This is a genomic window from Parapedobacter brassicae (genome assembly GCF_051400755.1).
Taxonomy (GTDB): Bacteria; Bacteroidota; Bacteroidia; order Sphingobacteriales; family Sphingobacteriaceae; genus Parapedobacter.
This window is the reverse complement of record NZ_JBLFFL010000004.1, coordinates 265,705-363,602: the sequence shown is the minus strand read 5'-3', so window position 1 is coordinate 363,602 and position 97,898 is coordinate 265,705. Positions and strand designations below refer to the sequence as shown.

Annotated in this window: 85 protein-coding genes and 1 tRNA gene; 50 read left to right on the top strand and 36 right to left on the bottom strand. The window is 51.5% G+C overall.

Annotated features, from left to right (window positions below; translation table 11 throughout):
* Positions 1-157 precede the first annotated feature (157 nt).
* From ACMGDE_RS14130 to ACMGDE_RS14095, 8 genes are all read left to right on the top strand, one after another.
* A complete protein-coding gene (locus ACMGDE_RS14130; RefSeq protein ID WP_436833454.1) occupies positions 158-430 on the top strand; it encodes a hypothetical protein in 273 nt (90 codons plus the stop codon).
* Between the two features lie 11 nt (positions 431-441).
* Complete coding sequence (locus ACMGDE_RS14125; RefSeq protein WP_436833453.1) at positions 442-861, top strand: VOC family protein; 420 nt, start codon at positions 442-444, stop codon at positions 859-861.
* Positions 842-1,648: a DUF6597 domain-containing transcriptional factor gene (locus ACMGDE_RS14120; protein WP_436833452.1), complete on the top strand. Its 807-nt coding sequence runs from the start codon at positions 842-844 to the stop codon at positions 1,646-1,648. Before ACMGDE_RS14125 ends, ACMGDE_RS14120 begins: the two co-directional genes overlap by 20 nt.
* Positions 1,649-1,700: 52 nt before the next feature.
* Positions 1,701-2,174 (top strand): DUF6265 family protein, encoded by a 474-nt coding sequence (locus tag ACMGDE_RS14115; RefSeq protein WP_436833451.1) that lies wholly within the window; start codon positions 1,701-1,703, stop codon positions 2,172-2,174.
* Positions 2,175-2,218: 44 nt separating this feature from the next.
* On the top strand, positions 2,219-2,479 hold the full coding sequence (locus tag ACMGDE_RS14110) for a DUF6597 domain-containing transcriptional factor (RefSeq protein ID WP_436833450.1): 261 nt from the start codon (positions 2,219-2,221) through the stop codon (positions 2,477-2,479).
* A gap of 182 nt (positions 2,480-2,661) precedes the next feature.
* Entirely contained in the window at positions 2,662-3,270 is a 609-nt protein-coding gene (locus ACMGDE_RS14105; RefSeq protein WP_436833449.1) for a hypothetical protein, read from the top strand.
* An 8-nt stretch (positions 3,271-3,278) separates the two neighbouring features.
* Entirely contained in the window at positions 3,279-5,657 is a 2,379-nt protein-coding gene (locus tag ACMGDE_RS14100; RefSeq protein WP_436833448.1) for a TonB-dependent receptor, read from the top strand.
* A gap of 110 nt (positions 5,658-5,767) precedes the next feature.
* Entirely contained in the window at positions 5,768-6,337 is a 570-nt protein-coding gene (locus ACMGDE_RS14095) for a Crp/Fnr family transcriptional regulator (protein WP_436833447.1), read from the top strand.
* Positions 6,338-6,395: 58 nt separating this feature from the next.
* Here the strand turns inward: ACMGDE_RS14095 and ychF are convergent, their stop codons facing one another.
* Together ychF and ACMGDE_RS14085 are read right to left on the bottom strand one after the other, a co-directional pair.
* Complete coding sequence (gene ychF / locus ACMGDE_RS14090) at positions 6,396-7,496, bottom strand: redox-regulated ATPase YchF (protein WP_436833446.1); 1,101 nt, start codon at positions 7,494-7,496, stop codon at positions 6,396-6,398.
* Between the two features lie 37 nt (positions 7,497-7,533).
* Entirely contained in the window at positions 7,534-8,421 is an 888-nt protein-coding gene (locus ACMGDE_RS14085) for a fructosamine kinase family protein (protein ID WP_436833445.1), read from the bottom strand.
* A 131-nt stretch (positions 8,422-8,552) separates the two neighbouring features.
* Between ACMGDE_RS14085 and ACMGDE_RS14080 the strand changes: the two genes are divergently transcribed.
* Together ACMGDE_RS14080 and ACMGDE_RS14075 are read left to right on the top strand one after the other, a co-directional pair.
* Complete coding sequence (locus ACMGDE_RS14080) at positions 8,553-8,969, top strand: response regulator transcription factor (protein WP_436833444.1); 417 nt, start codon at positions 8,553-8,555, stop codon at positions 8,967-8,969.
* A gap of 107 nt (positions 8,970-9,076) precedes the next feature.
* A complete protein-coding gene (locus ACMGDE_RS14075) occupies positions 9,077-9,610 on the top strand; it encodes a DUF4199 domain-containing protein (RefSeq protein WP_436833443.1) in 534 nt (177 codons plus the stop codon).
* A 2-nt stretch (positions 9,611-9,612) separates the two neighbouring features.
* Here the strand turns inward: ACMGDE_RS14075 and ACMGDE_RS14070 are convergent, their stop codons facing one another.
* Both ACMGDE_RS14070 and ACMGDE_RS14065 read right to left on the bottom strand, forming a co-directional pair.
* Positions 9,613-9,822 (bottom strand): DUF1456 family protein, encoded by a 210-nt coding sequence (locus ACMGDE_RS14070; RefSeq protein WP_436833442.1) that lies wholly within the window; start codon positions 9,820-9,822, stop codon positions 9,613-9,615.
* A 31-nt stretch (positions 9,823-9,853) separates the two neighbouring features.
* Positions 9,854-11,155, bottom strand: coding sequence for a DEAD/DEAH box helicase (locus ACMGDE_RS14065; RefSeq protein WP_436833441.1), 1,302 nt, complete (start codon positions 11,153-11,155; stop codon positions 9,854-9,856).
* Between the two features lie 122 nt (positions 11,156-11,277).
* Here ACMGDE_RS14065 and ACMGDE_RS14060 point away from each other — a divergent pair, with 122 nt between their 5' ends.
* Positions 11,278-13,698 carry a TonB-dependent siderophore receptor gene (locus ACMGDE_RS14060; protein WP_436833440.1) on the top strand — a complete coding sequence of 807 codons (2,421 nt, stop codon included), beginning with the start codon at positions 11,278-11,280 and terminating at the stop codon, positions 13,696-13,698.
* 82 nt (positions 13,699-13,780) lie between these two features.
* Here ACMGDE_RS14060 and ACMGDE_RS14055 read toward each other — a convergent pair whose 3' ends face one another.
* Positions 13,781-14,821, bottom strand: a complete 1,041-nt coding sequence (locus tag ACMGDE_RS14055; RefSeq protein ID WP_436833439.1) for a ligand-binding sensor domain-containing protein — start codon at positions 14,819-14,821, stop codon at positions 13,781-13,783.
* A gap of 23 nt (positions 14,822-14,844) precedes the next feature.
* Complete coding sequence (locus ACMGDE_RS14050) at positions 14,845-15,480, bottom strand: YceI family protein (protein WP_436833438.1); 636 nt, start codon at positions 15,478-15,480, stop codon at positions 14,845-14,847.
* Positions 15,481-15,583: 103 nt separating this feature from the next.
* Between ACMGDE_RS14050 and ACMGDE_RS14045 the strand changes: the two genes are divergently transcribed.
* Both ACMGDE_RS14045 and ACMGDE_RS14040 read left to right on the top strand, forming a co-directional pair.
* Positions 15,584-16,477: a winged helix-turn-helix domain-containing protein gene (locus ACMGDE_RS14045; protein ID WP_436833437.1), complete on the top strand. Its 894-nt coding sequence runs from the start codon at positions 15,584-15,586 to the stop codon at positions 16,475-16,477.
* Between the two features lie 24 nt (positions 16,478-16,501).
* Positions 16,502-17,380 (top strand): GNAT family N-acetyltransferase, encoded by an 879-nt coding sequence (locus ACMGDE_RS14040; RefSeq protein ID WP_436833436.1) that lies wholly within the window; start codon positions 16,502-16,504, stop codon positions 17,378-17,380.
* 342 nt (positions 17,381-17,722) lie between these two features.
* Here ACMGDE_RS14040 and ACMGDE_RS14035 read toward each other — a convergent pair whose 3' ends face one another.
* Positions 17,723-17,839, bottom strand: a complete 117-nt coding sequence (locus ACMGDE_RS14035; protein ID WP_436833462.1) for a DUF4133 domain-containing protein — start codon at positions 17,837-17,839, stop codon at positions 17,723-17,725.
* Positions 17,840-17,951: 112 nt separating this feature from the next.
* Here ACMGDE_RS14035 and ACMGDE_RS14030 point away from each other — a divergent pair, with 112 nt between their 5' ends.
* The 4 genes from ACMGDE_RS14030 (at position 17,952) to ACMGDE_RS14015 (ending at position 20,136) form a co-directional block, all read left to right on the top strand.
* A complete protein-coding gene (locus tag ACMGDE_RS14030) occupies positions 17,952-18,527 on the top strand; it encodes an ATPase (RefSeq protein WP_436833435.1) in 576 nt (191 codons plus the stop codon).
* On the top strand, positions 18,517-18,729 hold the full coding sequence (locus ACMGDE_RS14025; protein ID WP_436833434.1) for a DUF8506 family protein: 213 nt from the start codon (positions 18,517-18,519) through the stop codon (positions 18,727-18,729). The genes ACMGDE_RS14030 and ACMGDE_RS14025 overlap by 11 nt, the downstream gene beginning before the upstream one ends.
* Before the next feature lie 485 nt (positions 18,730-19,214).
* Positions 19,215-19,595 (top strand): hypothetical protein, encoded by a 381-nt coding sequence (locus ACMGDE_RS14020; RefSeq protein ID WP_436833433.1) that lies wholly within the window; start codon positions 19,215-19,217, stop codon positions 19,593-19,595.
* Between the two features lie 109 nt (positions 19,596-19,704).
* Positions 19,705-20,136 carry a hypothetical protein gene (locus ACMGDE_RS14015; RefSeq protein ID WP_436833432.1) on the top strand — a complete coding sequence of 144 codons (432 nt, stop codon included), beginning with the start codon at positions 19,705-19,707 and terminating at the stop codon, positions 20,134-20,136.
* Between the two features lie 128 nt (positions 20,137-20,264).
* Here ACMGDE_RS14015 and ACMGDE_RS14010 read toward each other — a convergent pair.
* Positions 20,265-20,344 (bottom strand) — tRNA-Leu (locus ACMGDE_RS14010).
* Between the two features lie 239 nt (positions 20,345-20,583).
* Here ACMGDE_RS14010 and ACMGDE_RS14005 point away from each other — a divergent pair.
* Positions 20,584-21,006, top strand: coding sequence for a VOC family protein (locus ACMGDE_RS14005; RefSeq protein WP_436833431.1), 423 nt, complete (start codon positions 20,584-20,586; stop codon positions 21,004-21,006).
* Between the two features lie 12 nt (positions 21,007-21,018).
* On the opposite strand, the gene ACMGDE_RS14000 is transcribed toward ACMGDE_RS14005, so the two are convergent.
* From ACMGDE_RS14000 to ACMGDE_RS13985, 4 genes are read right to left on the bottom strand one after another with little or no spacing between them, the layout of a single operon-like run.
* A complete protein-coding gene (locus ACMGDE_RS14000; protein WP_436833430.1) occupies positions 21,019-21,897 on the bottom strand; it encodes a metal ABC transporter permease in 879 nt (292 codons plus the stop codon).
* A complete protein-coding gene (locus tag ACMGDE_RS13995) occupies positions 21,894-23,183 on the bottom strand; it encodes a metal ABC transporter permease (protein WP_436833429.1) in 1,290 nt (429 codons plus the stop codon). Before ACMGDE_RS13995 ends, ACMGDE_RS14000 begins: the two co-directional genes overlap by 4 nt.
* 14 nt (positions 23,184-23,197) lie before the next feature.
* Positions 23,198-23,986 carry a metal ABC transporter ATP-binding protein gene (locus ACMGDE_RS13990; RefSeq protein WP_436833428.1) on the bottom strand — a complete coding sequence of 263 codons (789 nt, stop codon included), beginning with the start codon at positions 23,984-23,986 and terminating at the stop codon, positions 23,198-23,200.
* A 39-nt stretch (positions 23,987-24,025) separates the two neighbouring features.
* A complete protein-coding gene (locus tag ACMGDE_RS13985) occupies positions 24,026-24,943 on the bottom strand; it encodes a metal ABC transporter solute-binding protein, Zn/Mn family (protein ID WP_436833427.1) in 918 nt (305 codons plus the stop codon).
* A 401-nt stretch (positions 24,944-25,344) separates the two neighbouring features.
* On the opposite strand from ACMGDE_RS13985, the gene ACMGDE_RS13980 reads away from it, so the two are divergent.
* The 6 genes from ACMGDE_RS13980 (at position 25,345) to ACMGDE_RS13955 (ending at position 31,763) form a co-directional block, all read left to right on the top strand.
* Positions 25,345-26,523 carry an acetyl-CoA C-acyltransferase gene (locus tag ACMGDE_RS13980; protein ID WP_436833426.1) on the top strand — a complete coding sequence of 393 codons (1,179 nt, stop codon included), beginning with the start codon at positions 25,345-25,347 and terminating at the stop codon, positions 26,521-26,523.
* Between the two features lie 90 nt (positions 26,524-26,613).
* Entirely contained in the window at positions 26,614-27,429 is an 816-nt protein-coding gene (locus tag ACMGDE_RS13975) for a hypothetical protein (RefSeq protein WP_436833425.1), read from the top strand.
* Between the two features lie 111 nt (positions 27,430-27,540).
* Positions 27,541-29,142, top strand: coding sequence for a peptide MFS transporter (locus tag ACMGDE_RS13970; RefSeq protein ID WP_436833424.1), 1,602 nt, complete (start codon positions 27,541-27,543; stop codon positions 29,140-29,142).
* Positions 29,143-29,252: 110 nt separating this feature from the next.
* A complete protein-coding gene (locus tag ACMGDE_RS13965; RefSeq protein WP_436833423.1) occupies positions 29,253-29,981 on the top strand; it encodes a polyprenol monophosphomannose synthase in 729 nt (242 codons plus the stop codon).
* 32 nt (positions 29,982-30,013) lie between these two features.
* Positions 30,014-31,036, top strand: coding sequence for a Holliday junction branch migration DNA helicase RuvB (gene ruvB / locus ACMGDE_RS13960; RefSeq protein WP_436833422.1), 1,023 nt, complete (start codon positions 30,014-30,016; stop codon positions 31,034-31,036).
* 34 nt (positions 31,037-31,070) lie between these two features.
* Positions 31,071-31,763, top strand: a complete 693-nt coding sequence (locus tag ACMGDE_RS13955) for a hypothetical protein (protein WP_436833421.1) — start codon at positions 31,071-31,073, stop codon at positions 31,761-31,763.
* On the opposite strand, the gene ACMGDE_RS13950 is transcribed toward ACMGDE_RS13955, so the two are convergent.
* Entirely contained in the window at positions 31,747-32,316 is a 570-nt protein-coding gene (locus ACMGDE_RS13950) for a HEAT-like fold family protein (protein ID WP_436833420.1), read from the bottom strand. The genes ACMGDE_RS13955 and ACMGDE_RS13950 overlap by 17 nt on opposite strands.
* Before the next feature lie 96 nt (positions 32,317-32,412).
* On the opposite strand from ACMGDE_RS13950, the gene ACMGDE_RS13945 reads away from it, so the two are divergent.
* Positions 32,413-33,663 carry an NAD(P)/FAD-dependent oxidoreductase gene (locus tag ACMGDE_RS13945; protein WP_436833419.1) on the top strand — a complete coding sequence of 417 codons (1,251 nt, stop codon included), beginning with the start codon at positions 32,413-32,415 and terminating at the stop codon, positions 33,661-33,663.
* On the opposite strand, the gene xylA is transcribed toward ACMGDE_RS13945, so the two are convergent.
* Both xylA and ACMGDE_RS13935 read right to left on the bottom strand, forming a co-directional pair.
* Positions 33,660-34,991: a xylose isomerase gene (xylA, locus tag ACMGDE_RS13940; RefSeq protein ID WP_436833418.1), complete on the bottom strand. Its 1,332-nt coding sequence runs from the start codon at positions 34,989-34,991 to the stop codon at positions 33,660-33,662. The genes ACMGDE_RS13945 and xylA overlap by 4 nt on opposite strands.
* 16 nt (positions 34,992-35,007) lie before the next feature.
* Positions 35,008-36,507: a xylulokinase gene (locus ACMGDE_RS13935; protein ID WP_436833417.1), complete on the bottom strand. Its 1,500-nt coding sequence runs from the start codon at positions 36,505-36,507 to the stop codon at positions 35,008-35,010.
* Positions 36,508-36,635: 128 nt separating this feature from the next.
* Between ACMGDE_RS13935 and ACMGDE_RS13930 the strand changes: the two genes are divergently transcribed.
* The 5 genes from ACMGDE_RS13930 to ACMGDE_RS13910 all read left to right on the top strand — a co-directional run bounded on the left by ACMGDE_RS13930 (position 36,636) and on the right by ACMGDE_RS13910 (position 42,527).
* Positions 36,636-37,655, top strand: a complete 1,020-nt coding sequence (locus tag ACMGDE_RS13930; RefSeq protein ID WP_436833416.1) for a LacI family DNA-binding transcriptional regulator — start codon at positions 36,636-36,638, stop codon at positions 37,653-37,655.
* A 102-nt stretch (positions 37,656-37,757) separates the two neighbouring features.
* Positions 37,758-40,340 (top strand): TonB-dependent receptor domain-containing protein, encoded by a 2,583-nt coding sequence (locus ACMGDE_RS13925; protein ID WP_436833415.1) that lies wholly within the window; start codon positions 37,758-37,760, stop codon positions 40,338-40,340.
* Positions 40,341-40,352: 12 nt separating this feature from the next.
* On the top strand, positions 40,353-40,667 hold the full coding sequence (locus ACMGDE_RS13920; RefSeq protein WP_436833414.1) for a hypothetical protein: 315 nt from the start codon (positions 40,353-40,355) through the stop codon (positions 40,665-40,667).
* A 1-nt stretch (position 40,668) separates the two neighbouring features.
* Complete coding sequence (locus tag ACMGDE_RS13915) at positions 40,669-40,959, top strand: hypothetical protein (protein ID WP_436833413.1); 291 nt, start codon at positions 40,669-40,671, stop codon at positions 40,957-40,959.
* Positions 40,956-42,527 carry a PepSY-associated TM helix domain-containing protein gene (locus ACMGDE_RS13910; protein WP_436833412.1) on the top strand — a complete coding sequence of 524 codons (1,572 nt, stop codon included), beginning with the start codon at positions 40,956-40,958 and terminating at the stop codon, positions 42,525-42,527. The genes ACMGDE_RS13915 and ACMGDE_RS13910 overlap by 4 nt, the downstream gene beginning before the upstream one ends.
* A gap of 117 nt (positions 42,528-42,644) precedes the next feature.
* Here the strand turns inward: ACMGDE_RS13910 and ACMGDE_RS13905 are convergent, their stop codons facing one another.
* From ACMGDE_RS13905 to ACMGDE_RS13895, 3 genes are read right to left on the bottom strand one after another with little or no spacing between them, the layout of a single operon-like run.
* Positions 42,645-43,727, bottom strand: coding sequence for an endo-1,4-beta-xylanase (locus ACMGDE_RS13905; protein ID WP_436833411.1), 1,083 nt, complete (start codon positions 43,725-43,727; stop codon positions 42,645-42,647).
* Between the two features lie 44 nt (positions 43,728-43,771).
* Positions 43,772-45,934, bottom strand: coding sequence for an alpha-glucuronidase family glycosyl hydrolase (locus tag ACMGDE_RS13900; protein WP_436833410.1), 2,163 nt, complete (start codon positions 45,932-45,934; stop codon positions 43,772-43,774).
* A gap of 25 nt (positions 45,935-45,959) precedes the next feature.
* Complete coding sequence (locus tag ACMGDE_RS13895) at positions 45,960-46,985, bottom strand: LacI family DNA-binding transcriptional regulator (RefSeq protein ID WP_436833409.1); 1,026 nt, start codon at positions 46,983-46,985, stop codon at positions 45,960-45,962.
* A gap of 282 nt (positions 46,986-47,267) precedes the next feature.
* Here ACMGDE_RS13895 and ACMGDE_RS13890 point away from each other — a divergent pair, with 282 nt between their 5' ends.
* Positions 47,268-50,351 (top strand): SusC/RagA family TonB-linked outer membrane protein, encoded by a 3,084-nt coding sequence (locus tag ACMGDE_RS13890; protein ID WP_436833408.1) that lies wholly within the window; start codon positions 47,268-47,270, stop codon positions 50,349-50,351.
* Between the two features lie 50 nt (positions 50,352-50,401).
* Positions 50,402-52,297, top strand: a complete 1,896-nt coding sequence (locus ACMGDE_RS13885) for a RagB/SusD family nutrient uptake outer membrane protein (protein WP_436833407.1) — start codon at positions 50,402-50,404, stop codon at positions 52,295-52,297.
* Positions 52,298-52,312: 15 nt separating this feature from the next.
* Here ACMGDE_RS13885 and ACMGDE_RS13880 read toward each other — a convergent pair whose 3' ends face one another.
* The 9 genes from ACMGDE_RS13880 to ACMGDE_RS13840 form a co-directional block, all read right to left on the bottom strand.
* Positions 52,313-53,104, bottom strand: coding sequence for a (Fe-S)-binding protein (locus ACMGDE_RS13880; protein ID WP_436833406.1), 792 nt, complete (start codon positions 53,102-53,104; stop codon positions 52,313-52,315).
* 64 nt (positions 53,105-53,168) lie between these two features.
* Positions 53,169-54,464 carry a 4Fe-4S dicluster domain-containing protein gene (locus tag ACMGDE_RS13875; protein ID WP_436833405.1) on the bottom strand — a complete coding sequence of 432 codons (1,296 nt, stop codon included), beginning with the start codon at positions 54,462-54,464 and terminating at the stop codon, positions 53,169-53,171.
* Positions 54,465-54,626: 162 nt separating this feature from the next.
* Positions 54,627-55,202, bottom strand: a complete 576-nt coding sequence (locus tag ACMGDE_RS13870) for an OmpH/Skp family outer membrane protein (RefSeq protein WP_436833404.1) — start codon at positions 55,200-55,202, stop codon at positions 54,627-54,629.
* Positions 55,203-55,272: 70 nt separating this feature from the next.
* On the bottom strand, positions 55,273-55,818 hold the full coding sequence (locus ACMGDE_RS13865) for an OmpH/Skp family outer membrane protein (protein ID WP_436833461.1): 546 nt from the start codon (positions 55,816-55,818) through the stop codon (positions 55,273-55,275).
* Between the two features lie 62 nt (positions 55,819-55,880).
* Complete coding sequence (gene bamA, locus ACMGDE_RS13860) at positions 55,881-58,436, bottom strand: outer membrane protein assembly factor BamA (RefSeq protein ID WP_436833403.1); 2,556 nt, start codon at positions 58,434-58,436, stop codon at positions 55,881-55,883.
* Positions 58,437-58,562: 126 nt separating this feature from the next.
* Complete coding sequence (uppS, locus tag ACMGDE_RS13855; RefSeq protein WP_436833460.1) at positions 58,563-59,306, bottom strand: undecaprenyl pyrophosphate synthase; 744 nt, start codon at positions 59,304-59,306, stop codon at positions 58,563-58,565.
* A gap of 46 nt (positions 59,307-59,352) precedes the next feature.
* Complete coding sequence (porG, locus tag ACMGDE_RS13850) at positions 59,353-60,156, bottom strand: type IX secretion system protein PorG (RefSeq protein ID WP_436833402.1); 804 nt, start codon at positions 60,154-60,156, stop codon at positions 59,353-59,355.
* Between the two features lie 206 nt (positions 60,157-60,362).
* Positions 60,363-61,247, bottom strand: a complete 885-nt coding sequence (locus tag ACMGDE_RS13845; protein WP_436833401.1) for an NAD kinase — start codon at positions 61,245-61,247, stop codon at positions 60,363-60,365.
* Position 61,248: 1 nt separating this feature from the next.
* Positions 61,249-61,911 carry a CBS domain-containing protein gene (locus ACMGDE_RS13840; protein WP_436833400.1) on the bottom strand — a complete coding sequence of 221 codons (663 nt, stop codon included), beginning with the start codon at positions 61,909-61,911 and terminating at the stop codon, positions 61,249-61,251.
* Positions 61,912-62,157: 246 nt separating this feature from the next.
* On the opposite strand from ACMGDE_RS13840, the gene glsA reads away from it, so the two are divergent.
* On the top strand, positions 62,158-62,982 hold the full coding sequence (glsA, locus tag ACMGDE_RS13835) for a lyso-glycine lipid O-acyltransferase GlsA (protein ID WP_436833399.1): 825 nt from the start codon (positions 62,158-62,160) through the stop codon (positions 62,980-62,982).
* 4 nt (positions 62,983-62,986) lie between these two features.
* Positions 62,987-63,943 (top strand): glycine N(alpha)-acyltransferase GlsB, encoded by a 957-nt coding sequence (gene glsB, locus ACMGDE_RS13830; RefSeq protein WP_436833398.1) that lies wholly within the window; start codon positions 62,987-62,989, stop codon positions 63,941-63,943.
* A 12-nt stretch (positions 63,944-63,955) separates the two neighbouring features.
* On the opposite strand, the gene ACMGDE_RS13825 is transcribed toward glsB, so the two are convergent.
* A complete protein-coding gene (locus ACMGDE_RS13825) occupies positions 63,956-64,411 on the bottom strand; it encodes a GatB/YqeY domain-containing protein (RefSeq protein ID WP_436833397.1) in 456 nt (151 codons plus the stop codon).
* 117 nt (positions 64,412-64,528) lie between these two features.
* Here ACMGDE_RS13825 and ACMGDE_RS13820 point away from each other — a divergent pair, with 117 nt between their 5' ends.
* The gene (locus ACMGDE_RS13820) at positions 64,529-64,747 is read left to right on the top strand and encodes a hypothetical protein (protein WP_436833396.1); all 219 of its coding nucleotides are present in this window, start codon (positions 64,529-64,531) and stop codon (positions 64,745-64,747) included.
* A gap of 7 nt (positions 64,748-64,754) precedes the next feature.
* The gene (locus ACMGDE_RS13815; protein WP_436833395.1) at positions 64,755-65,426 is read left to right on the top strand and encodes a GDSL-type esterase/lipase family protein; all 672 of its coding nucleotides are present in this window, start codon (positions 64,755-64,757) and stop codon (positions 65,424-65,426) included.
* Here ACMGDE_RS13815 and ACMGDE_RS13810 read toward each other — a convergent pair.
* The 4 genes from ACMGDE_RS13810 to ACMGDE_RS13795 all read right to left on the bottom strand — a co-directional run bounded on the left by ACMGDE_RS13810 (position 65,423) and on the right by ACMGDE_RS13795 (position 68,040).
* A complete protein-coding gene (locus ACMGDE_RS13810) occupies positions 65,423-65,851 on the bottom strand; it encodes a CBS domain-containing protein (RefSeq protein ID WP_436833394.1) in 429 nt (142 codons plus the stop codon). The two genes, ACMGDE_RS13815 and ACMGDE_RS13810, sit on opposite strands and share 4 nt — an antisense overlap.
* 271 nt (positions 65,852-66,122) lie before the next feature.
* Positions 66,123-66,548 carry a hypothetical protein gene (locus ACMGDE_RS13805; RefSeq protein WP_436833393.1) on the bottom strand — a complete coding sequence of 142 codons (426 nt, stop codon included), beginning with the start codon at positions 66,546-66,548 and terminating at the stop codon, positions 66,123-66,125.
* A gap of 40 nt (positions 66,549-66,588) precedes the next feature.
* Positions 66,589-67,200 carry a sprT domain-containing protein gene (locus tag ACMGDE_RS13800; RefSeq protein ID WP_436833392.1) on the bottom strand — a complete coding sequence of 204 codons (612 nt, stop codon included), beginning with the start codon at positions 67,198-67,200 and terminating at the stop codon, positions 66,589-66,591.
* Between the two features lie 12 nt (positions 67,201-67,212).
* Positions 67,213-68,040: a hypothetical protein gene (locus ACMGDE_RS13795; RefSeq protein ID WP_436833391.1), complete on the bottom strand. Its 828-nt coding sequence runs from the start codon at positions 68,038-68,040 to the stop codon at positions 67,213-67,215.
* A 110-nt stretch (positions 68,041-68,150) separates the two neighbouring features.
* Here ACMGDE_RS13795 and porD point away from each other — a divergent pair, with 110 nt between their 5' ends.
* The 3 genes from porD to ACMGDE_RS13780 all read left to right on the top strand — a co-directional run bounded on the left by porD (position 68,151) and on the right by ACMGDE_RS13780 (position 71,679).
* The gene (gene porD / locus ACMGDE_RS13790) at positions 68,151-69,056 is read left to right on the top strand and encodes a type IX secretion system protein PorD (RefSeq protein ID WP_436833390.1); all 906 of its coding nucleotides are present in this window, start codon (positions 68,151-68,153) and stop codon (positions 69,054-69,056) included.
* Between the two features lie 89 nt (positions 69,057-69,145).
* Positions 69,146-70,807 carry a DNA repair protein RecN gene (gene recN / locus ACMGDE_RS13785; RefSeq protein WP_436833389.1) on the top strand — a complete coding sequence of 554 codons (1,662 nt, stop codon included), beginning with the start codon at positions 69,146-69,148 and terminating at the stop codon, positions 70,805-70,807.
* 53 nt (positions 70,808-70,860) lie between these two features.
* Entirely contained in the window at positions 70,861-71,679 is an 819-nt protein-coding gene (locus ACMGDE_RS13780; protein WP_436833388.1) for an enoyl-ACP reductase FabI, read from the top strand.
* A gap of 62 nt (positions 71,680-71,741) precedes the next feature.
* Here ACMGDE_RS13780 and ACMGDE_RS13775 read toward each other — a convergent pair whose 3' ends face one another.
* From ACMGDE_RS13775 to ACMGDE_RS13765, 3 genes are all read right to left on the bottom strand, one after another.
* Positions 71,742-72,158, bottom strand: coding sequence for a hypothetical protein (locus tag ACMGDE_RS13775; RefSeq protein ID WP_436833387.1), 417 nt, complete (start codon positions 72,156-72,158; stop codon positions 71,742-71,744).
* Between the two features lie 121 nt (positions 72,159-72,279).
* A complete protein-coding gene (locus tag ACMGDE_RS13770; RefSeq protein WP_436833386.1) occupies positions 72,280-72,456 on the bottom strand; it encodes a DUF6496 domain-containing protein in 177 nt (58 codons plus the stop codon).
* Positions 72,457-72,564: 108 nt separating this feature from the next.
* On the bottom strand, positions 72,565-75,114 hold the full coding sequence (locus tag ACMGDE_RS13765; protein WP_436833385.1) for an ATP-dependent Clp protease ATP-binding subunit: 2,550 nt from the start codon (positions 75,112-75,114) through the stop codon (positions 72,565-72,567).
* 190 nt (positions 75,115-75,304) lie between these two features.
* On the opposite strand from ACMGDE_RS13765, the gene ettA reads away from it, so the two are divergent.
* Entirely contained in the window at positions 75,305-76,984 is a 1,680-nt protein-coding gene (ettA, locus tag ACMGDE_RS13760) for an energy-dependent translational throttle protein EttA (RefSeq protein WP_436833384.1), read from the top strand.
* Here the strand turns inward: ettA and ACMGDE_RS13755 are convergent.
* Positions 76,962-77,252: a hypothetical protein gene (locus ACMGDE_RS13755; protein WP_436833383.1), complete on the bottom strand. Its 291-nt coding sequence runs from the start codon at positions 77,250-77,252 to the stop codon at positions 76,962-76,964. The genes ettA and ACMGDE_RS13755 overlap by 23 nt on opposite strands.
* Before the next feature lie 139 nt (positions 77,253-77,391).
* Between ACMGDE_RS13755 and ACMGDE_RS13750 the strand changes: the two genes are divergently transcribed.
* From ACMGDE_RS13750 to ACMGDE_RS13705, 10 genes are all read left to right on the top strand, one after another.
* Positions 77,392-78,462 carry a helix-turn-helix domain-containing protein gene (locus tag ACMGDE_RS13750; RefSeq protein ID WP_436833382.1) on the top strand — a complete coding sequence of 357 codons (1,071 nt, stop codon included), beginning with the start codon at positions 77,392-77,394 and terminating at the stop codon, positions 78,460-78,462.
* Positions 78,462-79,577, top strand: coding sequence for an AraC family transcriptional regulator (locus ACMGDE_RS13745; protein ID WP_436833381.1), 1,116 nt, complete (start codon positions 78,462-78,464; stop codon positions 79,575-79,577). The genes ACMGDE_RS13750 and ACMGDE_RS13745 overlap by 1 nt, the downstream gene beginning before the upstream one ends.
* A 112-nt stretch (positions 79,578-79,689) precedes the next feature.
* Positions 79,690-79,926, top strand: coding sequence for a hypothetical protein (locus tag ACMGDE_RS13740; protein WP_436833380.1), 237 nt, complete (start codon positions 79,690-79,692; stop codon positions 79,924-79,926).
* Positions 79,927-80,546: 620 nt separating this feature from the next.
* Positions 80,547-87,998: a Calx-beta domain-containing protein gene (locus ACMGDE_RS13735; RefSeq protein WP_436833379.1), complete on the top strand. Its 7,452-nt coding sequence runs from the start codon at positions 80,547-80,549 to the stop codon at positions 87,996-87,998.
* 33 nt (positions 87,999-88,031) lie between these two features.
* Entirely contained in the window at positions 88,032-89,042 is a 1,011-nt protein-coding gene (locus ACMGDE_RS13730) for a PorP/SprF family type IX secretion system membrane protein (RefSeq protein ID WP_436833378.1), read from the top strand.
* Between the two features lie 79 nt (positions 89,043-89,121).
* Complete coding sequence (locus ACMGDE_RS13725; protein WP_436833377.1) at positions 89,122-91,071, top strand: OmpA family protein; 1,950 nt, start codon at positions 89,122-89,124, stop codon at positions 91,069-91,071.
* A 303-nt stretch (positions 91,072-91,374) separates the two neighbouring features.
* Positions 91,375-92,175 carry an N-formylglutamate amidohydrolase gene (locus ACMGDE_RS13720; protein ID WP_436833376.1) on the top strand — a complete coding sequence of 267 codons (801 nt, stop codon included), beginning with the start codon at positions 91,375-91,377 and terminating at the stop codon, positions 92,173-92,175.
* Entirely contained in the window at positions 92,165-94,012 is a 1,848-nt protein-coding gene (locus ACMGDE_RS13715) for a peptidase MATCAP family protein (RefSeq protein ID WP_436833375.1), read from the top strand. Before ACMGDE_RS13720 ends, ACMGDE_RS13715 begins: the two co-directional genes overlap by 11 nt.
* Before the next feature lie 5 nt (positions 94,013-94,017).
* The gene (locus tag ACMGDE_RS13710) at positions 94,018-95,025 is read left to right on the top strand and encodes an ATP-grasp domain-containing protein (RefSeq protein ID WP_436833374.1); all 1,008 of its coding nucleotides are present in this window, start codon (positions 94,018-94,020) and stop codon (positions 95,023-95,025) included.
* A gap of 63 nt (positions 95,026-95,088) precedes the next feature.
* Positions 95,089-97,809 (top strand): carboxypeptidase-like regulatory domain-containing protein, encoded by a 2,721-nt coding sequence (locus ACMGDE_RS13705; RefSeq protein ID WP_436833373.1) that lies wholly within the window; start codon positions 95,089-95,091, stop codon positions 97,807-97,809.
* The last annotated feature ends 89 nt before the right edge of the window (positions 97,810-97,898 follow it).

Below are 97,898 nucleotides of genomic sequence, written 5' to 3'. Positions count from 1 at the left end.
AGCTACAATGTCGTATTCGCGTCCGGCAATGGCGGGCAATATATCATGGTGATTCCAGAACTGGATACGGTTGTGGTTTTCATGGGCAACACGTATAATTCAAGGGCGTCGAAGTTGCCTTTCCAGGTGTTGATGAAATATATCATACCGGCGTTGGATGCACGTGAGCATTAAGGGAACCTTAGCTGAAGCGCTGCTATATCTTGATTCGATAGTCCCTAAACGGACTGGAGACCTTTCCGCAGGACAGTCCGGATTTTGCTTGGAAGAGCTTCAACGGCGGCTGGAACGAAATCATCGGGAAAATGCTCCAGATTATTTGCAGCAGTGGGATGCCCGGATGATGACCAGTAGTTTCACCATGTTAGCTTTGCCGCAATCGCAATGGACGATGCCTTTAACGAAGAAAACAATTGATAACAAAGGTTAAAATGAAGTAACATGGAAAAACAGATCACCACATTCCTGACATTTCAGGAAAACAATGCCGAACAGGCAATGGACTTTTATGTCGGACTATTTGACAATTCCAAGATCATCGACATCCACCGCCACGGCAAAGGCGGGCCTGCCAAAGAAGGAACCATCATGATGGCCACGTTCGAACTGAACGGAAAGCAGTTTATTTGCAGCGATACCTACGTAAAACACGAATGGACTTTCACACCGGCGATTTCATTGTATGTCGAATGCAAAACAGACAGCGAACTTGAAAAGCTATTCTATAAGCTATCTGAGAACGGGAAAATATACATGCCGCTAGACAACTACGGTTTCAGCAAAAGATTCGGTTGGGTTGGCGATAAATTTGGTGTCACTTGGCAGTTGAACCTTTCGACAGATGAACTATCAACTATTTGAACCAAGCAAGGTCCTAAGTCCACTCGTGAAATGCTATTGGACGCTGGAAAGCCCGAAAGAAGAAAGTCCCCAACGGCAGACCATTGTCCCGGACGGCTGCATGGAAATGATTTTCCATTACGGAGATCTGTACAAACAATATATGGGAAATGGGCAAAGCGTGGTCCAGCCAAGGTCTTGCGTCTTCGGCCAATTGACCGAACCGCTCGAGATCGAACCAACCGGAGAAACCGGGATGTTCTCCGTCCGTTTCCATCCTGGTGGTTTTATTCCATTTGGCAACCTGCCCCTAAAAGAAATGGACAACAAGGCCGTCGCGTTGGAAAAACTATTCGGGAATGACGGAACCGCATTGGAATCGGCTGTCTTAAATGCGAAAACCACAGCGGAAAAAATAAGCGCTGTTGAATCCTTTTTATCGAGCCGGTTAACCCGTGAAACCATTGACCGGTTTGTACAATCAGCTGTTGAAACCATTCTGGGTGCCAACGGGCAACTTTCAGTCGATGAACTTTCCGGACAGATCAAAATCAACCGGCGGCAGTTGGAACGCAAGTTTTTATCCGCTGTCGGTTTAAGTCCCAAACAACTTTCTAAAACCATCAGGCTGCAAACCACCCTCAAATTATTGCTGACCAAGCAATATACCAGCCTTACGGCTTTAGCTTACGCGGGCGAATATTACGACCAGGCGCATTTCATCAGAGACTTCAAGGAGTTTACGGGACTACGGTACGGATTAGACTTGTCGCGTTTATACAATTTTACGTTTCGAATGAATTGTTAATTTACTGCCATATTGCAAAATGAGTCTAAGATCTAATCAAATGGTACAAGCTATGGGGACGAAAATAACGCTTGCGGTTGTCGGTTTAATTGTCTTTTGCAGCTGGGCAGCGAGGCAAATAGATGAAATCAAAAAGGCCGAATGGCTTATTGGCACCTGGGAAAACAAAACACCCAAAGGAAGCCTTTACGAAAGCTGGAGCCAATCAAATGACAGCGGGTTTATTGGAAAAAGTTATTTCCTGAATGATAAAGACACGGCCATGTTTGAAACCATACAATTGGTGGAAAAAGAGCAGAAACTATATTATATCGTGTCCGTTGCAAACCAAAACGATGGCTTGCCCGTTAGTTTTGCGTCTACAACCATTACGGACAATGTGTTGGTCTTTGAAAATCCGCAGCACGATTTCCCGCAGGTCATCACCTATACGAAAATCAATTCGGATTCATTGGTCGCCGAAATTTCGGGGATAAGAAACGGGCAGGAACGCAAACAAACATTCCCGATGAAACGGATCAGATAAAGTGCATTGGCTTTTTTGTAATTTAGCCAGGGGCGAAAAAAGCAATGAACTATCAAACATTTCAACCACATCCGGATCTGGCACCGCTTGTGAAATGCTATTGGACGCTGGAAGTTCCGGCCGATACAGATTCGCAAAGGCAGCGGATCATTCCCGATGGTTGCATCGAAATGGCTTTCACCCTTGGCGATGACATCAAGCGATGCACTTCCGAGAATGAATTTATCCTCCAACCCCGGGCCCTGGTGCTTGGCCAAACCATCGAACCTTTTTATATCGAACCTACGGGATATGTAGGTAGATGATCAGGTCAACTATTTGTTTTACATGACCTGGTTTAATGCCGGGCTTCGGGTATACGACGTGTCAGACCCGCATGTTATCCAAGCTGCCAGAAGTAAAGTAATTCGGACAATTCTTAACAAATGTGATTTTTCCCGCGTTTGATCCGGCCTACTTTTGAACCAACATTAAACAGGTCAGTATTATGAAAGCTACAAAAAACATCGTCTTTGTTTTCGCTGCGCTTATTTTCGTTCAGCAGGAATTATCAGCTCAGGAAAGCCCTTACCGGGAGTCCGGTATTGCAGTGGAGGCCAGAGTAACCACGTATTTGCAATCAGGATACGATTTAGCCCTTTACTACCACCCCCAAAAAACCAAATTCAGTTTTGGTCTGTTGGTTGCCAGCCATAATATCAATGGCAATACGAAGGAAATACTGTTCACGGGCGATAATTTCGATAATATGGATATTCACCTGGATTGGATCGCAAGCGCATTGACAAGATACCATTTTTCCAGACATGGTGAAGGATTCTTCGGCGAAATAGGCATCGGGGTGGAAGAGTTTACGGTTTCACAGAACGAGATATCTATTTCAAACACAAACGGCTTCGTTGCGCCTTCCATCGGCTATATATGGTATCCTTGGAATAGATCCGGTTTTTACGCGTTACCGAAAGCTACGGCGGCCCTTATCATTTCCAGGCCGGAAGAACAGCATTTCGCCAGTGGAGATAACTTCCGGATAAGACCTGCGTTCGTAACACCGAGCTTTGCCATCGGATGGAAATTTGATTTCAGGAAGAAATAATCCGCACCATGATAAAATACGTAGTGGTGTTAGTTGGCTTTTTCTATTCCACGGCACAGGGTCAAACAGGCAATATCAGGGGTAGAATCGTAGACAATGCATCAGACCTGCCGATAACGGGTGCGACCATTAAGGTCGTGGGCGACAGCACATTCAGCGCCCAGTCTGACAACCACGGGAGCTACCGACTGAACGGTGTACCGCTTGGTCGGCACGCACTCATCGTCGCGCATCTCGGCTATCTGTCTACCACCATATTCAATGTCGATGTGGTTGCGGGCAAGGAAGCTGTGGCTGACACAAAGCTCACAGAAAGCTACAATAGCCTGGATGAAGTCGTCATAACTATGGGGGCGGGCAAGGACAGGCCCTTGAACAAGATGGCAATTGTCTCGGCCAGACAGGTTGCGGTGGAAGAGATTACCCGGTATTCCGGAGGAAGAAGTGACGTAGCCCGGCTTGCCAGCAACTTTTCGGGGGTTTCCACGCCGGATGACAGCCGCAATGACATCGTGGTAAGAGGAAATTCGCCTTCGGCGTTGCTTTGGCGCATCGAGGGTATCCCGGTTCCCAGCCCAAACCATTTTTCCACCTTGGGTACGACCGGCAGCCCTGTCTCAGCCCTCAATGCCAACGTCATGGCCAATTCGGACTTTCTCACTTCTGCCTTTCCGGCCGAGTACGGCAATGCCTTGGGAGGGGTCTTTGACATTGGCTTCCGGAAAGGCAATACGGATGATTTCGAATATACAGTTTCACTGGGTGCATTGACAGGCATAGAGGCCATGGCCGAGGGACCTTTAGGCAAAAAAGGCGGTTCGTTTCTGGCTGCCGGAAGGTATGGCTTCGTTGGGCTGATCGGTGCGGGAGGAACGACAAACGCTACGCCTAATTACAGGGACATTGCGTTTAACCTTGACTTTGGCGGGACCGCATGGGGGAAGTTTTCGGTGTTCGGAATCGGAGGTACTTCGGATATTGATTTCCTTGGCAGTGAAATTGATGAAAGCGACCTCTTTGCTGCTCCGGATGAGAATACATTGGTCACATCGCGGTTCGGGGTGCTTGGAGTGAAAAATATCCTGGAAATCAACGGACACGCATCTGTCCGTACGATCTTAGCGGGCACCATTTCCGGAAATACGGTCCGCGGAGAAAGGATATTCCACTATGGCTCGCCAAACGATACAACCTTGGAATACGTATATGAAGACAACAGCGAGACTCGGTTCATATTTTCCTCCCTTTACAATTCCAAGATAAGCAGCCGTCTTTCGTACGCTGTCGGGGCTTTATACGAGCTTTATGGCCTTGATGCCAGCCATAGCACTCGTTTCAGGCAGGAAGACGCCGACAGCGACGGTTATCCGGACTTCGTACAGTTAAGAGATAGCGATGAGGGCTTTTCTGTTTTCCAACCCTACATTCAGGGACAGTATCGGTTGTCGGAAAAATTTACCTTGAATGCCGGGCTGCACGGACAGTATTTTTCGCTCAACAACGAACTGGTAGCCGAACCCAGAGCTTCACTGTCCTGGAACATTCGCAATGGGCAGTCCATCAACATAGGCTATGGCCTGCACCACCAAAACGTACCTCCGCCCATATTGTTGCTAAGTGAAGATATTAACGGCATACGCCTACAGACGAACAGGCAACTCGATTTGGTCCGGAGCAGGCACTATGTATTGGGCTATGACATCAGGTTGGGGCAGGACTGGCGGGTCAAATTGGAAACCTATTATCAGGACATAGACAGGGCGGCCGTGGAAGCTCGTCCCAGCAGTTATTCTACCCTTACGGAAGGTGCGGATTTTGGTTTCTCCATAGATAAAACAGGCTTGGTAAGCGTGGGAACCGGAAATAACAGCGGTATAGAATTTACCCTGGAAAAGTTCTTCAGTAAAGGGTATTACGGGCTGTTGACTGCTTCTGTCTTTGAAGCAAAATATATCGCAAGCGACGGCGTCGAACGCGATTCGCCTTTCAACAACGGATATGTGGTGAATGCACTTGGTGGCAGAGAATTCAGGTTGGGGAAGCAAGGAAGAAACTCGTTATTCTTTGACACCAGGTTGTCCACAGCAGGGGGCAGGCGGTATACTCCGGTAGATTTAGAAGCCTCTTCAGCTGCCGGATTCGAGGTGCTTAGGGACGATCTCGCATTTTCAGCGCAGTACTCACCCTACTTCAGAGTCGATTTCAAATTCGGCATAAACGTGAACAGCAAAAAAAGGAAGCTTTCCCATCGGTTTTACCTCGACCTGCAGAACATTACAAATAATAATAACGTGTTTGTAAACCGTTACAACCGGCTCTCCAATAATGTCGATCAAATAAACCAGATCGGTTTTTTCCCTGACTTTGGATACAGGATGCAGTTTTAGGCGGTGAAAAACAATCGTAATGGACAAAATCTTAATCAAGATATTTTTTATATTTGCTTTGGAAGATCGTCGCTTTATTAGGCATTGTTCTGGAATAAAAATATCTTGGCATGGAAAACCTAAAAAAAAAATTCTCAATGGCCGGATTTTCGGATAGCAGTGTATCGTCCCTATGTAATTATTTCAAAAAGAAAGTATACAAAAAAAACGAATACCTCCTTGCCCCCGGACGTATAGCAAAGCGTATCTATTTCATAGAAACAGGAAGTGTAATATTGGGACATATGACAGACAGAAAAGCGGTGACGCGGCATTTGGCGTTGTCCTCGGAGTTCATCACCTGTTTAGCCAGTTTTCAAAATCAAATCGCTACTGACGAATATCTGAAAGCTACGGAACGCACAGAGGCATATGAAATTTCGAAGGATGGTTTTAAGGAAGCCTCAAAGCAATTTCCCGCCGTACAGGACCTGTATCAAAAGCTGGTATTTGAACTGTTAGTTAAATGCCAGCAGCGGATTACGGATCTGATCAGCCAGGATGCACATTCGTACTATGAATATTTGAGTAATACCAATCCGGATATTGTCCAAAATATGCACCAATACGACCTCGCCTCTTATATGGGAATCGAGCCGCAAAGCCTAAGTCGCCTACGCGCCAAAAAGCCGAATAAATAAAGCTAAAGCAGATTTATAGAAACGGCTAAAACAGATTTTAAAATAATTGACGAGTATATTACACATTAAACCGGAAATGCATAACGTCGCCGTCTTGCACGATGTAGGTCTTGCCTTCCACGCCTAATTTGCCAGCTTCTTTTACCGCCGCTTCTGAGCCATATTTGACAAAATCCCCGTACTTGATGACCTCTGCACGGATGAAGCCTTTTTCAAAATCAGTATGGATGACGCCTGCGGCCTGCGGGGCTGTGAAACCGGTTTCGATGGTCCATGCCCGTACTTCCTGTACCCCGGCCGTAAAATATGTGGCCAGGTTTAACAGCCGATACGCGGCCAGGATCAGCTTGTTGACGCCCGATTCGGTGAGGCCGAGATCCTCCAGAAAGAGCTGCCGCTCTTCGTAGCTGTCCAATTGGGCGATTTCTGATTCGATCTGCGCAGAGATGACCAGCACTTCGGCATCTTCGTCTTTCACGGCCTCCCGCACGCGGTCGACATATGCATTGCCGGTGTTGACCGAAGCCTCGTCCACGTTGCAGACATACAGAATGGGTTTTACTGTCAGCAGGGCGAGGTCGCTGATAAACTCAAAGTCTTCCTTTTCAATCGGCGCGGTACGGGCAGACTTGCCCGATTCGAGGTGGTTTTTTACAACAGACAGGATTTCGTACGTCCGTTTCGCTTCTTTGTCGCCTCCGGTTTTGGCCTGCTTTTCAACCTTCTGGAGCCGTTTGATCACCGTGTCCAGGTCTTTCAGCTGCAATTCGGTGTCGATGATCTCCTTATCCCGCACGGGATCCACAGACCCGTCTACATGTATGACATTGCCGTCGTCGAAGCAGCGCAGTACGTGGATGATGGCATCGGTGTTACGGATATTGCCCAGGAACTGGTTGCCCAGGCCTTCGCCTTTACTGGCACCCTTTACCAAGCCAGCGATGTCCACGATTTCGATCGTATTGGGCACCACGCGTTGCGGTTTTACCAATTCTGCCAGCTTATTCAACCGTTCGTCCGGCACCGTGATGACACCCACATTGGGTTCAATGGTGCAAAAGGGGAAATTAGCCGCCTGCGCTTTGGCGTTGGAAAGGCAGTTGAATAAAGTGGATTTGCCTACATTCGGTAGGCCTACGATGCCGCATTGTAATGCCATGAAACTTTTTTTTAAAACGGTGCAAAGGTAAGTAAAATTATGACAAGTACTTGCTCAATGCTTGCCGTAGCGGACCGAGATAGGCGTTTCCAAATAGGTTGACATGTACCAGCAGGGGATAGAGGTTCCACAAGTCGACACGTGCCTCCCAATCCGGCTGCAACGGGTAAACCTCGTCGTAAGCGGCATAAAACCGATCGGAAAATCCACCGAATAGCTTGGTCATGGCAATGTCGACTTCCCGATGACCATAATAAACCGCGGGATCGATCAATAGGGGCTGGCCCGTGGCATCGATCAGGTAGTTGTCGCTCCGCAGGTCGCCATGCAGGAGCGCTGGTAGCTCTTGGGGATACAACTCGGCAACGCGAAGAAACAACCGGTCAAACTGCTTCCGCAAACCGGCATCAAGTTGCTCACCTGCCATATCCAGCTGTTTTTGCAGCCGCTGGCTGATAAAAAAGTCCGTCCAATCAGTTGAAGGAGTATTGTCCTGCGGCAAGCGGGCGATAAAATTGTCGTGGTCTAGTCCATAAGTAGTTCCGTGTCGCTGATGCAGGGTAGCCAGCAGCCTGCCCAGCGCCTCCTGTGCCGCTGGTTGCTGCTTGTCGCCTGCATCGACCCAAGCCATCAGCAGAAACGCCTCACCGTCAGCATGGCCTACCGTTAGCGGTTGGGGCACATGTATGGCTGCTGTAGCTTCCCGCAGCAATGTCAGTCCCTTGGATTCGGTGAGGAACATGTACATGGCTTGGGGATCGCCGTTCGTCTTGACCAGGTATCGGCCCTGCCGGTTACTAAGCTGAAAAGCCCGGTTGACGTTGCCGCCACTGATGGGTGCGAAGGACTGAACCCGGTAGTCACGCGGTGCCACGTCCTTCAGCGCGATCTCCAGCGCCTGCATAAGTGATTGGGACAAGATCATGCTGCAAAATAAGGATATCACCGAAATCATCCAGAGTTCCATGCAATTTTTTAGTTTTGTGAGAAAGTGACTGATTGATGTCCACACACCGCATTGCAAAATATCGAACGGCATTGATTTATGGAATATCAATGGCGATACTGCTGTTTCTCCTGCAATGGCTGAAGCTGCGTTTCATTGTGATCAATCATTATTTTGAGATTTATGTGGGCTTCATCGCGCTCATCTTTACCGGCTTGGGTATCTGGCTGGCACTGAAATTGGCCAGGCCCAACGTAAGGACAGTCGTGGTAGAGAGAGCGGTGACGGCTAACCATGATTTTGTGTTGAATGAAGAAGCGATTGCACGCCTTGGGCTGAGCAACCGCGAAATGGACGTCCTGCAGCTGATGGCTGAGGGCTTGAGTAACCAGGAGATTGCTGCACGCTTGTTCGTCTCCTTGAATACGGTCAAAACCCACACCTCCCGGGTCTTTGAAAAAATGGAAGTAAAACGGCGCACGCAAGCGGTGGATAAGGCCAAGAAGATGGGCATCCTGCCTCGCTGATGGGTCATCCTTAAGGATGAGAACAGCTGTTTTTATGAAAATCACCTAAAAGTATGAGGCAGAAGTCGACGGAAGCATCCACCTTTGTACAACAACAATAACAAGTTATGAACAGAACGGCAATTGTATTCGGACTGATTTCGGGCGCGATCATCACCACGATGATGGTGTGGAGTGTCCAGATGTGCTACAATAGCGAAGATTTCAAGGGCAATGCCATCATGGGCTATACCGCCATGGTGGTCGCATTTTCGTTTATTTTCATTGGGGTGAGGAATTACCGCAACAAATACCTTGGTGGCTTCATCACGTTTGGCAAGGCGTTCAAAGCCGGATTGTGGATCGCCTTCGTGGCATCCACGATTTACGTGCTGGTGTGGTTGGTATATTACTACAGCTTTGTTCCCGATTTCATGGACGTGTATACCGATTATGTGTTGCGGACGGCTAAATCGGATGGTGCTACCGCTGCGGAATTAGCTAAGAAGACTGCGGAAATGGCAGACTTTAAGGAGCTGTACAAAAACCCGCTGATGGTGGTACTGATCACCTATGCTGAAGTCTTCCCCATTGGCTTGGTCATCGCACTGATCAGCGCGCTGCTGTTGAAGCGCAACCCCGGTCTCCAGACGGCGCAATAGTTTTAAGCCGATGGCTTGCGTCCGCGTTTGTAAATGATCAATCCGTTCAAAAAGTTGCGGAGCAGCTGATCGCCGCAGGGTTTAAAGTTGGGGTGGTCTTCTTTGCGGAATATCGCGCTGAGTTCGGTCTTGGTCACCCTGAAATCCACCAATGCCAATACGGCGACAATGTCATCATCGGTCATTTTCAACGCCACCCGGAGTTTTTTCATGATATCATTATTGCTCATGGTATGAATGCAATTACCTTGAAATTTCTATTTTAACTTTTTTGCCTTTAATCTTTTCGTTTTTGACCAGCTGTACAACCCGCTCAATCTCGTCGCGTTTCACGGCGGCATAGGCCGAGTGGTCCAATACCTCGATTAACCCAAGGTCGTCTTTAGCGAGCGCGCCTTTTTGCAGTAATAACCCGACGATATCCACCTTGTTTACTTTTTCTTTTTTACCGGCAGCAATATAAAGCGTAATCCAGTCAGCCGGTTGGGGGATGCTGGGGTTTTCCGGTAAATCTTCTTTTTCCGGCAATTCCTTTAGATAAGCTGGCTTTTCACCCGGCGTCAAAAACAGGTAGGATGTGCCGGTAGCATGCATTCTTGCCGTACGTCCGTTACGGTGCAAAAATGCCTCTTCATTATGCGGCAGCTGATAGTGTACCACATGCTCGATTTCAGGGATGTCCAGGCCGCGCGAGGCCAGGTCGGTCGTGATCAATATGCGATGGCTGCCATTCCTGAATTTGAGCAATGCCCGCTCGCGGTCGTCCTGTTCCATGCCCCCGTGGAAGATGTCGTGCGGCAGATCCCGGTCCCATAGCAGGTCGCTGATGCGTTCCACCGCTTCGCGGTGATTGCAAAAAACCAGTGTGGGCTTGTCGCTTATTTTACAGATCAGTGCAAACAAGGCATCCAGTTTATCGGCAGCTTCGGCAATCACTGCCTTTTGCGTCAGGTTAGGAGCGGATGCCACGTGCGATAGGTAATTGAGTGTCTTCGGATCGCTAATGCCGGTAAACGCCGGAATATCGTCCATCTGCGTGGCGGAGGTGAGCATGCGTTTGTTGATCGCCGGCAATTGCTTGATGATGTAGGCCATGTCTTCCTGAAAGCCAAATTCCAGTGCCTTGTCAAATTCATCCAGAATCAAGGTGCTCACCGTACCCGTGTCGAACGTTTTGCGGCGCAGGTGATGCGCAAGACGGCCGGGCGTACCGATGAGCACGGCCGGTGGTTGCGACAGGTTGTTGATTTCGATATTGACCGGATGTCCGCCGTAGCAGCAGTTCACTTTGAAACCAGTGCCCATGGCTTTGAAAACCTGTTCGATTTGCAATGCAAGTTCACGCGAAGGCACGACGATCAGCGCCTGAACAGTGGGGATATGGGCATCCAGTAACTGGAGCAGCGGCAATAAAAAGCCCAGCGTCTTCCCGGAACCCGTGGGCGAAAGCAGTACGACATCACGCGCTTCAGCTGCTTGGATAGCGGCCTGCTGCATTTCGTTGAGGGCATTAATTTTTAGATTATGGAGTGCTTGTTTTAACATGTGCATGGGCGAATTCGCATCAAAGGTACGGCAAAAGCGGCGGAATAGGTCAGAGAAATTTTTGTACACTTATTTTGTTTAGAATGGTTTTAAATAGTAGTTTCGCCAACAAATTGAAAATCATGAAAGGAAAAATAAGCTATAGCGCCATTTTATTACTATTAGCCATCAACCTGTCATTCGCTCAAACCGGGAAGATCAACGGCTGGGTGAACACGGCCGATCGGGATCCCGCCGCGTCGGTAAGCGTTACGATCGATGGAATGCGCAAAGGTGCATCCACGGATAAGAACGGATATTTCGAAATCAATGATCTACAGCCCGGCTCGTACACGTTGCGGGCTTCGCTCATCGGACTGGAAAGCCAGGAACAGGCCGTTGAGGTCAAGTCGGGACAAACCGCCGAAGTCCGTTTCGTCTTAAAAGAGACCGCTGAACAGCTGCGGGAGGTCATGGTATCTGCCAGGAACCCGAACAGAGAGAACCGGATTATTGCTAAAATGCCCCTGAAGAATTTGGAAAACCCGCAGGTGTATAACACGGTCTCCGCCGAGCTGCTCAAGCAGCAGGGCATAACGAACTATGACGATGCGATGCGCAATGTGCCGGGCATCACGCGTACGTGGGAATCCACAGGCAGGGCAGGCGATGGGGCGGCGTATTTTGCGCTGCGGGGCTTCGATGCACAGCCCGTGTTATACAACGGCCTGCCCGGTCTCACCAGCGGCAACCTTGACCCTGCCAATGTAGAACAGATCGAAGTGATCAAAGGTCCATCGGGCACCTTATTCGGCGGTAGCTTTTATAGCTATGGGGGGCTGATCAATACTGTCACCAAGAAACCGTATTTTAATTTTGGGGGCGAAGTGTCTTACCACTTCGGCAGCTTTGGACTGAACCGCATGACCGCCGATGTCAATACGCCGCTCAGTAAAACAGAGAAAATCGCAGTGCGTATCAATACGGCTTATCATTCGGAAAACAGTTTCCAGGATGCCGGATTCAAAAAATCCTTTTTCATTGCACCATCCCTTGTTTATGAGGTGAATGACCGGCTTTCCTTCCACTTCACTGCCGAGATACTTGAAGAGAAACGGGCGGCGGCTCCGGTGTTCTTCCATTCCGATAGGCTGAGTCCGCTCGACTTTACCACCATAGCGGAGTTGAATCTCAACAACGATCTGTCGTTTACCAGTAATGATATCACCATAAAGAACCCGCGGTATACGCTGCAGGGACAGATGGTGTATAAGTTATCCGATCAGTGGACATCGCAAACCGCCTTTTCACGCGGCACGGTGAAATCCGATGGGTATTATACGTATATATGGGATGATGTTGCAGGCGACAACTATTTTAGCCAATATTTCCATAAGGAATTGCAAACCACCAGTACCACGGATATTCAACAGAATTTCAACGGTGATTTCAAATTGGGCAATCTCCGAAACCGGTTGCTTATCGGGTTGGACTTTTATCACATGAACATGATCGACAATGGTTCGGGCTGGGCGTTTGCCCGCAACGTAACACCGCAGGGCGATGTCACCTACACGGATCCGTTCACCGGCGCGGGGCTTCCGCCGGTATACCTCACGCAGGCGTCCATTGAAAATCTGCTGGGTACCATGGAGGGAACCAATAGCAACATCAGCCGTAGTTCATACAGTGCCTATGTCTCCGACGTGCTCAACCTCACGCCGGGCCTGATGGCCATGGCCAGTTTGCGCCTCGATTATTTTGACGCCAAAGGAGAGCGTGACACGGATGAAGACGACTTTGACCAGGTCGCCCTGTCGCCTAAATTTGGACTGGTGTATCAGCCGATATTGGATAAAGTATCGCTTTTTGCCAATTATATGAATGCGTTTATCAACGTCGCTCCCCAGCAGGTGTCCGACGCCGATGGCGGCAATACCCGTATTAAATCATTCCGGCCGGAACAGGCCAACCAGACGGAGGTCGGCGTCAAGGCCAACCTCTTGAACAATACCTTATTTGCCACTGTTTCCGCCTATGATATCAAGGTGAGCAACAGGGTGATGCCCGACCCGGCTAATCCGCTCAACGCCATCCAAGGAGGCAAGGTAGGCAGCAGGGGGATTGAAGCGGATGTCAATTACAGCCCGGTACCCGAGTTTAACCTGATTGCCGGATACAGCTATAACGAAACCAAAGTTATCGAAGGCGACGCAGATGATTTTTACTCCGAACCGGGGAGGGCTCCGGGCGGACAGGGACCGCAACACCTGGCCAATCTCTGGGCGACTTATACGCTTACCAACGGAAAGCTGAAAAATTTCGGGTTAGGCCTCGGCGGAAATTACGCTGGTCGATATAAAGTGATTGACAACAGCGTGACCGGTATTTTTTACCTGCCCAGCTACACGCTGTTGAATACCAGCCTGTTCTACAATGCGGCGCATTACCGACTGACATTCAATTTGAATAACGTGACCAATGAGGAATACTACATCGGATACTGGTCGGTCAATCCCCAGCGTCCGCGCAATTTCGCGGTGAGCTTTGCTTATAAATTTTAAGGGGGCGCTAATTGTATAATAAAAAGCCGGATTGATGCTGAATGGAGAGTATTAATCCGGCTTTGTACCCCAAGTTGGGTTGTTATCGAATTCCATCATAGCGATATGCCCCATCTCCTGTGCCAAACCAAATACTCCCATCATTAGCTTCCAAAATCCCAAAAATCATTCCTTCTCCTGACTTTATTTTGGTTACAGTAGGCTTATTATCAGACAATGTTTTTACATCATAACGGGAAAGTGCCCAACTACCCCTCGGGCTTTCTTCTGAACTGGTCCAAATATTGCCCTTTTTGTCTTCGTAGACATAACCAACAAACTGCTGGGTAAAATTGGTAAATGTACTGCCGTCATAGCGCCAAAGGCCATCGTTGCCACCGAGCCAAATATTGCCTTTTTTGTCTTTGATTATCGAACGAACATTCGCGAAAGCCTTGCCGTCTTTATTGGTTATGGTGGTAAATGTCTTTCCATCATAAACGCTGGCATAGCCTCTTGTACCCAACCAAAGTTTTCCTGTTTTGTCTTCAATGATAGCATTGACATCATTATGCATCCAATGACCTTCCAGAAGCGGACGTTGGTAAACTGATACGTGGACAGAATCAACCTCAGTAACGGGAGGGGCCGCGTTCATTTTAAAATTTTGAAAGGATTTCCCATCGTAACGGCTTGCTCCGACTTCAGTGCCGAACCAAATATTACCGGTTTTATCTTCATAAATATTAGTAACCCGATCATTAGCAAGCCCATCCCTAGTTGTAAAATTTCGAAACGATTTCCCATTGTAGTAATAAACCCCGGAGCCAATGGAAGCGAACCAAAAATTCCCTTTTCTATCTTCTAAAACAGAAAAGAAGCGGGCCGAACTCACTTTACTGGTGATATTAGTAAACGATTTTCCATCGTATCGAAAAACACCTTCCCATGAGGCAATCCAAATGTTGCCCTTTCTATCTTGCTTGATTGTACGAACGATGCCGTTAGGCCCGTTGGAAGTGGTTATGTCTTTGGTTTCAGACTTGATATTTTCTTTTGGGAGGTCTGTTTTGTTTTGTCCTTTACAGGAAGTGTTAAAAACAAACATCAAGAACAAAGCATATACATGTACGTATTTCATCATTTTTTCTTTTTATTACCTTAAAATCATTTCTTAGTAAACACCAGTTCCAGACTCACCGGGATCTCTTCGTCAACAAGATCGTCTTTCAGTCGGTCAAAGATGTTCCAGGATGTGGGCTTCGGTTGATGATTGATATTCCAGTTTGCGCGGGCAATGTTCAAGTTTGCCGTTGCGGTAATCGTACTGTCGTTCTGCTTCATAATAGTGGTAAATTCAATGGGTTTAGTCACACCCTTGATGGTCAACTCACCCGAAACCCTATAGGTAGCAGGGTTCCGTTCTGGACGTATCTGTTGGACAAGCATGGTGGCAGTAGGATATCTTGAAACAGCAAAGAAATTCTCGCTTCTCAGCTCATCATCAACCTTTTTTCTTCCGGCAGCTGAGGCTTCGTCAGTACTCCTCATACTGTTCATATTCATACTGAAGATGCCCCGGGTTGGTCGGCCGTTAGTAAAATTGCTAAGGGTGCCCGAATTAAATAATATAAAACCATTATGCCGGTTTTGGGGAGCCTTCCAAAACAATTTACTTTTTTTAACATCGAGCTGGTAAATGACAGGCTTGGCGCCATTTTTTTGCTGACCTTGTGCAGGAAAATAAATTACTCCTGCTAGCATGATAAGCAGGCTGTAAAAAACGTTTCTTTTATTCTTCATATCCTATCAAAGTTGATTCAGCGAAATTACGTTGATATCTTTCCATCCGAGGAAGCAGGATTGTAAATAAAAATGTAAACTTTGTAAATAAAAACTTGACATTATGCATGTTAGTCAAAATCTCCCCGCCGGAAAACGCAAATACCTGTTCGGATTGATACTACTCCTGTTTATCTCTGTAATCTCCGTGGCTTTCAGTATGGATGGAAGTGAAGACGACTTTGAGATCGCCAGGAGGGAAGTTTTGCTTCGCAGGATCGGACATGAACTACTCTTGCAGTCGGGCGATAGTACATCAAGGGTACTCCCGGTAGAAAAGATCGCAAAAAATGAATACCAAATCAGGTTTGAGAATGATCTTACTTTTCAACCGGACTCCCTGGTGAATACTACCCGGCGTTTGTTGGCCAAAGACCCGCTCGCACGTGATTATGTTGTTAACGTGCTGAATTGTGGCAACTCCAGTGTAGCCTACGGATACGCGATATCCAAAAATAAAAAAGATGATATTGTAGCATGCATAGGAAGAGAGCAACCCATGGCATGTTACATGATCAACATCAAATTCGAACCGACAAGAATAAATGCAGCGAAGAATGGATATCTGCTGGGCAGCCTGCCCTTTTTAGCATTTGTTGGTTTTCTTTTTTTGAGATCCGTTAAGCCGCGGAGAGATGTACCTGACGGTCAGCATACCAGTTTGTTCACGTTAGGTACAGTATTGTTCGACGCGAAGACTCGTAAGCTCATCATAAATGGAAAGACGATAGACTTAACCGGTACTGAAACGCGTATACTGCTCATTTTTGCGTTGTCTCCCAACGAGACGATTGAGAGAAGTAGGCTTCAAAAAGAGATATGGGAAGACGAAGGTGTTGTTGTAGGCCGTAGCCTGGATATGTTCATATCAAAACTTAGAAAAAAACTGGAAGTTGATCCCAATATCAACATCGTTGTTATACGCGGCAAAGGATATAAGCTAGAAATTAGCTCTTAAGCAGCATCTCCAGGCGCTTGCAACTTGTCGGCCTATATTGTAACTTACGCCTCTCATGTTGAATCTTTAAGTCATAACAGACTGCAAGGGGGGGCGGGAAAGACCACCGCCAGTTATACTATATTAACATTGCAGCTGGCTACATTTACAATTTTAAACCACTCACTTAAAGTCTGGGTTATGCAACTCGAAATCACCAAGACAACACAAGCTGAAATTGAGGAGTTGCGGAAGCTATTGCTTGCGGAAATACCTTTCCAGTTTGTATATGATAAATGCCACGGCGCTGGTTGGGCCGATGCTTATCTTTTTACTGTGGCGGGATCGCCCGTTGGTCATGGGGCCTTATGGGGAAAAGACGATCGGGAAAACAGAGATACGGTTTTTGAATTTTACCTGTTAAAACCGTTCCGGCATTTGGCCGACAAGATATTTCCCGAGTTTTTAAAGGAATCGGATGCCCTGTTTTTCAATTGTCAAAGCAACGACACGTTTTTGGTTAACCTGCTGTTTGATTATGCTAAAGACATCAATGCAGAGGCAATTTTATTTGAAGATTGCTTTCAGACAGAATTTAAGGTTGATGGTGCGATCTTTCGGAAAAGTGAAACCCAAGACAATACCGATTCGGAGTATGTATTAGAGCAACACGGTGAGGTGGTGGCCAGTGGTGGTTATGTGCGGAGCTATAACTATCCTTATATCGATATCTACTACGAAGTGAAGGCAGGGCACCGGCGAAAGGGATTGGGCAGTTTTATCACACAGGAACTGAAAAAGGAAGCGTATCGCTTGAACAGGATTCCTTCGGCACGCTGTAATATAAGTAATAAGGCTTCAAAAGCGACATTGCTAAAAGCCGGTATGCGTGTTTGCGGCCACATGCTGTTTGGTAGGCTCTAATCATAGGCAAGTTGTACTAAATGCTGCGGGTTGGTAAGACGAAAGGCTTTATAGGGATATATATATTTTGAGGAGTATCAAAGCAGGAGATCGAATCAAAAAAAACAACGTTTCCGATCAATAAAGCACATTAAATAATCTTCCGCATCTGAAAGGGTACAGCTTGCAATGCGCCTTATCGATACGCATCTCATCTTCGATATGTACATCACGGATGGTTTTCTCACCCTTTTTTACAGGAAGAAATATTTTTCGATGATACCGGGACGGTTGTAGGTTCCGGCCATTTCGTCATCGGTCAGCCTGCGAAGCGTGATAAAACTACTGTCTTTCAGGATGCGCTCAAAGGCCATGCTCGCCGTATTTGCCGCTGAGGCGGAATACGGCAAAGAACAGCTCTGTACCCAAGCCGAATATGACCGGCAGGATAATGAGCTGGCTTAAGTCGCAGATGTACAAGGCCGCAAAGCTGATGAGCAGCAATACCCGTTGACTGAAAATGATGGTTTTGGTCTTTCGACTTTATCGAGGCATTGCAGCTTTCCGACCTATATTGTAACTTACAGCCCTCATGCCGAATCTTTACATCATAGCGGGCTGCAATGGGGCAGGGAAGACTACCGCCAGTTATACCATATTGCCGGAAATATTGGATTGCAAAGAGTTTGTGAACGCAGACAACATTGCGGCAGGCCTTTCTCCTTTCAATCCCGAAAGCGTGGCGCTGGAAGCGGGCCGGATTATGCTTGGACGTATTCACGAATTGTTGGAAGAAGGAGTAGACTTTGCCTTTGAAACCACCTTAGCCACGCGAAGCTATGTGTCGTTGATTAGAGGGGCTAAGGAAAAAGGATACAGTGTTATCCTTGTGTTTTTTTGGCTGGATTCACCGGTTCAGGCCATAAAACGGGTGGCCATGCGGGTATCAGGGGGAGGCCACCACATCCCTGATGATGTGGTGACGAGGCGGTACTTCCGGGGGCTTTACAATTTGGTGCACTTGTATATTCCGCATTGCGATAAATGGATGATCGTGGATAATATGGATTTGGTTCCGGAAATCATCGCTCAAAATGACGGATTTGGAAAAGTAATCTTTAATGACGAAATTTGGGGTGTTATACAACGACTGCGCAATGGCACTTGACAATAGCAATACATCCGCATTTCCACCTCATGCTTCCTTTTCGGATCGGGTGCTTTACGGCGTGCAGAAGGCATTGCGTAAACTTGCCGAGGAAACCGCTATGAAAGGTGGTAGCCTCGTAGTGAAAATTGATGGTGAAGTCAAAGAAGTTTCTGCTAAGGAACTGTTGAAAACCTTACCCGAGCAAGACGTTACTGAATAAGTAGGTATCCTGCGGCATCAAAGAGCTATTTTTTATTCTGTGAAATCCATGGTGTGGGTACGCTGCCTTTCTAAAGAATAATATTCCTAAAATTGATTCTTTGTTTTTGTATGTAGGCATTTTGGGTCGCTAACATAGCGTGAATTTTGACGGGTTTTATGACAGATTGTATATTATCGTCATATTATAGATGTAATCATGGAAAAAACTACGTTCACTAGGCAGGGACTTTATGATTTGGTTTGGTCAGTTCCTTTACTACAACTTTCCAAGCAATACAATATTTCGGACGTCGGTTTGCGAAAAATTTGCTTAAGGATGGAGATCCCATTACCTAAATCCGGTCATTGGAGTAAGCTAAAACACGGAAAGGAAATAAAGAGATTTCCCCTCACGACTGAATATGAAGGAGAAAAAGAATAACACTTTCTTTACGTGTAGATGGGGATGAAAGAAACGAAACGGGAATTTCGCGTCAGAAAATATTGCAAAGGACCATTGAATACGAGCATAAGCAGGATTTAATAATTCCTAAACAATTGATCAATCCAAGCCCATTGATTGCAAAAGCACAAAAATCCTTGATGTCCAAGCTGAAAAAACACCACGACAATGGCTTGTTGTATTCAGGCGGTGATTGCTTGGATATAAATGTTTCTCCCGAACAAGTAGATAGAACATTGATTTTGATGGACACGTTTATCAAAACCATGAACAAGCGAGGGCATAGGTTTTTGGTTGAAAATTGGAAAAGCTATGTTGTCATTTCGGGTGAGAAATTGGAGATGAAATTAAAGGAATCAACAAAGCGGAGTGAAGAGATGAATTCGTTGGGTATGTATGATTTTCTCCGACCGGAAGTTTAAGTTTCCGATTCAAGGATATATGGAGAACGATAAATTGCAATGATGGAAAACTGAAAATTGAGGAACAATTCCCTCTTTGATTGCAAGGTTGGAAATATTGGGAAAGCAATTGGAAGAAGAACGCATTCATCGAGAGAATGACAAAATTAAAAGGGAAGAAAAGGAACGGTTAGAGCGTGAACAAGAAAAAAGACGATCGATTGAGCTTAAAGCATTTCGTGGACTTATGCTTGAATCACAAAGGTGGAACGAAGCTAAATTAATCAGGCAGTATATTGCGGAGGTTGAATCGAAAGCGACGGAAAAAGATAAAGCCAATCCTGAATTTCAGGGTTGGCTAGAATGGGCGAAAAAGAAAGCGGACTGGTTTGACCCGTTTACTGAAATCCAAGATGATTGTCTTCGTAAAAGTGATAGGGATAGCATCATGAATCCTGCTTCTCGGGATACGAGTGCTTATCTGTCAACTCATTCCACACACGAATCGTTTCCAAATAGGCATCATTGGCCGTTCGCACCATGGTACATTAGGATAACTTGATATAAGCTATTGAGAGAGGTATCAAAACCGGAGAGCGAACCGAAAAAGTGCCTTCATAAGCAATAATGCCATATTGCAATAGCCAAAAAAACAGAAAACCCTCTTTACAGCCTGTAAAGAGGGTTTCGTACCCAGGGCCGGGATCGAACCGGCACGGTTTCCCACTAGTGTTTGAGACTAGCGCGTCTACCAATTCCGCCACCTGGGCATGATTGCAATGAACGTTTCCCCGTTCGGGGATGCAAATGTATCCATTAATCCGTATTCCGCAAAATGTTTTTCAAAATTCCTATTGTTGACTAACCGGCAGGTAGCATCACTCACTGGAGTTATCAGGCTGGGGCAAATTGTCACATTCGCCCCTCCAACATGGCGCATTTGCCACCACGGACTGTTGTTGGATACACTACCTTTGTAAGGAAACTTCACGCAAAAACAATAAACATCATGAAACTCAATCCTTATTTGAATTTTGACGGCAACGCCGAGGAAGCGTTCCGCTTTTACCATGGGATTTTTGGCGGCGAATTTTTCATCCAACGGATGGGCGAAACGCCGGGTTCAGAAAACCTGCCGGACGACGAGAAGGGCCGCGCTATGCACGTGTCCGTTTCAATCGGCGATGGACAGCACCTGATGGCGTCGGATTGCTTGCCCTCGGCGGGGCATGTGCTGCATGTGGGCAATAACAACTACATCTCGATCACGCCGGACAGTAGGGAAGAGGCCGATCGGCTGTTCAATGAGTTGTCTGCAGGCGGCAACATCGAAATGCCCATGGAAGACATGTTCTGGGGCGATTACTTCGGTTCGTTCGTCGACAAGTTCGGTGTGTGTTGGATGATCAATTTCCCCAGCAAGGCGCAGTAACGGGAGTCGGCCCTAACCGGTGGTCTCCAAAGGCACGGCAGGGCCGTTTTTCCGTTGGCTCAGGCGCTGAACGGCAAATACGGCAGTGAAACACAGACCCGTCACCACGGCCATGCACCCCGCGATGGAGGCATTCAGCCAGTAAGCTGCCCAATAACCCGCGAAGGAGATGAACACGCCCAGCAGCACGGTGATAGCCAGCATGCGCTTTAGGTCTTGGGTAAGGAGATAGGCGGTGGCTGGCGGACCGATCAGGAATGCAATGACCAGTATGGCACCTACGGATTCAAACGAACTCACGGTTGCGAGTGACACGGCGGCCATCAGCAGGTAATGCCACAGGGCGGTGGAAATGCCGAGGGCTGAGGCAAAAGCAGGATCGAAGGAGGTTAGCTTCAATTCTTTGTAGGCGAGCTTGATGAACAGCGCCACGATGAACAGCACCGCCGTTAGGATGTAAACCGGTCTTGGTCCCATGACGGTCCCATCGCCCATCACCCACAGATCGATCGGCACATACGCGATTTCGCCATACAGCACGCAGTCCTGGTCGAGGTCTACCTTGCCTGCGAAGGCGCTGATGAGGATAATACCCACTGCAAAGAGAAAGGTGAACGTGACACCGATGGCGGCATCGGTCTGCAGGTTGGCGCGTCGATGAAAATACTCAATCAGGAAGGTGGCCAGCATACCCGTAGCGCCTGCGCCTAGCAGCATGGGGAGTGTATCGCGACTGCCGCTGAGCAGAAAGGCAATGACGATACCCGGCAGCACCGCATGGCTGATCGCATCGCCCACCATGCTCATTTTGCGGAGAATCAAAAAACAACCTAGCAGTCCACAGGTAACTGCAACCAACGTGCCGGTCAGGATAATCCAAAAAGCAATCATATCTTCGGTATTTCGGTGTTATGCGGGTCCTTATCCGGATACCCCAATTGGTGTTCAAGCTCGCGCTCCAATTCAGGCGTGAGAATGTGTTCGATTGTCTCGGCGTCGTCGTGTACGTGATCTTTGGCAATATCCATATACCGGGTCAGGTACAATTCCCATAAGCGATGCAAGCGTACCACCCGCGCGGCTTTTCGGTACCCTGCGTCCGTGAGTTTCCACTGCTGGTGGCGATTCTCCAGCAAGGTTTTCGCCACCAATCGTTGCAATGCCGTTTTTAGCAGTGTTTTGTCCACTTCGCGGGTGCGCGTCAGTTCACTCAAATCCCGCAGCCCGTCAAAGTGGCTGTCCTGCTCGCCAAGGTGATAAAACATTTTCAACGTATTCTCTTCCGCGATCACCCGTTGGTTTTGGTATTGGGTGTACATCTTGGGCACGATTCCTTTCCGGGGCGCAAAGAAAAAGGAGAAAAACGCAATGACGGAGGAGACCACCACCATCCACGGGCCGGTGGGCATGGAGGGGGCGGTGTAGGAAATATAAGCACCAGCCAAACCGGCGAATATGCCGAAAGCCACGGCGATTCCCACCATACGCCTAATACTGTCGGTCCAATACCGCGCTGCGGCAGCTGGCGTGATGAGCATAGCCGCCATCAGCACCACGCCTACCGCGGTGATGCCCGTGACGACCGCCAGCACCGTGAGGCTGGTCAACAGCAAGTCAAGTCTGTGCACGGGATAGCCCAATGCCTGTGCGTAGGACCTGTCAAAAGCAATCAACGCAAATGCCTTGAAAAACAGTCCTACGACAAGGAGCAGCACGGCGGCGAGGATACTGAAAATCCATAAATCCGCCCCTACAAGCGCGGCGGCGTTGCCGAAGATAAAATGGTCCAGTCCGCTTTGGGCGGCATTACCCGATTGTTGGATGTAGGTCATCATCACCATACCGGCACCGAAGAAAACCGATAGCACCAAGCCAATGGCGGCATCTTTCTTGATCTTGGATCTTGCCGTGATGTAATCGATGGCGATCAACGCGAGCCAACCGGTGATAAATGCGCCAGCAAGCATGAGTGCCGTGTTCTTGCTGCCGGAAAACAGAAATGCGGCACAAATACCGGGCAAGACAGCATGCGATACCGCATCGCCCACCAATGCTTTTTTCTGGAGCAAGATAAAAGCGCCTACCATCGCCGCACTGGCGGACAGCAACACGTTGCCCAATACCACATACCGCACATTGGGGTCCGAAAACGAAAGGAAGTCGATTAAGCTCTGCATGTTGTCCTCCTGCCTTAGCTTTCCCGGCTGGGGAAGGCGCGTTTTTCCAAGACATCGCCTACCTGAGACAATAGGCTGAGCCTGCCACCGTAAGCTTGCTGTATCAGTTCCTCGGTAAACACCTGGTCTGTTGGTCCCGAAGCCACGAGGTGCATATTCAGCAGAATCATCCAATCGAAGTACGTACGTGCCGACTGGAGGTCGTGGTGCACGACGACGATGGTTTTCTTGGTCGAAGCCATCTCCCGTAGCAGCTTGATGATGGCCTGCTCCGTAGCGGCATCCACACCGGCAAAGGGCTCGTCCATGAAATAGATATCGGCCTCCTGTGCCAATGCCCTGGCCAGGAAAACCCGTTGCTGTTGCCCGCCGGACAATTGGGAGATCTGTCTTTTGGCAAACGCGGACATCCCCACCTTATCCAGGCTATCAAGCGCTACCGCCCGGTCATGGGCACCGGTGTTGCGCAGCAGTCCCACTTTGCCGTAGCGTCCCATCAATACCACATCCAATACCGAAACCGGAAAATCCCAGTCGACAGATTCGCGTTGCGGCACGTAACTCACCCGGTGCCGTACTTCCTCCAAGGGCCGGTCGAAAAGCTTGGCATAACCACTCGACGGAGGGATCAACCCCATGATGCTTTTGAGTAGCGTAGACTTACCGGCACCGTTCGGTCCTACGATCCCCGCGATGCAGCCCGAGGGCAGCGTGAAGTCTACGTCCCAAAGCACCGGTTTGCGCGAATAGCTAACCGTCAGGTCGTGTACTTCCAATATGGGTTCTTGTGTATGTATAATCATCACGTTAATTCTTACTGATCACCAGCCACCGGTCACCGATCACCTTCCATTCAATGCCTTTACTATCGTATTTACATTATATTTCACCATGCCGATATAATTCCCTTCAGGGGTGCCTGGGGCTCCCATGGCATCCGAAAAAAGGTTTCCCCCGATCTGTACCGTACCCCCGCGCTGGTGTACGCCTGCCAACACCGCCTTTAAGGAACGGTCAGATACCGAATGTTCGACGAATACCGCCGGAATTTGACGCGTGATGATGTAATCGACCAATGCGGATACATCTTGCAAACCGAATTCCGACAGCGTGGAAATGCCCTGCAGCCCCTTTACCTCGATACCGTATGCCCGGCCGAAATAGCTGAAGGCGTCGTGGGCGGTGATCAGCACACGTTTGTTTGGGGGGATGGTGCCGATCTGCGTGCGTATCCACGCATCCAGCGAATCCAATTGCAGCATGTATGCATCGGCGTTCGCCCGGTAGTAAGCGGCATTGCCGCTGTCAAGCTGTGCCAATTGGTTGACAGCATGTTCCGTCGCCGCCTTCCACAGCGACACATCAAACCAAATGTGCGGGTCATGAATGCCCTCGTTCACCGTGATCAATCCCGGCAGGCCATCGCCCACCCCGACGACAGGTTTTATCCGCTGCTGTTTGGTAAAAATACCGGTTAATTTCCCCTCGAGGTGCAGGCCATTGTAAAATAAATAATCAGCGTCCAGTATTTTCCGCAGATCCCCCTGGCTGGCCTTGTAAAGATGCGGATCCACTCCCGAGCGCATCAATGCCTCCACCCTTGCAGAATCCCCGGCGATGTGCTGGAGCATGTCGGCGACCATCCCCGTCGTTGCCAGGATATAGGGTTTACCCGGCGTAGGATCTTGCGCCTGGGGTCGGCAAGACAGGCATCCCCATGTCCACATGATGAAAAATAAGCCGTAACCGAGTTTATGCATGGCACAAAAATACAAATTTTAGATTAATCTAACATTTTTTGATGGTTATTTTAAACGCATTGAAAACGGGACGATAGAGACCATTTTCGCCATGGGATGGTTAATGGATTGACAATGGCTTTGTACTTAACATGATAAGAATACAATATTAATTTTATTTGAAACCAACTAAATATCGTATTTAAATAGTAAATCTATTATCTTTTTATCGTGCTAAAGACGATAAATTTACGATAAGTTTACGATAGAAAGACGATAAAGCATAAAATTGATATGGTAATAAAATAAATTTAAGATAATAATTAGTGGGTAAACAGTGGCCAGCCATTCGGGGGAATTTAGTATCCCTGTTTTACCTATGCCCGATAAGTTGTACCTTAGCCTAGCAATCAATCAAGAAAATGGTGCAAGAGGTCTATATCGTTTCGGCTGTACGGACACCCATCGGTAGTTTCGGCGGTAGCTTGTCGGCACTGTCGGCGACCCAGTTGGGCGGCATTGCGATCAAAGAGGCGGTACAGCGTGCGGGGCTTCCTCCCGATGAGATACAGGAGGTGTATTTTGGCAATGTGCTGCCGGCTAATCTCGGTCAGGCTCCGGCGACCCAGGCGGCGAAGTTCGCCGGATTGCCTGATATTCCTGCGACAACGGTGAATAAGGTGTGTGCGTCGGGGGCCAAATCCATCATGTTGGCGGCGCAGGCGATCGCCCTCGGCGCAAACGACATCATCGTTGCCGGCGGCATGGAGAGCATGAGCAATGTGCCGTATTACCTGGATAACGCACGGACCGGCTACCGGCTGGGGCACGGTCGGGTGACCGACGGCCTCGTGAAAGACGGATTGTGGGATGTGTACAACGACTTCCACATGGGTTCGGCGGCGGAGCTTTGTGCCGCGGAATGCGGTATCAGTCGCGAAGAGCAGGACGCCTATGCCGTGGAATCATACCAGCGGGCGCAGGCCGCCCAGCAAGCGGGGAAGTTCGGGGATGAGCTCATTCCGATGGAGATTACGGACAGGAAGGGGACGGTGACCGTCGTCAGTGAAGATGAAGAGATCCATGCAGTGAAATTTGATAAGATCCCCGGGTTGAAACCCGTATTCAAAAAGGACGGCACGGTTACCGCTGCCAATGCTTCCACGCTCAACGATGGGGCAGCGGCGCTGGTGCTGGTCGGAGAGGCTCAGCTCCGGGCGTTGGGATTGCAGCCATTGGCGCGCATCCGGGGATATGCAGATGCCCAGCAGGCTCCCGAATGGTTTACCACAGCACCAGCCAAGGCCATTCCCCGGGCGCTGCAGCAGGCGGGTATTGGCGCAGAGGAGGTAGATTTCTATGAAATCAACGAAGCGTTTTCGGTGGTGTCCATTGCGAATAACCGGATGTTGGGCTTGTCGGCCGACCGGGTAAATGTCAATGGCGGAGCCGTATCGCTTGGTCATCCGCTGGGTGCCTCGGGTGCGCGCATCGTGGTCACCTTGCTGTCGGTATTGGCACAAAATAATGGCCGCATCGGCGTAGCCGGCATCTGCAATGGCGGAGGCGGCGCAAGTGCATTGGTGGTGGAACGGATCTAAAATATGGGATTGAAGACCTTTTATTTAATAATCAGCTGGTTGGGTTTTGGTAGTATACCTGCCTTTAGTCAACCCGGTGGGAATAGCGAAATGAATGGACTGCAAGACAGCCTCGCCAAGCTTGGCCATATCATGTATAACGAGCCGAGTGAGCCGGAGCGGCTGAAGGCGAACTTTTCATTTGTCAAAACACTGGTGGCTGCATTGAAGACACCGCGTTCCTATTCTTTTCCGTTCGACTCCCTTGATATGGTTTCGATATTGAAGTCGCCAGACGATCGGTTCCGAATATTTTCTTGGCACATTGAATTGAATGATGGATCCTATCTCTACTATGGCGCCATCCAGCTGAATACGCCGGATGGAAGCCTCCGGATGTACCCCTTGCTGGATAAGACCTATGACATCCAGTCACCGGAAACGGCGGTGACCGCCGCGGATACGTGGTACGGCGCTCAGTATTACCGCATCATTCCGTTTCAGGGCAATTATCTCCTCTTGGGCTGGAAAGGACATAATCCGCAGCTCACGCAGAAGGTGATTGAAGTGCTCGAGGTGACCGACCGCGGCGCGCGCTTGGGCAAACCGGTCTTTGTCGGTGACAGTACCGGACAGCACACCCGTATGATCTATCGATTCAGCAGGAATGCGACGATGTATATGGACTATGATTCGGCGGAAAACCGGATTGTCCTTGACCACTTGGCGCCGCCTGATGCCTCGGATGAAGGCCATGTCGACCGATACGGGCCGGATATGACCTATGATGCCTGGCAATTGAAAGATGGACAGCTGGTGCTGGTGCCGGATATCCCCTTGATGAATTTGCCGAGCCCGAACGACGACCGGTTTAATGACCCTCAAAAACCTTTTAGCCATCCAAAGAGCGGTATTTCCATACAATGAAGACCGGATTAGTAGACGAATTATTTTGGTTACATTCAAGGTGAAATCCCGAAAAGTTTGTTTTATTTGCACGTGCTAGACGTTTTTTTCATCAAGATAACCTAAAATCTAATGGAACAATTACAAGAAGAAGAACAATTAAATAAACATCTTACCGAACATGGCGCAAATACCAAACGGGTGTTCGCGCACCCCGTTGGATTGTTTGTCCTCTTTTTCTCGGAGATGTGGGAGCGGTTCAGCTACTATGGCATGCGGGCTTTGCTCACGCTTTTTTTGGTGTCCGAACTGGCAAGTGGTGGCTGGCAGTGGTCGCGTGAAGATGCACTCGAACTCTATGGATGGTATACCGGACTCGTCTACCTCACGCCGCTCTTGGGCGGCCTGATCGCCGACCGGATCATCGGCCAGCGCAAAGCCGTCATTTGGGGCGGGATCATCATGACACTGGGGCACGCTTCCCTGGCATTTGAAGGCGTGGGAAGTTCGTTTTTTTACCTCGGATTGGCGTTGATCATCCTGGGCAACGGGCTCTTCAAACCGAATATTTCATCCATTGTCGGTCAGCTCTATCCGGATAACAGCAAGAAGAAGGATGCCGCTTATACCATATTCTACATGGGTATCAATGCGGGTTCGTTCCTTGGGATGCTGCTTTGCGGCTACATCGGCGAGAAAGTGGGCTGGCATTATGGCTTTGGCTTAGCGGGCATCTTCATGTTTTTCGGTGCCCTGCAGTTTTATTATGGACAGCGCATCTTTGGTGTGTTGGGCTTGAGTCCGAAGGATGCGCTGCGGCGCGATGACGCGGTAGCGAGTACGGTAAAACAGGAGGAGGCCGCCGAAAAACAGGTGCCCGGTAACGTCGTGCGGGATCGGTTGATCGTTATTGTCGTACTCTCCTTGTCAAGCATCTTCTTTTGGATGGCCTTTGAGCAGGCGGGAGGCTCCATGAACATTTTCGGTCGGGATTATACGCAGCGCGCCTTGGCGGGCAGTGCGGCGGTCACCTTCAAATGGGTCGATGCCGCGGTGACCATTTTCCCGCTGCTCATCGTATCCGGGGTGGTCTTTGCCTTGGCTAAGCGCATCTTCCGCGCCTATCCGGCGACCATTATCTTTACAGCCCTGAGCTTCCTGATCATTTGGGGCATCGGTATCTGGAAAGTGCAGCGTGAGTTCACCGCCTTGCAGACGGAGGTGCCGGCTTCGTGGTTCCAGATGCTCAATGCGTTTTTCATTATTTCCCTGGCGACGTTCTTCAGCAGGTTGTGGGAACGCGTGTACAACCCCATCGGACCTATTAAGTTTGCCTTGGGGTTGATTCTGCTGGGTATCGGATTCGCGGCGTTGGCCTATGGAAGCAGGGATATCCCGCAGGGGGCTGCAACTGCCCAGGTGAGCATGATCTGGTTGATCCTGGCTTATTTCTTCCACACGTCCGGCGAGCTGTGTGTTTCGCCGGTAGGGTTGTCTTACATGAGCAAGCTGTCTCCCAAGAAACTGGTGGGACTGATCTTTGGGGTCTGGTTTGCCTGTACTGCGGTGGCCAACTGGTTGGCCGGTATGTCGGGGAGCTTCATCGACCGCATCAGCGAAACATATTCGATGTCTACTTTTTTCCTGATTTTCGCCATGGTGCCGGGCCTCGCCGGTATAATTTTGATTATTTTTTCGCCGCTGTTGAAGCGTATGATGCACGGTATTCATTAACCTGCGTGAAAGATAACACATACCGTTGCAGCGCTTGCCGTTGTAACGGCATTTTTGTGTTCACCTTTTACTGATAATCCTTACCTTTACCCATCAAATTGGAATCGGCAGTGTCAGATAGCATCGTCATCATCCCTACATACAACGAAAAAGAAAATATTGAAAAGCTTATCCGCAACGTATTTTCGCTTGTTGATGGTTTTCACATATTGGTGGTAGACGATAGCTCGCCCGATGGTACCGGGGCGATCGTCAAACGCTTGCAAGCGGAATTTCCCGAGCGGCTATTTCTGGAAGAGCGGGCGGGGAAATCTGGACTGGGTACGGCATACATTCATGGGTTCCGTTGGTGCGTGGCGCGCGATTATGCCTACATTTTCGAAATGGATGCCGATTTTTCGCATAACCCCGATGACCTGCCCCGGCTTCGCGATGCGTGTATTGCCGGTGCGGACATGGCCATCGGGTCGCGCTACATCAAGGGCGTCAATGTGGTCAATTGGCCGATGAGCAGGGTGTTGATGTCCTATTTCGCGTCGTGGTACGTGCGGTTGGTCACGGGAATAGCGATTCGGGATGCCACGGCTGGTTTTGTATGCTACCGGCGCCGCGTATTGGAAACCATCCCGCTCGAGCGCATTCGGTTTGTGGGATATGCCTTTCAAATTGAAATGAAATTTACGGCCATTAAGTATGGATTTAAGGTGATGGAAGTGCCCATTATCTTTACGGACCGTACGGAAGGGGTGTCGAAAATGAGTACGCGCATCTTCCGTGAGGCGTTCTTCGGTGTGGTGCAGATGAAGATCAGTAGCTGGTTTAGGAAGTATGATCGGTGATGGGTCTGTTATCTAATGTCTAAGCAAAAAAAATGAACGAGCATTTGGATCCAAACCCCGATAAGCTGTCGAATGCGGAGCGCGAGCTGGAGAAGGTGCTTCGGCCGCAGGCGTTTGAGGATTTTACGGGCCAGCAGAAGATCCTTGATAACCTGAAGATATTCGTACAGGCGGCTAGGTTCCGAGGGGAGGCGCTGGACCATGTACTGCTCCATGGCCCTCCCGGCCTGGGGAAGACTACGCTGTCGCACATTATTGCGAATGAGATGGGGGTGGGGATCAAGATCACGTCCGGACCGGTATTGGATAAGCCGGGTGATCTGGCGGGGCTCTTGACCAACTTGGAGGGGGGCGATGTCCTCTTCATTGATGAGATCCATCGGCTCAGCCCATTGGTAGAGGAGTATTTGTATTCGGCCATGGAGGATTTCCGGATAGACATCATGCTGGAGACAGGTCCCAATGCGCGTTCGGTGCAGATCAACCTCAATCCGTTTACGTTGATCGGCGCCACTACGCGTTCGGGCTTGCTGACGGCCCCGCTCCGGGCACGGTTCGGTATCAATGCCCGGTTGGCCTATTACGATGCAAAATTGCTGACGACCATCGTGCTCCGGTCGGCCAGCATCCTCCGTACGCCGATCACCGAAGAGGGTGCCTACGAAATCGCCCGGCGGAGCCGCGGCACACCGCGGATCGCGAACGCCCTGCTGCGGCGTACGCGTGATTTTGCGCAGATCAAAGGCGACGGAACGATCGATACGCCCATCGCCCAGTATGCATTGAATGCATTGAATGTAGACGAACACGGACTGGACGAGATGGACAACCGTATCCTGCTCACCATCATCGACAAATTTAAAGGCGGACCAGTAGGCTTGAAGACGATCGCCACGGCGGTAGGGGAGGATGAAGGCACCATTGAGGAAGTCTATGAGCCGTTTTTGATTCAAGAGGGGTATTTGATGCGTACATCCCGCGGGAGGGAATGCACGGAACTGGCTTACAAGCACCTGGGTAAGACCACTTATCCAAAAGGAAATACCTTGTTCTAATCGGCATGGTCCTATTTTTGCTGCAAAAAAAGATATGAAAAGAAACTACCTCGTCAACAGCCTTGCATGCTGCCTTTTCCTGCTTCCGTTGTTTTCAAACGCCCAATCGGGAAATGAATCACCCATTCCATATTTCCGGTATTCGGCCACGGTGGGCGCAGGCCCGACCCTGCTCTACGGAGATTCCGATGACCGGAAGATCGGGATAGGAGGTTACCTTCGGGGCAATTACTTCATCACGCATGGATTGAGCATTGGCTTGGAATTACAGGAGGGACTGCTCAGGTCGGGAGGCAGCATGGAAACCGAAAATCTCTACCACGGAGCGATTCTTGGAGCTGGCTTTCAACCCATCAAATTCTTCCAGGACGATCACCTGAGACGCATCGAGTACCGAAAATCCTGGGGCATACGGGCACTGGAGAGCGTGTATGCTGGAGCCGGTATTGGAGCGTTGTATAACCTGCAATTGATCAGGACGGGTTCGTTTGAGCAAAATAATAATATGGGTATCAGTTACCTCGTCAGTACCAACTTGGGGCTGGAGCTGCCGCTCCACAACCTACACCCCAATCTCCTGGATTCGTATGTGTGGAATTTGGTGGTGAATGCGCAGGCGAATTTCGCCCTTGATGATAAGGTCGACCGGTATAATGCCGCCACCGATGCGAATGAGCACAATGACGCCTACAGTTTGCTGACGATAGGGGTCAACTTGCGTTTTTGATCTTCTTCAGCTTGTTCAGCAATTTCCGTCCCCGGCTCTGTACCGCGGCCGAACCCCCGCGCATCAGAAACCTGATCTGCTGCTCCAGTTCTTCTGTGATCCAATCGAACTCCCTACTCATGTTGAATAGGATATCCATGCAATTGACCTGCACGGCGACCGGCGTTTCCGCATCGATCAGCCACCCGAAAACGGTCTCGACGACGCATGGCCGGTCGACCTTCTCCCATGCATCTCGATAGGCACCCGCTGTTTTGGGGTCGGTGATGTACATCAGTATTTTCGTGAAATGGCGTTGGCAGCTTGGGTTTTCTTGTTCGGGCAGCCGTGTGATGAAGTCGTCGAATATCGGTAAAAATTGATCGGGGTGATGAGCTACGACGTATTCCAGCACCCAGGCCGCCCGAAAGGCCAGCGAATCGTCGGTTTTACAGTAGGTGATTTCGTGGAGCAAGGCCACGGTGGCGACAGGCGTTTCATCCATCGTCATGAAACTCGGTATTGTCGTTTTCGTCAGGCTGGTCAACCCGTTAATGAGCGCCTGTTTGTCCATTGATGGTTTCGAGATGTCCTTGGAACGACATGGTTATGCAGTTTTTAGCGTGACCAATTTGTGGCCGTAAATATACGATACCAAGCGTGTTTTTGCATGAAACATCTGGAGCTTTTGGTTGTTTATCGAGAAATATACGATATGGACCTGCATTCGGGCCTTCCTTATTGGATTGTCAAAAACGAGCTATTCAATTATTTCAACCCGCTAAGGACGCATTATACGATTGATGTGGCGATTATCGGGTCGGGCATTACGGGAACACTGGTCGCCCACGAATTATCTTCGGCGGGTATCCCCTGCGCCATCGTGGATAAGCGGACCGCCGCCACGGGGAGCACGGCGGCGAGCAGTTCGCAACTCCAGTATGAATTAGACATACCCTTGTCTGAAATGATGGAAATGATCGGGACGGACAGGGCTGTGAAGGCTTATCATGCCAGTTTGCAGGCGATCACCGACATTGAAAAGGTGTTTAAGGATGCTGGTGTCAATCCTGATTTTAAACGGGTGTCCAGCATCTACCTGGCCAGTGATAAACGCGGACTTCAAGTAGTGGAACGGGAATACGATGTCCGTAGGAAACATCAGCTGCCGGTGGACTTGTTGGATCAGGAGGCACTCCTCGCGGCTCATCATATTGACGGTCACGGTGCGTTGAAGAACGCGGAAGCCGCGCAAATGGATTGTTACCGAGCGGCGACCGGGCTGCTCAACCACCATCTCGGGAAAGATGAACTTTCGCTCTTTACCCATACGGACATTGTGGCGTGTGAAGCGCGAAGGAACGGGTACACCTTGTTGACGGGAGACGGGTTGCGCATCCGGTGTAAATATGTAGTCATCGCCACGGGGTTTGAGGCGGGGAAATTCCTGCCTCATCGGGTGATGGACCTGCATTCGACCTACGTGTTGGTCTCCCAGCCGGTGGACGATTCCCAGCTGTGGCCGGAGCGCAGCCTGATCTGGGAGACGAAAAAACCTTATTGTTATCTGCGCACGACTTCGGACAACCGCATGATGATCGGTGGAGAAGATGTCAAATTTAGAAATCCGGAACGACGGGACAGGCTATTGCGTTGGAAAACAAGCCGGTTAGAAAAGCAATTCCGGAAGATCTATCCGGAATTGCCTTTTGTGACGGATATGGCTTGGTGCGGCACCTTCAGTGCCACCAAGGATGGCTTGCCGTTTATCGGTGCTTGGCCGGGTAGGCAGCGCATGCTCTTTGCCTTGGGCTATGGCGGTAACGGCATCACCTTCAGCATGATTGCCGCGCAGCTGGTCAAAAACAAGTTGACCGGCATCAAAGATGAACGGGAAAACCTGTTCGGGTTTGAGCGCTAAATATACCGGTTCACGATATTCTCAAATAATTCCTGTTTGCCGCTGATGGTATCCGGTTCACCCGATGCCGCAGCGATGTCGCGGAGGTCGGCAAGTCCCAGTTGGCCATTTTCAAATTCCTTGCCTTTTCCGGATTCGAAAGAAGCGTAGCGCTCAGCACGCAGTTTTCGGTAGTCGGACTTTTGGAGGATGTTGTCTGCCGCGATCAGGGCACGGGCAAAGGTGTCGGCCCCGCCGATGTGCGCATAAAATAAGTCGGCGCGATCGGTGGAATTGCGGCGTACCTTGGCATCGAAATTAATGCCCCCACCGGCGAATCCCCCGGCCTCCAAGACGATCAGCATGCATTCGGCGAGCTCATTGACGTTGTTCGGAAATTGATCGGTATCCCATCCATTTTGGTAGTCGCCCCGGTTGGCATCCATGGAGCCGAGCAAACCCGCATCGGCCGCTACTTGCAGCTCATGTTGAAAAGTATGTCCCGCCAGTGTGGCATGATTGACCTCCAAGTTGAGTTTGAAATCGGTAAGCAGGTCGTACTGGCGCAGAAAACTGATCACCGTAGCGGCATCGTAATCGTATTGGTGTTTGGTGGGTTCGCAGGGTTTGGGTTCGATGAAAAACGTGCCCTTGAAGCCCTGTGCACGTGCGTAATCCTTTGCGACATGCAACATGCGGGCGAGGTGTTCCTGCTCACGTTTCATGTCGGTATTGAGCAAGGTCATGTATCCCTCGCGGCCGCCCCAAAAGACGTAGTTTTCACCGCCAAGGGCAATGGTCGCATCCAAGGCCGCCTTGATCTGGGCGCCGGCATGTGCCACGACGGCAAAATCGGGATTGGTAGCTGCGCCATTCATATAGCGTTTATGCGAAAACAGGTTGGCGGTACCCCACAGCAGTTTCACGCCGCTGGTAGCCTGCTTTTCTTTGGCATACGCGACCAGTGTTTGAAGCCTGCGTTCGTTTTCGGCTACGTCATCGCCATAGTCCACCACATCCACGTCGTGGAAGCAGTAATACGGCATGCCGATTTTGGTGATGAATTCAAATGCCGCATCCATCTTATCCTTTGCCCGTTGGATGACATCATCGCTTGTATTCCATGGAAAAAATAACGTGGCCCCGCCGAATGGGTCGCCGCCGTTACCGTTGAAGGAGTGCCAGTAAGCCACCGCAAAGCGGAGGTGCTCTTCCATGGTTTTGCCTGCGATAACCTTGCTGGCATCATACCAACGGTAGGCCAATGGATTGTCTGATTCGGGGCCTTCATATTGGATTTTCCCGATACCTTTGAAATATTCGTTTTCGCCGATAAGTACGTTTGACATGTTTTTTTATTTATTGTTAATTCGTTTCAAGTTCATTGGCGAGTTGATCCTCCAGGAGCTGTTTCCATTCCTGGTAAAACTCTTCATAATGGGGGGAACCTTGCGGTTCCACTGTTTTGATCGCCTTCAACCCGCTGAACGCTTCGTCCGCGGAGGCAAAGATGCCCGAGCCGATGCCTGCACCCAGTGCGGCGCCGACGCTGCCATCGTTTTCATACAATTCCACCGGCACACCCGTGACGTCGACGAAGATCTCCGTAAAAAGCTCGCTGAGGAACATATTGGCCTGTCCCGCTCGGATAATGGCCGGCCGGATGTTGTTTTCCCGGATGATATCGAGTCCGTAACGGAAGGCATAGGCGATGCCTTCCTGCGATGCCCGGAAGACCTGCGAACGCCCGTGCGCATTGAAATCGAGGTCGATGAACCGCGCCCCCAGCATTTTATTATGGAGGATGCGTTCGGCGCCGTTGCCGAACGGCATGATTTTGAGTCCGTTGCTGCCGGGGTTCGCTGCCTTGCCCAAGACATTCATCTGCTGATAATCGATGCCATGTCCGAAATACTCCTTGACCCACCGGTTGAGGATACCGGTACCGTTTATGCAGAGCAATACCCCTGTGCGCGGTACCTCCGGCGTATAGTTTACGTGGGCAAAGGTGTTTACCCGCGATGCATGGTCGTACACCAATCCGTCGCTTACCGCATAGATCACCCCAGATGTGCCGGCCGTAGCCGCTACCTCTCCGGGGCGCAGTACATTGAGCGATAAGGCATTGTTGGGCTGGTCGCCGGCCTTATAGCCTACCGGTATACCCGGTTTAAGCCCCAGTTGGGCCGCCACCTCGCGGCGCAAGGAGCCGTGTGTTCCGAAGAGTGGCTTGATTTCGGGGAATATCGACTCATCAAACCCGAAGTGCTGGATAATATCCCTGGAAATGCGGTTGGCTTTGAAGTCCCAAAAAACACCTTCGGAGAGCGCGGATATGCTGGTGGTGGCTTCGCCGGTCAGTTTAAGGGCAATGTAGTCGCCCGGAAGCATGATTTTATGTGCGTTGGCGTAGACGTCCGGTTCCTCGGCCTTGACCCAAGCCCACTTGGAGGCCGTAAAATTGCCCGGCGAATTGAGCAGATGTTCCAGTGCATGCTCGGGACCGATTTTCGCAAACGCTTGGTCGCCGATCTCCACGGCGCGGCTGTCGCACCAGATGATGGAATTCCGGAGGGCATCGCCATTGACATCAACGACGACCAAGCCATGCATCTGGTAAGCGATCCCGATGGCGCCGATGGCGTTGGTGTCGAAGGTAGCCTTGCTCGTCAGGCTGCGGACGGCCAAGGATACCTGCTCCCACCACATGTCAGGGGACTGCTCGGCCCACCCTGGTATGACCGAGAGGATGTTATTTTCATGATCTTCCGGATAGCGAGCGGACGCGATGCTGAGCTGCGTATCCGCGTCGACCACCGAAACTTTGATGGAAGATGTGCCAATATCGATGCCTAATAATAGCATAAAAATTCAACTAGGTTTTATGGAAATGCTAACGTTGGCATAAAGGTAGGGTATTCCTTTAAATTTCCAAACACTATTATTACTTTTGTTTCATTGCTATACATCCACTGACCATTAACCCCATTGGCTTGAAAAGAATTACGATACTCGATATTGCGAAAGAACTTAACATCACCTTTTCCACCGTTGCCCGCGCACTCAACGACCACCCTGCCATCGCCACCGCGACCAAGCAAGCGGTACGGGAAACGGCCGAACGGTTGGGGTATCGCCCCAATAAAGTCGCCTCGTCGCTGCGTTCCGGCAAGACCAAGATCATCGGCGTGCTGGTGCCCCGCTTTGACGTGAGTTTCTTCGGTTCGGTGGTGCACGGCATTGAGGGCGTGATGAACGAACACGGATACACGATCCTGCTTTATCAGTCGCAGGAATCCATCAAACAGGAAGTCAAGGGCATCGACACTTTCCTGCGCTCGCGTGTGGACGGCATCATCGCGTCCATTTCCCTGGAAACCGAAGGCGATGGTGAATACAGTGAAATCAAGGAACGGAACATTCCGCTGGCTTTTTTCGACCGCGTGCCGCAGGGGCTCAACGTACCCTCGGTGACCATCGACGACTACCGCGGCGGCTTCATGGCCACCGAACACCTGATCAGGGCGGGCTACCGCCGGATCGTGCACATCAATCAATACCGCAACATCAACATTTTCAATGAACGGTTACGCGGATACCTCGATGCGTTGAAGCAGTATGGGCTTCCGGTGGATGAAAATCTGATCATCAAAGGGGATTTTTCCCTGGAATTCGGCCGGCAATGCGTGCGGGACCTGTTGGCAAATCACATCGCCTTTGATGCGATATTCACCTTGGAGGATTTCACCGCGATGGGGGTGGTCCAGGAGTTGAAAGCCCTGGGAAAGCGCATACCCGAGGATGTAGGAGTGGTCGGCTTTGCCAATGAAGCGTTTACCAGTTTGGTAAGCCCCACCATCTCTACCGTTGACCAGCGTACCGTAGAGATGGGAGAGGAGGTTGCCCGCTTATTCCTCAAGCTGCTGAAAAAAGGCGACTACTATGAGCACAAGCCCGAAAAGGTCGTGTTACAACCGGAATTACTGGTGCGGGAGAGTTCCAGCAGGAGTTGAGACCGCTGAATAGCCAATTGTTTTCTTCGAAAATTTTAAGATCATGTTTTGAACTGCGGCATTTTTTTGTTTGCTTTGCATTGTTTAAAATTAGTCTAAATAATGAAGCAAGTATACATATTACTATTGATGGCCTTCGCAGTCGTTGCGAATGGCTTTTCCCAAGAAACCGCAACAACGGGAATAATAACAGGCCGGGTCCGTACGGCAGACGGTGGAGTCGCACCCGGTGTGACCGTCCACTTAGTTGGCACGAACCGTAAGTCGGTTTCGGACCGGGACGGGGAGTTCAAGTTCCAGCGGCTTGACCCGGACGAGTATACCATCGCCGTCTCTTCGATCGGATTGACGGCCGTAGAGAGGTCGATTACCGTGATGGCCGGTGCCACGGTGGAAGCTGATTTTGTCTTAAACGAAACGGCACAGGTACTGGAGGAAGTGACGGTTGATGCCCTGCGTGACCAATTCATGGCCAAGAGCAGTTCCTATGTCGGTAAGATGCCGTTGGGACGGCTGGAAAATACCCAGTCATACAGCACCGTGTCCAGGGCATTGCTCGACCAGCAGGTGGCGTTGAGCATGGAGGATGGGTTGAAGAACGTACCGGGCATCATGAAGATCTGGGATGCCACGGGTCGTGCAGGTGATGGTGGGTCCTATTTTGCGTCACGGGGCTTTATCACAGGGGCCGGTCTGCGCAACGGGATGGCCGGCAACATGACGAATACCGTTGATGCCTATAACCTCGATCAGATTGAGATGATCAAAGGGCCATCGGCTACATTGTTTGGCAACCAATTCACCAGCTATGGCGGTGTGATGAACCGTGTCACGAAGAAACCCTACGAAACGTTCGGGGGCGAAGTCGGCTACACGACCGGCAGCTATGGCATGAATCGGTTGACGGCCGACGTGAATGTCCCGTTGGCGGCCGATGGCTCGGTGTTATTCCGCCTGAATACGGCGTACCAGCAGGAGCGCAGCTTCCAGGATTACGGATTTGCAAAGGGGTTGGCCATATCGCCCAGCCTGACCCTGCACGCTACGGACAAGCTGTCTTTCCAGATAGATGGAGAGTTTTATAACAGCAAACAAGCAGGGACCAAACAGGTGATCTACGCGCTGCCGCCCAGTCAGGTCAACGCGGCGCTGACAGCGGTATTGGGAGGGTTGGAACTACCGCCGGGATTCCTTGATCAATTGGTGGCCTCCCTTCCGAAGACCATCAAAGAAGCCTATGGCGCAGACCGGGCGGACCAAATCGGGCTGGACTACAAGCGGTCGTATATCGGCAATGACATCATCGGCACCACTTCGGTGGCTAATTTCATTGCGCAGATGGACTACCGGTTCAACGAGCAATGGACATCCACCACAGTGGTGGCGTCGTCCAACAACAGTTCAGGCGGTGACACGCCTTATTTTTACATCCTTCCCAACTACCTGGGCAACCTCGTGACGAGTCTGACCTCCGGTAACCCGCCCACCATCGGGGATCCCGGACACGATTACATGATGCGGATGTCGTGGCGGCCGGTCGGGCGGGACAATGTCCTGCAAGCGCAGCAGAATTTTGTCGGCGATTTCAGGTTGGGGGATATGCGCAACCGCCTGGTCGTCGGCCTCGACTGGTTCAACCGGGTGGTGGACAATAACTATAGCCGGTTCAACGGGCTGCTGTTCGGAGCGATACCCTATCCCGGTGTGTTTGATGTCGTGAAGACCTCGGGCGAAGTGCCCAACTACCAGCACCTGATCAAAGGAAAGCTGGATTCGGCGTACGCGGCGGGGGATGCTATTTTTTACACCAGCTATAACAAGCTAAATACCTACAGCGCTTATGTATCGGACGTGTTGAACGTGACGGATCAGTTGCTCGTTTCGGCCGGGCTGCGGGTCGATCATTTCAGTAACCGGGGTAACTACGATCCGTTGACCGGTACGTATAATGGCGGGTTCGAGCAAACGGCGCTTTCTCCGAAGTTCGGGTTGATTTATCAGCCGATCAAGGACAAGCTGGCCCTCTTTGGCAACTATCAGAGCGGGTTTGTCAATCAAACGGGGGCCGATGTGAATGGAAATGTATTCAAGCCCGAGCAGGCCTTTCAATGGGAAGCCGGATTGAAGTCCGACCTGTTCGATAGCCGGTTGGTCGCGACGGTGAGTTATTATGATATCAAGGTCAGGAATATTGTACGCCCCGATCCGGACGACCCGAACTTCAATATCCAGCGGGGCAACCAGTTGAGCCGGGGCATCGAGGCCGACATCACAGCGCAACCCGTTGACGGCTTAAGCCTGGTCGTGGGTTATGCTTACAATGACAGCAAGATGGAAGACGCCGGGGAAGATGTGGAAGGCCTGCGGCCCGGTTCGGCCGGAGCCGAGCAGATGGCCAATTGGTGGGTATCCTACCATTTGCCCGAAACCGCCATCCGCGGGCTCGGTGTGGGTGTCGGAGGCAATTATGTCGGCGAAGTGTTAACATTCAACAGCCATCAGGACGGCCGGTTTCTCCTCCCCGCCTACACGCTTTGGAATGCCTCGTTGTTTTTCGAGCGGAGCAAATACCGCTTTGCTGCCCGGATGAACAATTTGACCAACGAAAAGTATTGGGTAGGGTGGACCACCATGAACCCACAGATGCCCCGGCAGTTTCTGCTGTCGCTGGCGTATACGTTTTAATGCCATTGCCGTATGTCCATCATCGCCACTTACCTGCTTTTTATCAGTGCCCTTTCGGGGTATCGCGGCTCGAAGTACTGGCCTTCGGACAGGTACTGTCCAGCGTGGCTTCGGAGATTCTGGTGGGGTTGGGGAGCCGCCGCGGCCGGTATAGTGTTGATGGTGCTGGCGATGGGGTGGACAACCGGCTTGCTCGTAGCGTTCTGCGCCTACACAACCGCGCTGTCGGGTATCCTGTTTGCGGCGGCATGTGGGCGGCGCGCCTGGCAGGTTTCGTTAGTGGCGCTTCACCTGGTAGGTGCCGTACTGTTATTAATTGTGTTTTGACATGCCGGCAAAAACCAAATACTTAAGCAGTCCCGGACAACGGGTGTTGAAAATCACCGCGGGATTATTGGGCGGTTATTTCCTGGCTGTGGCCATCCACTTAGCGCTCGCGCTGATACCAGGCATCGGCGCGGCCCTGCTGATTTCGGGGTCGTTCTCCGTGTTCTTCCTCTGGGTCATTTTCATTGTATTGGCCTTTCTGGCCCGCAATGGCTGGAAAGTATGGGGAATTTACCTGTTGCTCTCCACTGTACTGGTTATGGCAGCCCATTATGGAGGAGGCGTGTCATGAAAGGACTTGGACCCCGGGCATACAACATTTTGTTTCATACGCACACGGTAACTGGTATTGTCATCAGTGCAGCGTTGTTCGTGATTTTCTTTGCCGGTGCCATCACCCTGTTCAAGTATGAGTTTTACCAGTGGGAAGACCGGTCGGCCCGGATTCCGCTCGTTGAGCAAATTGATTACGAACAGGTCATTCAGCAGTTGGACTCGATAAAGCCCGGGGTTTCCCGGGCAGACGAGATCCAAGTGCGGATGCCTACACGTGAACATCCGTTGTACCTGATTTATGCGCCGGTCGAGGATTCCACGGCCACTGCGTATACTTCTTTCCGGTACCATCCGATGACGGGCCAAGCTGTCGAGCTGAATCAGGGCAATGGTACGACGGTGGGGGAGACGTTATACCGCTTGCATTTCCTTGACCAGATACCATTTTTTCTGGGTCGTTACCTTGCAGGGTTTGTGTCATTGTTTTTTGCCTTTGCGGTGGTGACGGGCGTGCTCGTCCACTGGCGCAATATTGTCGCTAAATTCTACGCATTCTCATTCAAGCAGGCTAAAAAGCAGTTGTGGACAAATGCTCATACGATATTTGGTCTTATCGGCCTTCCTTTCCAGCTGATGTATGCCATTACAGGCGTGTTTTACCTGTTGAACATCTTGGTGCTGGCTCCGGCGGTCTTTGTCCTGTACGGGGGCAGCCAACAGGAGATCATCACGATGCTGTATCCACCGGAAGCGTTCCACAGCCACGACAGCGATGCAGCACCGGCAGCGACGATTCCCATCGCCGAAGCGGTCGAAAGGATTCGGAGCAACCATCCGGACTATACAATCGAGCACCTTGAAATCATCAATCCCGGCAAGGAGAATGCGATGCTAGGGGCAGATTTAGTCGACCACACCACGTTCAATGGGGACGGATTGGTGATGATGGATCTGACCACCGGCGAATACAAGCTGGAAATCAAACCGGGGAGCAAGAGCTATATCCAATCGATGCTGACGGGCATTAGCCGGTTGCACTTTGCCACGTTCGGTGGTTGGTTGCTGAAAGCCTTGTTTTTTGTATTATCGATATTCAGCTGTTTTGTCATCATCAGCGGAATCCTGATCTGGAAAGAAGCGCGTAACAAACCGGCCTACACGGATCGACAGCGGCGCTTCCATCATCGGGTGACGATGCTGTACCTCGCCGTTTGCTTCGGCCTGTTTCCCGCCATCGCCGTGCTGTTCATCGCCGAGCAGGTGGTTCCCATGACCGCCGGGCATGCCGATACGGTCAACGCTGGATTCTTTTTCAGCTGGTTGCTATTTTCATTCATCGGGTGTTTCCTGCGCAACGAAGCAAGGGTCACCCGTTTCAACCTATGGCTCGGAGGTGTGCTATCATTGCTGGTTCCAGTGGCAAACGGAGTGATCAGTGGCGGCTGGATGTGGCAGACCGCCGGTACCAACCCCTATGTATTTGGTACGGATCTTTGCTGGCTGCTGACGGGCTTAGCAGCGCTCGGCATAGGGATAGCAGGGGTGGTGAGCAGGAAAGTGACCAAAGCTTGGCCAATGAAATGAATGAACCGCTGATAGGGAGGAAGTGAGAATACCAATTATACCCGCTTTCATTGGAGGCCATTCGCAAACCGCTGTTGCTGGTGCGGGAGAGTTCCAGCAGGAGTTGAGACCGCCGCATCAGAAGTCAACCACCTTCCAAAACGCCTCCTTGGGTTTTCGCTCGGTATCGAAAAGAGAGGGATGATTTTTCCTGCCCGCTACGGGATATTGGTCGAGCCAGGTATACCGATCGTTGGCGTTCCAGAAGGTAACATTGGTCAGGATACCGCGGTATTCCCGGAATACCCGGAAAGCCATCTCGTATTTCTCGGATTGCGCAACCTGCATTTCTTCGGTATATTCGCCGGTTTCGTCGTCGCGTTTGGACCGCCGTTCTTTCTCCCATGGGTACACCGAAACATCGAGTTCAGTGATGTGGATTTCGAGTCCGAGCGAGGAAAACCGATCCAATGTGTGCCGCAGTTGCGATTCGGAGGGTTCGACCAGCGACCAGTGCGCCTGTAATCCAACGCCGTGTATGGGGATGTTTTGGTCTTTGAGCCGCTTCAGCAAGGTATAAATGCGCTCAACTTTTTCCGGACGCTCGCTATTGTAATCGTTGTAAAAGAGCTTAGCATCCGGGTCGGCTTCGTGCGCAAATTCAAAGGCTTTCTCCACGAAATCGTCCCCGATGATGGCTGTCCATTTTGATTTCCGCAACAGGTTTCCCGGGTTATCGTCGATGGCCTCGTTGACCACATCCCAGGCATACACCTTTCCTTTGTAGCGATTCATGACCGTGTGGATATGCGTGCGCAGTCGATCCAGTAGCACCTCCCTGGAAGCCGGTTGGCCCTGATCATCGACGAAAAACCAGTCGCCCACTTGCTGGTGCCAGCACAGCGTATGTCCCCGGATCCGCATATTGTGGGCGGTGGCAAATGCCACGATGCTGTCCGCCCCCGCCCAGTTGAACACCCCTTCCTCGGGTTGCAGCGGCCCCATTTTCATGGCGTTTTCGGCGGTGATGCTGTTGAAATGCCGCTGGATAAACGCGGCTTCTTCGCCATCGATGCTCTTCAGGTTCACGGCTACACCAATGGGAAAGTAATCGGTGTAATAATCTTTCAGTCCCTTGGACTGCGGTGTAGTGCATGCGGTATTAGCGAATGCCCATGCGCCGATAAGCCATATGAAGCTAAAGTTGTTTCTCGTTGTCATGTTATTGATAGCTGTTGATCTGTCCTTGGATATTGCTCCTTTCGTTATATCCCCGGCACAAAATGGAATTGCAGTTGTTCATAATATTCCAGCGGATGTTCGGGCGGCGTCAATCCCGCGGGAATGGGAATCCTTGAGAACTGCTGGAAATATAATACGCAGGCATTGCGCCACAGCAAGGCTTCTTCGTGCTGGGTAGCCAGCAAATCGCTTACTTCCTGGAAGATGGCGGGAGTTACCTTGTCCCGCTGTGCTTCCCAGACGGTTTGCATACCGGCTACTTCCTCCACACCGCCGTAATAATGGCGGCAGAGGGTTTCCCAAAGTGTTTCGCCCGATTTCATCCGGAAATCCCAGGGAAGGTGGTGGAACCACAAGAGGTATTCATCCGGACAGGTCTGCGGGTCTTCAAACAAGGCGCGCACTTCCGGCGCATATTGACTCAAGGCATCACTGCCCGATGCGGTTCGGTCAAAACCGATGCCGTCTTTGCTCGCTTGGTGATAATAGACCGATGTCCAATCGGCACGTGGTTTGTCCTTGATCCATGGTCCCGGTCCATAGTGATGGCTCCACCCCATGAGGTGATGAAGACCGAGGGGCGTCATGTAGTTAACCACGGTTTCCCGTGATTGCATCATCATCGGCAAGAGGGCATCGATCAGGGATGCATTATTGCCGAATGTGCGGCGCAGCCAATCTTCGGCGATGGTACAGGCGTCCGCTTCCGGATCCCACGCCAAGCGCCCATAAGCATACCAGTTGGCCTGGGCAAAGGGATGGCCTGTCCAGTTGATAGCTGTACCCGTATTGGCGACCCCAGCCATGGCGGTGAGGGACTGCTGATCCAGCGACCCATCGACGACGCGGGCCACGGTAGCGCCTTGCCCATTGCTGTAGGTGTCCGATTGAAGGGTTTCGCTGAATAGGGTGCCCAGATAGGCTAAATTGGTGGCAAAGCCCAGGTATTCCTGCGTAATCTGGAACTCCATCATCAGCGGCGTTCGGGGCATCGCCCCGAAAAGCGGGTGGAACGGTTCGCGCGGCTGGAAATCGATCGGGCCATTTTTGACCTGCACGATGACATTGTTACGGAATTGCCCATCCAATGGCTTAAACTCATTAAAGGCTTGTTTGGCGCGATCTTCGGGTTCTGAATCCTCATAGACAAACGCACGCCACATGACCACGCCGCCATGAGGGGCGAGTGCATCGGCCAGCAGGTTGGCCCCGTCGGCATGATTGCGTCCATAATTCTGTGGGCCGGGCTGCCCTTCGGAATTAGCCTTTACCAGGAATCCGCCGAAGTCAGGAATGTAGCGATAGATTTCGGCGACCTTCGCTGCCCACCATTGCTGCACCGCTGGGTTGAGCGGGTCGGCATCCGCGAGGCCGCCAAGTTCGATCGGCGCACTGAAACGGGCCGACAGGTATACCTTGATGCCATAGGGACGGAAAATATCGGCCAGCGCAGCGGCCTTTTCGAGGTAGGGAGCGGTGAGTATCAGGGCATTGGCATTCACGTTATTAAGCACGGTACCGTTGATACCGATGGAGGCATTGGCCCGGGCATAGTCGGTGTACCGCGGATCACGGTACCCCGGCAGGCGGTGCCAATCCCACAACGAGAAGCCCGCGTAGCCACGTTCCACCGTGCGGTTGAGATTGTCCCAATGGTTGAGCAGGCGCAACGCAACCTTGGGCCGGGAGGTAATGGCCAGTCGCGAAATGTCCTCGTTGCGCTGCAGGAGGCCGAGGAACGCGTATACACCATATAATATTCCCTTGCTGGTATTGGCCACGATGGCCGTTGCCGGTTGACCTTTTACGGTTGTACGATGGATACCATACCCTTCATCGCCTAGCTGGTGCAGGTGGTCGGCAACGGCTTCGCCCGTCAGCCAGGGAAGCGTAGAGGGGGTGCCCACCATCAATGTGCCACCTTGGAAAGGTTCGCGAGCAGCTTCCGGTACCCGTCCGAGCAGGCTGCCCAGTGCGGCAAGCAGTTCCTGTTTGGCAATACTATCCGTTTCGTTTGCCGTGGGAAACAGCAAGGCGGCAAGCTGATGCCTGTAGTTTTCCGCGGTTTCGCCGGTCAACGGTTTGAAGTCAAGCCAAAGCCGGTAACCGGATTGGGCGGCAGCCGGATAGCTGTATAAGCAACCCCAGATCAGCAATAGCCAGACATAACAGTTTATTGTTTTCATAACCTTGATTGTTTTCCTAACCGGTTTATTGGTTTCGCTGTGTAGTACCCCTTATAATCAATTCATGACGCAGCACAATCGTTGCCGCATGCTGTTCATCACTTCCATTCAGCAGGTTGATAAGCGTCCTAGCCGTCACCTGTCCCATTTCCTGCCCGTTGTAGTTGATGGTCGTCAGATTGGGCTCCACGATGGTAGCGATCGGATCGTTGTTAAATCCGGCGATGAGGATATCATCGGGGATAGTCAAGCCGTTGCGTTTCAATTCTTGCATGCAGGCCACCGCCGAGGTGTCATTCGCAAAGAAAACGGCATCAGGCCTTTCCTTCAGCGTACAGATATGCTTCGCGGCATGCACACCATCGGCCGTGCTGAGGCTATTGACAATGAGCCAGTCTTCCTGAAAGGGGATGCCATGGTTCGATAAGGCGTCGCGATATGCCTTGAAACGCTGGTGATAAACATTTCTGTTGAGATTTCCTGCGACATGCATGATCTGCCGGGCACCCTGCTGGATGAGATGCGAAGTGACTTCATAGGCGGCCTTGTAATTGTTGATGACAATGTTCGGACAGTTGGGATGTTCGAATACACGGTCAAAGAAGATCAGCGGTATATTTTTATCAATAAACCGCTTAAAATGATCGATGTTCATCGTGGTGTACGCCAGGGATACCAATAAACCGTCTACTCTATTGTTGAACATGGTAGTCGCATTCTTCATTTCTTTTTCCATGGTTTCCAGTGACTGGCTGATAATCAATTCATAGCCCGCTTCGTTGGAAACCCGCTCCATCCCAGCAAGCACGTCAGACATAAACATGCTGTTCAGCCGGGGTACAATGACGCCGATGGTATACGTCCGCTTGGTCCGCAGATTGCGTGCGAAGGTATTGAATCGGTACCCCATACGCTCGGCCTGCACAAAGATTTTGTCTTTGGTCGCTTGCTTGATGGCGGGATGGTTTTTAAGACCGCGGCTCACGGTGGCTGCCGATATGTTAAGCGCGGCGGCAATATCATATATGGTAACTTCCTTTTTCGTGTACATCGCACGTTATCCTAATGGGAAGATCGAGTCGATAAAATGGTTTGGCTAAAATAGCTAAAAATCTTCTTCTGCAATCGGTTGCATAAATGAATTTTTGTTTTTACCTTTACCTCAAGTAAGATAACCAAGAAGTAAGATAACCAAGGTCCGAAAGGACATATAAACCTTATCCATAATTAGCGTTATTAATGGTAGGTTTTTTGTAAATGTTCAATGCCAACGTTGGAATTAACTAAATTACTAACCAATAAATCCTAAAGTATGATAAGCGTATACACAGTAATGCCGCGACAGCGAGTAGTGTATGTTGCCCGTGTGGCCTGCCTATTGTTGCTTGCATTTTTTTATTCCCTGTATGCCGGAGCGCAACAAACGAGCATACAAGTGTCGGGAACCGTGGTCGATGAGCAGGGGACGGCAGTTGCCGGCGTTTCGGTGAGGGCCACCGATGGCGGGGCCAGCACGTCCACGGATGATCGTGGCAGGTTTGCCATCAAGGTGCCGCCAAACAGTGTATTGGTGTTCGGTCACATCGGCTATGCAGAGCAGGAGATCACCGTGGGTGAGGCGGACCAGCAGCTGACGGTCACATTGCTGACCGAAGCGAGCACGTTGGACGAGGTCGTGGTAGTGGGATATGGCACCCAGCGGAGAGAAGCGGTCACGGGTTCGGTGGCAACCATCGGCGGTGATCAGATGCGCGATGTACCATCGGCAAATATCTCACAGGCCTTGCAAGGGCGCCTGCCGGGTGTGCAGCTGTCGCAAACGTCGTCCCAGCCGGGCGCGACCACGCAAATCCGCATCCGCGGTACGCGCTCGCTGAATGCCAGCAACGACCCGTTGGTCGTACTCGATGGTATCCCCTTTCCGGGATCGATCGGCGACATCAATCCCAACGATATTAAGAGCATCGATATCCTGAAAGATGCCTCTGCAACGGCGATTTACGGGTCCCGTGGGGCCAACGGCGTGATCCTGGTAACCACTAACAAGGGGCAAAGCGGACAACCGGCGCGGGTGTCCTACAATAGCTTTCAGGGCTTTAAAAATGTTTTTGCCAAGTACCCCATGATGAACGGGCCGGAATTTGCTGCGCTCCGTGCAGCGGCGGGTCAGTTTCCAAACAACGGGGAAGATGAAGCCGACGGTGTCAATACCGATTGGCAGGACCTTTTTTATCGGACGGGTAGGACAATCAGCCAGGATGTAGGCGTTTCGGCCGGTACCGATAGGGGCAACTATAACTTCGGTGGAGGGTACTTCGAAGATGAAGGGGTAGTCCCGACGCAAAAATACAGCCGGATCTCCTTACGCGGTGCCGTTGACCAACAACTGGGTGATTATTTCCGGGTCGGCTTCACGACAAATAATAATTATAATGTTACGGAAGGCTCTCAGGTAGGAATATATGGTGTCCTGAGCATGTCGCCGCTTGCGAATCCGTATAATGAAGATGGTACCTGGAAACGGACGATACGCATGCCTTTGGACGAGCCGTGGACACCTTCACGAGAAATCATAGAAGGAGTGCAAGACCAATGGCTGAACGAGGCCCGGGCATATGCCACCTACAATGCCTTGTACGGCGAAGTGAGCGTCCCATGGGTAGCGGGGTTGAAGTATCGGGTCAATCTGGGGCTGGACTACCGCCAAAGCAATGGGGGCGCCTATACCGGACAAGGCATAAACGCCACAAACCCCACCACGCCTTCTACGGCTTCCATCAGCAACTCACACACCTACCACTGGGTCGTTGAAAACCTGCTGACCTACGATCGTACAGTCGCAGAAAAACATAACATCAATGTAACGGCGTTATATTCTTCTGAGCAAAATAAATTCCACCGCTCGGCTATGGCGGCAAGGGATATTCCCGCCGATGCTTTCCAGTTCTATAACTTGGGACAGGCAACCGGCGAAATTACAATCAATCCGGAGGACCAGGTTTATGAATTGTGGGGGTTGATGTCGTGGATGGGCCGCGTCATGTACTCGTATGACGACCGTTATATGCTATCGGCCACGTTGCGGTCCGATGGCTCCTCCAGGCTGGCAACGGGCCATAAATGGCACACGTATCCGGCGATCTCGGCTGGATGGAACATTGGAAAAGAAGCGTTTATGAGCGATGTTTCGTTCGTAGATATGTTGAAACTGCGCGTGGGTTACGGACAGACCTCCAACCAAGCCATTGCCCCTTATGCGACGCTGGGGCGTCTGAATACCCGGCCGTACAATTTCGGCAACGACAATTATGCCGTCGGGTATTATGTGTCCCAGTTGCCTAATGCAGACCTGGGATGGGAGTACTCGGAGACCTGGAACTACGGACTGGATTTTGCCTTCCTGAATAACCGATTGTCCGGTACCCTGGAGTACTATGTGACGAACACGAAGGATATTTTATTGGATGTCAACTTACCCAGTACCGCGGGCGTGGACAGTTACACGGCTAATGTTGGGCAAACCCAAAACAAAGGGCTGGAGCTTTCGCTCAATGGGTTGATACTGGACGACGTGGGCGGCTGGACCTGGGAGGCGGGCATCAACCTGTATGGAAACCGCAACAAGCTGGTGGAACTTGCGTCCGGACAGGATCGGGATGAAGGCAACTGGTGGTTCGTCGGGTATCCCATCGATGTCATTTTTGACTACGAATATACGGGGCTTTGGCAGGAGGGAGACCCGTACTTGGATGTCTTGGAACCGGGCGGAAACGTAGGGATGATCAAAGTGAAATATACCGGCGATTACGATGCCGATGGGACCCCGGCACGGGCAATCGGCGATGACGACCGGCAAATCATCAGCTTGCAGCCCAACTTCCAGGGCGGCTTCAACACCCGTGTTGCCTATAAAAATATTGATTTGAGTGCTGTCGGCATGTTCCAAAGCGGTGGTAAACTCATCAGTACCCTGCACACGGCGTCGGGCTACCTCAATATGTTGAGCGGGCGCCGGAACAATGTCAAGGTCGACTATTGGACACCGGAAAACCCCGATGCCCGGTATCCGAAGCCCGGTGGTGTCACCAGCGGTGACAATCCGAAATATGCCAGTACCCTGGGCTACTTCGATGCGTCACATCTGAAGATACGGACACTGTCATTGGGTTATCATTTTGGCGGGCACAACTGGATGAAAAGCGCGGGTATCGACCAATTGCGGTGTTACGTCATGGTACAGAATCCATTTGTCTTATTCTCGCCGTACAACCGGGAAACAGGACTGGATCCTGAAACCAATTCCTTTGCCGACGAAAATGCGGCGGTAACCAATACTTACCGACCCCGCTTATTGACAATCGGTACGAACGCGCCCGCAACGCGCAGTTATTTGTTTGGTATTAACCTGGTATTTTAAACGAAAAAGCAATGAAACAGACCCGTAATATCAGTTATATAGGAACAGCCATGATGACGTTGTTTCTGGCGGCATGCTCCGATATTTTGGAGGAACAGCCGCGTAGTATTTATGAACCCGGTTTCTTCACCACTGAAAAAGGTGTGCAGGGGGGAATAACCTCCATGTATGCCCACCTGCGTTACATCTATGGGCAGGCTTATTATTATAATGCTACGCTCACCGGTACCGATGAAGTCACGTATGGGCAAAGTGCAGACCAAAACTTTCTGGTGATGGACCTGAGTGGTCAGGGGGAGATTACTTCCCAGAGCAGCCGTGCCGATGTTTTATGGGATGCGGCATTCAGCAACATCAATACCGCGAGCGGCATCATTGAAAATGCTGCCGAAGTAGAAGCGATTTCTGAAGCGTTGATTGCCGAGGCGAGGTTTTTCCGCGCGTTCGACTACTTCATGCTGGTACAGACCTTTGGGGGGGTGCCGTTGGACCTGGGGGCGGGCGAACTGGCCTTCAACACGGCCCCATCGAGAACCTCTACGCGAAACACCGTACCTGAGGTCTATACCAAAGCCATATTCCCTGACTTGCTGATCGCGGCAAACGATTTGCCGGATGCTGGCCGGGTAACGGGCGGAGTAACCAAAACGGTGGCGCGCTTGTATTTGGCAAAAGCGTACCTGACCTATGGATGGTGGCTGGAGAACCCGAACAACATCCCGACGTACCCGGAGACGGCGCGTACTGATCCGGACGGACATGATGCCCAGTGGTATTTCCAGCAGGCGTACAATGTGGCAACAGCCGCCATTGACAATCCGGGTCCTTTCGGCTTACAGGAAACATTCTATGATGTGAACTGGGCACCCAACGATCGCAATAATGAAATACTGCTGTACGCTGACCACACGGAGACCAGCGAATTTTATAACGCCAGTAGCCTGACGTATAGCAATGGCGCTGCTCCGGAGAACTTCGCCGGATGGATGATGACCTGGAACTATCCTGAGATGAGAAGCAGTTCATCCAATTCAGGATGGACGGCCATGAGTTCCGTTCAGCGGGAAGCATCGCAGCCCTTGGGGCGTCCGTGGACACGCATGACGCCGACGATCGGGGCTATTACCAATACCTTTGCCGACAAAACCTACGACTCCCGGTATGACGGCACCTTCACTACCGTTTACCGTGGCAACTGGGATAAAGCCGGAGTTAGCGGTCCGGTGTATAATGTAAACTTTACGCCGGTCAATCCGGGTGACGTCATACTGACGTTTCTGGATGAGGAACCGGAGACGGCTATTGATTACTCCAATTCGACCTATCAGAGTAACATTGGGGTCGGAGTGCTGCCCGGAAGAGCCGATTTCGTCGTATCACCGCGCGGCATCAGCCGGCGAGTATACCCCGGGCTTTGGAAACTGGGGCCTTACCGCACCGACAGTGGCGCTGGATTGGGACAGCCGAATGCCGCCAGTACCCGTCCATTCAACATTGCCAAATTCTCCGAGCTTTACTTCATCGCGGCCGAAGCGGCCGTGAAAGGGGCATCAGGCGCGAGGAGTGCGCGGGATCTCATCAACGTCGTCCGTGCGCGTGCCGGAAAATGGCGCTGGGACAACAATGGAAATATGGAGAAAGTAGCGGATAACAGCGCTGCCATGACCGCCGCCACACCGGCAACGATTGATATCGACTATATTTTGGCCGAGCGCTCGCGTGAATATTATGGCGAAGGTTACCGTTGGTTAGATCTGGTGCGCACGCAAAAATGGACGGAGTTGGCGTCTACTTATGAAATCTGCGGGTCCAATATCGGCGACCATACACCGGTAACAGTAACACGGAATATCCAGCCGCATCACTACCTGCGTCCCATTCCGCAGGGGCAGCTTGATGCCATGGAGGGAGAGCGGGATACCTATCAGAATCCGGGATATGACTAACCAGGTGGTGTGACATCACAACCCATTCGCCCTGGCCGTGATCTCGGCGATGTCCAATACCTGCACGTCCTGCTCTTTGTCTTTCAGTTTGATGCCATCGCGCAGCATGGTCATGCAGAAGGGGCAGGCGGCGGCAATGATTTCGGGTTGTGTGGCCAGTGCTTCCTCGGCGCGTTCGATGTTGATGTCCTGGTTGCCCTTTTCCGGTTCCTTGAATAGCTGGGCACCGCCTGCGCCGCAGCAGAGGCCATTGCTCCGGCAGCGCTTCATCTCCACCAGCTGCGCATCGAGGCTTTCCAGGGCTTTGCGGGGTGCTTCATACACGCCGTTCCCCCGGCCGAGGTAGCAGGGGTCGTGGTAAGTAATGCGCCGTCCCTTAAAGGATTCACCGCCTTCGACCTTTAGCTTGCCCTCGTCAATCAGTTGCTGAATGAGTTGCGTATGGTGGATAACCTCATAATGGCCGCCCACATCGGGATATTCGTTTTTGAGCGTGTTGAAACAATGCGGACAGGCGGTGACGATTTTGGTGACGGCATAGCCATCGAGGACCTGGATGTTCGTCATAGCCTGCATCTGGAAGAGAAATTCGTTGCCCGCGCGTTTGGCAGGATCGCCCGTACAGGTTTCTTCGGTGCCGAGAATGGCATAGTTGATGCCTACGTGGTGCAATATTTTGCAGATGTCGCGCGTGATGCGCTGGGCGCGCTCGTCGAAACTACCCGCACAGCCCACCCAAAACAGGATATCAGCCGTTTCGCCTTTAGCCGCCAATTCGGCCATTGTCGGTATGTGTCGTTCGTTCATGTGTTAGACATTAGACATTAGACAACAGACATTAGACAACAGATCCATTCGTGTTCCTTTATAATCATCCTTCCCGCCAATTTGCCCGATCCGCCTGCGCATATTTCCACGGTGCTCCGTTGTTTTCCACATTGCTGAACATCGCATTGAGACTGGTCGGCGCCTGGGATTCTTCCATAACGGCGTATCGCCTCAATTCCATGATAATGTTCAGGGGGTCGATATTGACGGGACAGGCTTCTACGCAGGCGTTACAGGTCGTGCAGGCCCAGATCTCTTCCCGGGTAATATAGTTGTCCAATAGCGTCTTGCCATCGTCTTTGAATTCCTTGTTCCGGCGTATGTTATCGCCCACCTCCACCATGCGGTCGCGGGTATCCATCATGATCTTGCGGGGCGAGAGCAATTTGCCGGTGATATTGGCCGGGCAAGCCGCCGTACACCGTCCGCATTCGGTACAGGTATACGCGTCCAGCAGGTTTTTCCAGGTGAGGTCTTGGATGTCCTTGGCGCCGAAGCGAAGGGGCGCATCTGTGGCCTCCGGTGTATAGGATGGATCAAGCATGGCCTTGACCTCATTGGTCACGCTGTCCATGTTGGTGAAATGCCCCTTGACTTTCAGGTTTGAAAAATAGGTGTTGGGAAATGCCAACAGGATGTGCAGGTGCTTGGAGTAGGGGAGGTAATTGAGAAAGGCAAGTACCCCGATGATGTGAAACCACCAAGAGAAGCGCTCGATGCCGATGAGTGCTGAGGCGTTATCGGGCAGCAGGGGCAGCAGCCAAGCACTCACCGGAAAGGCTCCACCCGGCGTATAGTGCGGTATACCCGCCAGCTGTAATTTATAGTCGGCTGCATTCATGGTCAGGAAGGCGGCCATGAGCAGGATCTCGGCAGTGAGGATGAGGTTGGCGTCGGTCCGCGGCCATGGGGTCATTTCAGTGCCGAAGAAGCGCTTTACGCGTGCCATATTGCGTCGTGCAAGGAAGATGACACATCCCGCCAGCACGGCAAACGCCAGCCATTCAAACGCACCGATGAGGAAACGGTAGAAAACGCCCATTCCCGAAAAAGCGCGATGGGTGCCGAATAGGCCATCCCAAACGATCTCGAGCAGCTCGATGTTGATGATGCAAAATCCGAGGTAGACGAACAGATGCAGCAACGCAGGGAAGGGGCGTTTGAACATTTTACGCTGCCCGAAGGCCACCAGCAGCATGGTTTTCCATCGGTTGGCGGGTTGGTCGGCGCGCCGTTCGTCTCGTCCCAACCGGATGTTCCCAAGGATTTTACGGCCATTATAGATGGCTAAGGCCATTGCCGCCACCAATAAACTTCCGAAAATGAGCTGGCTTATCATATTGCTGGTTTATCTTTCAGGTCCAATTCCTCGTGATGCCATCCACTATCACGAAAATACGGAATTAAAAATACTATGCAAGCATAATAAACTATTTGGTCACAAAAAAGCGGGATGCTTTTCATGCATCCCGCGTTAACGTTTTTTCAAGCCGTATACCAATTACTTATTTGTTGGCGCAGCGGCCGGCGTGGAGCCTGAAATGCCCAATTTGGTTTTGACATCGGCCGTCAGGTCATCTCCCCCCGCAAAATACGGGATCGGGATCGCTACGTTGCCGCCGATATCAAACACATAGGCATATCCCTTCTCTTTCGCCACGGCCTGTACAGCCGTATTGGCTTTTTGAAAAATAGGCGTAAATAACTCCTGTTGTTTCTTTTGTACCTCTTCTTGGGCGAGCTGCTGGGCACCTTCTATGCGCTTTTGAATTTCCTGTAGCTCCATGCTCAGCGTTTGCAATTGAGCATCGATGGAATCCTTATTGGCTTCGCTGCGATTGCGTTGCAAATCCTGCGCAGCGGTGAGCTTTTTTTGGTACTCGGCGCCCATTCCCTGCAATTCAGTTTCTTTTCCTTTTGCAAGCGTCTCAAACTCCGTGTTTGCGGTTTTGAATTCGGGCATCGACTGGATGATGTCATCCGAATTGACATGGCCGATCTTCTGCTGCGCACTGACGAGTCCGGTTGATAAAAACAGCAGTCCTACCACCACTAAACCTTTAAACAAATTTTTCATGCTATTCATTTTAATTTTACGTTGTTGTCGGGGTCTGTTGTCGTTTACCCCTTTTTGTGATTATAAGTTATTATTTAATTTGTTTTTCTGCAAGCGCAGGATCCGGTTTGTATCCCAAACGGGTGATCACATCGTTGCTTTTGTCCAATTTCGGGTTGGCGTACAGGAATGTCACTTCGCTGCCTTTATCCAGCACGATATCCAATGACTGGTCCGTGGCGATCGCTTGGATGGCCTCGGCTACCCGATCCTGTATGGGCTGCACCAGTTTGATACGCTCCTGGAAAAGGTCGCCTTCAAACCCGAATTTCTGCCGTTGGAAGTCTCGTGCCTCCTGTTCTTTGAGTACGATTTCGTCTTCGCGTTTCCTGCGCATTTCTTCATTGAGCAGCACCTGGTCTTCTTGATAAGACTTATAAAGCTTTTCGATTTCGGCAAAGCGATTGTCCACCTCTTCCTGCCATTGGACCGACAGCGCATCAAGCTGCTTTTGGGAGGCGAGGTATTCGGGAATATGTTTCAGGATATACTCCGTATCCACATAGGCAAACCGCTGGGCAAAAGCGGCTGATGAGGCCACTATGGTCAGCGCAACGATTCCTATTAATTTTTTCAAGTTCATCATGACTTTGGTGTTATAGGTACAAAAGTAATTCCATTTTTTTAATATCCTATATATTAGTTGAAACCGCCCATTTGCTGCATGATGCTGAACGTGAAGTTTTGCCGCCAGGTGCTAGACGGTACCCCCGGTATCGGGTCAAATGCATGTCCGTAATCGATGCCCAGCAAGCCGAAGATGGGCAGGAAGATACGGGCACCCACACCGACCGAACGGCGTACCTTGAAGGGATTGAAATCCCGGAAGTTGTTCCACGTATTACCGCCCTCGGCAAAGGCGAGCATGAATACCGTGGCCTGGTCATTCAGCATCACCGGATGCCGCAATTCCAGCTGGTATTTGTTGTAGATGGGGCTCCCCGAGTTGCGGGCAACGTTCACATCCGCACCATCGGGAATCACCATGCCGTTGGCATAGCCCCGCATAGCGATGATCTCCGAGCCCTGCAGGAAGTCAAATCCCATCATGCCATCCCCGCCCAGTTTGAAGCGTTCGAAAGCGGATGTGCCGGTTTCACTACTATATGTGCCCAAAAAGCCAAATTGCGCCTGTGCCTTGAGCACCAGCTTGCCCGAGATCCGGGTAAACCATTGGGAATCGAACTTCCACTTGTGGTATTCCGTCCATTTGTAGCGTTCGGTATCCGGGGCCGTGGGGTAGTTGATGTTGTTGAACATCGAGTAAGGCGGGGTCACCTGTACGGTGAATTTTATATGCGAACCTGACGTAGGGTATATCGGCGCATCCACCGAATTGCGGCTGATCTCTTGCGTGAGGTTGATGTTATAAGACGTACCGTTTTCAAACAGGAATCCGGGATAGTTCTGCAACTTGTATTGGTTGAATCCCACGGAGTAGTTCAACTGGAACCAGTTGTCGGGCCATTGCAGGCGTTTACCCAAACTCACGGTGACCCCGTTCATCCATATCCGGTTCAACTCATTATCACTCACTACCTGCCTGCCGGTATAATAATCAAATCCCCCATATGACGAAGAAGAGGTATAGGCGCTTACGCCGAAATAAATCGGCTTCTTGCCGCCCAGCCAGGGCTCAGAAAACGAAAAGCTATATGACTGATAGCGCTTGCCGCTGGTCTGGCCGCGGATGCTCAGCTTCTGCCCGTCGCCCCGTGGTAGGGGCTTCCAAGCGCTTTTATCAAAAAGGTTGCGGGTGGAGAAATTGTTGAAGGTGAGCCCCAATGTACCGATCACCTGGCCGGCACCGAAACCGCCGGAAAGCTCTACCTGGTCCGAGGGTTTTTCGACTACGTTATATTCGATATCCACCGTTCCGTCGGCGTGGTTGAGGTTGGTAGGCACCGGGTTAGTCTTTTGTTCATCAAAGTTACCCAATTGCGCGATTTGCCGCGTACTGCGCATCAACTGTTCTTTCGAAAACTTCTGTCCGGGTTTGGTGTGGATTTCCCGTAGCAATACGCGGTCATTGGTCACGTCGTTGCCCTTGAGGATGATGTTGTTGACGGTGAACTGGGCTCCTTCGTAAATGCGAAGATCGAGATCGATCGTATCACCGTAGATGCGCGTCTGCACGGGATCTGCGGTGAAGGTAAGATACCCATCGTTGAGATACAGGGACGAAATGTCGTCGTTGTTCCGCGTGGGGCCCATGAGCTTGGTATTGAGCTTTTCCTCGCTGAATACTTCGCCTTTTTTGATGCCCAGGATGACGTTCAGAATCGAATCCGAATATTTGGCATTGCCTTGCCAGCTGATGTTGCCGAAATAGTATTTGGGGCCTTCATACAGGTCGATATCGATGATGACGTTCCGGTCGTTGTGCTTGTAGAAGGTATCCCGTAGGATTTCCGCATCGCGGTAACCGCGATCATGCATCTTGGCGATGAGGTTATCCTTGGCCTCTTCGTATTTTTCGGCTTTGAATTTACCCGGACCGGTAACACGCCACCAGGTGCGCTGCCTGACGCCCTTGAAGAACTTCCGGAGCTGGGGCTGTGTAAATTCCTCGTTGCCCGTAAAATTGATGCGGTGAGCACGTACCTTTCGGTTGCGGTCTACATTGACCACCAGGATCTGGTTGTTTACCTGGCTGGAATCCTTTAGCGGCGCCATCGTGATTTCGGGATAGAGGTATCCCTTTTCGCTCAGGTAGCGGGTGATGGTATTCCGTGTGGTATTCATCAGGTTTTGGTTGACGATCTTGCCCGTGTTTTCGTTGAGCTGTTTGCGCACCTCCTCGGTTTGGGTCTTGCTGAGCCCCTCGATATCGATACGGGTGAGCCGTGGGCGTTCGACCACGTGGATATTGAAGAAGATCGAATCTCCCTTTATTGCATCGGCATAGAGCTCCACATCGTCGAACAAACCTTGGTCCATGAGGTTTTTCACGACATTTGACGTCGCATCGCTGGGTACTTCAATCCGCGATCCGACGATCAACTTGGAGATGGTCACCAAGACATCATTGTCCAGGTATTCCGTGCCGCTGACGCTGACACCCCCGATGATGTAATTTTGCGGATTGAGGTAACTGAATTCGTCCGAATCACCAATGGGTATGCCCCGTTGCTGCGCAATGGTGGTCTCGGCCGCCAATATGGTCATGAATAAAAAAAGGAGTATGCGCTTCATCTATCTAATTTATCGCCGCTAAAGTACGTCAAACAGTTGTTAATTTTTGTTAAAAGGTTTTTTTTTGAGACATCAGGCATGAGACACCAGATATGAGACACGTCACCGAGCACCGACCACCCATCCCTACTTCACCAATTGCTCGCTGGTGAGGCCGAAGCGCCGTTCGCGTCGTTGGTAAGCGATGATGGCCTCAAAGAGGTCGTTTCTTCTAAACTCGGGCCACATTTTATCGGTAAAATACAATTCTGCGTAGGCCAACTGCCAGAGGAGGTAATTACTGATGCGCTGCTCGCCGCTGGTGCGGATCATCAGTTCCGGATCGGGCAAATCGCGCGTGGTGAGCTGTTGAGCAAACCTATTTTCATCGATATCCTCCAAGGTAATGCGACCGGACTGCACCTCGGCGGCCAATTTCCGCGCCGCTTCGGTGATCTCCCAGCGCGCACTGTAGCTCAAGGCCAATGTCAGTGTACATTTGGTGTTGCTGGCTGTTTTTTCCATGGCTTCTGCGAGATACCGGTTGCATTTGCCGGGCAACTTTTGCAGGTCGCCGATGGCATTGAGTTTTACGCCGTTCTCCATCAGGGCCTTGGTCTCCTTGTTGATGGTGTTGACCAGCAGTTCCATCAATGCCGACACTTCCAGCCTCGGGCGGTTCCAGTTTTCAGTCGAAAACGCATACACGGTCAGGTATTTGATGCCGATATCCACTGCGCCCTCCACGATGTCCCGCACTGAGACGACACCGCTTTTGTGACCGAATACGCGCAGTTTCCCTTGCTCTTTGGCCCATCGGCCGTTGCCATCCATGATGATGGCTACGTGCTGGGGCAATCGCGTCTTATCTATCGACTCCTTGATATCCATTGATGAATTTTGCGCAAACTTAGGCAAACTTGCCTTCATATGCAAGTTATTGCCATTCGGGGCACCCGCCTTTGAAGATGGTATACGATAGGCTGATGCCGACGGTCATGAAGGAATCGTATGGTCGGCCATCGCCGCGTTGCGTGCCAGCTGCGGACCCACTTGGGTTAGCGATGTTATTCCAATCAGCTGGTGAAATGCTGGGAGCAGGGGGATACCCGGGCTGGCCAAATGTACTGAAATCGGCGTAATTGCCGGACACGTCATCCAAGCGATCAGTAAGCGTCAGCCGGTACGCGAGTTCAGCCCCCACCGTCCACGGTCCGCGCAGGTTATACTTAAAACCAGCCCCGAAGGGGATGCTGATGGCGGTATTGTCGTAAGACGTTCCCTCCGTGTTGTAGTCACGCAAGCGGATGGTTGATTCGCCGGGAAGGGCCACGCCGTACCAGTTCGGTTTAGCTTTCGGGTCAAATTGCACCGCCCCGACGCCAGCGAAGACATAAGGGGTATACACGATCCGGCCCCGTTGGGGGAGCCACTTGAAGAAATTGAAATCGGCTAATAATGCCGCTTCTTTCACCCCACCGAAGAAGCCAAGGTAACGCTGTTGACGCTGCACGGTGCGCGAATAATGATCATGCGCGAACGTATTGGCATAGGCAACATTTGCGCGGATGCCCCAGGTGGGATTGATGTTGTACTTGATCGACGCACTGGCTGACCAGTCATTGAATGCCAGCGGATTTTCGGGATTAATATCGCCCATGTAGCCCGAAGCACCACCCTGCAAGCCAAGTTCCCACTCCTGCGCCTGTGATGCCGCGAAGGGGAAGAAAACAAGTAGCATTAACAATTTCCGAAGCACAATATCAGGTATACGTTCAAGGTGGGTAAAGATAATATAAATCGTGGAATAAATGGGTGGTCGGTGGTCGGTGAATGGTGGTCGGTGGTCAGTGATCGGTGAATGGTGATCGGCGGTTGGTGGGTCTGGTGTCTAATGTCTGTTGTCTGTTGTCTCAAGTCTAATGTCTCAAGTCTCAACTCTCTTAACTAATAATTGCGTGCATCAAGGCCCCAGAGCAATTTGTTGCGAAGGTTGGAGAAGTAGCTGTAGTTTTTCAATCGGATGAGGTTGACCTGGTAGTGCGCTTTGCTGATCTTCAGCTTTACATCGGTAGATACGGGGGTAGTCTTCGAGTCGCACGACAGCAGGAATTTTCCGCTGCGGCTTTCGACTTCCAGATCCAATGTCATGTCGTCTGAGATCACTACGGGCCTGACGTTGAGGTTGTGCGACGATATCGGCGTGATGACGAAATTGCCGCTTCCGGGCACGATGATGGGTCCGCCGCAGCTAAGGGAGTAAGCCGTGGAACCGGTAGGGGTGGCGGCGATGATGCCGTCTGCCCAATAGGCGTTCAGCGGCTCTCCATTGAGGTATGCGTTTACCGTGATCATCGCGGAACTGTCATACTTGAACAGGGTAATGTCATTGAGCGCAAAGTGGCTTCCATCGAAGAGCTCAACCTGGTCAGATCGCACGGACAGCAAGGTGCGCTTCTGTATGTTATATTCACCGAGCAGAATGGCTTCCATCGATACGTCGATGTCATCTTTACTGATATCGGCCAAGAAGCCCAATCGGCCGAAATTGATACCCGCTACGGGTATGCCGGAGTCGCCGACGATCGATACGGCTGCCAGCATGGTGCCGTCGCCTCCTAAGCTTAGCATAAACCCGATGTCTTCCGGCAATTGCTGGCGGGTGGTGTAGGTATGGGGTTTTTGCGGACAGATCACGCGCTGCGCTAAGAATGCGTGGAAGTCTTCGTATATCCACACCTCCATGTTTTTTGCGGCCAATGAATCAAACAAATGCTGTACATAGGGAATGACGGAGGGGTAGAATTCCCTGCCGTAGACGGCTATTTTCATATTACATATTGATATAGTTCATCAACTGCTCGTAGCGATCGCGGGAATTGTCGCCGCTATTGACATCGTTGTAGGTGGCTTTGACGGTATAGTCATGCCGAAGAAAAGCAGCGACGATGGCGGAAATGTCGGATTTATTGACCTTGATGGTGACTTCCAAGCGGGCTGAATCTGCAAATGTCTGCACCACCGAATTGAGCACCTGCGCGTTGTCTGACTCCACGATATGTGCAATATGGGATAACGCGTTGTCGCGGTTGCCCATTTCGAGCACAATGATCCCCCCCGGTTGGTGGATAGACATGGCCTCGCTCAAGGCACTGACCACATCGAGCGGGGTAACGGCGCCGAGGTAATCGTGCTGGTCGTCCAATACGGGCAACAGATCCAATTGATGGAGCTGAAAAAACAGCACCGCGTCATAGAGGTGCTGCGTGTCATAGAGGTGGATCTGTCGGTACGTGACGTCTGCCTGCTGGATCGTCGCTTGCCGATCGGTAAGGCCGGCCAGCGCCTCGTAAGATACCAGTCCCAGAAAAAGGCCTTCCTTGACCACAGGCAATTGTGCCAACTGAAAGTCGGCCATGAGGTCCAACGCATGCTGTATACTATCCGTTGGATTCACTGCATAGCTGCGGTCTGTTATCACATCGCCTATGTTCATGGTGTCGTCGTAAACTCGTTAACGTATTAAACGAATAAATTGGGTAATCGTTTAATGTTCTTTGCCAAAATTACTTGCTTTTGGTGATAACAACGATTATTCCATCTTTTTTTTCGCTAATTGCTGCATCTTTTCGGGAATTAAACAAAAGGATGACAATATCGGAACTTTTGCTACTTTTGGCTGCTAAACGTGGAATGGTGTGGTGATCCCGCGGAAGCGACTCCACTATGATTGGCGACTGCTTTGGAAAGTAAAGATAAATATATTGTCGTTAGGGAAATCATCCGGAAGAAAAATCCGCAGCTATTGAGGTGGATGCCCCGGTTTATTCTCCGCTATATCGAGCGCATTGTGCACGAAGATGACATCAACCGGATCATGGCGGAGCACGGCCACCTTCAGGGGCTGGATTTTGTGGAAGCGCTCATTACGGATCTGGGGGTGATCGTGGAGTTGCACGGCGAGGAAAACATCCCCATGGAGGGGGGAGCGATCTTTGCTTCAAACCATCCGTTGGGCGGGTTGGACGGGATTGCTTTCATGCATGCGCTGGGTAAATACCGAAAAGACATCAAGTTTTTGGTAAACGACATCTTGCTGAACATCAAGAACCTGGAGCCCCTGTTTGTGGGTGTAAACAAACATGGGATGCAGGACCGGACAGGAACCCGGCAGATCGAAGAGGCTTATGCCCAAGACCAGGCGTTGCTGGTGTTCCCTGCGGGGCTGGTGTCGCGCAAACGGAACGGTAAGATTGAGGATCTGCAATGGAAAAAGAGCTTCATCAGCAAGGCGAAGAAATACCAACGGAACGTCGTTCCGGTGTATATTGATGGCAAAAATTCCGGTTTTTTTTATAATTTTGCCCGTTTCAGGGAACGAATTGGTATCAAGGCAAACATAGAAATGTTTTACCTAGCAGATGAGATGTTTGCGCAGAAAGATAAAAAAGTGACTATCTGTATAGGAAAACCAATTTCTTATACTTATTTTGACGGCTCCAAAAGTGAAAGGGAGTGGGCTGAATACCTCAAACAAGTGGTTTATAACTTAGCCCCCCAAAACTAACTATATGCAAGAAATAATAGCACCTGTTGATCGGAACTTCATAAAAAAGGAGCTTACCCAAGAGGCATTCGTCCGTTATACCAATAACGGGAACAATGAGATCTACTTGGTTAATCATCACTATGCGCCGCACACGGTGCGGGAAATCGGAAGGTTGCGGGAACTTACCTTCCGGACCGCTGGCGGGGGTACGGGATTGGCGCTGGACCTGGATGATAACGACACAGGCGCTGACGCTTATGATCAACTGATTGCTTGGAACCCGGAGGATGAGGAGATCATCGCCGGATACCGGCTCATCAAATGCAAGGATGTGGGTGTCAATGGCAACGGGGAGATCAACTTATCAACGGCTCATTATTTTCACTTTTCGCCGAAATTCATCACGGACTACCTGCCCTATACGATTGAATTGGGCCGATCCTTTGTGCAACCCAAATATCAACCCGGTAAAGACAACCGCAAAGGACTGTTTTCATTGGATAACCTGTGGGACGGGTTGGGGGCGGTCGTGAAGCTTAATCCGGATGTCAAATACTTATTTGGCAAGGTGACCATGTATCCGCATTACAACCGGGAGGCCAGGGATCTGTTGATTTACTTCATGAACCACTACTTTCCAGACGGCGAACAATTGGTGTGGCCCATCAACCCATTGGACTACTTCGGCGATACGGCTGCGTTTTATGGCCTTTTTGACGGACTCGAATATAAGGATGGGTACAAAATACTGAACAGCAGGATCAGGGCATTGGGCGAAAACATCCCGCCGCTGATCAATACCTATATGAACCTCTCCTCTACGATGAAGACATTCGGTACGGCGATAAACGACGAATTCGGCACGGTGGAAGAGACCGGTATCATGATCGTCATTGATGACATCTTTGAAAGCAAGAAGGAGCGCCACATTTCCACCTATGAGCGGGATAAGGAAATGGGAAGCCGGAAGGTGATCTAGGATGGTAAGCTGTTAGCGATCCGCTAACAGCACTTTAACAATTGCGGAGATGGTCTTGCCATCGGCCTTGCCTGCGAGTTTTTGATTGGCTAAGCCCATGACCTTGCCCATATCTTTCGGACTTGACGCACCGGTCTCGGTAATGACCTGCTTGACCACATCTTCGATCTCCGCTTGGGAAAGTTGGGCAGGCAGGTAGCTTTCAATCACGGCAAGCTCTTCCATTTCGATTTGGTACAGGTCGTCACGGTTTTGCTGCTGGTAGATCTCGGCAGATTCTTTGCGCTGCTTGGCCAATTTTTGCAATACCTTGGTCTCGGTCTCTTCCGTGAGTGTTTCAGCGGGTCCTTTTTCGGTTTTAGCGAGCAAAATAGCCGCCTTGATGGCACGTAGACCCCGAAGCCGGGCATTGTCCTTGGCCAGCATGGCCGATTTGATGTCTTGGTCGATGTTGTCCTGTAAAGCCATTGTCTTGATGTTGTTGGAAAGCCAAAGGTAACAATTATGCCCGGCAATCGGAATTATTGTTTTATCGTTATAACCCTATGTATTTTTTTGTACTTTTGGCGTCAAAATGTTATTCACATGGCAACAACGTTAGAAAAAAGACCTCCGAGGAAAACCGATAACGAAGCGAACCAAACGCAGCATTACGTTACGTTGGCCATTGCAGTCGCTATAGGCCTCGCGGGTACGTTCTTCCGGTTTATTCACGATTCGTTCCTGTTTTCAACCGTATCCAATATTTTACTGGCCCTCGGCTGGTTTATCGTATTCCGGGTGGTATTCCGGATTATGAAATAGTTGCGACATGCGTCTCCTGCGCTTCATCACCATCAGTATACTGTTCTGCGGTTGTACGTCTATGTTGTTTTCGCAGCAGGCAGATTACCCCTTCGAAAAGGAGATCGTCGCCTACCGCGATCAGGATCGGCTGGCAATGCCTGCCCCCGGCGGAATACTGTTCATTGGCAGCTCCTCTATCCGGATGTGGAACGACTTGGAGTCCCGGTTTGCGGACGCGCCTATCATCCGGCGTGGAGTAGGGGGGTGCCGGCTCGCACATTTCGTCGAGTTTTACATGGATTCCATCGTGTATCCTTATCAGGCGCAGAAGGTATTTGTGTATGCCGGTGAGAATGATATCGCGAGCGGCGAGTCATCGGCGGAAGAGGTTGCGGAGCTTTTTAAACAGCTTTATCACCAACTCAACGCCAATAATCCGGACGTGCAGATTTTCTTTATGTCAATCAAGCCAAGCAATAGCCGATTGAAGTGGCTGGATGAGATGACAAAAGCTAACCAGCTGATCGAAGCGTTTCTCGGCGATAAAGAACATGCGGAATACATTGATATGGGCACGGTGCTGCTGGATCGGGAAGGGAAGCCGGACGACAGCCTGTTCCGCGAAGACAAGTTGCACCTCAATACCGCAGGCTATGACCGGTGGGAGGCCATTATCAGGCCGTATGTGGAGCGTTAGCTATTGATGTAACTCTCCAACTGGCTGATGGTCTGCTGCTGATCTTCGATGATGTATTTCACCAGGTCACCAATTGAAAGCATCCCCACAACCGTATCGTTTTCCATCACGGGTAAGTGCCTGAAATGCTTATTGGTCATCAGCTGCATACAATGGTCGATGGCCTCGTGCCGCGTGATGGTATGCGGATCCCTGGTCATCACCTCATGCATGGGCGTGTCTTTGGATGATTTTCCTTGCAGAATGATTTTACGGGCATAATCCCGCTCCGTAAAAATCCCTAAGAGGCGCCCCCCTTCGATGATCAGTAATGCACTGATGTTTTTTTCCATCATGATTTTCAGTGCCTCGAAGACGGAAACGTCTTGTGTGACCGAATAGACCACGGTGGGTTTGTTGTTGAGGATGTGCTTGACGGTTTTCATCATGCTGTCTATTAAACTTCTATGAAGCGATGTAATTAAATCATGAAGGAATAACGTGCAACTAAGTGTATAATTGGTGTACGGCAAATACGTAGATAAAGATAATAAAATTTTACTGAAATAAAAAGCGAATCTTATATTCCAAAAGTCTTGGAGCCAAGCGGTCAGGCGGGAAGCCTTCGGGCTTTTTGGCTCCTGCGCCTTGACGAGGATACCCGGGGGACGGAAGCTGCCAAGGCAGCCTAGCCGGAGCCGGTTTGACAAGCGATCCTTATAGCTGCGGCCAAACATGCCACGGAATACGCGACAGGATCAGGATCAGGCCAATCACATAAAACACCAGTACACTGGCATTTTGCTTTTTGGCCGTGGGCAGCCTTTTCGCCCTCGAATAGCCAATGGTGATCAAGATAATCGCCACGAGCATCATCAACGGGTGTTCAAGGAAGTAGAGGCGGGCAATGCCGTCTTTCATTGCGGCTCCGGAAACGTTTTTGATACCGTAGGGCGAAACAAAATACATGACCAAGCCCACGACCAGCTGGAGATGGGCGCATATTAACCCCACGAGTGCCATTTTCCGGTTGTATGCTCTGTTTTGGATGTAAGCAACAAGCACATAAAGAATAGAAATGATCAATCCCGCCAAAAGCACGTAGGCGAGTGTGGAGTGTAGGTGTTTGATTCCCGTGTACATGGTTTGTTAGTTGTTAGTGATTTGGGTTAAAAATACGGAATTAATTTAATAACACAACTTCCGCGATGGGGCTGAACAGGTATACCCGTTGGGTCTTCACTTCGATGCAGCGGTATCGTTTCCTGATTTTCTCCTGTTTTTGAAAAATACGGCCGTTTTTGATCGAGAAAATGGCCTTTTCGGGCAACTGCTCCACAGTATCTGTGCGTTCGTTTTTGACGTCATATCGTTTCAACACCCGAAACAGGTGCAGGTCTGTGCAACTGGAGGCCGCGGGGTTATTCATGTAATTGACGACCGCTGTTTGAATGTCGTCGGGGAAAATGCCGGATTGCATGAACGGCCGCATCAGTTGCCTGAAGTTGGCTTTCCACTGGCTGCCATGCGGTTTTACCTGGCTTTGGTGTTCGTTCCATGTTTTCAGGTGAGCGAACTCATGCACCGTGGTGATGAGGAACGCGTAGGGGTTGAGGTTGTGGTTTACCGAGATGCGGTGACCTTTTCCGCCATGCGGAGGCCGGTAGTCGCCGAATTTAGACGAGCGGCTGCGGCTTATGCGGAATAGGCACCCGCTATCGTTGATCCACCGCGAGATCACCGCTGCGGCGGAAGCCGGTAAGTATTTGCTCAACTGCGCACTGTAGTCCTGCATCAAACGAACATCCTATTGTGCTTCGGTAGGTTCATGTTCGTGATCATGCTCATGCTCGTGATCATGATCATGTGCTTCCTCCGAACCCAGCAACGCAGCATCCACATCCCCTTGATTGATGTCCCGTTCACGTATCGCTCTGTTCTGGCAGGTCTTGCATAATTCAGAAATGCCCTTGGCCTCCCATGCTTGCTTTACGGTACCATTGTTGACGGTTTCCCGACCTACAATGTGCTGGCAATCGTTAAAAATATGATACCTGTTTCCTGCGCTGGTCCAGAAGACATTGTCTTCATCGAAATTCAGGGTTTTTAGCGCATCGGTCTGCGCCTGGATTTCTTCGGTGTATTTTTCAATCGATGGTGGATTGAAATCGACACCGGAGATGCCCGCTACGAGCATGGCCACCACGGCAATGGTTCCGGCGATACCTTTGGTCTTTCCATCAATATTTTTATTGGTAAAAATGAGAATCACCAATGGCAGGAAAGCCAATACGCCCATGATTGCGCCCAATTGATTCTGTATGAAAAACCTGACTTTATCCTTTTCGGAGGCGGGATCAAGCCGATTCGCTTTTTTCCATAGGATAGATGCCGTGATCGCAAGCGCCAGGATGACGACGACGGCAATGATGAGATACAGCATGGTTTCATTGCTGATCAGCTTGAGGATGGCGAAAATTTGCCCAGCGATGGCGAGCAACCACGCCAAAATAGCGAATAGCCGCAACTGTTTTGCCTTCCCCTTGGCTTCAGCGCTGGCCACAAATACCTTCGCTCCATTTCCGCGCGGCGGTTGATTCGCACCGTCGGTGCCCGTGTTGTTGTTTGTTGACATGACCTTGAAAATAGCTAACGTTCGAAGGTAAATGTACAAAACTTTATTAGAAGTGCAAATACTGACCTGTTATCCCTATATTTGGAGTTAATAAATATACGTAATGGCATATGTTGACTAGACGATTCCTGCTCATCGTGTTCGCTATAGGTTTGGTGTGTTGTGCGGAGGCGCAAGATCTCAATGCACGCGTAGAAATTCTGTCGCCACAGGTCCAGAATACCAACAAACGCGGGTTGGATGTGCTGCAAAAAGCGATTGCTGATTTTCTCAACAACCGTACGTGGAGCGCCAATCAGGTACAGCCGCAAGAACGTATCGATTGCAGCTTCGTGATCACGATCAATGCATGGGACGGCTCATCCAATTTCACCGCACAAGCCCAGATCATATCTACGAGGCCCGTTTTCAACAGCACCTATAACAGTCCGGTGTTGAGTATTTCCGATAACAATTTCAATTTCAGTTATACCGAAGGGCAATTGATGGATTATTCCGACCAGCAATACATGAACAACCTGACGTCGCTGCTTGCTTATTATGCATATGTTATTGTGGGATTGGATGCAGACACGTTCGAGCACAATAGCGGCACACCATTTTATACCGCGGCCCAGAACATTGTCAACAATGCCCAAAACACCGGCTTCAACGGCTGGCGTTCGATGGAAGGTACGGACAACCGGTTTTGGTTGGTCAACAACCTGCTCGACCGGCGGTATCAACCCATCCGGGACTTCCTGTACAGCTTTTACCTGAAAGGATTGGACACCATGGCCGACAATGCATTGGCCGCGCGGAAGGCGATTTTGGAGTTGCTGCCGCTCTTGCAGAAGGTGGACCGGCTGGCACAGGGAGCCGTGTTTAATCAGGTATTTTTCACCGCGAAGTCGAACGAGCTGGTCGGCATATTCGGCGGTATGGGTCCGCAGGAACGGGTGCAGGCCTATAACCTGCTGGCAGAGGTAGACCCGGCCAACGCGAATAAATATGAAAGTTTACGTAATTCCAGATAGTACATGCCGTCCGCCAATCACCATTCACCGGTCACTGATCACCGATCACCGATCACCAATCACCATTCACCGATCACCAACCATTACCCATGCTGAGTCGCCTGTTTATTCAAAACTATGCACTGATCGATTCGCTTGATATACCATTTGACAAGGGATTGAATATACTGACCGGTGAGACTGGTGCCGGGAAATCCATCATCATGGGCGGTTTATCCCTTATCTTGGGTCAACGCGCAGAAAACCGCTATTTTTTCAATCAAGATCGGAAATGCATTATTGAAGGCTATTTCGACATCTCGTCGTATCAGTTAGAAGCGTTTTTTGAAGAACAGGATCTGGACTATGCACACGAAACGATTTTGCGGCGGGAGATTAGCGTGGATGGCAAGTCGAGGGCCTTCGTCAATGATACGCCCGTCACGCTCCAGGTATTGAAGGCCCTTGCTGAGCGGCTTATTGACATCCACTCCCAACACGCGACCCTGCAACTAAATACACCGGCTTTCCAGCTACTCACGTTGGACAGTGTGGCGCAAAACCAAGCACTGCGTAATCGGTACGCCGACAACTACCAGGCCTATAAGGCTGCACTGGCGCGCTTGAATACCTTGAAAGATGCCGCGGCACAGGCCGCCGCCGAGGCCGACTATCACCAGTTTCTCTTTAACGAGCTGATGGAGGCCAACCTCGAAGCGGATGAACAGGAGCAACTGGAGGCCGAGCAGCAGCAATTGGAACACGCAGAGGAAATCAAGCGGAACCTATTGGGTGTTGCCTACGCCCTGCAGGAGCAGGAAATCAACGCGGTCGCGTTGCTCAAAGAGGCCATGCAGCAGCTCCAACAAGCCGAACGCTTTATGGCTGCACTTGCGCCACAGGTAGCACGATTGCAAAGCAGCTTCATTGAGTTGAAAGATTTGAGTGAGGAGATCAGTCGCACAGAACAGGGCGTGCTCTTGGATGAAAGCCGTTTAGTGGAGGTAAACGAACGTCTTAGCCTGCTCTACGCGCTGCAGCAGAAACACCGGGTAGAAGACACCGCTGCGCTGATTGCGATGCGGGAAGGCCTGAAAGAAAAGCTGGATGCCTTGTCGTCTGACGAAGCGGAGATCGGCCGGCTGGAGACAGCAGTCGACCGGCTGCGGGCCGAAGTGCTTGAATTAGCCGGATTACTCAGTGAAAGCAGGCAAATGGCCATCCCGCTGGTGCAGGAGGAGGTTGGGCGAGTGCTGCACGAGGTCGGCATGCCGCATAGTCAATTGCGCATCGTGCTGGACCGTCTCGACGAGCAGTCGATCCGCATCAGTGGCCAGGACACGGTGGAATTTCTGTTTACCGCCAATAAAGGACAAGCGCCGCAGCCGATCGGCAAAGTGGCATCCGGCGGTGAACTCTCGCGATTGATGCTGGCCATCAAATCCCTGATTGCCAAAACATCGGCTTTGCCTACCATCATTTTCGATGAGATCGATACCGGCATTTCCGGAGAAGTGGCCCTGCGGGTGGCCGAAATCATGGAGCGCCTAGCGGAGCAGATGCAGGTCCTGGCGATTACGCATTTACCACAGATTGCTTCCAAAGGGGAAACCCATTTCAAAGTCTACAAATCCGAATCCGCAGCAAAAACGGCGACCCATATCGTCCAGTTGACACCGCAGGAACGGGTGCTGGAGGTTGCGCAGATGCTAAGCGGCGCCAATCCGGGGGAGGCAGCCATGCAGCATGCGGCGGAGTTGTTGGGAAAATAAAAAAAACACTATTTTTACGGACTTTATTATTCAGTTGACTAAACAAAGGAACTATGTCCCATAACCTATTGAAAGGAAAGAAAGGAATTATTTTTGGCGCACTTGACGAAAAATCCATCGCCTGGAAGACCGCCCAGCGCTGCGTACAAGAAGGAGCCGAAATCGTGTTGACCAACGCGCCTGTGGCCCTACGGATGGGTACGATCCGGCAATTGGCGGAGGAATGCAACGATGCCCCGGTGATTCCGGCAGACGTGACCAGCAATGAAGATATTGAAAACCTCTTTGATCAGACGCTGGCGCATTTCGGCGGGGGAATAGACTTTATCCTGCATTCGGTGGGCATGAGCATCAATGTGCGAAAAGGCATCCCGTACACCGAGAACAACTACGATTTCACCCATAAGGCGTTTGATATATCGGCCATCAGCTTGCACCGCGTATTGGCTGCGGCCATGAAAAAGGATGCCATCAAAGATTGGGGCTCCGTCGTGGCGCTCACGTATATTGCTGCCCAGCGAGTATTCCCCGATTATAACGACATGGCCGATGCCAAGGCGTTGCTCGAAAGCATTGCCCGTAACTTTGGCTACCAATATGGCGTGAAGAAAAAGGTGCGGGTGAATACCATCAGCCAATCGCCCACGCAGACCACTGCGGGTTCGGGTGTCAAAGGCTTCGGAGATTTCATTTCCTATGCGGACAAAATGTCGCCATTGGGTAATGCGACGGCCGACCAATGCGCCGATTATACCGTCACGCTATTCTCCGACCTGACCCGCATGGTGACCATGCAGAACCTCTTCCACGATGGAGGCTTTTCGTTTACGGGCGTGAGCCAGGCGGTGATTGAGGGAATGGGGGAGAAGTAAGGAATAGGCGTTTTCATATAAAAAAAGCGGCCTGAGCCGCTTTTTTTATGCTGGGATTTTTTTTACTGAATCAGATCTGATTCAGAAAGCGTAATCTTAACGATGAGATCACCTGGGGGGTCTATCACGACATCTGGATCAATAATGGGATCCTCCGCATATATCGTCACAAATCCTGTGGTGTAATTGACGGAATAAGCGACGCCTTCGACCGTCGTGGGGAGGACTTCATACGTGGCATCATTATCAAAGCTGACAGCGATGCTGACAACGCCTTGATCAACGTAGTAATCCGTCAATTCCGGTACCTCGATATCGACGTATACCTGATTGCTTACGCCGCTGGATCGCTGCCACCAATTGGTGGGTATATCAAACCGGATGGTCTGATTGGGCACGACGTCGTAATATTCCTTTGTACAGGAAGTGATGCCGAGGATTACTAGAAATCCAACGACGAAGGTAAGGTACTTTTTCATATACGTTTGTTTTGGGTAAATAATGCTATTGCTTGTTCCTGTTTGTATGACCCTCAATGGAACAAGAAAGTTTAATGCAATAATTGCACCAAGTGTGATTGCATTAAGGATGTTACACGATTCAGGATTTTTTCTTGGGCACCTTGGCACCTTCTTTCCGTGCTTCGGAGAGGCCGATGGCCACTGCCTGCTTCTTGGAAGTCACTTTTTTGCCCGAACCGGATTTGAGTTTCCCTTCCTTCATCTCATGCATGGTTTCCGCTACCTTTTCTCCTGCTTTTTTTGAATACTTTGCCATAAGACTATGTTTTTAAATCCACAACAAGCGTCGTACCGGAAAGTTTGGTAAAAAAAAGCCCGCGATGTTGTCGCGGGCTTATGCTGAATATTGAACCGTCAATGAAGCCTAGTCATCTTTTTTTTCTTTGGCTACATCCGATGGCTTCGATGGTGCATCGTTGCCTGCGGCTACATTGACTACGATTTCACTTTTGTCCTTATCGTAGCCGACTTCCAGGATACTGCCTTCGGACACCTCGCCTTTGAGGATCTCTTCGGCAATGGGGTCTTCAAGATATTTCTGGATGGCCCGTTTGAGCGGACGTGCACCGAAGTTGCTGTCAAAGCCCTTTTCGGCAATAAATTCCTTGGCTTCATCCGTAAGCTTGATCTGATAGCCCAGGGCTTCGATGCGGACGAAGAGCGACTTCAACTCGATGTCAATGATCTTGAAGATATGCTCCTTATCGAGGGAGTTGAATACAATCACATCATCGATCCGGTTGAGGAATTCGGGCGCAAACGCGCGTTTCAAGGCGTTTTCGATGACCCCGCGGGAATGTGACTCGGCCTGCTCGGTTTTTGCAGCCGTGGTAAAGCCCACGCCCTGGCCGAAATCTTTCAACTGACGGGCACCGATATTGGATGTCATGATGAGGATCGTATTCCGGAAATCTACCCGGCGACCGAGACTATCGGTCAGCTGTCCCTCATCCAATACCTGCAACAGCAGGTTGAACACATCGGGATGTGCTTTCTCGATTTCGTCAAGCAGCACGACCGAATACGGCTTACGGCGTACTTTTTCGGTCAATTGCCCGCCTTCTTCATAGCCCACATATCCTGGAGGCGCACCGACCAAGCGGGAGATGGCAAATTTTTCCATATACTCACTCATGTCGATCTGGATGAGCGAATCTTCGCTGTCGAACATGAAGCGGGCCAATTCTTTCGCCAACTCGGTCTTACCCACACCGGTAGGTCCCAGGAAAATAAAGGACCCGATCGGCTTTTTAGGGTCTTTCAACCCGGCACGTGTGCGTTGGATAGCCTTGACCAGCTTTTGCACCGCTTCGTCCTGTCCGATGATGCGACCCTTCATGGATTCGGCCATGCCCAATAGCTTCTGGCTATCGGACTGCCCGACGCGCTGTACCGGAATACCGGTCATCATCGACACGACTTCGGCTACATTATCCTCCGTCACGGTGTACCGTTTGGTCTTGGTCTCTGCTTCCCATGCGGTTTTTTCCGTTTCAAGCTCTTCGAGCAGTTTTTTCTCGGTGTCGCGTAGCTTGGCGGCCTCTTCGTATTTCTGGCTGCGCACTACTTTGTTTTTCTCGACCTTGATCTCCTCGATTTTCTGCTCGATATCAATGATGCTCTGCGGCACATGAATATTGGTGAGGTGCACCCGTGATCCGGATTCGTCTAATGCATCGATCGCTTTGTCGGGCAGGAAACGGTCGGTGATGTAGCGTGTGGTCAGCGTGACGCACGCTTCGATCGCTTCGGGCGTGTAATTGACGTTGTGGTGTTCCTCGTATTTCTCTTTGATGCGATTGAGTATTTCTACCGTCTCGTCATGCGTAGCCGGCTCAATCATCACTTTTTGGAACCGGCGATCAAGCGCACCGTCTTTTTCAATGTACTGGCGGTACTCATCAAGCGTGGTCGCGCCGATGCATTGGATTTCGCCACGGGCCAATGCCGGTTTGAACATGTTGGAGGCATCCAACGAACCCGATGCACCACCCGCACCTACGATGGTATGGATTTCATCGATGAAGAGGATGACATCCGGTGATTTTTCCAATTCGTTCATCACCGCTTTCATGCGCTCTTCAAATTGGCCGCGGTACTTCGTGCCTGCCACCAAAGATGCCAGATCAAGCGTGACCACCCGTTTGTTGAATAACACCCGCGATACCTTCCGTTGGATGATGCGCAGGGCCAACCCTTCTGCGATGGCAGACTTGCCTACACCGGGTTCGCCGATCAGGATCGGGTTGTTTTTCTTACGGCGTGATAGGATCTGCGAAACGCGTTCGATTTCCTTTTCGCGGCCCACGATGGGGTCCAGACGGCCTTCTTCGGCCGCCCTGGTCAGGTCACGTCCGAAATTGTCCAGTACCGGGGTCTTGGATTTGATGTCGGATACCTTCTTAGGCTGGTTGAAGTGATCATCTTCTTTAAAATCATCGTCGCCAGCGGTAGAGCCAGCGGCCTGATCGGTGATGCCCGCTTTATGCTGCTCCACATCGGCTTTAAAGACATCGTAATTGATATCGTATTGCTGTAAGATCTGCGAGGCGATATTGTCTTCATCGCGCAGGATAGACAGCAGCAGATGCTCGGTACCGATGACATCGCTTTTGAAGATTTTGGCTTCAAGGTAGGTGATTTTCAGTACTTTTTCTGCTTGCTTCGTCAGCGGCATATTGCCAATAGGGGCGCGGGACATCGAGGAGCCTTTGACAGCATCTTCGATGGATTTGCGTAGTTCGGTGGTGTCGATCCCTGCATGTTTCAATATCTTGATGGCCATGCCGTCTCCTTCACGAATAAGCCCCAATAGCAAATGCTCGGTGCCTATATAATCATGTTTCAACCTGATGGCTTCTTCCCTGCTGTATGAAATCACATCCTTTACGCGCGGCGAAAATTTTGCTTCCATGAATGTTTACCTTTCTTTTTGTATGCTAAGGATGCGATAAATGTATAAAAATTATCGCGTGTGCCCTTAATGATTTATGTAACTTTTATCAACAATTAAGCCATTGACACAAATATAACATTTTGTCAGTTTCCATAAAAGTATTATTACACCATTGTGACTATATTTGCGTCCTTCTAAAATCCAGTGCATGGCAGACGAAAAGATCATTTTTTCCATGGCGGGGGTGAGCAAAATCTACCCGCCTCAAAAACAAGTACTGAAAAACATCTACCTCTCGTTTTTCTACGGAGCCAAGATAGGCGTGATCGGTCTCAACGGTTCGGGCAAGTCGTCGCTGTTGAAAATCATTGCCGGCCTGGACAAATCCTTCCAGGGCGAGGTCGTCTTTTCGCCGGGTTATACCGTCGGTTATTTGGCACAGGAGCCCGAATTGGACCCCACGAAGACCGTTAGGCAAGTGGTGGAAGAGGGCGTAGCGGCCGTGTCGGCGATCCTGCGGGAATATGAAGAAATCAACGAAAAATTCGGGTTGCCGGAAGTCTATGAGAACGCCGACGAGATGGATCGGTTGCTGGCCCGGCAAGGCGAGCTGCAGGATCAGATCGATGCGATGGGCGCTTGGGAAATCGACAGCAAACTCGAACGGGCCATGGATGCCCTGCGTTGTCCGGATCCCGACAGGACGGTAGACACCTTGTCAGGCGGGGAGCGCCGCCGGGTGGCATTGTGTCGGCTGTTGCTGCAGGAACCCGATGTGCTGCTGCTTGACGAACCGACCAACCACTTAGATGCCGAATCCATCGATTGGCTCGAACAACACCTCCAGCAATACAAAGGCACGGTCATCGCCGTGACGCACGACCGCTATTTTCTCGATAATGTAGCCGGCTGGATACTGGAACTCGACCGTGGGGAGGGTATTCCCTGGAAAGGCAATTACTCCTCTTGGCTCGACCAGAAAGCCAAGCGGCTGGCGCAGGAAGAAAAAACCGAAAGCAAACGGCAAAAGACCCTGGAGCGCGAATTGGATTGGGTGCGCATGGCACCGAAGGCACGGCACGCCAAATCCAAAGCCCGCCTCCACAATTATGAGAAACTAGCATCCGAGGAAACCCAGGAACGTGAAGCGAAACTGGAACTCTTCATCCCCCCGGGTCCGCGGCTGGGCAATGTGGTCATCGAAGCACAGCAGGTGAGCAAGGCGTACGGGGATAAGATCCTTTTCGAAAACCTGAGTTTTTCCCTGCCCCCGGCGGGCATCGTAGGCATCATCGGTCCCAATGGCGCCGGCAAGACCACCCTGTTCAGGCTCATCACCGGGCAGGAACAGCCCGACAGCGGCACCTTCCGCGTAGGCGAAACGGTAGCATTGGGTTATGTAGATCAGCTGCATGACGACCTCGACCCCGGTAAGACCGTGTGGGAAAACATCACCGGCGGGAATGAAAACATCCAACTGGGCAACCGCCTGGTCAATTCCCGTGCATATGTTTCGAAATTCAATTTCAACGGCGGGGATCAGCAGAAAAAGGTGGGAATACTGTCCGGCGGCGAACGCAACCGCGTGCACCTGTCCATCACCCTGAAAAAAGGAGCCAACGTACTCCTGCTCGACGAGCCGACCAACGACATCGATGTGAATACCTTGCGGGCGCTGGAAGAGGGGTTGGAAAATTTCGGTGGCTGTGCCGTCGTGATCTCACACGACCGCTGGTTTCTGGATCGTATCTGTACGCATATCCTCGCATTTGAAGGCGACTCCCAGGTGTATTTCTTTGAGGGCAACTATAGCGAATACGAGGAAAACCGGAAGAAGCGGTTGGGAGACACGGGTCCTAAACGCATCAAGTATAAGAAATTATCCTGACCAGTTCTTCCCATTCTTCTTCAAGCGTCGTGGCGGGCCGCTGCTGTCCCGCCCGGCGATACCAGTAATCGGCGTTCCATAGATCGCCTTCCTTGCGGTGCAGGTAGGCGTGTACGTGAGCCGACTGCCGATCTTCCAAGTCATTGATCAAATCATGCGCTTTATTCCAGTCGCCCTTGGCATCGTACCATAGGGCTTCAAGCTGTACCGTGAGCCCAAGGGGAGGAGCCGAGTCATGAAGTGTTGATTTGAATGTATCGATATCCATGCCCCAAAGGTAAATGATAAAAAAAGAGCAACGGCTAATGCGTAAATAATAATCATGAAAAATTACGATATTTGTCGGTCGAATAGCATGCTGTTTGTTGATTTCGTTGAAATCAGATGATCAACCTTAGACTGTTGCAATGGACGAACGCCTGTTTGCTTATGTTATACTGTTATACGGTTGGGTGGCCAGCGGATTTTTGCAGATTGCCTTTTTTGCTGCCCGCAACCGGCCCAGTGGATACCTGCTTGTGGGGATATATACCATAAGCCTGCATGCCGTCTATAAGTTGATGTGGCTGATGTTTTCAAGCAATCAGCAATTCGAGCTTCCGGCCCCTTTTTCGCTCATGGCTCCCGTGATGCTTTATATGTTTGCCTACGCCTATTACCGTCCGGGAAAATCGGTGTCCGCGCTCGCAAAGCTGGCACACGCCATATTTCCCATGATTCATTTGGGGATTTTTACCATCACCTTGCTGCACCCGGCCGAAGTACAATGGTGGGTATGGTATTCGCAATGGATCTATGGCGTCAGTATCGTATCATTGCTGGTGTATTCTACGCTTACAGTCAGCCTTTATACTGGCTATAACGGACTTTTCACGATTACAGACATCCTGATTCGACAATTGACGATCTTTGGCTACGCCTTTGCGATACTTATTTCTGTGGTTTGCTACGAGCTGGATATGCCCGGCTATAAAACCGATTTTGCCATACGGCCCATGACATTCATATTCATCGTGATAGGACTGGCGCTGATGCTGCGTTACCTGTGGGCAAATCGACGGCTTCGGTCAGCGGTGTCGGAAGATGCGCCGGCACCCAGGGAGGTGATGCCGCTTGCGCTTAGGGAGCAGCTGGCGGAGACCTTGGAAAAAGAGCTGGATCGTACCCGGTTATTTTTGAACCCTTCGGTTTCGTTGGATATGCTGGCACAGCAGACAGACATACCCCGGCACCAGCTTACGCATGTATTCCAAGAGCATTACCACCAATCATTTTATCAGTTCATCGCCGCGGCACGTATACGGTATGCCATCAAACGGATGTTGGAGTTGAGTGATACGATGACACTGGATTCGCTGTCATACGAATGCGGCTTCAATTCGAAAACATCGTTCAACAAATATTTTAAAGCCTATACCGGAATGACCCCCTCCCAATACAGGTCGGGGTATCGCCGAGAAATCTATCAGCAATCATAATGGCGTTATCGATCTTGATAGTAACGGTATGCGTGTCTATCCTGTCGCTGTACATCAGCATAACAGCCCGGCTAACTACACAAGTGGACCGCTATGTGCGGGGGTTATTATGCAATCTGACACTGCATTCGGTCCACATCTGGATCGTGCACACCTATTTTGCTGATCGCTTACAGTTAGGATACTATGCGCCTTATGGGTTGCTGTATGGACCTTTTTTGTATTTTATGCACCGTGTCGCCTACAACAGGCAGGTACACCCCCGGCTTGTGCCGTTTCATCTGCTGCCTTTCTTGGTATTTACGATATGCTATTTCCTTTTGTTGGTTTTTCCCGCCGGGTTTGAACGTTATCAGCAGTTGTTCGGAATGGTGTCTTCTTTTTTGCTGGCGTTATCCAATGGCCTATATGCTATACTGATCTTGTTTTTTGCACCTGCGGGAGATGGAAAAAGGCAGGATGAGGCGTGCCGGATGATTTCGATGATGGGTATATTGGTTTGTTTTGTAGCAGTAGTGTTTTTGGTCTTTATGTATGCGGGGGTGCTTTCGGGACAGGTAATGCGGCTTTTCGTCGAAATTGTGGTGTCCCTAATCAGGCTGGGCGCCGGGCTCATCTTATTTTCTTACATGGTAAAGCGGCTGGTGCAGACCGCCTCAGTGAACAGGAGGGCGACGGATTTGTTGGGGACGATACCGCCCCCTGCTGTTGGGAAAAAAAAGGTAGCGCCTTTATCCTTGACGCAATACCAAAAATCGGCAGTGTCTCCTGCGATGCTACAGGAATACGAATCGGCATTAAGACGGTGGCTGACCGAGGGCGAGGGTTATTTAGATCACGACCTGTCGCTGGAAAGCCTGGCCAAGCAGTTGAAAATTCCCAAACATCACCTATCCCAAGTGTTTTCACGGCGCATCGGTCAGCATTTCAATACCTGTATCAACGCGTATCGGATCAAGCATGCCGTAGCATTGATGCACAGCCATCCGGATAAGACTATTTCCGATATTTTTTTGAGTAGCGGTTTTGCGGCAAAGGGTTCTTTCAATCGGTATTTTAAGCAATTTCATGGATGCACGCCAACGGAATACCGTAGCGCTTTGGTGACGGCCTGATTGTTTCCCAGGTATCAATTAATTGGATTGGCGAACATCCCAACCATTTGGGGCGTTTTTGTGGCGGGTTATCGGGTAATTTGCAAATGATGTTTAACCAAACGTTTTAGGGATGACAAGCAGCCACATATATGAACCCAAATCTGATCCGGAATTGATTTTTGTCGTCTTAGATGCTTACGAAGAGGGGAAGGTCGCTATCGAAAGTAATTTCGGTTTGGTTGCTTTTGGGAGCAACAAAGAGGAGCTGATCAATGACATTCTGTATAAAGTGGGTGAATATTTCAAGGCCGGATTTACCGGAGTAATCCGGATACGGGAATTCCAAGACACCGTGATCAAGTGTTGAGCCCTGACCAAGTCCAAGGTGCCTACCGCTCTTCAAGGCCGGTCGGTACATTACCCTGCATGGTCTTTACAAGAAAAACATTTACACCGGGAGCAAAGCCACATCATTGCTGTGGTCATACACGATGGGCATCGTGCTGAAGCGAGTCTTTAAACATGTAACCGTGTTGCTTTTTTTAGAAAAATTTTCGAATTTAAAGAAAGAATATTGTTATCATTGCAATTAGAAAGCCACTTAAACCGAACCCTTGGGGAAGACGGATGTGATGTAAAGCGTTGGAAGCCGGTAAAGGTGATGACTTAATAAAGCTACCGATACGAACAATTAACATGACATCTGCCATCTATGGATTTTACATCTGCCACTTATGCGGGCGCATGCATCTTGCGTATTTATAGGTTTGCAACCAAGGCTGGATTAAAGACCGCTCATCTCAATTGCTCGAGTTATTTGATGATCTTAAGGTGATCTGTATAATGCGCGATCCTGCCTGGATTTAACAAAATTGACTTTCGTCGATGTCGTGTAGAAAATTTTCTATCTACCAATGGACTTTTTATCTGCTTATTCGTTCTCCTGCGTAGTCTTATTACATATCGCTGATAGCTACTTAATTGTTTATGAAAAGAATTTTATTTGCATTTCTCGTCCTTGTTACTAGTATTCAGCTCCAGGCTGCAGACTACTACTGGGTAAGCGGCGGGAATTGGAGCGACTTAAATGGCCACTGGGGGCTAGATAGCCTAACCGGCGGCATACCAAGCATCGTTGATGAGTTCTCGTCTGCTGAACGCGAGCTGGGTGTCACCAAAGCGGCGGATGCACAGGAACCTTTTACCAACGGTGGCTTTCTCATCAGCCTTCCTGCTGGCGAATTGGCCGAAGAGAACATTGCGATAAGCTACAGCATAAGTGGTACCGCCACGCCGGGCACCGATTATGTCGCGTTGACCGGCACAATTACAATAGCCGCGGGAACAAATGGTATCGCAGTGCCGGTTACCGTTATTGACAACGGTGTGGTAGAACCCAATGAAACAGTTGTGTTCAACTTATCTGCGGCCACGTCGGCCAACTACACCTATACAATCGCAAGCGCGAGCAGCAGCGCTACTGTGAATATCGGCGACAATGATTTTACCGCCAACAGCAACATCGTATTGCTCACAAAAGTATCTGATGCAATAGAAGGCGGCACTAACGGGCAATACCGGATATCTTTGCCTCCAGGGGTTACCAGTTCTGACGATGTGGTGGTCAGCTTCAATCTTTCGGGTACTACAGCAAATGGTCCAGACTATAATATACTCGGATTGAGCGGTGGCAATATTGTGATACCGGCTGGTGCGAATGAAGTTTTTATAGACGTTGATGCAGGGAACGATGGAATTATTGAAGGGCCTGAAAGCGTGCAGATGACGTTAACCGCTGCCGCTTCGGCCAGTTATCCGTTTACAATTGATCCTTCCGCCAACAGCGGCACCGTGAATATTGTTGATGCCAATGCCGCCAGCAGCACACCCTTGCAGGTGCTTACCGGCAGTAATGGTGCAGAGCCGGGTACCGGAGCAAGGTTTACGGTTAAGCTTGCCGGCGTTGCCACCTCTGCATGGCCGGTAACGGTAGGATATCGTGTATCCGGCACGGCAATGTCCGGCATAGATTACGGGGGCATAGGAACCATTATCATACCGGCTAATACAAATAGCGTCACTGTTAACCCTGACGTGCTGGACGACCAGGTGATAGAGCCTACAGAAACAATGACCTTTACGCTGCTCTCGGGCAGCGCGACCGATGGAGGGGGCAATGCATTCATTTTCCCGCCGGATCCCGCCAATAATGGTATCACTGTCAGCATAGCGGACAATGATGCAGTAGTGGCTGCCAACCGGGTATTGTCGGTAGTCAAAAATACAGATGCGGCAGAACCGTCTTCGGGTGGCAGCTATACCGTATCATTGCCTGCGGGTTACACTTCCGCAGCTAATCTGACGCTCAGCTATAATATGACCGGAGGAGCAACACGCAACACGGACTATTCGCTTTTCACCATAACACTGCCGGCCTACCAGAACAGTATAGCAATGCGGGTTAACGTGCATGACGACAAGATTATTGAAGGCACTGAAACCATGGTAATGAACCTTACAGGTGGTACTGACGGTAACAGCTTTACCTACACTGCTAATGCCGCTGCTAATGCCGTGCCGCTGAATATTGCAGACGATGAAAGCGCTGATCCGGCTAACATGGTACTCACCGTTACGAATGATGGAGATGCGGCCGAGCCAGTTACCAACGGTGCCTTCAGCATCAGTCTGCCCACCGGCATATCATCCTCGGAAGATATCACGGTAGATTACACTATCAGCGGCACGGCCACAGCAGATGATGATTACACCGCGATCACTGGTGCAATTACCATTCCGGCAGGGCAAAACAGCGTAAGCGTACCGGTGATTGTAAGCGACGACCAGGTGATCGAGGCAACAGAAACCGTGATCATGACCCTGGCAGGTGGCAGCAGCACTAGTTTCACCTACACCGGCACAGGCAGTGCAATAGTAGCCATCGCAGATGATGAAAGCACAACCAGCCTGTCTCTGGCAATCAGCAACAGCGCTGACGGCGCGGAATCGGGCACGGACGGCAGCTTTACCGTCAACCTGCCTACCGGCGTGTCAGCTGCCGAAGATATCACGGTAAATTATACCATCGGCGGAACCGCCACAGCAGGTGATGACTACACCGCGATCACCGGCGCCGTGACCATTCCGGCAGGGCAAAACAGTATAACTGTTCCGGTAACCGTTGCAGACGACCAGGTGATCGAGGCCACGGAAACCGTGATCATGACCCTGGCAGGCGGCAGCAGCGCCAGCTTCACCTTCACCGGCACCGGCAGCGCGACAGTAAACATCGCAGATGATGATCACGTGCCCACGAACCTGGTACTCACGATCAGCAAAGACGCCGACAGCGCGGAACCGGGCACAGACGGCATCGTTACCGTCAATTTGCCCGCAGGCATCACGGCGGCTGAAGCCATTACCGTGAACTTTACGGTGACGGGTACGGCCACCTCAGGTGATGACTACGCCGGGTTCACGGGTGCGGCGATCATTGCAGCAGGTCGGAACAGTGTGCAGATACCGGTAGCTGTAATAGACGACCAGCTGATCGAAGGCACGGAGACCGTGGTTCTATCACTCAACGGCGGCAGCAGCACCAGCTTCACCTTCACCGGTACCGGCAGCACGACGGTCGATCTCACGGACGACGAGGATGCACCGGAAAATCTGGTACTGAACGTGACCAAAACCGCCGACGCGGCAGAACCTTCTACCGATGGGGCATTCAATATCGCACTGCCGACGGGTTTGACCGCCACGGAAGACATCACGGTAAATTATTCCACCACCGGTACGGCGACGGGCAGCCAGGATTATATCCAGCTCTCCGGTGTAGCGGTGATCCCCGCCGGGGATAACAGTGTAGACCTGCCGTTGACGATAACAGACGATCAGGTGATCGAAAGCACCGAAACAGTGATTGTCGGTGTAACTAGTGGCAGCAGCGCCAGCTTTGCCTTTACCGGCGGCAGCAGCGCAACGCTGGATATCGCAGACGATGATAATATACCGGCGAACCTGGACCTCAGCATCGTAAAAACCACCGATGCGGCAGAGCCGGGCACGGACGGCAGCTTCGTGATCAGCCTGCCCGCAGGTGTGACGGTAGCGGAGGATATGACGGTGAATTACACCATCTCAGGTACAGCCACCGGCGGCGATGATTATACCACGCTTTCGGGCACCGTAATCCTTCCCGCAGGGCAGCACAGTGTGAGCATTCCCGTCATCGTAACGGACGATAATATCCTTGAAATAACAGAAACGGTAATAGCCACCCTTACCGGCGGCAGCATTGCCAACTTCAGCTTCACCGCTGTTGGCAATGCGGCAGTAAACATCGCCGATGATGAAAGGACTACGCCGGCGAACCTGGAGCTTGCCATCAGCAAGAATGCGGACGCAGCGGAACCGGGCACGGACGGCGGCTTCACCATCAGCCTGCCCGCAGGTATCACCGTATCCGAAGATATTACGGTGAATTATACCATCGGCGGAACCGGCACAGCAGGTGATGACTACGCCGCGATCACTGCTGCCGTGACCATTCCGGCAGGGCAGAACAGTGTAGCTGTTCCGGTAATCGTCGCAGACGACCAGCTGATCGAGGCCACGGAAACCGTGATCATGACCCTGGCAGGCGGCAGCAGCGCCAGCTTCACCTTTACCGGCACGGGCAGTGCAACGGCGGACATCGCAGATGATGAAAGTACAACCAGCCTGTCTCTGACGATCAGCAAAACAGCCGACGGCGCGGAACCGGGCACGGACGGCGGCTTCACCATCAGCCTGCCCGCAGGTATCACCGTATCCGAAGATATTACGGTGAATTATACCATCAGCGGCACGGCCACCGCGGGTGATGATTACGCCGCGATCACCGGTGCTGTTACGATCCCCGCGGGGCAAAACGGTGTAGCTGTTCCGGTAACCGTTACGGACGACCAGGTGATCGAGGCCACGGAAACCGTGATCATGACCCTGGCAGGCGGCAGCAGCGCCAGCTTCACCTTCACGGGCACGGGCAGTGCAACAGTGGACATCGCAGATGATGAAAGTACAACCAGCCTGTCTCTGACGATCAGCAAAACAGCCGACGGCGCGGAACCGGGCACGGACGGCGGCTTCACCATCAGCCTGCCCGCAGGTATCACCGTATCCGAAGATATTACGGTGAATTATACCATCGGCGGAACCGGCACAGCAGGTGATGACTACGCCGCGATCACTGCTGCCGTGACCATTCCGGCAGGGCAGAACAGTGTAGCTGTTCCGGTAATCGTCGCAGACGACCAGCTGATCGAGGCCACGGAAACCGTGATCATGACCCTGGCAGGCGGCAGCAGCACCGGCTTCACCTTCACCGGCGCGGGCAGTGCAACAGTCGACATCGCAGATGACGAAAGCACTACGCCGGAGAACCTGGAGCTTGCTATCAGCAAAACAGGAGACGGTGCTGAACCGGGCACGGACGGCGGCTTCACCATCAGCCTGCCCGCAGGTATCACCGTATCCGAAGATATTATGGTGAATTATACCATCGGCGGAACCGGCACAGCAGGTGATGACTACGCCGCGATCACTGCTGCCATTACGATCCCTGCGGGTCAGAACAGCGTGGCTGTTCCGGTAACCGTTACGGACGATCAGGTGATCGAGGCCACGGAAACCGTGATCATGACCCTGGCAGGCGGCAGCAGCGCCAGCTTCACCTTCACCGGCACGGGCAGTGCAACGGTGGATATCGCAGATGATGAAAGCACTACGCCGGAGAACCTGGAGCTTACCATCACCAAAACAGGAGACGGCGCGGAACCGGGCACGGATGGCGGCTTCACGGTCAGCCTGCCCGCAGGCCTATCAGCCACCGAAGATATCACGGTAGATTACACTATCAGCGGCACGGCCACAGCAGATGATGATTACACCGCGATCACTGGTGCAATTACCATTCCGGCAGGGCAAAACAGCGTAAGCGTACCGGTGATTGTAAGCGACGACCAGGTGATCGAGGCAACAGAAACCGTGATCATGACCCTGGCAGGTGGCAGCAGCACTAGTTTCACCTACACCGGCACAGGCAGTGCAATAGTAGCCATCGCAGATGATGAAAGCACAACCAGCCTGTCTCTGGCAATCAGCAACAGCGCTGACGGCGCGGAATCGGGCACGGACGGCAGCTTTACCGTCAGCCTGCCTACTGGCGTGTCAGCTGCCGAAGATATCACGGTAGATTATACCATCGGCGGAACCGCCACAGCAGGTGATGACTACACCGCGATCACCGGCGCCGTGACCATTCCGGCAGGTCAGAACAGCGTGGCTGTTCCGGTAACCGTTGCGGACGATCAGGTGATCGAGGCCACGGAAACCGTGATCATGACCCTGGCAGGCGGCAGCAGCACCAGCTTCACCTTCACCGGCACGGGCAGTGCAACGGTAGATATCTCCGATGATGAAAGCGCTGATCCGTCGAATCTGAAGCTTACCGTCAGCAGGAATGCGGACGCAGCGGAACCGGGCACGGACGGCGGCTTCACCATCAGCCTGCCCGCAGGTATCACCGTATCCGAAGATATTACGGTGAATTATACCATCGGCGGAACCGGCACCGCGGGTGATGACTACGCCGCGATCACCGGTGCTGTTACGATCCCTGCGGGTCAGAACAGCGTGGCTGTTCCGGTAACCGTTGCAGACGATCAGGTGATCGAGGCCACGGAAACCGTGATCATGACCCTGGCAGGCGGCAGCAGCACGAGCTTCACCTTCACGGGCACGGGCAGTGCAACGGTGGATATCTCCGATGATGAAAGTACTACGTCGGAGAACCTGGAGCTTGCTATCAGCAAGAATGCGGACGCAGCGGAACCGGGCACGGACGGCGGCTTCACCATCAGCCTGCCCGCAGGCATCACCGTATCCGAGGATATTACGGTGAATTATACCATCGGCGGAACCGGCACAGCAGGTGATGATTACGCCGCGATCACCGCTGCCGTGACCATTCCGGCAGGTCAGAACAGCGTGGCTGTTCCGGTAACTGTTGCAGACGACCAGGTGATCGAGGCCACGGAAACCGTGATGATGACCCTAGCAGGCGGCAGCAGCACGAGCTTCACCTTCACCGGCACGGGCAGTGCAACGGTGGATATCGCAGATGATGAAAGCGCTGATCCGTCGAACCTGGAACTTGCCATCAGCAAAACAGGAGACGGTGCTGAACCGGGCACGGACGGCGGCTTCACCATCAGCCTGTCCGCAGGCATTACCGTATCCGAGGACGTAACGGTAATGTATACGGCAGGCGGCACGGCCACCGCGGGTGATGACTACATCGCCCTTGCCGGCACGGCGGTGATTAAGGCAGGCAATAATAGCATTAAGGTGCCGGTAAGTATCCTGGATGACGACTTATCAGAGCCTGCTGAAACGGTGACTGTGACCCTCTCGGAGGCCACTTCTTCCGGTATCCCCGTTATTATAGGCACGGCAAACAGCGCAACGATTAATATTGCGGACGATGATGAGCGTACCCCGGACCTGACGGTCACCGTATCGGTGGACAACGCAACGCCAATGGCCGGAGAGCGGGTGGTGTTTACCATCGAGGTGAGCAATGCTGGGCCTGACGATGCAACCGGCGTAACGGTATCGGGTAAACTGCCATCGGGTTATGCGTTCGTGTCGGCCGAAACACCGGCGGGCAGCTATGACGAAGAATCAGGCGTCTGGACGGTTGGCGGCCTTGCCGACGGTGAAAGCCGGACGCTTCGGATCACGGCCCTGGTGAATGCCGGGGGCGACTACGTGACCCGCGCGGAAGTGAGCGGTAACGAGGACGACCCCGATGCCGGCAACAACGAAAGCGAAGCATCGGTATCGCCGGTCCATCCGCCGCGGGCAATCGATGACGGGGTAACCGGGTACTCGAACAAGGTGCTGGTGATTCCGGTGCTGGTCAACGACGCGGCGGGCACCCGTCCGCTGGATGCGGCATCCGTGGAGATCGTGACCCAGCCGCAGCATGGCATGGTAAGCATCGGCACGAATGGCACGATCGCCTATACCCCTGCAAAGGGATATGTGGGAGAAGACCGGTTTTCGTACCGCGTAAAAGACAGTGAGGGCCACTGGAGCAATGTTGCCCAGGTATCGGTAACAGTAGCGGCCAATCCGCTGAAGATCACCAATATCTTCACGCCGAACGGGGACGGCCAGAACGACCGGTTTGAAATCGTGGGCATGGAAGCGTTCGACCGGGCTGAACTGGTGATGTTCAACCGCTGGGGCAGCGAAGTGTACCGCCACAGCAATTATGATAATTCGTGGGGGGGAGGGGATATCCATGAAGGCACGTATTATTATATACTGACGCTGCACAAGGGCAGCAGCCGCCAGGTGGAAAAGGGCTGGGTGGTATTGAAGAAACGGTAACAATAATCATTCGGGCTAATCAATCAGATGCAGATGAAATACCTAAGGATAATCACATGGATACTGGCGGCAGGCGCCCCGTTTTCTGCGCGTGCCCAGCAGAACATCCAGTTCACGCAGTACATATTCAATTCGCTGAGCATCAATCCGGCGTATGTGGGCTACAAGGAGGAATGGTTCGGCCAGCTGGGGATGCGGAGCCAGTGGGTGGGTCTGGACGGGGCGCCGCAGACGGCGCTGGTGTCGGTGGACGGGCTGCTGGACGGGGCCACGAACAAGCGGCACGGGCTGGGCGTGCAGCTGAATGCGGACCGGCTAGGCCCGCAATCGGCGACCTCCTTTTACCTGAATTACGCCTTCCGGCTGCGGCTGAACGAGGAGGACACGCAGCGCTTGAGCTTCGGCCTGGGGGCCGGGGTGACGCAATACGGCCTGAACGGGACGCTGCTTGACCCGATAGGTGCGGGGGATCCGGTGGTTCCTCCGAACCGGATCAACAATTTCGTTCCGGATATCCGTTTCGGGGTATATTACTACAATCCGTACTGGTATGCGGGGATCTCGGTGATGGACCTGCTGTCGGGCGACCAGAGCAACAATATCTTCCGGTGGGATAATACGACCACGGACAATATCCGGCGCAGGCGGCACATCTATTTCATGGGTGGTGGGTTGGTCAACCTGAGCGAGGGGACGCGGCTGCGTCCGAGCCTGCTGGTGAAGGAGGATTTTAAGGGTCCGACGAGCCTTGACCTGAATGCGATGCTCGTGTTCGGCGACCGTTTCTGGATCGGCGGCGGCTGGCGCACGGGTGTGACGGTTTTCAGGAAGGATTACGAGCGGGTGACGGGCAATGCGCTGAACAGGCGCAATTCGGTATCGGCGATCACCCAGCTGTACGTAATGCCGGCACTGCGGATAGGATACTCGTACGATTACATCCTGAGCCAGCTGAGCAGCGTGCAGAACGGGTCGCACGAGGTGACGCTGGGGATCACGTTCGGGCGCGGCGCCCAGCGGTTATTGAGCCCGAGGTTTTTTTAAATATTAGACACTAGACATTAGACACTAGACATCAGACACTAGACATTAGACACTAGATATCAGACATTAGACGACTACCATGAGATATCAGTTGCAACAACTCTTTATTTTCGCGGCGCTGCTTTGCATGAGTGGGGTTGCGGCTTCACAGGAGCAGCTTGGTCTGCGTGACCGGGCGGCACAGGCATTTGCACGGTACGAATACGCCGACGCGGCGGCGCTGTACGTAAAACTGGCGGACAGAAAAAAGCCGCGCGTGGATGACCTGGAGCGCCTGGCCTACTGCTACGGGCAGATGAAGGACTATGAATCGGCGGAGAACTGGTATGCGCGCGTGGCGGGCATGGATGGGAGCGATCCGGAGACGCTGCTGCGGTACGGAGAAGTGCTGAAGGCGAACGGGAAATATGCGGAGGCCAGGCGGCAGCTGGCGGCCTATGCCGAAAAGACGGGCGATACGGACAGGGTAGCGCTTCAGATCGCAGGGTGCGACTCGGCGGTGATATGGATGGCCGATCCGACGGTGCATAAGCTGCGTAACGAAGGGGTCAACACCTCGCTGTCGGAGTTTTCGGTTTTCCCGGTGGGGGATAAGGTGTACTATGCGGGGGAGCCTGACGGCTACATGCACGGGGCCGGGCGTTACGGCTGGACGGGCAATTCATTCCTGCGGGTGTACACGGCTGACCGCAACCCGGACAATACCCTGGTCAATGGGGTGATGGCCGTTGAAGGCATCAACAACGCAGCCTACCACATCGGTCCGGTGGCGGCGGGTGACGGAGATGAAACGCTTTACGTGACGCGGACGTACCCGGGCAGGGACGGTGCGCGGACGAAAGAGGCGAGCCGGAAGTACCGGACGAATAACCTGGAGCTTTACGTGTATACAAGGGAAAACGGTGACTGGCAGTTGGCTCCGTTTGCCTACAATAATGTCAAAGAATACTCGGTAGGCCATGCTGCGCTGGGCGGTGACGGAAGCATCCTGTACTTCGTGAGCGATATGCCCGGGGGGCAGGGGGGCACGGACATCTGGTACAGCGAAAAGCAGGCAGACGGGAGCTGGGGTACCCCGGTCAACGCGGGGGAAATGATCAACAGTGGGGGCGACGAACTGTTCCCGAACATCGGCCCTGACGGCACGCTGTATTATTCGAGCGACGGCTTTGCGGGCATGGGCGGGCTGGACGTGTTCCGGTCGGCAGGCAGTAAGGATCAATGGAGCGCACCGGTAAACCTGCGGCATCCGGTGAATTCATCGGGGGATGACTTTGCATATATCACCAACTACGAAGGACCGGAAGGCATGGCGGGCTACCTGTCGTCCAACCGCAGCGGTGGCAGGGGCGGCGACGACATCTACTCGTTCACCTTCGAGAAGCCGGAGCTCATCATCATCCTGCAGGGCACGGCATCGGACAGGAAGACAGGCGGTCGGCTGGCGGACGTCTCGGTGACGCTGTACGACGGGGAGCGGCAGATTGCAGCGAAGAAGCGCACGGACGGGAGCGGAACGTTCGAGTTCGTGCTGGACAGGGATAAGCAGTATGCGGTATTGGGACAGAAGGAGAAGTACCATGCCGATTCGGCCAAGGTGAGTACGCAAAGTATAACCGTTTCGGACACGCTGGAAGTGGCCCTGCTGCTGGAGCCCATTTTCGAGGTGGGCAGGACCTTCGAACTGGAGAACATTTACTATGACTTTGATAAGCACAACATCCGTCCGGATGCGGCGGCGGTGCTGGATGAGCTGGTCCGTACGCTGCGCGACAACCCGACCCTGAAGATCGAGCTGTCGAGCCATACGGACAGCCGGGGCAGCGATGCCTACAACCTGGCATTGTCGCAGCGGCGGGCGCAGGCGGCGGTGGAGTACCTGATAAGCCGGGGCATTGCGCGCGACCGGATGGTGGCCAGGGGCTACGGGGAGACGCGGCTGGTGAACGGCTGCGGCAACGGCGTTCCGTGCTCGCGCGAGCAGCACCAGGCCAACAGGCGCACGGAGGTAACGGTACTGGAATATTGATGGTACATGATGGAATGGACATGATTGATCATCCGCTTTCCGACATCGTTTTGGATACGGAGATGAATCACTGAGCGGTAAACTTTTCATTCATTGGTTAAGGATGGAGATTTGGATAAGGGACAAGGAATGGTATCCAATCCTCATTTTCCAGGCGGCCGATGGAAGGTATCTGGATATCGCCGTGTCTTGCGGATCATCGAAAACATACCGAACATCCCAGAGGGGCCTAATCTAACAGGAGTGACGTAACCCGCCAGTGCCACGCAAACATTTCATCCGGTGCCGTGTTTATGATTCCAAATGGAATTGAACTACACGATACACCGGGAGCAGACGCCCATCATCGCTGCGGCTATACACGATGGGCATCGGCTTGCTGCACCCCTGTCGGAGTACATGCACCTGCAGGAACATGAACGTTTCCGGGAGGAGGACCCCTATACCGCGGAGCTGACCGACTTGCCCGTGAGCCGTATTATCGTCGAGACGTCGAGGTTCCAGACCGACCTCAACCGCCGCCGGGAGCAGGCGGTATACCGGCGACCGGAAGATGCTTGGGGATTAACGGTGTGGCAACCCCCATTGCCTGAGCTGTTGGTGACGCAGCTGCTGGAAGAATACGATCGGTTTTATGCAGCGGTGGAACAGTTGCTGCAACGGACCATCGCCGTGTTCGGTGCATTTGTGGTGCTGGACATTCACAGCTATAACCATCGGCGCGAGCACCCGACGAAGGCTGCTAAGGTAAGCGAGCATCCGGAGATCAATGTTGGGACGGTACATAATCATGAAAAATGGAAGCCGCTTTGCCGTTGCATGGTGGGCTTTCTTGCCCATCACCGGATCCTCGGCCGGTTTCCTGATGTGAGGGAGAATGTCGTGTTTAAAGGCGGAGCCTTTGCGGAATGGATCAACCGCCACTATGGCGAATACGGTTGCGTGTTGTCCTTGGAGTTTAAAAAGACGTTTATGGACGAATGGACCGGCAGACTTGACATCAATCACCTCCGCGATATCCAATCGGTGCTGAACGGATGCATCCCTTTTCTGCTGGATAAGCTCGACACACCTGCCAAATCTACGTATTCCTATGGCCGCTGAGCACAAAAAGTATATCAATAGTATACTCGACAAACTAAAGCGGGGCCGGCCATTGCACAGCAGTTTGCCCGGTGGGGGTGAACTCCGGATGGATAAGGCGGTGCCCTATTTATTGGTTTATCGCGTGCCGCCGAATGGGGAGGATGCGTTTACGTCGACATTGGGAAAAACAGAATCTGCTTACCTGGTCGCGCCCGACACGACGGAATGTTCGGTGACGTCCATTGTCCGTGCAATAGCCGGTGCCATGGCGGATAAGTTCGGCGGATTTATGCTGCTGGAAGTCTGGTTATCGTCGCAGGCGGATTCCCCATCTTTTACCATCCACATCAGCCAAAAAAGCGCGTTGGCCGTTGCCGAAAAGCTGCAATCCGAGTTGCAGGGCATCCAATTATATCACATGCAGGGCTTGGAGGTGGGGTTTGAAAAGGGCAAAAAATTGCCTTCGCCGCCGTATTATGGCGAACTTTTCAATGCGGAAGAGGCACGGAAAAGCGAAATTATCGTCATCGGGCTGGAATTCAAGCCGATCTACATGAACCAGCAAACGGGTCAGCCTTATCCGCTTTTTTTGCGCGAACTGCGGGAGGGCTTCGGAAAAGCGCTGCGGAAGAGTTTTTTTGAATTTGTACGGATCAAAACGTCGTACAGCGCGGCGCATTTTGAGATGCTGGGCACGACGGAACTGCATCGCGTGGTGTGGGAAATTGATGAGAAGCTGGCGGAATACAGTAATCAGTTTGATTTCCTGCTGTTGGTGACCCCCATAAATGCGCAGGAGGCGTGGCAGGGTTTTGCGAAGGCCAAATACCGCAGCAACCCCGTGTTTCACTACCGGCCGATGCCGATCGACCCAGAGCTGATCAAAAGGAAGCTATACAACCTGCCTATTGAAGACATCGCCGACCCGACTATCGGTTACCTGTTTCGAGACAAACGACAGGAAATAGACCGTATGCTCAACATGTTGAGCGATCGGGAGAAGCCTAATTTCGTGTATAGCAGCCAGCAACTATTCGGCAATATCGAAGAAAATTTATTGGACACCGCCCGTGCCATCCTGATCGCGGTGGAGCCGCAGCATCAGCCGGAAGAACGGGATATGCTGGATGCACATGCATTTGCGGATTTAGCTAAAGTAGAGCTGCAATACCTGAAACAGCAATACGATGCGGTATCCATAGCGGTACGGGTGCGGGATGACGTAGAAGGTGTCATGGTATCACGGGGCACGCTGAATATCAGCAGCCGGTACCGCATATCCAAAGGACGTGCCTTCTCGTTGCTGCAACACGAGGTGGGCACGCACGTGGCCACATACTACAACGGGATGGCGCAACCCTTCAAGCTCTTTTATTTGGGGGTGCCGGGCTATGAGCAACTTCAGGAGGGGGTGGCAGTGCTCAGCGAATACATGACGGGCGGCCTCACCAATCAACGTATGCGTACGCTCGCGGCCCGGGTGGTGGTGGTGCACCACATGCTGGCCGGAAATTCGTTTACCGATACGTTCGATCTCCTGATCGATAAGCATGGGTTCAGGCCGGATGTCGCATTTCATATCGCCATGCGGGTGTACCGGGGCGGCGGACTGACCAAAGATGCGGTATACCTTAAGGGGTTGCTCAATGTGATCGAGTATATCAAACAAGGTAAGGATATTTCAAAATTACTGGTGGGCAAAATAAGACAAGACTACCTGCCGATCATCGAAGAACTGATGCACCGTCGGTTATTGAAACCGCTGTCATTACGGCCAAAGTTTCTGGAAGAACCGTATATCAGCAAAATCGACGATATCAAAAAAGGCGGAAACGTATTTAACATGATCAATTAAAATATATGACCATCACATTTGTTGTCAATCAAGTGCGTAAAGAGTCCGAAGGGTATACCACTACTGCGCTGGCACTGGAAGCGCATAGACGCGGACACACCGTTTATTATGTAGGTGTAGGTGACCTCGTTTATTTATCCGATGGCCGGGTAGGCGGACACTGCCGCAAGGTACCGGACAAGGAGTACCGTTCGCGGCACACCCTGCTGGACGCGGTGGTAGAGGCGGAAAAGAAATTGGTCAGTTCAGCTCAATGGGATGTGATGTGGCTGCGCAATGATCCGGCAGCGGACATGGAGAAACGGCCTTGGGCGCAGGATGCTGGCGTGCAATTTGGCCAATTGGCTACCCAACAGGGCGTGTTGGTACTCAATAATCCGAATGGGCTCATCAAAGCATCCAATAAGCTATACCTGCAATATTTTCCCGAGTCGGTACGGCCGCAGACCCTCATCACGCGCAACATGGCCGATGTAGAGGCCTTCTACCGTGCGCAAAACCATCGGATCATCCTCAAGCCGCTGAAGGGATCGGGAGGCAAGAATGTATTTCTGCTCGACAAAAAAGACGATAAAAACCGCAAACAGATTGTCGAGGCCATATGCCGGGATGGCTTTGCGATCGCGCAGGAATACCTGCCGGCTGCAAAAAAGGGCGATACCCGTTTGTTTTTGATGGAAGGGGAACCGTTGATGAAAGCGGGAAAAGTAGCGGCTATTCAACGGGTACAACAAGCGGGCGAGATCCGCAGCAACATTCATCAGGGCGCGAAAGCCAAACGCGCCAGCATGAACAAGGACATGCAGGCGATTGCAGATGCGGTGGGTCCGCTGTTGCGCCAAGATGGAATGTTTCTGGTAGGACTCGATATCGTAGGCGACAAAGTAATGGAGATCAACGTATTCAGTCCCGGCGGCTTGATCCACGCCAGCGAGTTTCAACGCGTTGATTTTATGGAGGAAGTCATCACGACGGTGGAGCAGAAGGTGGCTGGAAATGTTAAAATTAAGTGATATATTGGCACAAGCAATCGAAAAAAGATATCTTAGCGGCTGATTGATTCTAAACAAGAAGGAATGAACCGCATCATAAACATACTCTGTTTTTCACTTTTTATCTCTTTTCACACCATACCCACATTTGCGCAGCAAGATACCCTCAGCATCAACACGGTTGTCGAGAAAACGCAGAAACTCTTGCAGGCGTATCCCATTGAAAAGGTGCACCTGCATTTTGACAAACCGTATTATGCAGTCGGTGATACGCTTTGGTTTAAAGCCTACCTGACCAGCAATATGTATGACTACGACCTCAGTAAAGTGGTGTACGTGGAAGTGCTGAACGGCAAAGATTCGTTGATGCAGATGATGCGTATTCCGCTGACTGATCGGGTAGGAGAAGGGCACCTGGTACTTGATCAGGAATGGTACACACAAGGTAACTATCGGTTTAGGGCCTATACCAAGTGGATGGTCAATTTTGACGATGCGTTTTTCTTCAACAAGATCGTCTCGATAGGCGACGTGCTGAACGATCAGCTGCATCACAGCATTTCATTTAATGACGTGAGCAAAGGCAAGGGCGCCCGGGTGCAGGCAACCATTCAGTTTAAAAACCGGGAAGGCAAGCCATTGCAAAACCGGAAACTGACCTGGTCGGCCGTGGCTGGATGGGACCCGATTGATGAAGGCAAAGGGCAAACCGATGGCATGGGCAATGTGGTAATCAACATCAACGGCAAAGACAGGGAAGCATTGAAAAAGGGCAACTTGCACGTTTCCGTCGAATCTGGCGGCAGTGCGGAGCCGATGATCGGTGCCTTCCCGCTCCGCTCGGCGCTATGGGATGCCGATGTGCAGTTTTTTCCGGAAGGCGGCGACCTGATCGTCGGACTGCCCAAAAAGGTGGCATTCAAGGCGGTCGGCAGCGACGGCCGTGGACTGTCGGTGAAGGGGGGCATTGTTGACCAAGACGGCAAGGAGCTGGCAACCGTGGCGGATCTCCATAAAGGGATGGGGTATTTTACGTTGACTCCAGCCGCCGGGAGCACCTATACGGCAAACCTGACCTTTGAAAACGGGGAAGTTCGCAGCTACCCGTTGCCACCGCCGGTCGATCAGGGCATCAACGTGACCGTCCTTCCGTCAGACACCGCGCTGCAGCTGGCCATTGTTGCGAACGACCGGTTTTTGGCGGCCAATAAGGGTAAGGCCTTTTACGTCATTGCGCAGGCCAATGGCATTCTTTGCTATGCTGCCCAGGCTACGCTGCGAAATGAGGCGATATCCGTCAGTCTCCCTAAAGAACGTTTTCCTACGGGTGTCGCCCAGCTTACCTTGTTTACCTCAGCCGGTAAACCCGTGAGCGAACGGTTGGTTTTTGTGGAAAATATAAAACCACTGGAAATTGCTGTCAAGAGCGACCAAGAGGCGTATACGGCGAAGCAACCCGTGAAGCTGTCGTTGGCGGTGAATGACAGCGGAAAACCTGCCGCAGGCACCTACTCGGTAGCCGTAGTGGATGAAACCAAAGCGCCTTATGATGAAGATAAGGAAACCACCATACTCAGCAATCTATTGTTGACATCCGACCTACAGGGCTATATCGAAGAACCCAACTATTATTTCAATCAACCGGATGATCATAAACGCGAGGCCCTTGACGTGTTGTTACTGACCCAGGGGTATCGGAGATTCTCGTACAACGATGTCTTGGCAGATAAGTATCCGCAAGTACTTTTTTTCCCTGAACAGGGCATTGAACTATCGGGTATTTTACGGCTTACCAATGGGAAACCGGTGGCCAATGGCGGCCTATTGCTTTCCATCCCTGATAGGAGCTTCCGCCAAGATGCGTATACGGATGCGGCCGGACGCTTCGTTTTCAAGGATCTGGTGTTTACCGATTCGGCGCGGGTCACCATTAACGCACGTGGGAATGACAACTACCGGGATATGGTCATCAACATGGACCCTACGCAGTTTCCGAATATTGACACGACAGCTTATCGGGCAAATGATGTGTTGAACATTGATGATATGATAACTCCTTACCTGGATAATAGCCGTAATGAATACCGAACATCCATTTTATTGGAGGAGGTGGAGGTAACGGCCTCGGCTAAACCGAGTTTTTCGCACAAAGACTACCCATCCATTTCGGGCTTGAGCATGGCCGACCATCAGATCAGTGCAGACCGGCTAAAAGGGTGCAACAACCTCCTCATGTGTTTGCAAACGGCGCTCACGGGCATCACGTATGATTCGCAAAGTCAGCTCTTTTTTATTACGCGTGACTATAATGCGGGAGGGCGCATTCCCGTGCAGTTCTTTATCAATGGCATGGCGGTAGATGTGCCCGCGCTTAGCGGCGTGATGCCGACCGATGTGGAGGGGATCGAAATCTTTCTCCGCGACGAGCTGGGCACGGTGAGCCGTACCTATCAGAATAATGGTGTGGTGGCGATCTACACGAAAAAGGTTGAAAAAGCACCCCGCATGTCACTCAGTGAGATCGAACGGTTATTGCCCAAGAGCAATGTCGTGGACCTGACGCCGCTGGGGTATGTCGAAGCGCGCAAGTTTTATGTACCCAAGTATGACACCCCGGAGCGGCGCGCGGTCAATGACATGCGTACAACGGTCTACTGGAACCCGGATGTGAAGACTGCCGAAGACGGTAACGCCCAAATCGACTATTATAATGCGGACGGCAAAGGGAGTTATCGTGTGGTGGTGGAAGGCATGGATGCCCAAGGTAATGTTGGGCGCGCGGTGTATCGGTATATCGTGAAATAAAAGGGAGGTGATTCAGGCGGTTGCTCCTCGACTGGATCCGGGTCGCTTCGCTTCCGTCTCCTAGGTCTCGTCTGCAAGCCGCCTGAATC

What these genes read in the sequence shown, in the direction of transcription:
- ACMGDE_RS14130 (WP_436833454.1), top strand. Translation starts at nt 158, where the DNA reads ATGCACGTGAGCATTAAGGGAACCTTAGCTGAAGCGCTGCTATATCTT.
- ACMGDE_RS14125 (WP_436833453.1), top strand. Translation starts at nt 442, where the DNA reads ATGGAAAAACAGATCACCACATTCCTGACATTTCAGGAAAACAATGCC.
- ACMGDE_RS14120 (WP_436833452.1), top strand. Translation starts at nt 842, where the DNA reads ATGAACTATCAACTATTTGAACCAAGCAAGGTCCTAAGTCCACTCGTG.
- ACMGDE_RS14115 (WP_436833451.1), top strand. Translation starts at nt 1,701, where the DNA reads ATGGGGACGAAAATAACGCTTGCGGTTGTCGGTTTAATTGTCTTTTGC.
- ACMGDE_RS14110 (WP_436833450.1), top strand. Translation starts at nt 2,219, where the DNA reads ATGAACTATCAAACATTTCAACCACATCCGGATCTGGCACCGCTTGTG.
- ACMGDE_RS14105 (WP_436833449.1), top strand. Translation starts at nt 2,662, where the DNA reads ATGAAAGCTACAAAAAACATCGTCTTTGTTTTCGCTGCGCTTATTTTC.
- ACMGDE_RS14100 (WP_436833448.1), top strand. Translation starts at nt 3,279, where the DNA reads ATGATAAAATACGTAGTGGTGTTAGTTGGCTTTTTCTATTCCACGGCA.
- ACMGDE_RS14095 (WP_436833447.1), top strand. Translation starts at nt 5,768, where the DNA reads ATGGAAAACCTAAAAAAAAAATTCTCAATGGCCGGATTTTCGGATAGC.
- ychF (WP_436833446.1), bottom strand. Translation starts at nt 7,496, where the DNA reads ATGGCATTACAATGCGGCATCGTAGGCCTACCGAATGTAGGCAAATCC.
- ACMGDE_RS14085 (WP_436833445.1), bottom strand. Translation starts at nt 8,421, where the DNA reads ATGATCTTGTCCCAATCACTTATGCAGGCGCTGGAGATCGCGCTGAAG.
- ACMGDE_RS14080 (WP_436833444.1), top strand. Translation starts at nt 8,553, where the DNA reads ATGGCGATACTGCTGTTTCTCCTGCAATGGCTGAAGCTGCGTTTCATT.
- ACMGDE_RS14075 (WP_436833443.1), top strand. Translation starts at nt 9,077, where the DNA reads ATGAACAGAACGGCAATTGTATTCGGACTGATTTCGGGCGCGATCATC.
- ACMGDE_RS14070 (WP_436833442.1), bottom strand. Translation starts at nt 9,822, where the DNA reads ATGAAAAAACTCCGGGTGGCGTTGAAAATGACCGATGATGACATTGTC.
- ACMGDE_RS14065 (WP_436833441.1), bottom strand. Translation starts at nt 11,155, where the DNA reads ATGTTAAAACAAGCACTCCATAATCTAAAAATTAATGCCCTCAACGAA.
- ACMGDE_RS14060 (WP_436833440.1), top strand. Translation starts at nt 11,278, where the DNA reads ATGAAAGGAAAAATAAGCTATAGCGCCATTTTATTACTATTAGCCATC.
- ACMGDE_RS14055 (WP_436833439.1), bottom strand. Translation starts at nt 14,821, where the DNA reads ATGATGAAATACGTACATGTATATGCTTTGTTCTTGATGTTTGTTTTT.
- ACMGDE_RS14050 (WP_436833438.1), bottom strand. Translation starts at nt 15,480, where the DNA reads ATGAAGAATAAAAGAAACGTTTTTTACAGCCTGCTTATCATGCTAGCA.
- ACMGDE_RS14045 (WP_436833437.1), top strand. Translation starts at nt 15,584, where the DNA reads ATGCATGTTAGTCAAAATCTCCCCGCCGGAAAACGCAAATACCTGTTC.
- ACMGDE_RS14030 (WP_436833435.1), top strand. Translation starts at nt 17,952, where the DNA reads ATGCCGAATCTTTACATCATAGCGGGCTGCAATGGGGCAGGGAAGACT.
- ACMGDE_RS14025 (WP_436833434.1), top strand. Translation starts at nt 18,517, where the DNA reads ATGGCACTTGACAATAGCAATACATCCGCATTTCCACCTCATGCTTCC.
- ACMGDE_RS14005 (WP_436833431.1), top strand. Translation starts at nt 20,584, where the DNA reads ATGAAACTCAATCCTTATTTGAATTTTGACGGCAACGCCGAGGAAGCG.
- ACMGDE_RS14000 (WP_436833430.1), bottom strand. Translation starts at nt 21,897, where the DNA reads ATGATTGCTTTTTGGATTATCCTGACCGGCACGTTGGTTGCAGTTACC.
- ACMGDE_RS13995 (WP_436833429.1), bottom strand. Translation starts at nt 23,183, where the DNA reads ATGCAGAGCTTAATCGACTTCCTTTCGTTTTCGGACCCCAATGTGCGG.
- ACMGDE_RS13990 (WP_436833428.1), bottom strand. Translation starts at nt 23,986, where the DNA reads ATGATTATACATACACAAGAACCCATATTGGAAGTACACGACCTGACG.
- ACMGDE_RS13985 (WP_436833427.1), bottom strand. Translation starts at nt 24,943, where the DNA reads ATGCATAAACTCGGTTACGGCTTATTTTTCATCATGTGGACATGGGGA.
- ACMGDE_RS13980 (WP_436833426.1), top strand. Translation starts at nt 25,345, where the DNA reads ATGGTGCAAGAGGTCTATATCGTTTCGGCTGTACGGACACCCATCGGT.
- ACMGDE_RS13975 (WP_436833425.1), top strand. Translation starts at nt 26,614, where the DNA reads ATGAATGGACTGCAAGACAGCCTCGCCAAGCTTGGCCATATCATGTAT.
- ACMGDE_RS13970 (WP_436833424.1), top strand. Translation starts at nt 27,541, where the DNA reads ATGGAACAATTACAAGAAGAAGAACAATTAAATAAACATCTTACCGAA.
- ruvB (WP_436833422.1), top strand. Translation starts at nt 30,014, where the DNA reads ATGAACGAGCATTTGGATCCAAACCCCGATAAGCTGTCGAATGCGGAG.
- ACMGDE_RS13955 (WP_436833421.1), top strand. Translation starts at nt 31,071, where the DNA reads ATGAAAAGAAACTACCTCGTCAACAGCCTTGCATGCTGCCTTTTCCTG.
- ACMGDE_RS13950 (WP_436833420.1), bottom strand. Translation starts at nt 32,316, where the DNA reads ATGGACAAACAGGCGCTCATTAACGGGTTGACCAGCCTGACGAAAACG.
- ACMGDE_RS13945 (WP_436833419.1), top strand. Translation starts at nt 32,413, where the DNA reads ATGAAACATCTGGAGCTTTTGGTTGTTTATCGAGAAATATACGATATG.
- xylA (WP_436833418.1), bottom strand. Translation starts at nt 34,991, where the DNA reads ATGTCAAACGTACTTATCGGCGAAAACGAATATTTCAAAGGTATCGGG.
- ACMGDE_RS13935 (WP_436833417.1), bottom strand. Translation starts at nt 36,507, where the DNA reads ATGCTATTATTAGGCATCGATATTGGCACATCTTCCATCAAAGTTTCG.
- ACMGDE_RS13925 (WP_436833415.1), top strand. Translation starts at nt 37,758, where the DNA reads ATGAAGCAAGTATACATATTACTATTGATGGCCTTCGCAGTCGTTGCG.
- ACMGDE_RS13920 (WP_436833414.1), top strand. Translation starts at nt 40,353, where the DNA reads ATGTCCATCATCGCCACTTACCTGCTTTTTATCAGTGCCCTTTCGGGG.
- ACMGDE_RS13915 (WP_436833413.1), top strand. Translation starts at nt 40,669, where the DNA reads ATGCCGGCAAAAACCAAATACTTAAGCAGTCCCGGACAACGGGTGTTG.
- ACMGDE_RS13910 (WP_436833412.1), top strand. Translation starts at nt 40,956, where the DNA reads ATGAAAGGACTTGGACCCCGGGCATACAACATTTTGTTTCATACGCAC.
- ACMGDE_RS13905 (WP_436833411.1), bottom strand. Translation starts at nt 43,727, where the DNA reads ATGACAACGAGAAACAACTTTAGCTTCATATGGCTTATCGGCGCATGG.
- ACMGDE_RS13900 (WP_436833410.1), bottom strand. Translation starts at nt 45,934, where the DNA reads ATGAAAACAATAAACTGTTATGTCTGGCTATTGCTGATCTGGGGTTGC.
- ACMGDE_RS13895 (WP_436833409.1), bottom strand. Translation starts at nt 46,985, where the DNA reads ATGTACACGAAAAAGGAAGTTACCATATATGATATTGCCGCCGCGCTT.
- ACMGDE_RS13890 (WP_436833408.1), top strand. Translation starts at nt 47,268, where the DNA reads ATGCCGCGACAGCGAGTAGTGTATGTTGCCCGTGTGGCCTGCCTATTG.
- ACMGDE_RS13885 (WP_436833407.1), top strand. Translation starts at nt 50,402, where the DNA reads ATGATGACGTTGTTTCTGGCGGCATGCTCCGATATTTTGGAGGAACAG.
- ACMGDE_RS13880 (WP_436833406.1), bottom strand. Translation starts at nt 53,104, where the DNA reads ATGAACGAACGACACATACCGACAATGGCCGAATTGGCGGCTAAAGGC.
- ACMGDE_RS13875 (WP_436833405.1), bottom strand. Translation starts at nt 54,464, where the DNA reads ATGATAAGCCAGCTCATTTTCGGAAGTTTATTGGTGGCGGCAATGGCC.
- ACMGDE_RS13870 (WP_436833404.1), bottom strand. Translation starts at nt 55,202, where the DNA reads ATGAAAAATTTGTTTAAAGGTTTAGTGGTGGTAGGACTGCTGTTTTTA.
- bamA (WP_436833403.1), bottom strand. Translation starts at nt 58,436, where the DNA reads ATGAAGCGCATACTCCTTTTTTTATTCATGACCATATTGGCGGCCGAG.
- uppS (WP_436833460.1), bottom strand. Translation starts at nt 59,306, where the DNA reads ATGGATATCAAGGAGTCGATAGATAAGACGCGATTGCCCCAGCACGTA.
- porG (WP_436833402.1), bottom strand. Translation starts at nt 60,156, where the DNA reads ATGCTACTTGTTTTCTTCCCCTTCGCGGCATCACAGGCGCAGGAGTGG.
- ACMGDE_RS13845 (WP_436833401.1), bottom strand. Translation starts at nt 61,247, where the DNA reads ATGAAAATAGCCGTCTACGGCAGGGAATTCTACCCCTCCGTCATTCCC.
- ACMGDE_RS13840 (WP_436833400.1), bottom strand. Translation starts at nt 61,911, where the DNA reads ATGAACATAGGCGATGTGATAACAGACCGCAGCTATGCAGTGAATCCA.
- glsB (WP_436833398.1), top strand. Translation starts at nt 62,987, where the DNA reads ATGCAAGAAATAATAGCACCTGTTGATCGGAACTTCATAAAAAAGGAG.
- ACMGDE_RS13825 (WP_436833397.1), bottom strand. Translation starts at nt 64,411, where the DNA reads ATGGCTTTACAGGACAACATCGACCAAGACATCAAATCGGCCATGCTG.
- ACMGDE_RS13820 (WP_436833396.1), top strand. Translation starts at nt 64,529, where the DNA reads ATGGCAACAACGTTAGAAAAAAGACCTCCGAGGAAAACCGATAACGAA.
- ACMGDE_RS13815 (WP_436833395.1), top strand. Translation starts at nt 64,755, where the DNA reads ATGCGTCTCCTGCGCTTCATCACCATCAGTATACTGTTCTGCGGTTGT.
- ACMGDE_RS13810 (WP_436833394.1), bottom strand. Translation starts at nt 65,851, where the DNA reads ATGAAAACCGTCAAGCACATCCTCAACAACAAACCCACCGTGGTCTAT.
- ACMGDE_RS13805 (WP_436833393.1), bottom strand. Translation starts at nt 66,548, where the DNA reads ATGTACACGGGAATCAAACACCTACACTCCACACTCGCCTACGTGCTT.
- ACMGDE_RS13800 (WP_436833392.1), bottom strand. Translation starts at nt 67,200, where the DNA reads ATGCAGGACTACAGTGCGCAGTTGAGCAAATACTTACCGGCTTCCGCC.
- ACMGDE_RS13795 (WP_436833391.1), bottom strand. Translation starts at nt 68,040, where the DNA reads ATGTCAACAAACAACAACACGGGCACCGACGGTGCGAATCAACCGCCG.
- porD (WP_436833390.1), top strand. Translation starts at nt 68,151, where the DNA reads ATGTTGACTAGACGATTCCTGCTCATCGTGTTCGCTATAGGTTTGGTG.
- recN (WP_436833389.1), top strand. Translation starts at nt 69,146, where the DNA reads ATGCTGAGTCGCCTGTTTATTCAAAACTATGCACTGATCGATTCGCTT.
- ACMGDE_RS13780 (WP_436833388.1), top strand. Translation starts at nt 70,861, where the DNA reads ATGTCCCATAACCTATTGAAAGGAAAGAAAGGAATTATTTTTGGCGCA.
- ACMGDE_RS13775 (WP_436833387.1), bottom strand. Translation starts at nt 72,158, where the DNA reads ATGAAAAAGTACCTTACCTTCGTCGTTGGATTTCTAGTAATCCTCGGC.
- ACMGDE_RS13770 (WP_436833386.1), bottom strand. Translation starts at nt 72,456, where the DNA reads ATGGCAAAGTATTCAAAAAAAGCAGGAGAAAAGGTAGCGGAAACCATG.
- ACMGDE_RS13765 (WP_436833385.1), bottom strand. Translation starts at nt 75,114, where the DNA reads ATGGAAGCAAAATTTTCGCCGCGCGTAAAGGATGTGATTTCATACAGC.
- ettA (WP_436833384.1), top strand. Translation starts at nt 75,305, where the DNA reads ATGGCAGACGAAAAGATCATTTTTTCCATGGCGGGGGTGAGCAAAATC.
- ACMGDE_RS13755 (WP_436833383.1), bottom strand. Translation starts at nt 77,252, where the DNA reads ATGGATATCGATACATTCAAATCAACACTTCATGACTCGGCTCCTCCC.
- ACMGDE_RS13750 (WP_436833382.1), top strand. Translation starts at nt 77,392, where the DNA reads ATGGACGAACGCCTGTTTGCTTATGTTATACTGTTATACGGTTGGGTG.
- ACMGDE_RS13745 (WP_436833381.1), top strand. Translation starts at nt 78,462, where the DNA reads ATGGCGTTATCGATCTTGATAGTAACGGTATGCGTGTCTATCCTGTCG.
- ACMGDE_RS13740 (WP_436833380.1), top strand. Translation starts at nt 79,690, where the DNA reads ATGACAAGCAGCCACATATATGAACCCAAATCTGATCCGGAATTGATT.
- ACMGDE_RS13735 (WP_436833379.1), top strand. Translation starts at nt 80,547, where the DNA reads ATGAAAAGAATTTTATTTGCATTTCTCGTCCTTGTTACTAGTATTCAG.
- ACMGDE_RS13730 (WP_436833378.1), top strand. Translation starts at nt 88,032, where the DNA reads ATGAAATACCTAAGGATAATCACATGGATACTGGCGGCAGGCGCCCCG.
- ACMGDE_RS13725 (WP_436833377.1), top strand. Translation starts at nt 89,122, where the DNA reads ATGAGATATCAGTTGCAACAACTCTTTATTTTCGCGGCGCTGCTTTGC.
- ACMGDE_RS13720 (WP_436833376.1), top strand. Translation starts at nt 91,375, where the DNA reads ATGGAATTGAACTACACGATACACCGGGAGCAGACGCCCATCATCGCT.
- ACMGDE_RS13715 (WP_436833375.1), top strand. Translation starts at nt 92,165, where the DNA reads ATGGCCGCTGAGCACAAAAAGTATATCAATAGTATACTCGACAAACTA.
- ACMGDE_RS13710 (WP_436833374.1), top strand. Translation starts at nt 94,018, where the DNA reads ATGACCATCACATTTGTTGTCAATCAAGTGCGTAAAGAGTCCGAAGGG.
- ACMGDE_RS13705 (WP_436833373.1), top strand. Translation starts at nt 95,089, where the DNA reads ATGAACCGCATCATAAACATACTCTGTTTTTCACTTTTTATCTCTTTT.